The following is an 85,991-nucleotide window of genomic DNA, read 5'->3' as shown; positions in this document are numbered from 1 at the left end:
AAACCAAAGCATCAAAACATCACCTTGAAGAACACCACCTTTGCCGACTTCCTGCAACCCATTCCTCGTCGGTCTCTACAGAATTCATCTCCTCCGCTTCTCGCTATTTAAGCGGTATTGCCCTTCACGGGTGGAGGGCAACGATCTTCTTGCACCCCGTTCTCATGTCTGCCTGATCTGGCACGTCTTCGGGGCGAGGTTGCAATGCCTCTCCACCCGTGAAGGGTGGCTCCTACGGGTTGCGCCTCCGATCCCACAAATGAGGATAGGGAGGCGCTGACGTTTCAAATGCCAACTCGACGTCAATGGTAAACTCTGATATAATTGAAACGAAGCATTGTAGAACACTAGTTTCAAAGCGGAGAGTGATATGGGGGACCGCCTCGTTTCATCAAATGTCAGCGAAGAGGAAGAGCTTATCGAAGGTAGCTTGCGTCCTCATCACCTGTCTGAATACGTCGGTCAAGAAAAAATCAAAGCAAATCTAAGTATCCTGTTAGAGGCTGCACGTCGCCGCAATGAATCGGTTGATCACGTGCTGCTCTATGGTCCGCCTGGACTGGGTAAGACGACGCTCTGCAATATTATCGCCGCCGAGATGGGCGTGAACTTGCGAACAACCTCCGGTCCAGCTATCGAGCATGCCGGGGATCTGGCCTCGATTTTGACCTCACTCCAACCAGGGGAAATCCTTTTTATCGATGAAATTCATCGGCTGGCACGTGCGGTAGAGGAACGGCTCTACTCAGCAATGGAAGATTTCGCCATCGATGTGATGATTGGCAAGGGTCCCAGCGCGCGATCCTTACGCCTGAATCTCCCTCCCTTTACCGTCGTCGGCGCGACAACCCGCGTTGGCTCTCTGACAGCCCCGTTACGCGACCGCTTCGGCGCTATTTATCGCATGGAATACTATGATCAAGACGCCTTGCAACGCATCGTGGCGCGTTCAGCTCGTATCCTGCGTGTAATGGCCCAGGAGGATGGCATTGCGGAAATCGCCAGCCGCGCACGCGGTACCCCCCGTATTGTTAACCGCTTGCTCAAACGCGTACGCGATTATGCACAGGTCCGGGCGGATGGCGTGATTACCCATGAGGTGGCGAAGGCCGCTCTGGATGCCATGGAGGTCGATGAGATCGGTCTGGATCAAACCGACCGCAATATGCTCATGACGATTATTCAGAAGTTTAATGGTGGCCCGGTTGGCCTGGATACCCTGGCAGCCAGCACCAGTGAGGATTCAGAGACAATTGAAGATGTCTATGAGCCTTACCTGTTACAATTAGGTTTTATAGCCCGTACACCACGTGGCCGTGTAGCTATGCGTGCAGCATATGAACATCTCGGTCTCACAGCACCAGGTGGAGAAGGTGGACAGAGTTCGTGGATAATATCCTCAAAATAAGTGATTTTGATTACGATTTACCATTAGAATTGATCGCTCAGACACCAATTGAGCCTCGTGACGCTTCACGCTTACTGGTCGCCCGCCGGGCAGATCAGACCCTGGAACACCGTCACTTCCGCGATATTGGTGAGTACCTACGTCCCGGTGATCTACTGATCGCCAATCAGAGCCGAGTTATCCCGGCCCGCCTGCTTGGACAACGTGCCGAGACAGGCGGAGCCGTCGAGGTGCTCCTGTTGGCTGAGCGCACCGAAAAAGGACCCGATCACTGGGAAACACTGGTTCGTCCTGGGCGCCGCTTACGCGAAGGCGCGCTCATCCACTTTGGTCCAACCGGCCAGGCACCGCGTTTAATGGCCGAGATCAAAGAGCGCACCGAGGCCGGTGGACGCATCGTCCACTTCTGGGTGCCCCAGGAGCCAAACGACGCCAGCAATGATCCCTATCAGATCCTCACCGTGCGTCAACGCATCGACGAAATCGGACGCATGCCGCTACCGCCCTATATTCACGAATCCCTGGCGGATCAAGAGCGCTATCAGACTGTCTATGCGCGTATTCGTGGTTCAGCCGCCGCTCCTACTGCAGGGCTCCACTTTACCACAGAGTTACTGGAGCGCTTACGGCAACAAGGCGTACGCACAGGCTTCGTAACCCTGCATGTTGGTCTCGACACCTTCCGACCTGTAGAAGAGGAAAATGTCAGCGAACATAAAATGCACAGCGAAGAGATTGAATTGGATGCACCTACCGCTGAATTGATCAACGCCACACGCAAAGCAGGTGGTCGCATCATCGCCGTCGGAACCACATCTGTACGCGTCCTCGAAAGTGTCGCCAGCCTACAAGAGGGACAGGACGAGACCACTCCATTTAAGGGCAGCACGCGCCTCTTTATCACGCCTGGACGCAAATATAAACTGGTTGACGCCATGATCACAAACTTCCATTTACCACGCTCCACATTACTGCTGCTCGTCAGCGCCTTTATGGGCAAAGAGTTTATGGAAACAGCCTACCAGGAAGCCATCCAAGAACGCTACCGCTTCTTCAGCTTCGGAGATGCCATGCTATTACTTTAAATTTGAAGCAGGATTGCGAAGCGGCAAAAAGTTCGCCGCCTCGAAAGATCTTTCTGTAGGATTGCAAAGGGCTACGAACTCTTTGCCACCCGCTGCAGATCTTTCTGTAGGATTGCAAAGGACTACGAACTCTTTGCCACCCGCTGCAGATCTTTCTGTAGGATTGCAAAGGGCGGCCAGCCCTTTGCCGGGGTTCGGGGTGTCCCCGAAAAAATCCCCCTCCCGCCGCCGCAGGCGGCACTTAGAAAGAGGACTTTAAGTTAACTCTTCTTGACGCTAGATTGACACAGGTGTCACAATAGCAAATGTGAATTCGCAACTATAATCGAGAAAGAAAAGCATTTTCATGCTCTTTTCTTTCATACTTTGTGCCCTCTTGTCTCATAGCACAACAAAGTAGGAATATAAGGATAAATCTATGCGCGACATTACTATTTTCAGCGGTAGCGCTCATCAAGAGTTAGCCCGGGAAATCAGTGCGTATCTGGGCTTGCAACTCTCACCCAACCACATTCAGCACTTCAGCAACGACTGCCTGTATGTTCAAATGAATGAAAACTGCCGTGAGAGTGATGTCTATCTCGTACAACCTCTGGTGACCCCCGTCCAGGAAAACCTGATGGAATTATTATTTATGCTGGACGCAGCACGCGGTGCCTCGGCAGCACGCCTGACCGCAGTCATACCCTACTATGCTTATGCTCGCTCAGACAAAAAGGATGCGCCACGTATTTCTATTGCGGGCCGACTGGTCGCCGATCTCTTGCAAACCGCAGGGGCTAATCGCATTATCACCGTTGCCCTCCATGCTCCTCAAGTACATGGATTTTTCAGCGTCCCAACCGATCACCTGAATGCTTTGAATGTGCTGGCAAAATATTTCCGCAGTTATAATCTCACGAACGGAATTGTCGTATCACCCGACCTGGGCAACGCCAAATCAGCTACTACCTTCTCACGTATGCTCAATATGCCAGTTGCCGCCGGTAGCAAGAAACGTATCAGCGACGACAAAGTCATTATCGACAGCATTGTAGGAGATGTCTCCGGCAAGGATGTCATCATCATCGATGACGAAATTGCCAATGGCGGTACGATTGTCGAAATCTTACAGCACGTCCGCGAACGTGGAGTAGGCCGCATCTTCGTTGCCTGCACCCATGGTCTCTTTACAGGCAAAGCCATCGAACGCCTGCGCGCACAGCCGGATATTGAAGCGATTGTCACCACCAACACCGTGCCAATTCCCGAAGAGAAACGCTTACCCAATATGAAAGTGCTCTCACTCGGACCCCTGATTGCCGAAACCATTCGCCGCAACCACAACGGAGAATCCGTCAGCAGCCTCTTCGATACCATCTAAAGAAGTATTTGCTGTTGTAAGCTCCCCAATACCAGCGGGAACTTGTTACTCGTTTACAGGCAGGCGCTCACGCGCCTGCACCCTTTTTAGTGTATGATGCAAAAAGCTTCAAAAATCTTTTTGCATCATACACTAATTTTTTATACATCTACACATTTTTTATTATATAGTGCAAAAATGCGCGATATACATTTTCCCACACCACATAATAAAATTTGTTTGAGCACTTCGTGTGCGAAAACTCATGTATGAAGGCCATAAAAGCCAGACACTTTGTCAGAATGCAACTCCAGACACAGTCCCCACAAAATGGCAGGATTTATTTTAGGCGATACTGCGCAATGAAAGCGGTATGCTTCTCATTATTCAGGAGAGCGAGCGCATTAAGAAAGAATGGAGGTAAGCCTTGTTGTAAGGCATGATCAATCATCCTGTGTGCCTCTGGATAGCGGCCTGATGCGGCACAGGCCATGCCTGACCAGAAATAACCGGATTCGCTAAAAAATTGTCCCTGATCAATATAAAGTTCAAACTTATTTAAAGCCGCCTCATACTGTCCCTGCAGCAAATAAAGGATGCCGGCGTGGAGATGAAAACCGGGCACTTTTTCTGACACAAGTAACGCTAAATGTTCAAAGTATTCGATTCTCTCGGCAGTCACCTGAGGATCGATACAAAATTGATACCACTCAAGTACCAGAAGATGATCAATGTTCTTGGGATCACCCTGGCAACATGCGACCAGATCGGCCAGTCCTTGCTCGATATTATTGAGGGAGAGATAGGCAATGCCGCGATTATGGTAAGCATTCCAGGCCCTGGGATCAAACTTAATCAGCCTGGTATAGTCCTCAATCGCTGCCTGATAGTATTTTAATTTGGTAGAGCAGGCGGCCCGTACATAATATTGATCCAACAGGTTGGGCCGCTGCTTAATAGCCCGATCGAAGTCCAGCAGGGCGCGCTCAAACTCGCCCAGATGCATTAAAGCCATACCCCGATTATAATAAGCCACACCCTTCCCTTTTAAAAGGATGGCATAGTTGGCGTCCTGTAACGCCTCGTGATATCTCTTTAAACCAAGCAGAGCAGCTGAACGGTTCACATAGGACATCGACATATTTCCATTCAGTGCCAGCGCCTGATTGCAATCTTTGATGGCAAGCTCAAATTTGCGGGCACCCAGCCAGGCCCAGCTTCGATTGATATACATCGTCGAGCTGGCAGGAGCCATTTTCAATAGTAACGTATAGTAGCTGGCAGCCCATTGATATTTTTTCAAATAACGAATCAGGCAATAGCCTATTCCCTGCCCCATAAAAATAAGTATAGAAACAGAGCAAAGTATATACACGATAGTATTTATAAAAGACGTTATATTCATGCGTTACCTCGGCACATTCAGATTGCATCTCATCACTATAGAGCATTTTAAGTTTATTGAACTTAAATTGTCAAATATCCATTGTTCTGTCCTGCTATCAGACATCCTTTCCACTCACCTCGATTTCTGCTATGCTAAGGGCGTAGCAAGAACCAACCAACAGACAAACAAAAAATTGCCGCTTTTTTTTATGGCAAAAGAATAGAAACGTAAGCGAACCACCGTAGTACTACTTTGGGGGGACTGAATGATCGACTTGAGTGATCCCGCGCTTCACGAGCGCTTACACCGTCGGACAGCAGAGGGACGCTATGAGATTAGTGAAATTGAGCTTGTTAGCACTATTCGCGCACAAGGTACTATAGGCAATAGCGCTGGTGTTCGTTATCTCTGTGAAGTGTTGTTACGGCGTTGTGCACCAGCCTTTCAACGGCATACACAGGGTTTAAGCCATCGTCCTGAATGGCGAGAAGAAGCAATCGCGAACATGAGTGAGCATTTGCTACGCGAGGCGCAAGATCCCAATGAAATATTTATTACTCAGAACTTTATCCATTATTTGCGTTGTCTGTGCGCCGATGAATTTAACCGGGTCTTACGGCAAGAGGGCCTGGGCTATCGACGCGATGCCGAAGGCCGTCCAGCGGGACGCCCACAACATGTGCCACGCTCACTGGTAGAGACGATCCGACCAGCCGCCGCCGATGATGAGAGCCAACCGGCATCAGATGTGGCGGACCCGGAAGATCAATACGAGACGCTGCACGCCGAGGCTGAGAGTCAACGCATTTTGACCTATTTGCGTGATCCTCTTGATCGCAAGATCATGGTGTTACGCGCAATTGAAGGCTTGAAATGGGATGATATTGCTGCGACCTGTAAGAAGACTGAACGTACGGTACGCCTGCGCTATGAACGAGCTCGCGGTTATCTGCGCGAATGTGTGATGAGGGAACAACATAATCATTATCAACCAGCGTTTCAACAAAATACCTAGGCGGAATTTCAAGACGAGCCATCATAAAGCTTAATTATCACAATAACCACAAAAGGAAACAGAAAGGAGTACTCGAATGAACACTCCCGAACTACGACAACTGAAAATGGCATGGATAGCTGCCAAAGAAGCGGGTGACAGAGAGACTCAATTACGTTTGATTCAGGATCATCCAGCCCACCAGGATGAACTGATCGAGTTTATTGCTGGCTACCAGGCTATCGGAGGAGCCGAGGAAGTAGATCAGCATGCAGAACTGCTACCAGTGACGCAGCGTGCCCTGGAGAGTGCTCTAAAGCAGGTCTTTAAGCCACAGAGCTCTTTTGCGACCTTATCCGAGCTACGCAAAAGTCTCAAGTTAAGCAAGATGGATACCGCACAGGGCTTGCGCCTCAGCGTGGATGTCTGGAATAAGTTTGAAAATGGAGCCATTGAACTGGTCAGCCTGAGCCGACTCCAACTTGAGCGTCTATCACAGTTCTTCCATGTCAGCGCCGAACAGTTTGGTACCCTGCTGAATGGTAGTCAGCCTGCAATCAGCATGAACCGTCGCCAGACACGCGAAGCGGCCAGCAATGCAGAGCAGGGACCACAAAAACAAAGCTTCAGCGAAGCTATTGCTCGCAGTGCAATGTCAAAAGAAGATCAGCAATTCTGGTTGAAATAATCCTCCCAGCCTGTCAATGCATGAGTAATACATGATGTATGGATACTAATTTATGAGAGATTTCTACTCCTGACATCCTTTTGTGGCAAATAGGAAGAAATAAAGTTTTTCGACACAAAAAATCCCAAACTCCGGCAAAGGGCTGGCAGCCCTTTGCAATCCCGCTTGAGAGAAGGTTTAAATTAGTAATGCGCATCGGCCGCCATATGCCTACGAATTCTAAATTGGTGAAGGCTGCTCAAACAGCCAGAGAGATTGGCTGTGAAGCCATCCAAATCTTTGCGAGTAATCCCACAGGTTGGCGACCGCCAGCCGATAATGCGGCCCTCTATGCCTCCTTTGCCGCGGCTGTAGAAACCTACCAGCTTGATCCTGTGGTTATCCATGCCCCCTATCTGATTAATCTGGGTACCACGGATGAGGTTATCTGGGAGAAGTCAATTACTCTGCTAACATGGACTTTACAGCGGGGTGGATTGTTGGGAGCACGCTATGTGGTCTTTCATACCGGTAGCCACCGTGGCGCAGGCGTGGAGAGCGGTCTCGCTCGGATTGTGCAAGCTATTGAACGTATCCTGCCCGCTACACCAGAAGAAGTAATGCTCTTGCTTGAGAATGATGTCGGAGCAGGCAATGCGCTTGGACATAGCTTCGATCATCTGGGCAAAGTCCTTGCACAGTTACCACAGTATCAGCAGCGTCTGGGCATCTGTCTGGATACAGCCCATCTCTGGGGAGCGGGACATGATATCTCTAGCTCCAGCGCAACCCTGGAGGTTTTACATGCCTGTGATGCGACGTTTGGATTAGAGCGTCTCCAGGTCATTCATCTCAATGACACCGAAAAGGCACTGGGAAGTCATCGCGATGTCCATGCACGGCTCGGCGAAGGAATTATCGGTACAGAGGGGCTCCAAACGCTTCTGCAAGATCCCCGTGTGCAACATGTCGCAGTGCTGATGGAGACGCCGATTAAATTGGATGAGCAGCAGAAAGAAGATTGGCTTCACGATAGCGGAGAGATTGCTAAAGCGAAAGCACTCGCAGGTCGCCCCGGTTACGCAAGCAGATACTAATTACATGATTATCTATCTTATGCGAACTGCTATTCTCTTACGTGATAGACCTATTCCATAGGTCAGGGAGTGGCTGCCCGGGTGACAGATTGGATAACAGCAGCCGAGGGGACGGCGACCAGGTTGGTTGGAACGAGCGGAGGGATAATAGATGGGGCCTCGGTAGGGGCGGAGGTAGCCGATGGTGTGGCTGTATCATTGATGTTGATTGGGACAAACACATCAATTGGACCCGTCGTCATACCAGTCTGGCTATCCGTGGCTGTAATAGCGACATGCACAGCATATGTTCCAGCCGCCAGACCTGTTGGATCAACCAGTAAACCGATAGTGGCTGAAGCACCAGCCGCCAGGGTATTGGATGACACAGGTAGGGCGACAAAGCTTTGCTGTCCCAACAGAGCCGCGCTCCAGGTCAGGGCATTACTACCAGTATTAGCGATGGTTAGTGAGCGCAAAAGTTTCCCATTGTCAGCATTGATCACGGCTGATGAAACGGTTATAGTAAAGCTCGGTGGAGGCGGAGGAGTAAAATTTACCATCACTTGCTGAGGACTACCCACAATGGCAATACCAGCCTCGAGTGCGGTCAATGAGATTGAGCCAGTAGCCTGTGTTAAGCCTGCTTTTTGTGCGGTGACGCTAAAAGTCGCGGTACCACCGCGACTGATCACGACAGGATCAGAGACGCTAAACCACTTATTGGTTGAGGCTGCGGTGGCAACGACTTTGACGCCTCCACTGCCACAATTTCCGGTTATGCCTACGGTAAACGTTTGGATTGAGGAAGTCGTAGCCGGTGTAAAATTAAGTGCCAGTTGGGATGGTACCAGTAAGGTACATGGCGGCTGCATATTTAAGAAGACATCCAGCGTCTTCCTGGCGATAATCTGATGGGGATTGCTGCTATCTCTGGCGATAATTTGTACCTGTCCTCGATATATATTGGGTGTCAGACCAGATAAATCCACGCCTACACGTGTAGCGGTGGATTTATTGGGAGCCAGATTCCCACTACGCGGTATTGCACTTAACCAGTTTCCACCAGAAGTTGTAGTAGTGGTAACGGTCCATTGCAGGTTATGTTTACAGGCTCCTTCGGCCTTCATAACGACAGTGTGTACCGTGTCTGGTTGTCCTGACTGTCCCTGGTAACTGCTGAAGGTTATCGTGTCAGGCGAAACCTGGAGTGTACAGGCAGCATTCACCGTTAGCTGGACCGGGATCAATAATTCTACTGTTTTTCCTTGCGCAGAGCGCCCATCGATCTTTACCAATCCGGCATAGCTCGTTATAGTAGTTAGCGTTGACAGGTCCATGGCAGATACCTGCAAGGTGGTTGACTGACGGGCAGCAAGATTGCCAGAGGAGGTTTTGAGGGAAAGCCAGTTTCCACCAGAAGCCTGTGTGGAGGCCATCCATGCAATAGCACTATCTCCTGTATTAGTGAGCGGTAAGGCTTGCGTCACAGCACTATTGATACCGGGCGTGGTACTAAAAGAGAGGGTAGAGGTGCCCACAGTCAGTAGTGGCCCCACCGATGAGAGCGTGAGATTGACTAAGAGAACCTGTGTGCTTTGCCCATAACTAAAGGTTATCGAGCCGTTGAGAGTTTGTGGGGCCGCCGGTAAACCTGCCGGTACCACTTCCACCTTTACGGAAGAGGGTGTGGTACCACTGGACTGATCAATCGTCAACCAGGACGTGTTACTCAACGCCTTCCAACCTAATGGAACTGAGCAGCCTGGCGTCTGGTTTACAGTCAAGGCCTGGGCGGCTGGAGCGGCCTGATGCGCTACATCAATAAAGCTTAATACATTCGTAGAAAGATTGAGGCTACAACCGGCTTTTATCGTTATATTTACATATATCGTTTGAGCATTAATCGGCGCAGAACCAACCCCTGTAAAGTTTATCTCCGCATTATAGCTTCCCGGCAGGAGTGCGCCACTGTTCACTTCTACCTGCGTTGTAGCACTGCCACCCGCGTCCAGATGTCCTTTCAGGGAAGAGAGCACCAACCAGGAGGGATTTGATACGCTGCCCTGCCAGTTCAGAGGAAGTTCACCTGGATTACTTACTGTAATGACCTGTGGGGCCAGATGTACATCGCCATCCACTCCGGTAAAGGAGAGCAGAGCTGGTGTTAGTTGCAAGACTGGTCTCAGTCCAAAGGCCAGGGTTAATACTTGCATAGTCACATGCAGAGTGCGATTTCCCGCTGAAGAAGCAAAGGTGATATCAGAAGTATAGTGGCCGGGTTCCAGATTAGCACGGTCAACCGCGATCTTCACCTCAGCGGGAGCATCACCGATAACATTACCACTCTGTGGGCTTATCAATAACCATGATGCCTGGGCGTTCGCCTGCCAGGATATCAATCCCATGCCACTATTGGTTAAGTGGATAGACCTGATCGAATTTGTGGCTTGATCGCCTGCTCCCAGATTGAGTGTATCAGGATCTAACTCATTTGCCACCTTCAGATGAAAATGAGCAGGTAATATGGAACCGAGATTAGCCATAACGAGGATTGAGGTTCCATAAGATTGATGTCGATCAGCATCTTCTACGCTGATCTTATGGGTTCCCACTCCCCAATATTCGCTAACAGTGACAGTGTCAATAAACGTTCCATCCTGCTTTACAAATAATTGCGAACGTCCATGGGTATCAAAAATTGGAATATGCTCATCCAGAAATAGGCCGACTTTTACGCCTGGCTGAAAACCAGCTAACTGGATCGTTAACTGTTCTCCAACCGAGACATTCGGTTGCGGACTTACAGTGATAGATGGACTATCCTTACCGGAAACCGGCAATGGTGCTAAAAACTGGGTGATCCTGAGCAGACTGCCAGCCATCAGAAAGAGCAGGACCAGCAAGCTCAGCCAGAAAAAAGAGCGTGGACGCGACAGTAGACGTGGAAATAGCAACCATCCATAAGGAATATGCCGCAGTACAGGCCATGCATGCAGTGGTACTGGCGGTCGCGGAGGATAGGTTGTGGATGGACGACGCGGTGTCTCAACCACTTTTTGCCAGGCAGGTTGTGGATGCATTTCACCTTTGCGTCTACTGAGCGAAAGATAGGTGGAAGCTGAATGCATAGTGGCAGAAGCATAGGCAGGTAAAGGATCTTGCTGCACGTCAGTAGTGGCAACCACAGCAATCGGCTCAAGCTCATCTTCGGGACGAGGCTGAGAAATAGTTGCATTATCGATAGGCACAGATTGTCCTTCAGGGACAGTAGAGGATTGAGAATGAGTAGCATCATCCTGAACATGGCTGGTTTCTGAGCTCGAAGCCGCCAGAGACCAGCCACAACAGGCACAATATAGCGCTTTCTCAATTGGCAACGGTGTAGCACACCGTGGACAAGGCATTCTACTCACGAATCACTGCCCCCTTACCTCAAGCTATCAGCTGATACCCTATAGTATGAAGTGTACGAGAGAAGAACAATACTGTCAACTATTTTTACATGTATAAATTATCCTGTCGCCAGATTAACGCTGCAAACATGCGAAAATTGCATGCCATCCATACAACAAGGAAAGCAAGCGCATATCAGGACGTTGGTAGCCTTTCTGTACTGTCAAGCTTCAATATGGACTACTACTTTGACTTATCTATCGTTTTACTCTACGATGAGAGGACAACTACATGCTAACGTGCCGAAGGAGATGAGCATGGAAGACCGTATCGGTCAACAACTAGGGAACTATAAAATACTGCGCCGGGTAGGACAGGGCGGCTTTGCCGATGTCTATCTGGGCGAACATATTCACCTGCGCACGCAAGCGGCAATCAAAGTACTCCAGGTACGCCTGGGAGACAATAACATACAAAACTTTCTCAACGAAGCACGCACTATCGCACATCTGGTACATCCCTATATAGTTCGCGTGTTAGACTTTGGTGTCCAGGATAATGTTCCCTTCCTGGTCATGGACTATGCTCCGCACGGCACTTTTCGTCAACGCTTCCTGCAGGGAAAACCACTTCCACCGGCACCTCTGGTTACCTATATCAAACAGACGGCAGCGGCACTGCAATATGGTCATGATAAGAAGTTGATCCATCGCGATGTGAAGCCAGAGAACATGCTGCTGGGTCCAAATGACGAGGTGTTGCTCGGAGATTTTGGCCTGGCGTTAATTGCCTATAACTCCATTTCGCGCTCATTGACAGAAACCGCTGGAACTGCCGCTTATATGGCACCCGAACAGCTACAAGGAAAACCACGACCCGCCAGCGATCAATATGCACTTGGCGTGATCGCGTATGAATGGCTAACGGGCAGTTGTCCCTTCCAGGGTTCTTTCTTCGAAATTGCCAGTCAGCAGGTGCTAGCCTCCCCGCCAGCCATTCGTGAAAAGGTTCCAATGATACCGGCAGAGATCGAAAAAGTTGTCCTGCGGGCATTAGAAAAGGACCCCCAACAACGCTTTCCACAGGTGCGCGATTTTGCATTGGCCCTTGAAGAAGCCTGTCTCACCGGAAAGCAATATTCCTTTGATTTGCCGCTCAATACACTTACCACAACGCAAAGGGAAGCAGGCGCGCCAGAAGCGATCCACTCAAAAGTAATCAACGCTTCAATGGCGATGAATTCTCTATCTGCCGCAAAAAATGCGCATCCCAACAACTCGGTAATTGGGATACGTCAACTCGCGGAACAATCGGCCACCGCCAGAGAAGGAGCGCAGCAATTCCATCCAGAACAATTCTCTCCGCGCAATACGTCCACCTCTGCATTGGAACAATTTCCACTTTCAAACAGCCATGTTTTTCGGCCACAAGATGTATTGCTCGTACCAGGAGCACAATCACAGATCAACCCTGTCCCCTTCCAGAAGATCGCACCACAGCCAGATGAGGCACAGCTACACGATCAGCGTGCTCAGGAACAAAGGGAACAGGGTTCATCTACGACCGTAGATATAAATTCACTGCCGGCCCTTCCAATACCGGAAGAAACTGATCTCTGGTCCTCCTCAGCTTTGTCTAAGAATGGTATGTTTGACTTTTCCGCGCTCTCAACGCCTGCGTCAGCAGCGCAGCCAGGCAACGCACGACCCAATATGCCAGCCTTTACCACTCCTCAAACAGCACCAGCGCGCAAACCAGAGGACAGAATAATCCTTCATCAGATACCTGCCAGCAGCGCATCAGGTAAACCGAAAAACCTGATGAGGGCAGCGACCGCAGGAATTGTCATTCTGATTATGATTGTAATTATTACCAGTGGCATCAGCATTTTTACAGTCGCCAACAATAGCGCGGCCCAACAGCAGGCTAAGCAAGCAGCCAATGCAACAGCAACCAGTCAGGCCAATACACATGCGACCATGACGACCATAGAGAACAAAAACCTGCAAGCCACACAAACGGCCCAGGAGAAAATCGCCAGGATCAATCCTTATTTTAAGACAGGTGGCGGCACACTGCTTCAAAACGATACCCTCACTAGCAACCAACATAACTGGCCCGAAGGCACTGATATCAGCGGCAGCACCACTGGTACCTGTATATTTAGTCCTCAGGGCTACCAGATTATAGCGCCTTCGCTTCTCCCAACAGCCTGTATACAAACCCAACAGATGCTGACCAACTTCACCTATCAGGTAAATCTCTCCTTTGCATCTGTGGGACAAAGCTATAGCGGAGGGGGATTAATTTTCCGCGCCAACAATGCCAGCAAAGCATATTATTTCTTTGAGCTCTTTGGTAGTGGCAACTATTCAATTCAAAAGTGCGTTAGCTCGAACTGCGCGGATTACCTGGACGGTTATAAGCTTGGCAAATCGGCTATCCCAAATTTTAAGACAGGCATAAACACGACCAATACATTGGCTGTAACGGCCAATGGAGACACATTCACATTTTTCGTCAACAAAGTTCAGGTTACACAGATCACAGATGAAACATATACCTATACCAGCGGCACGATTGGCCTGCTTGCCACGGCTGGCAATGATACGGGACTGGACACAGCAGCTAATACTCAGACAACCGCCATTTTTACCAACGCTAAAGTCTGGCAACAATAATTCTCTTCGGCATCCTGACAGGATAGCAGTGCATTAGATGTGATACGTCTTCTGTAACCAGGCTTTGGCTGAGCGCAGATCTTCGCGTGTCAGACCATGGCCCACGTTCATCCAGCGTTCGGTAACAGATGCTCCAGCCTGCCGTAAGACATGCACCAGTTGCTCGGTCTGCGCAACCGGTATAATCGGGTCCATATTTCCAGCATGGATCAGGGTCGGGATACCAGCAAGTTCAGGCAAAGGATCTGGCACCAGTTGTATCATAGCGCGCAGCAAGATAGCGCCATGCAGGATACCAGGACGCAAGAGGAGCATACTGGCAGCGATATTGGCACCATTCGAATACCCAAGCGCCACGACCTGCGTCGGATCAAAATGATAGGCCTCGCTGGCCGCGCTAACAAAATCCGCCAGTTCGTCGGTACGGCGCTGCAAATCCTCCAGATCGAATATCCCCTCTGCCAGGCGACGGAAGAAACGCGGCATTCCATTCTCCAACACCTTCCCGCGTGGGCTCAACAGAGCAGCACCCGGAACAAGCGAGCGACCAAGATCGAGAAGATCATCCTCATTGCCACCTGTACCATGTAAGAGCAGCAATGTCGGGAGCTTCTTCCCTGCTTCATCGTCGCTCTTAGCGGGTATAAAGCGATGCACAAAATCCGTAAACTGCGGCACTGACTGTTCGTTACTCATAACCACTTTCCTGATGCATACATCTGCTCGCATCAAGCTCATTCAAATAACTATCTATATACAAGATACTTTCTTTTTGTTAGTAGCAATTTTAGCACAACCTCTTCGGCCTGTCAAACATGCATTTTCTAAGGCTCTCCGTCCCGTCCTTCCGGGTGGTGGAAGAGGGAAGGTACGAGGACTGTCATGCCCCCGGCATGCCTGCCATCACGCTCCATCAGGAGCTGCCGCCCCTGCACTCCGCTTTCACCAAACAACACATCGCAGGGCAGGCATGAGTTTGTGGTAAAATAGGCACAAGATGGAGCTATGGACGAATTCCGACGAACAGGATCAATCGCTCACAGGCGCAGCAGAGGGCAGCCATCCGCTTGCTTTACATGGCACGCGTCGCCCGACGAATCGCGCCATATTGTCATGGCTGCGAGGCTGGCTGCTTCAATCTTATGTCGCCCCCTATTGTCATTCTCTGGGCGATTCACGCATCTTTCGGCGCTGCTACTGGATCGATGCCCTCGGAGGTTATGATGCACGCAGTTTACGCCTGCCAGCAGCGACGACAGCGACAAGAAAAGAAGAGAGACAGGCATCATCCAGGAATGGAAAACGTGTAGCCAAAAAAGAGATAGTGCCAGTTGCGCCTGCACTACAGCCAGTCGTCACGCTGGCTCAGCAACTTGTACGTGAAAACCAACCTGTTACCCTGTATGGTTTGCTGCTAAGCAATGGCTCCAGTAAAAGTAGCAAGCGGTCAGCCAGACGGCAGCAGGCTGAAGAAGCGGGAATTCTCCTACCGAAAGAGAGCGGGATTGTTGCGACAGGTTGGCGCGAGGGCGCGGCAGCGATCCTCAAGGAGATCGAGCCAGCACCGGCCATCCTGCTGCTTGATCCACTTACCATGAGCAATGAACAATTGGCCCCCCTTTATCAGAGAACCGTGCCGACGGAACTGCTATTCTGCCTCTCCCACCACCAGATCAGCATACAACTTCAGGCCGCCACAAAACTGCCGGAACAGGCTACGGCCCTCACAAGCTTATTGCGCAGTGATAGATGGAAGAGCTTGCCAACTGAAGGAGGTGAGGTGGTAAAAGGCTTTCTTGAGCTTCTGACGGCCTCTATGCAGCGTCATTATCAGTGGACACCCCAACACATCGCACTATCCATTCCCAATGGTCCCGCCAGCACCATTCCCATTCCCTACACGCTTATCTTTGCCAGCCGCCGCCAGGATAGCCTGTTAATTATGAATGACGCGCTCTGCCTCTATCAAAGGCAGACCTATCAACAAAGTTATAGCGGCGTGCTTGGTGAGGAATGGTTTGCTCATCAGGCTCAGCAGCGCCTGGAAGAGGACCTAAACCAACTTCCCCGGCATATCCAGCAACAAGGAATAGTCTCGCGTATACGCCGCTGGCCCGATCTACGCCAGCAACTCATCCTCAAAGAGTTCGGACACTTCACGCGTCAGGAATACGATCAATCCATCCAACAGTTGATCGTACAGCAGGAAGTGCGCTGCACATGGCGTCAAACCTCAACGCATACAGAAGCAGCGGGCCCGCGCATTCCAGACAATGGAGACACCTTGCACTGGCGCTAATCGCTAATCCGCCTGCGCCCAGACTACATCAACATCTAGAGAAGGAGCCCGGTGGCTGATCACCACCAGGCTCCTTCTCTTTCTATAGGTGTCATATATATAACCCTGTAGCTCACCAGAGGGCGTGTTCTAGCTCTGCGAGGTCGGTCTCTGTCAGGTGAATTGAGGCCGCGGCGATATTCTCCTCCAGGTGGACGCGCGAAGATGTACCCGGAATAACCAGCATCTGTGGTGAGCGCGCCAGGAGCCAGGCCAGGGAGATTTGCGCGGCTGTAGCCTGGTAGCGTTGTGCCAGCACCTCCAGAGCACTATTGGCCTGCCCAAGCTGCCCCATTGCGAGCGGGAAGAAGGGCGTAAAGGCGATATGCTCTTTTGTGCAAGCGTCTAACAGCTCCTCGCCCTGTTTATAGCTCATATTGTAGAGATTCTGCACCGAGACAATGGGAGTGATAGCCTGGGCTTCGCGGAACTGGGCGAACGATACATTGCTAACGCCGATATGGCGAATCTTGCCCTCGCGCTGTAGTTCAGCCAGCACACCAACGCTCTCCGCAAAAGGTATCTCTGAATCATCCATATAGCGACAATGCACCAGGTGCAACTGTTCCAGGCGCAACTGGCGTAAGTTCTCTTCGCAGGCCATCCTCAACCGCTCAGGCGTCATATCCGCGACCCAGCCCTTGTCCTCTGTACGCCTGGCTCCAAACTTGGTCGCAATCACCAGGTCGCTGGGATAGGGATAGAGCGCCTCGGCGATCAGACGGTTTGACACCTCGGGTCCATAGTAAGCCGATGTATCGATAAAGTTCACTCCAAGTTCCACGGCCCGGCGCAATACCGCCCTGGCCTCGTCCGGATCTTTCGGTTCGCCCCATACATCGGGTCCTGGTAAACGCATGGTGCCAAAGCCCATACGCCTCACCACAATATCATCTCCAAGAGTAATCGTGCCAGCGGCAATCGCTGGCAGATGTCCCTGTTCTCTTACTGCGTCAAACGTCATTATTCTTTTACTCCTAATAGTTTCTGTGGTAACAATAAATTTTTATTGTCGCCTATTCTCTAACTTCTGGCTGTGATACACTCAAGAGTATGCCACAGGTAAAAACGTAGGACCAGAGTCTTGTTATCGTAGGCTTTAGAGTGTCAGGATAAGGAAACTACTAGCATCATGAAAGACGATATCCAACGACGCGAGACACTCGCGGATTTCTTGCGTACCCGTCGTGCTCGCCTCTCCCCCGCTGAAGCAGGACTTCCAGCAGGCAGGCGCAGACGCCTACCAGGTTTGCGGCGTGAGGAAGTCGCCCAACTCGCCAATATCGGCGTCTCCTGGTACACCTCTCTAGAGCAGGGGCGAGACATCTCCCCCTCTCTCGACGTCTTGCACAGCCTGGCTGATGCCCTTCAGCTATCGCCTGAAGAGCGCCAGCACTTGCTCTTGCTTGCCAATCAGCAGCCCGCGGCAATCTTTCCCCAGATAGAGACGATAAGCCCCGTACTTCTGCGTCTACTTGAGGATCTCAATCCCGACCCCGCCTATATCATGAATCGGCGCTGGGATTATGTCGCCAGGAACAAGACTGCCAAATGCGTCTTATTTTCCGAGAACATAACCCCCCCAGCCTATGAGAGAAACCTCGTCTGGCGCATCTTCGCCAATCCCGCCAATCAGGAAGGCTTTATGGAATGGGAGAAGAAGGCCCAGACCGTCCTGGCCGAGTTTCGCGCTGAGACCGCGCGCTACGCGGACGAAGACTGGCATAAACAACTCATTGCCGACTTGCAACGTATCAGCCCCCAATTTCGCGACTGGTGGCCACGCCACGATGTTCGTGGGCGCAACGATGGTCCCAAAGATATTGAGCACCCCACTGCCGGTCGCTTGCAGTTTGAGGTCACAACGCTACAGGTGCCAGCCAACCCTGACTTCAAAGTCATGATCTATATGCCCTTTCCAGGGACAGATACTGCCGCTGCAATTCAGCGTTTATTGGATATTGAGCAAACCAACAATCAACGGCCGGTCGAAAGCATTGCACGCTAAGTGCCACCATAAGCAAATTATTGCTGGTGGATGGTGTGGTGGTTTGTGGCTAATTGAAGGTGAGCGTCTCAACCAGGTAGGTTGCGTTCGTTGCCACTGGCTCACAGGAGGATGACACTTTGAGCAGGTAGGATGAGCCCGACTTTGTTGGGAAACGAAGGCCCCATCCTTTGTGGTCGAGCCTTCGTTTATTTAGGGAGCGCTATTTGGTAGCGCGGGCTTTTTTGTCCTGGCCTTCGGGTTCGGCGGGGGGCTGACTGATAACAGGTTCTGACGTTTCTTGAGTTGGCGCGGTGCTGCGGCTACGAATGGCGGCAATTTCACGCGAGAAGATGCGACGTACGATGGCAACGGTGCTGGCGTAGGTCGAGTCCATACCAAAGTAGGAGAGGCTACCAGCTCCGAGATTCTTGCCACGCGTATAGGGAGTATCGGAGGCGTAGTGCAGGATGCCTAGCTCGTATGGCAGGCTGAGCAGGTTGATGTTATCCATGGTTGGATAACGGGTGAGGTATTGATCTTCATAGATGGCATTGAGGTACGGTCCTCCTTCCATTTCGACAACGGTATAATTGGCATTGTAATAATGATCCAAGTATTGACGATTTTGGAGATAAGTACCTTTGCTCGATACCGCCTTCTGGTTATCCAGTACTGATCCATAGATCAGATAGGGCTGCACTTCAGGGGCGCTGAATGTATTGTCAAACCAGTAGGTGTTCTGGCTATGCTCATCTGAAACGACATTTGAGATCATGACATCCCCAATGCTGCCATTGAGTGTGGCAGCTTTACCAAGTACATAGATACCGCTGATACGGGAAAGATTTTCCATGATCTCGCGCATCATGCGATACGCGGCCATGCCCAGTGGATAGTCGATGTTGAGGATGATCGCATCACTTTTCGCGAGTACATCCATATAGGGCATGCGGCAGCGTGGATCGATATCGCTCGGGCGAAGCTTGGAGAGTTCAAAGAGTTGAGCGTCAATTTCCAATCCATGGCGGGCATCAACGTGCCAGATACCACGCTCCTGTGCTTCCTGGAGGCGTGTACGCTGTGCCTCTTTACCCGCGGGCGTGCGAGCCCATTCACGGCTAGCAAAGTACAGGAAATTTTGCCAGTTACCCGGCACAACCCCATCCTGTATCTTCCGATATTCTTCGGCCAGATAGGCATCCGCGCCGCTGCGTGCAAAGGCAGCCAACTCGCGCTCTCGGCGCAGGTTGAAGCCGGATAAAAGATTAATAAGGCTGTGTGTATTGCTCGATACAAAGTAGACAGTGCGATCTGGTAATCCCAATTTGTCCAACAGTCCACTCACCGGAGCCCACCACTGGCGGGTTGCTTTAACATAGCCCACATGCGAACCACCCAGCATACGCAGGTTAAAGCTCTTGCGCTGTGAGCCAATATCATGCAGTTTTTCCCACAGATGGTCACCCCAGATCACTTCGAGGCGCTCCCAGTCATCGGCGGCAATATGGAGACGCTGACGCAAGACTTTACTGATCTCTGAGAATACAGGCGATTGGCGCTCCACATGTGTTTCCAACAGTTGCATGGTCGTCGGGTCCGCGTTCAACAGATAATTCATTTTGTTCCATTCAATCTGGAAGGCGACCAGAATGGGAACAATATCATCGGTATCGCTGACACTAGCGACATAGACAGCCAGCGTTTTCTGGCCGTTGTAGAACCATTTGCGACGACGGGCGGAAGCGGTCACGGCCTGCCATTTGTTGACCTGAAAGCCTTGTTGTAAGAACACTACCTCTGATTGTCCTAACAAGACCAGTTCACAGCGTGTGATTGCATCCGGAAGGCGCAACACACTATAGATAAAGGCCGACATATCCGGATAGGGCTTACGTGCATCGGGATGCAGGCTGGAATCGATATTGTAATGGGCCTGTACCAGTGCCTTCAGACTGATCTCGCCAGAGCTACGGAGCAGGGTATTGTATGTGCGGATATAAAGCTCAACATCACGCTTACCGGCCTCATGATATTTTTCTCCATGTTCCAGGCTGGCCGTGAGAGCAGTATGGGAACGATCATGCGTATCCAGCAACTCGTCATCCGCTTGAGCAAACAAAGTTGTATCTTCCTGAGAATTGTTTTTCAGAGATTGTTTTCCATCGTTACGTTGATCATCATGCTTCTGTCTGTATGCCATAAGTGTCACCCACCCTCTTCGCCGAGGCAATTGTAGAGTATCATCGTTATTTGCAGTCTATTATAACGCGTCCACCAACAACTTGGGGTGAAAATGTAATTCACACCACAAATTGCTTCGGCTTTTGTAAAACCACAATATATTGATGCGCGATATTAGGAATATAAGCAAAAGGATAGCCATAAGGGCGCAAACGCGTACCAGATTGATACCAGATGATCTCACCTTTCGGCACAAAGCCATGTAGTTTTGCGCGACGCGCCAGATCAACATGGGTAAACATATATTCACCATGCTGATAGGCATTTCTAACAATCACGACCATATACTTCTGCGGCTTGAGCAGAGTATAGCAAGCGGCGAAGACACGTTCCATGGCATCGAGATAAGCTTCATAGCTGGCGAGATTGGCTAAATCGGCGGCATCCTCCGAGCGCATATCATAGTCACTACGCCGATTGGCATAGAGCTCAGCATAGCGTGGATTGACCATGGTTTTGGCAAGATGGATGTTGTAGGGTGGATCGGTGGCGATAAAATCAAAGGAGTGCGGGGCGAGCGTCTGCATGATCTGCAAGCAATCTCCATGCAGGAGAGTCTGGGGTTGAAGGATATCCTGATTCTCAGCCAGGATTTGCTGATAAATAGCTACCCATTTCTGATTGATCTCAATGCCTAATGCCTGGCGTGGTTTCTTACAGATAGATGCGCCAATTAAAGTGCCACCAACACCCGCGAAAGGATCTAACACAACGCCATCGGGCTTGGTGAAAAACTCGATCAGTTGACACATCAATTGAGGTGGCTTATTGGCACCATGGGCTTTGCGCAATTTGTGTCCATACTCTGAGGGATACGAGGTCGTGATAATACTTTTTGTAAAATAGAGCCACTCAGCACCCGTCAATTCGTTGAGGGTGTTGCGTATCGAAATATCATCGTGCTCCACAATGCCACTCCCCTTTAAGGGCTAAGCTCACACATCAGAGGCAAATAGCCCTGGATTTCCCTATATTCGTCTCATTTTCCACAAATTATGACACCAAAAGCACGCATTTTAGCGTACACTATTGATAGGAGGTATTACTAAAATGTTGGGTGTCCCCATGCCTGACATTTCCCCCTAGTAATGCCTCCTCGTTACTCGCATCCATAGCCATTCATGCTATATATACGTATTTTTTATACGTTGTTGGACCACATTTCGGGGCAATTTCTATTCCATTCAGGAAAGCTCTCATATCTTCCATGGTCTTCACATACAAAGTGTTTGATTCCCATGGTCTTCGCCATCCTGGTGCATGAGTTTTCGCGCCTGCGCGCCTGCCAGCAAGTGAGCAACAAGATCTTGATGGTGATGGGTTAAGCTCCAGGGGTGCTGAGAAACATGGTTGCCATGGATTGTCCATAGAGATAAGCCTGCATAACGCCCGCTTCGTTTTTCTGGGGCGCGATGTTGCCATCATGATTGGCATCAAAACCGTTCAGAGCATGATCAGCCAAACTGGTGATGTCATGTATTTTGGCTGGATCATCAGGATTTTTTAATAAGCTTTGTGCGTCCTGATCGAGGATGCTATACCAACCCTGGAGATTGTCACTGGCGAGGATGACTTGCTGCGCGTAGTGCCTGATGGTATCAGTAGCATCAGCCTGGGTCGCAGCCAGGGATGCATGCACCCCTACCATGTGTACATAGCCATTGTTCATAGTGCCGAGCAGGCCGTAATCAGGCGCGATCTGGGTGATCTGTCGGGCATTGCAGGTCCTGGCATTGGGAGTATCAGTGGTCGGCAATTTGCCATCGATAATGGTGATGAGGTTGCGCGCAATACACTGGATATTCGTTTTGTTGTGTGTGATGCCCAATAATTGGGATTGCTGGTAGAAGACTGCGGCCTGCGACTGCAAACCATCCAGCAGACCAATGTAATGGGGAGTGTCTGGATAACTAACCAGCAGGTGGCGAATATGCACCAGTGCGAGCGGTGGAAGGGTGGCGCTTAATACGACATGACCAGTGGGCAGGGTTGTGTGCGTGGTTTCAAGCGAAACCTCAATACGATTGCCGAGCTTCAGAATATTGCCATTTGGATCGGTAAAATTAAGCGTGTATCCTTCACCCGTTTGTATCAGCGGTCCCAGGGATTGGATACGCGTTTCATCCTGCAAATCCAGCATCCAGGCTTCGTAGTGCGCGTTGCCAGCAGGGATATGCAGGCCATTGATATGAATTGCCAGGCTGTCAGTTTTCAGGATCGCGGCATCACTACCAGAGAATGAAATCCTGCCGCTTATCCCTTGCGGCAGGGCTGTGCTGTCTTTAACGGGCATCATCCTGGAAATCAGGTTCTTATTCTGCCAGAGCGCCAGGACGCCTGCGGCAATACCAATTCCCAACAATACCAGAATAATCGCTACTGAAACGAGATTGCGTCCAGTGCTAGAATGCGACGTTCTTTTGGAGAAACGTGCACGCGGAGGATGCGAGGAATGAGATGAAAGATCGTGCTCCGGTGTGGAAGATGAGGCGCTTATGGCACGCAGTGGGGCAGGTGTCAAAGGAAAGACTGCGACTGGCAAATGCGGCATAGGAGACATTTGATGGTTTTCCGCGCTCACAGTGCTATTTCCCGCTTCATTTGAACGCTGGATCGTTCGCGTGTCATCTGAGACTCCCAGGTCACGCAAATGAAGTGGGGGCAAAGGTGAGCCACAATGACCACAAAAGACAGAATCCGCCTCAACAGGCGCTTGACAACTTGGGCAGAGCATCATACGTTTCCTTTATCTGGCATCGATACACATGCGCATCGCTGCTGTCAGTTTAACACAAGCCAGCGGAAACATGCAGTACCTTACCTGTTTACTTCCCCATGAATTCCTATGGTCGCTGGCATTAAAAATGCAATACGTTGGTAAGCAATTCCATGATCCCATGATAGCTGATAACAAGCAGTGAGAGGCAGGCGAGCGTGACATGGACAACACGCCAGTTACGAATCAGGTGGCGTGCACGCCGCTGGCGATGCAGGGAGCGTGAGAGGAGTATATGATCCTGCAAGGAAGACTGCACACTCTGCCAATCTGCCCTTTCAGATTCAACCATCTGCTCTGGCTCAGCAAAGGACGCTCCATGTCCTTTCACAGTCTGCATACAGATGCGCTTAAAATCATCGGATTTACCGGCACAGTAGCGCTCAATGGTATATTCAAGCTCGCGCAGGCGCTCCTCGACCGCACGCTCGATCCCTACACCATTGGAACTGGCCTCGCGGGCAATCACTCTGGTTTGCCAGAAATCAAACAAACGACCGATAATGCCGCTCACGACCAGGAAAATAAGCGCGAAGAGGGCGCTGGTAGCCCAATAGGTATCGGTCAGGCAAGCGAGATTCTGGCAAAAATCATTGGTGATACGACCATAATTGTCATGCAGGAGTGCGATCAAAATGGTAATCATACCAAACCATATATGCATCCACAACCAATCCTGGACCTTACCAGGCAACTGGCGCACAAAACGTCGTCGCAATGAATATCCCGCGGTTGTCAGCACCAGCACAAAGGCGATGATCCCAAAGAGGCGTAAAGGATCTGTCAAAGGCCCGGGATAAGCCTGAACGCGCAGGGCATAATAATACCAGATCAGTAGTGCGACATAGAGCAAGGCACTGCCACCTAACCAGAACCAGCGTGCTGGCGAAGTGGGAACGCGCCAGAGGCGTCGCAGACCGCGTGGCTGTTGCGATTGTTTCGACGTCAACGACATAAGATGCTCCTTCAATGTCTGTTTTGCCTGTAACATCTATCCTGGAAGGGATGCAGGCAGAATGAATAGTCCTGTAGCAAACTTAGCGCGTACGACTGCGCAAAATGTCTTCGGTGGAACCAAAGAAGCTCCCTGGATTGGTACGAAATGCTGCTCCGGTGGGACAGGCCTGGACGCAGGCTTGATTGCCATAACCCGCACAGAGATCACACTTGATGGCAATCTTTTTGCGCATCTCGCTGAGCGCATCCGCTTGATCCAATTGTAACGGTCCAGAGGCCAGCACACTTTGAGCCATGGGCAACGCACGTCGACCGCGCTCCTTGCCTGCGCCCTTACTGAAGAAGCGGCTAAAGCGCTGCCAGGTCTGAGGTGCTACCGCTTCATCCGCTTCTTCTCCCAGCGGAACGATTGAGATATTATCATAGGGACAGCGCTCGGCGCAGATGCCACAACCGATACAACTCTCGGTGATATAGACTTCGCCGCTCGGCTTACGGCCAATTCCGGCCCGGCTACAGAGCAGGCAGACAGGATCCTGGCACTGGCGGCAGGCCGTCACAATGCTAATATTCCCAACGACCATCCCCTCACGGTTCATACGGGAATGTCCGTGGCGGCGCTCGCATGCATCCTCGCACTCATTGCAATGGATACATTTGTCCAGATCAATCACCAGAACTTCGGTCCCTTCAACCACCCCATCATCCACCAGGGCATGCAGGCCAGCGCGTGCCTCGGCTTCCGATACCAGATTGGCAACAGATGTTTGCAGCGCAGCGGGATCAAATGGTTCAAAGACGGCGCTATTAGCGGCGACCTTCGCCTCCTGATAGAGGTGTACTCGCTCCTGCAGACGCTCTTTGAATGCGGGATAGCGCAACAGCAGAGATTTGAGTTGGGCGCGCGAGAACTCGGCCACGATAACTCGTGTGATCGCGGTCACTGTCACGGCGCGTCGATCACCAAGCATATCCAGACCGCCCGCAAAATAATCGCCACGCTGGCGATAGGCGATAATCCGTTCAGGTGGCTGGGGACGGCCCGTCTTACGAGCCACCTTCACAAAGCCATCCAACAAGAGATGAAACGACTCGCGCTCAGGCTGATTCTGCTGATCCTCGCTAAAAAGTTGTGCGGAACGATCAAAACGCTTGAGCGCAGCCTGCCCGGCCAGTTGCTGAAGTTCCTCCTGTGGCAGATCCTGAAAAAGATCCAGCCGCGACAAAATCGTAACCACGGCCCGTGCATTGCCAGATTGTTCAAACAAATCCTGCACAGCGGGAACAATTTCAATCAAGCGTTGCATTACCTGTTCCGGCACCACCAGCACCGTGGCAATACGCTGGACCCGTGCAGTAATATTGCGGGCCTGACCGGTCAGCATGCCTTGTTCGCCAACATACTCGCCACGGCGCAGGATCGCCATAGGCATATCAGCGGCATCGGTTCCCTGAGAAAAGACTTCGCAGAGACCATCGAGCAGAAAAAAGATCTCGCGACCAAATTCACCCTCGCGCATCAATTCAGTACCCGGCGTCAGGATGCGCAATTGCGATGTCGCGATAAAGTGGAGCAAATAATTATCCGGGACCAACTGGCGATCCTGGAATAATGGTTGCTCACGCAGGGCCTGCAACAGTAACTCTACGGTCCAGCCCTCAGGCAAATCTCCCCACACATGGGCGAGATCCACCTGCCCATCCCAGGGAATGCCCAGGCGCTGCTTTAAAGACAACATCAGCAGGTCGCGATGATTATCGACGGGACAGACAGAGACACAGGAACCGCACATCACACACTCGTCGGTAAAACGCACCACATGTGACGCCACCTCAGAAGAAACGGTCGCGTGATTTAACTCGGCGATAGATACCTGGGACGATAGGGGCACGGGACAGGCACGCATACAACGATCACAGCCAATACACATATCGATTTCAAAGTGTACCTGTTCCACACTCAAAGGCTGCACAGCAGCGCGATGCGTCATCCCAATGTTCAAGGCATTGGGAACATCAGGAGCAGTCTGGACGTTTATAGAACCTTTTTCCATAGAACCTTTACTACAAAAATCGCTCACAACATCAAAACAGCGCTTTACAGGGACGGTAAACACTCAAGAACAACATATATGCACATGCACATGTAATCCAGGCCAGGTTTATCAGGTATTCATCCCTGACGTGTTCAGTAGCTGGCTGCATCCAGCACAAAAACGCGCGACAGGCATGTTGACAACCCCACAATGGGGACACAGCACAACTTTTACGGGTGCCACGCTAGTCTGGAAGGGATGTTGCGCGGGCACAGTTGGCACTCTGGCCTGTGTATTGACACCGGGACGCGACAACGTTTTAGGCGCAGTGCGCGGCTCACGCGGGGACACAGGAGTATGAGGAAACTTCTTCAATTTGCTAGTCTTCTCTTGTCCCGATTGCAGATCCACAAAAAAGATAATAGTATTACCCAGCAGAATATGATCGCCGTGGGCCAGCCGATACGGTTGATCAATCGGGCTCTGATTGACAGAAATGCCATTGCTGCTACCAACGTCATGGATATAGAAAAAGCTGGAAGAGAGAAAAACTTCCGCATGCTGGCGTGAAACCACCAGATCGTTCAAAGAGATGTCATTGCTGGCATCGCGCCCAATCTTCACAGAGCGCTTATCCTGTAAAAGATAGACCTGGGGATGCTGTTTCTGTTCTCCATGCACGCTCGGCGGTAGAATAATCAAGGCAGGCGTTTTTTTAAGCGCGTTGACAATTGCGGGTGGTAGAGGTTGGGCTGCACTGAGTGGCAACAAAGTATTCACTAACTGCAAGTCAGTTGCTCTAACCGGTACTGACTGCGCGACTGGCTGCGATGCTTGAACAGAGGCAGGCGTTTTTTGCTGCGTAGATACCGCTGATCCAGCAGGTGAAAGATTGCTTAAATTGAGGGTACGCAACAGGAAGCGAAATGTCACCACATTGCCAATACGCAGGGTATCGTTGACGTTCAAGGCATAGAGACGCTCAGCCTCTAAACGTTCACCATTCAAAAACGTACCATTCAAACTACCGAGATCTCGCACCTGATATTTGCCGGAACTATAGCCTACCAATGCATGTCGCCGCGAGACAGAAGCTTCATTCACCATCAGATCAACGCCAGGTTGCCGTCCCACCGTCAGCATCAACTGCCGACTCAGAGGAGCCTCAGCCACCCGTAAAGGCAGATTTGCATCCACGATATGGACGAGAAAAGCTTCTGTTTGCTCAGATGAAACCAGTTCATTTAACATAGGACCCTCTACATCTTGCCCGGCCCCCTTGTTAGCAAGAGCCACGATTGCCGGATTAGCACCAGTATCTCCCTGCTTACGTACACCCAATTGCAAAGGAGGAACATGCAAACCATCCAGATAGGCAATCAGATCAAAATCATCATGCATCAACGAGTTTACCACAGCATCTAGTGGCACTCGATGATCAATCGCCCGCTTAAAGGCCAGCGTATGCTTGCGATCTCCCAGAGCCAGCATCCCAACAGGCACACCATCACGGAGCAGAACCTTGCGATACGAGCGTGGTCGCGGCTCCGCGATCACTTCGCGATAACCCTGTGCATTGGTAATCCCGATAGATGCGAAGGGCAAGCCATAGAGAAAGGTCGCGTTATAAAACGTCTCGGCATGAAACGGCTGCGACACATCCAGAATGCCCAGCATACTATAGGCGGCCGCGCGCGCCTGCTGAATAGCGGGATACCACTGACCAATCACACGCGTCTGGCTGGTACTTTGATTAACGGTCTCCACCACATCACCCGCGGCATAGACATCGGGAGCGCTGGTGCGCATATGAGCATCAACATAGACACCACGGCGGCAGGCGATACTGCTGGACTTCACATAATCAATATTTGGCTCAATACCAATCGCAATCAGCACCAATTCGCAAGCGATCTGCTCGCCGCTATTCGTCTTCACAGCCACCACTGAGCCGCGAGCGCCAATAATCTCAATAATCTCAGTCCCCAGACACACATCCACTCCCGCCCGTAACTCTTCCTGGATCACTAGATCGGAAGCCGTAGCATCCAACACCTCGGACCAGATCAACTTCTTACGGATCAAATGCGTCACATCCAGGCCACGATGGCGCAACGTCTCCACTGTCTCCAGAGCCAGCGTCCCACTGCCACACACTACCACGCGACGCACCCGGGGAAGACGTTCCAGAGCACTGCGATAATCTTCCACACTGCGCAACGTCAACACTCCCCGCAAATCAGAGCCGGGACACGTCAGGCGAGCGGGGCGGGCTCCACTGGCAAGCAATAGTTGTTCATAGCGCACCTGCCCTCCGCTTTGCAAGGAAATCAGATGTTCAGAAGGATAAATGCCCCGCACCCGCTCAGACAGATAATGGATCTGCAATCCCTCATAATACTTCGCGGGGCGGGCCCACAACTTCTCCTCAGCCACACGTCCAGCCAGATAATCCTTAAGAGCAGGACGGAAGTACACAGGATGAGCATCTTCGGAAATCACGCCAATCGTCGCCTCTGGAGCTTCATTGCGCAATGTCTCAGCAGCAGTCACGCCCGCAATGCCATTTCCAACAATCAAAAAGGAAATCTGATCAACCATGAGCAACCTCAGGACTCAGTATCGGGCTACTACCAGGCACACAATTGAGGCAAGGCAGGCGGAATAAATCATGATGATTTATAAAAGGAACACATTTATACCATTCACACAACCACATATGACCCTCCCACTACACAATAATAAACATCCTGATATACCAATAAACACATGTCTCGATATACATGGTGCTACTTACCATACCTGGACTCTTACCCCATCTTACCAGAAAAGAATTGAAGAATGCTCGTGTGACGCTCTATCCTATTACCCATTTCCTAGTGCTGCTTCAAAACCTTAACCTCATACATGAAGAGGTAGGTATCATCAGACTCCCAACTATCTCCCAAAGGGGCTAGGACAAAAACAAGTGTTCCAGAGCAAACGTTGAAATCTCGACCAAATCGAGGCATACTATGAAGAGCTATAACTTCAAATATCTATCACATCGCAGGGCAATTGGTTATCACTGTACAATTCCATTGGTATGCCTATAATTTTTGCTTGTGTGCTTTTTTCGATTACTGAGTCTTTGTACGGAGGATATTTTAATGGGGGCGGATTTCGCGCATTTACATGTTCATACAGAATACTCACTGCTGGACGGCTTTAGTCGCATTAAAAAGCTGGTGAAGCAGACCAAAGAGTCAGGAATGAACCATCTGGCGATTACTGATCACGGCGCAATGTATGGAGCGCTTGAATTTTATAAAGAGTGTCGTAAAGGTGGCGTACACCCGATTATGGGCGTGGAAAGCTATCTCGTCGCCGACCATAAGGATAAGCCTAAGTTTAAGCAAGGCGATAAGCGCTATTATCATTTGTTGTTGCTGGCCGAAAATAATACAGGCTATCGCAATTTGATGAAGTTGATGACGCTGGCGAATACCGAGGGCATGCATGCAAACCGGGCCCGTATCGATAAAGCTCTGTTACAGCAATATGGCGAAGGCATTATCGCCACCTCCTCCTGTCTGGGCGGTGAAATCCCGCAGTTGTTGCTAGAGGGAAAGATCGATGAGGCATATAATACGGCCCGCTGGTTCCGCGAGACGCTGGGCCCCAAGAACTTTTTTTTAGAGATCCAGGATCACAGTGGCTATGCCGAGCAGGCGGGCGTGAATCAGCATCTTTATAAAATGTCTAAAGAGCTGGAATTGCCACTACTGGCAACCAACGATCTCCATTATGTTGCCCATTCCGATGCACATGCCCATGAGATTTTGCTCTGCGTCCAGACCCAGGGAACACTCAGTAATCCTAAACGTTTCAAATTTGAGAGTGATGAATTTTTCTTGCGCAGTCCCGAACAGATGCGCCAGTTATTTCCTGAATTAGAAGATGCCCTGCTCAATACGGTACGTCTGGCGGAACGCTGTGAGGTTGATCCTCTGGCCTATAAGGCCAAGTTGCCCGCCGTCGATGTTCCCCTACAGTACAGCACGCCGGATGAATATTTATATGCGCTCTGTGAGAACGGTATCCGCTATCGCTATGGCGAGATGACCGACCCAATTAAGCGCCAGTTGGATTATGAGCTGAGCATTATTATCCAAAAAGGCTTCGTGCCATACTTCCTCGTGGTGGCCGATTATGTAGGCTGGGCGCGCACGAATGGTATTCGCTGTCTGGCGAGAGGTTCGGCGGCAGGAAGTGTTGTGGCTTACTCGCTGGGTATCACGAATGTCGATCCCTTACGCTATCAATTGCTCTTTGAGCGCTTCCTCAATCCAGAACGCGACGATATGCCCGATATCGATATGGACTTCCCGGATGACCGCCGTGAAGAAGTAATCAACTATCTGAGCAATAAATATGGGCACGAGTGTGTGGCACAGATGGCTACCTTTATGACGATGGCCGCCAAGGGAGCCGTACGCGATGTGGCACGCGTGCTGGAGAAACAGACTCTGGGCGACCGTATCGCACGCATGCTCCCGACTGGTCCAAAGGTAACCTTGCAGGGCTCGCTCGATAGCGTCAAAGAATTGAGCGATCTACGCGATAATGATCCTGAAGTCAAAGAGCTATTGAATCTGGCTCTGGAACTAGAGGGTTCCGTGCGGGGTACCGGCGTACATGCCGCCGGTGTGCTAGTTGCGAATGAAGCGTTGGACAAGTTTGTGCCCCTGCAAATCCGTGAGGGTCGTTACTCTACCCAGTATGAACATTCCCATCTGGAAGAGTTAGGACTGATCAAATATGATATTCTGGGCCTCTCCAACCTGACCATTATAGATAACGCGCTCAAGTTTATCAGGGAGTCGCGCGGCGAGGATATCAATCTGGAAAAGCTGCCGCTTGATCCGGTTGAGGGCCATGAAGAGCAGAATATTAAGCGCCAGAAGGCGTTTGAACTGCTGGCGGATGGTGAGACGACCGGCGTCTTCCAGTTGGAAGGCGCGAAGATGCGCGAGTATATCAAGCAGTTGGGTCCTACTTGCATCGAGGATGTGACGGCGATGGTGGCGCTCTACCGACCGGGTCCAATGGATAGTATTCCAGATTTTGTTGATGCTAAACATGGACGCAAGAAGATTGTCTATCTCGATCCACGCCTGGAGCAATGGCTGGCTGAGTCCTATGGCATTATCGTTTATCAAGACCAGGTGCTACTGATCGCGGTAAATCTGGCGGGCTTCTCGTGGGGTAAGGTTAATAAGTTCCGTAAAGCACTCAGTAAAAAGCATATGGATGAAGTAGAGGGCTATCGCGAGGACTTTATCAAGGGCTGTATCGCCAACAACGTGAAGCCGGAGGTTGCAAAAGAACTCTTTACACAGATTATGCCATTCGGTGGCTATGGTTTCAATAAGGCTCACGCCGCCAGCTATGCCGTGGTAGCCTTCTATACTGCCTATCTCAAGGCCAATTATACTGCAGAGTTTATGGCTGCGACGATGACCGCCGAGGCCGCGGATGCCAATAAGATTGCCAATGCGGTCGCTGAATGTAAGCGCATGAATGTCGAAGTCTTTGGACCAGATGTCAATGCTTCTGAGCGTGGCTTTACGATTGAAAACGACTGCATACGCTTTGGCTTGCTCGTCATCAAGGGTATCGGCGATGGACCAATCAATGAGATTGTCCGGGCACGCAATGAGGGCGGCCCTTTCAAATCTCTGGCGGATTTCTGTACCCGTGTTGATCCACGCGCCGTCGGCAAAGGCGCGATTGAAACCTTGATTAAAGCCGGTGCGTTTGATGCGATTGAGGGTTCCGACAAACGCCATTTAATGCTGGCATCGGTGGAACGAGCGATAAGCTTTGGCAAGAGTGAGCGCGCAGCCAAAGAACGCGGCATGATGAGTCTGTTCGGTGATCTGGAAGAGATTGATAGTGCCCTGAACTTTTCCCTCACAACCAACGCTGCCGAGATCTCCCGCAAGCAATTACTGGCCTGGGAAAAAGAGCTAGTTGGTATCTATCTCTCCAAGCATCCACTATCTTACATCATGGATCTCATCAAAGATAAGGCCAGTCATACCACGGCGGATATCTCCACGGAACACGATAAGCAGAAGGTGTCGATCTGTGGCACGGTGAAAGAGGCACGGAAGATCACTACTAAAAAAGGTGACACGATGTGCATTGTGCAGTTAGAGGATATGTTTGGTACGATCACTGTCACCGTCTTCCCGCGCGCTTATGAGGAAAGCGCGGAACTCTGGGTAGAGGAGAGTGTGGTGATTGTGCGTGGTGAGGTTCAGGTTAGACGTGACGAGCCGGGTATTCTCTGCAATAGTGTCAGTGCGTTCAAGGCGGTCGAAGAGGAGATGAACCGTAAGCAGTATATGGTCTGGGTAAAGCTCCAACTCACCGGAAACGATGAGCTGTCGGTCTCTAACGATATTATGCGCGTCCAGAATATTAAGCGCTGCCTGAGCGAGAAACCGGGCCGCGATCACTTTGAGATTGTCGTAATGAATGGCGAATGGGAAATGCGCTTAACCCCCCAGGATAATACGATCTTCTATAGCGAAGAACTCCGCCACAAACTTGAAGAAGAGTTGGGCGCGGGAATGATCGAAGCCACTGTGCTGGCTTGATCATTCCCGCTCAACCGGGTTGCATTCACCGCCTGCGGCCGTCCCATAGGTGGGAACGTAAGCGGGATTGTTAAGGGTGCAACCCTTAACCTGGGGCCCGGGGCTGTGCCCCGATCTCTCACCTCCCTCTCGCCGCCGCGTGCGGCGGCGCAGAAAAGAGGAAAAAGAGGTATTTGGGGACACCCCAACCCCCGGCAAAGGGCTCACCGCCCTTTGCAATCCCGCTTGAAAAGCCTTACGTTCGCGGCAAGGGGACAACCGTCCCCTGCACTCCCTGCTTGTGATTTGAGGGAGAATGGAATTTCATGCGTCCTTGCATCCCTGCTTAAAAAAGGCTGTTTTTTGACAGGTTCCCACTTGGACCGTTATACTGAGACGAAACGCTGGCTTTTCCATACTCGTATATTCATTAACGGATATATTCATTGCTAAATTAATAAAAGCAGAAAAGGTTATAAGATTGTGGGTTTCGAATATAAGGGTCCGCCAATAGATCCCAGTACGCAGAAAAGAACCCATCCTGAAGAGCAGCCAACAGATGGGCGGCAGCCTGGACAAACGGCTCGCTATGAGGAACCAAAGTATCGGGAACATGTTTCACAACCACTCGTCCATCGGACAGGTTCCACGCCAGCACAACCCGTTTATGTTCCACAAGGTTTACAAGGTTCACAGGGCACACCTGGCACGTATCCGCCTGTGGCGGGACAACCTCCGATGGTGCGACCGGTCTATCCACCGATCGCACCTCAGTATCAACAGCCGTATAATCCAACCTATCCCCCGGGACAGGTCTGGAGACAGCCCTATCCCGGGCAGATGGGACAACAGCATCCTGGACAACCTTATCCCGGGCAGATGGGACAACAGCATCCTGGACAACCTTATCCAGTCCAGTATGCGCAGCCCTATTCTGGACAACCGTATGGATATCCTGTCCAGGGCGGTTATGGCTATCCTTATAGCAATGGATATTATCCTTATACGCCCTATGGCTACTACGGTGGCTATGGATATTATGGGCAGTCACTCAAGCCGAAACGGGATGTTTATCAGCTAACGATTTCGATTATCTCAATTATCTGCTCCAGTATTGTGCTGGCAACAGGTCTGCTGTGTGCATTATTCTTACTAATCACCGCGCTCGTGGCCCCATATACGCAGGCGACAACGACAAAGCCAGGGCAACTTTTTAGCAGTATTACGATGCTGACAGCTCTGACAATCGCTGGCCTGGTCGGCGGCAGCTTCGGGCTGTATCATAGCATCATGGCAGTTAGACAACGTAAATCGATTGAGTTCAAATTGCCGTCGATCCCGCTGGGCAAGCTTCGTCTCCCCTGGTTTGTGCTTTTCCTGGCGTTCTATGTGGTGATGATCGCTATCGGCCTGATGCTGCGCGGCAATGATCACGTTGCTCAGCAAACCTGGCTAACGGTCTTCCTGATCGCGTTAGCAGGCATGCTGCCGGCATTGGCAATCTTGAGCCTGGGAGTATGGCGCGTCCATAATAAGCAGGATGAGCATTGGACAACGACATGGCGCCGTCTGTCAATCGCCATGATCAGTGGCGCAACCTCAGCGATCCTCTTTGCCTCAATTTTTGAGCTGATCCTGAGTGCCATTCTCGTATCCAGCATGCATATTAATAGCTTTAATATGAGCGATCCAAATATGCCCATCCCCAATGATAGCAAAACGCTCATCTATCTGTTTCTGGTTGTCTCAGTGGTTGCTCCACTAGTCGAAGAGGGCGTGAAGCCGTTGGCTGTGGTGACATTGGTTGGACGAATTCATAGCGCCGCCGAGGCGTTTTTGCTGGGTATGGCCTGTGGCATCGGTTTTGATCTGATCGAGACCTCTGGCTATATCAGTTCGGGCTATAGCAACTGGGTGGATGTCGCGATTCAGCGTAGTTCCGCTGGCTTGCTGCATAGCTTTGGCGCAGGTATGACAGCACTGGGCTGGTATCTTTTGACACATAAAGATGCGCTGCCCAAAAGACGCATCTGGATTGGCCTCGGTTGCGGATTGTATGCTGTCTTACAACATGCCATCTGGAATGGATCTTTCATCTTCCAGATCCTGCCCGCTCCGATTGGACCATACTTCACCAATGGAACCTTCTGGATTGGTAATTACGAATTGCCATCCATCATGTTCATCTATATTGTCGAAACGATCCTGATGGTCTGCTTCTTCCTCTTTGTCACTGGCAAATTGGGGCGCAAGCCAACCTTCTGGCGACGCCGACCGGCGAATGTCTCAGACACGGCGACAAGCCAACCCACCAATCCACCGAGTAATACTCATCCCTTACCCGTTCATTAAGCAGAACAAGCAAAAAGAGGAGATAGTCTGACTGACAGGCTACCTCCTCTTTTTTGTAGCGGCTACGGCGGCTTCGCTCTGCCGCTGGAGGCTGCACAAAAGAGACTTGGAACGCCAGGGGGGAAAGCGTGCATCCATTGACAAGCTTTGCCCGGGGCTGCTACGCTACTACTGTTGGACATGTACCGCGAAGCGATAAGTAAAGGATGCATATGCCAGAGCACTTTTCTGTTGAGCAGGTTGAGCCTGTCATGGAGCGCTTTTATGCCGATTTACAGGCTATCGTCAATATCGATTCAGGGACCTTCTTGAAGGCTGGCGTGGATGCGGTCGGCTTCTATTTACAACAGCGTTTTACTGAGTTTGGTTTTACGACTTCCTTCGACATACAAGAAAAATATGGTCATAATCTGGTAGCGGTACATACAGGCAGCAATCCAGAGGGACCACGGCTGTTGTGTATCGGGCATATCGATACGGTGTTTCCGGCTAATGAGGCTATGAAACGTCCCTTTGCGCTTACGGAGCGGGAGGGCGTGCGCGTAGCGAAGGGCCCCGGCATTTTGGATATGAAGTCGGGCGTGCTGATGGGCTTATATGCATTACACGTGCTGATCGAAGCGGATCAAGCGGCTTATCAACGCGTGACATTTGTGTGCAATAGCGATGAGGAGGTTGGTTCACCTGCCAGCAAGCCATTGATCGCACGCCTGGCACAGGAGGCCGATGCGGTACTGGTAATGGAACCTGGACGCATAGTACAGCGCATTGTTTCAGCCCGCAAAGGGATTGCTAATTATCGCGTTGAGGTGTTCGGACGTTCCGCGCATGCGGGGGTTGAGCCGGAACATGGGCGCAATGCCATTGTGGAACTATCCAGACAGGTGATGGCCCTGGATCAGATTAACGGTACTATTCCGGGCGCAACGCTGAATGTAGGTATCATCCACGGCGGACAGCGTACCAATATTGTGCCGGATTATGCGTATTGTGATATCGATGTACGTGTGAGCGATCTGGCTGGCCTTGAAGCGATTGAGGCGGCCCTGAAGCAGATGACGGAGCAGACGATGTTGGATGGAACACACGTGGTTCTCTCAGGCGGCATTGGCAATGTTCCTTTTGAGCTGACGCCACAGAATAAGCGGCTGGTAGAACTGGTGAAAGAGGCAGGTCTGACACTGGATTTACAGATCGAGGATGTCAGCAGCGGCGGCGCATCGGACGCGAATACAACCTCTGGACTGGGCATCCCAACAGTGGATGGGCTCGGCGCGGCTGGCGGTCTGGCCCACAATCCCGATGAATATATTGAAATCGAACAGGTACAGATACGCATTGCACTGCTCTGTGCGGTGATTGAGCATATCTGTGATTATTATCAAAGCGGACGGCGATTATGATGAAAACAGGCAAACCTTCTTTGTATGAAATTCCAGTCCCGGATATTGTTTCGCTGGGCGCGTATGCGGATCGCTTGCAGCGCGAGGCCGAGGCACGTGGCGAGACTGTCGCGCCCCCGATTCGTTTGCAAATCGGCGAACCAAATTTCCGCACGCCCGAACATATCAGGCTGGCAGCTATCGAGAGTATTTCCGGCGAGCTACAAACATATGGACCGGCCAGTGGACAGCGCTGGCTGCGCGAATTGATCGCCGACAAAATCACACGTATCAACGGCTATACGGTAGAACCGGATAATGTCGCCATCGCCCAGGGCGGCACAGGCGCGATCCAATCCTCTCTGCTGGCAACGCTTGATCCCGGTGATGAGGTCCTGGTCCCTAATCCCTGCTGGCCCATCTATCTGCCGCAGATCCAGATCGCTGGCGCAGTCGCCGTCCCCTATGCGCTTGATCCCAACAATGACTGGCTGCCAGATATGGATCAGCTTGAAAAGCGCATCAGCCCACGCACCAAAATGCTCTTAATCAATACTCCGGGTAATCCTACCGGAGCCGTGATGACACGGCAAATTATCACTGAGTTGCTAGCATTCGCCCAGCGCCATGATCTCTATCTGCTCTCGGACGAATGCTATGATCAGCTCATCTTCGAGGGCGAGCACATCAGTCCCGCGTCACTCCTCACCCCGGCAGAGTTTGAAAGCGGACGCTTTGTCGGTATCTATACCTTCTCCAAATCCTATGCCATGACAGGCTGGCGTATCGGATATGTCGTAGCGGGCAAGCCACTCATGAAGACTATTGTGGATGTGCTTAACGCGGGACTCACCAATATCAGCACACCGATCCAACGTGCCGCCGCTGCCGCCTTGACAGGACCACAGGATTGTCTCGTCACGATGCGCGAAAGTTATCGCCAGCATCGCGATCTCGTAATCCAGCAACTCAAGGCTGCCAACCGCTATAGTTATACTCCGCACGGAGCCTTTTATATCCTCATCAACATCAGCAAGCGGCACGGCACCCCTCGCAACGGACGTCAGTTCGCGCTCGATCTGATTCGCGAAAGCAACGTCGCCGTCACGCCAGGCCAGGGCTTCGGCACAATTACTGACGACTATGTTCGCGTCTCACTCGCCGCCACCGAAGATGAGCTTATACGTGGAATTCAGGCCATCTGCCAGCTCGCCGACCGTTAACCCCCACGGGCAATGCCGCTCAAAAAAGTAAAATGAAGGGGAAAGCCACAAATGCCCGAAAACGTAGGTGCGTGCCAGGGCCACAGCCGAGGTGCGCTTTCCCCTTCATCGTACGACCATCGCTCCCTGGGTGATTTACCCAAACGTGGATGACAATGGAGAAATGGCCTAAATAGTTACTAAAATTTTCTGATAAGTCATCATTCTTGCCCTTGAGCCCTTTAGTACAAAACTATCCGGAGCCTGGCATGACAGGGAATTTTACAGTGGATCAAAATATTTTCCCTGATGTAACTTGGAATGTTCCGTCTTCCGCGTCTGTTGACGTTGCCTTTTTCCAGAGTAAAGCAACAGATCAATTTAAAGGCACTTCGCGTCTTTTTCTCCGCTTTGATAATTCTGTAAAAGTGATTACGGAGGCAGAATATAATCACATTGTAAGCCAAGGACAATCATCACCTTCTTGTAAGGATTGCCGTCCGCCTTTGTCAATTACAGCAATATATGCCAGTGCCACTGCTCAGGCAAACAAGAAAAATCGTTGACTGTTCATTGTCTGTTTTATTGAAACAAAATGAGTTGAGGTAGTAAATCATGACACCTCACTGTATGATGGGCTTATTTGCTATCGCATGGGTAGTAGAATGAAATAGGTGGGCTCACCTATTTTGTGCTCTAAAACACATGAATAGTGCTCGCTTGCTATTGATGAGTCCAGGGCTCGCTTTGCTGGGAAGTATCTTTGAATGCTCTTTTCATTTGACTTTATCGCCTCCTCTATGCTACGATACCAAATGAGGAAGTGTACTTTGGACACCTCGTAATGTGCGTCTATGCGTGTATTTTGTAAGAAATGAAGGGTCCCACGTCTATGGAAACAGCACTCCCCGTTTTCATTTATGTGACATTGGCTATCCTCTTTGGCTTACTGGTGATGGCGGTCACTGGTTTCCTTGGGCCCAAAAAGCCTTCGCCGGAGAAGTTAGCACCCTATGAATGCGGTATTCAAGAGATCGCTGCACCGAAGCGGCGCTTTCCAGTAAAGTATCTTCTGACTGGTATGCTTTTTATTGCATTCGATATCGAGATCGTTTCTTTTTATCCTCTCGCCATCCTGTTGCATCAATTGAAGTTGTTTGGCTTGCTTGAGTTACTGGTCTTCATGGCGGTGCTGATGGTGGGATATGTCTATGTTTGGCGGAAGGGAGCGTTTACATGGGAGTAAAGAATCCCTGGGAGCCGGTTCAGACGTATTCGAATACGCAAACGCCGCGCATGCGGCACGATTTGCCGGTCCATGAGAAGGATGGCAACTTCGGCATCCTGACGACTCAGGTGAGTAAGGTGCTGAATTGGGGCCGCAGTTCTTCGCTCTGGCCAGTGACGTTTGGTCTGGCCTGCTGTGCCATTGAAATGATGTCCGCTCAGGGTAGTCGCTTCGATATGTCGCGCTTTGGCGCGGAGGTTTTTCGCGCCTCTCCCCGTCAGGCAGATTTGATGATTGTGGCCGGTCGTTGCTCCGTGAAGATGGCTCCGGTGCTGCGACAGATCTATGATCAGATGCCTGAACCGAAATGGGTTATTTCAATGGGGGCCTGCGCCTCGTGCGGTGGCGTTTTTAATAATTACGCGATTGTACAGGGTGTCGATAAGATCGTGCCGGTCGATGTCTTCGTGCCCGGCTGTCCTCCTACGCCTGATATGTTGCTGTTTGGCTTCAATGAATTACAACGCAAGATTCAGGCCGGTATCCCTAATCCACCGGACCCCCTTAAGGATAGTGAACTAAAACTGACGGGTCCAATTTCTGATCAAACCTGATACTTTGCTACTGTTGATGTGCTTCTCGTAAGTGCGTGTTGTAGAGATGGGTGCCACGCTCAATGAAAGGGCGGTGCCCGGTTGCCTTTTAAGATTGGATACATCGAAAAGCGGACAAGGACGTTCGGGTGTGTGGCTGGCGCGGTGGGGTGGCTTGATTGATCCTGGTACATTCCCTGGAAGGCTAGAGAACCTGCAACCCTGCTGTTCGCTTTTTTGGACTTATTACGACTGTGGTGTCGGCATACTGGTGCGGTGTATTTTCACACATTGCTATCAGCAGACTGGTACAGCGTCTTTTTTACACGTTAGTATCGGCAGTCTGATGCAGTGTCTTTTTACACATTGTTATTGCACACTGAAGGAATGCTAAATAGTATGGTCATTACAGCAGCATCGACAATCGAGACGGTGCAGAGTGTGTTCCCCCAAGCAATCGTGGAAACGGTCGAGTTCCGAGATGAGCAGACGCTCGTGCTAAAGCCAGAGCATCTGGTAGAGGTCTGTGCCTATCTCAAACAGGAACTCCACTATGCGTTTCTGGAAACAGTGACGGCAGTGGATTGGCCTGAACGCGTTCCGCGTTTTGATGTCGTCTATCATATACTTTCGCTGACACATCGCTGTTACATACGTCTCAAGACACGCGTGGGCCAGCGCCGCGAAGAACATCCCACTGTACCATCAGTCACGGGTATCTGGCCCGCCGCCAACTGGTACGAACGTGAGGTCTTTGATCTCTTCGGGCTGACCTTTAGCAACCATCCTGACCTGAGACGTATTATGATGCCCCCCGAATGGACAACCCATCCTCTTCGTAAGGATTATCCTCTTACCGGCTTTGAATTACCTGAACCCCATTGGGGCGGTCAAGTTCCCTACACTACTGATCCTGGAGTCGGCGATTATTATCAGCAAACGCTTCGTACATCTGACGGGCGCGGCCTCAATGAGAAGCGTCAGCAGGTCAATTCTGAGCAGGAGCCCGGAACGTTTGCCCGTTCGGCTGAGGACGATACGTCTGCCACATCGTCAACCACCCGGTCACGAACTCAGGCCCAATCTCAGGATGGAACGCGTAAAGGATGATTAATGAAACAGCAAGAAATCATAAAGAATACCTATACGCTGGATAAAGATCCGACGCAGACTCAGGAGGAGGGTCCGCACGCGGATACGATGACGATCAATATGGGGCCGCAGCATCCGAGTACTCATGGCGTGTTGCGACTCTTGCTGACGATTGAGGGCGAAACCGTCATCAAGGCGATTCCCGACATCGGCTTCCTCCATACCGGTATCGAGAAGACCGCCGAGGCTAAGAGCTATCATCAGGCCCTGGTGCTGACAGATCGTATGGATTATGTGGCCCCACTCAGCAATAATCTGGCCTATTCGCTCTCGGTTGAACGCCTGTTGGGCATTGAGGATGAGATTAGCGAGAAGGTTCAGTATACCCGCGTGATCCTGGCGGAATTGCAGCGCATAGCCAGCCATCTGGTCTGGCTCGGGACACATGCGCTGGATCTGGGTGCGATGAGTACCTTTCTGTATTGTTTCCGTGAACGTGAGCTGATCCTGGATATCTTTGAATACATCTCTGGCGTCCGCATGATGACCAGCTATATCTGTCCCGGTGGACTCCAGGCCGATCTCCCTCCTGGCTTTAATGAAAAAGTACGCGCCTTTACCTCGATCTTTCCGGCGCGCTTACAAGAATATCACGATCTACTCACCAATAATCAGCTCTGGCTGGAACGTACCAGGAATGTCAGTGTGCTGAGTAAGGATGATGCCATCGCTTATGGCGCGACCGGCCCGGTCCTGCGCGGTAGCGGCGTGGTCTGGGATATCCGCAAGGTCTTTCCCTATTCTGGCTACGAGCGCTTTGAGTTTGATATACCGGTAGGCTCACATGGCGATGTCTTTGATCGCTATCTGGTACGCATGCTGGAAATGGAACAGAGCCTCAAGATTGTCAATCAAGCGCTGGAAGGACTGCCAACAGGTCCGTATCGTGTCAGCAATCCTAAGATTACCCCGCCTCCTAAATGGCAAATCACAGGCAGCATGGAAGCGTTGATCCATCACTTTAAGCTGTTCACCGAAGGCTATCGACCACCCATCGGCGAGGCTTTTGTGCGCACCGAGTCCCCCAAGGGCGAACTGGCAGTCTATCTTGTCAGCGATGGGAGTGCGCATCCCTATCGCATGCATGTGCGTGGACCCTCTTTCGCAAACTTACAGGTCTTGCCACGCATGATTGAGGGCGGTTTCCTGGCCGATGTCGTGGCGGGCATCGGGAGTATCGACATCATTTTAGGAGAGGTGGATCGATGATTTCTGAACAGGCCAAACAGCGTATGCGGGATCTGGCATCACGCTATCCCGTGGCGCGCTCCGCTGTGATGCCTTCATTGCATATCGCGCAACTGGAAGAGGGATATATCACCGCCGAGGGGCTACAGGCAGTCGCGGAGGCAATTAATCTGACCATCGATGATGTGGAAAGCATCGCGACTTTTTATACGATGTATTATCAGCGTCCACAGGGCAAAAAGATTATTCATGTGTGCACCAGTATTTCCTGCTATCTACGCAATTGCGATGCGCTGGTTGAACATCTGGAACAACGCCTGCAAATCAAGCGTGGCGAGACAACTCCCGATGGCAATTATTCGCTAAAGACGGCGGAGTGTATCGCAGCGTGTAGCTCGGCCCCGGCCTTACAGGTCAATGGCGAGTTTTATGAACACATGACAAACGAGCGGGCCGATGCGCTGATTGATGCGTTGGATCAAGAACTGGGCATTGAGAGACGCGTGTAATTGAATAATGCAATGACCCACACGCACGAAGGAAATATGACATATGCCAGAACTGATTATTACCAAAAATCTAGATGTCCCTGGTATAGATTCATTGGCGGTCTATCAACAGTACGGTGGCTATACGGCCCTCGCCAAAGCTCTGCGCGAGTATCAGCCGGATGCGCTGGTTGAGATGATGAAGGTTTCTGGTTTGCGCGGGCGCGGCGGTGCGGGCTTTCCGACGGGTCTGAAGTGGAGCTTTCTCGCCAAGAACAATATGCCACGCTATCTGTGCTGCAATAGCGACGAGAGCGAACCAGGTACCTGTAAGGATCGGGTGTTGATGGAACGGATGCCACACCGCCTGCTTGAAGGTGTGATTATTACAAGCTATGCCTGCCATGTCCAGACGGCCTTTATCTATGTACGGGGCGAATTAACCAGGGCCGCCGAGCAGGTTGAGAAGGCGGTGGATGAGGCCTATGCGGCTGGTCTGCTCGGCTCAAATATTCTAGGAAGCGATTTTAGCCTGGATGTGATTGTGCATCGTGGCGCAGGTGCCTATATCTGTGGCGAGGAAAGCGCCTTGATGGAATCGCTGGAGGGCCGCCGTGGCTATCCCAGATTGAAGCCGCCCTTTCCGGCAGTGGTCGGCCTGTATGGCGGCCCGACCGTGATCAATAACTGCGAGACGCTGGCGACGGTGCCAGCAATAGTGGCAGGCGGGGCCGAGTGGTATGCCTCGTTTGGAACCGAGAAGAGTAAGGGTACGCGTATCTTCTGCCTCAGTGGACAGGTAAAAAATCCAGGCAATTACGAATTGCCGCTGGGAGTACCGATGCGTACGCTGATCTACGATGAGGCATATGGCGGCGGTATCCTGGGAGATCGCGAGCTGAAAGCCGTCATTCCAGGCGGCTCATCGACCTTTATTCTGGGCGCGGACAAAATTGATACGCCCCTCGATTATGAATCTATTGCCGCCGCTGGCTCGATGCTTGGTTCGGGAGGCGTAATCGTGATCTCGGATGAGACCTGTATTGTAGGCGCTATCGCACGAATGAGTGAGTTCTATCGCGACGAGTCGTGCGGCAAGTGTACGCCGTGCCGCGAGGGAACCTTCTGGATGACGGAGATCCTGGAACGCCTGGAACATGGTCATGGCGAGATGCGGGATATCGATCTGCTGCTGGATATCTGCGACAACGTGTCCGGCAAGTCGTTTTGTCCCCTGGGCGATGCGGCGACAAGTTGCATTACCAGCGGTATCCGCCTGTTCCGCGAGGAGTTCGAGTATCATGTCACCCATGGTCATTGTCTGACCGGTCCTGGAAGCAAACAGCAGGCCCACGAGACGGTCCAGGCCGTCGGAAGCAGATAGAATAGAGGAAGTTCGCAAATGCCTGAAGAGAAAAAAGACGAATTAATCCATCTCACCATTGATGGCATGCCAGTAGAAGTTCCTCCGGGAACGCTGGTATGGGCGGCTGCACAGCAGGCGGGTATTGAGATTCCCATCTATTGTTATCATCCCAAGATGCCGCCGCTGGGTGCCTGCCGCATGTGCTTTGTGGAGATTGAAAAGGTTCCCAAACCACCACAAACATCGTGTACCACGCCGGTAGCCGAGGGTATGGTGGTACATACCAAGACCGAGAAAGTGCTGAAGGCGCGCCAGGGCACGCTGGAATTTCTCTTGCTCAATCATCCACTGGATTGCCCGATCTGCGATAAGGCAGGCGAGTGCGATCTACAGGATTTTACGCTGCGGCATGGTCCAGGCAAGACACGCTTTGACCTGCATAAACGCCATTATCAAAAGCCAATCCCGGTGAGTAATGATGTTTTGCTGGATCGTGAGCGCTGTATCCTATGCCAGCGCTGCACACGCTTTAGCTCCGAGATCTCGATGGATAATGGTCTGGTGATGATCTCGCGTGGCTTCCGTATGGAGGTGGGAACCGCACCCGGCCATGCCTTTGACTCGGTCTTCTCTGGCAATACGACCGAGATCTGTCCTGTGGGCGCACTGACGGCCAGTACCTATCGCTTTAAGGCACGACCCTGGGAACTGAAGCATACGCCTGGCGTCTGCAATAACTGTAGCGTAGGCTGTAATGCACGCATCGATACCCGCGTGGATCGTGTGACACGTCTGATGTCACGCAATAATGATGCAATTGATGATGGCTGGCTATGTAATCGTGGCCGCTGGGAATTCGGCTATGTCAATAATCCCCAACGCCTGCGTACCCCGCTGATCCGCCGCAACGGCCAGTTGAGCGCTGCCAGTTGGGATGAGGCGATCTCTTATATCGCCACGCGCTTGAAAGAGATCAAGGCACAGCATGGTGCGCAGGCCATCGCGGGCATCGGCTCGACACGCACCACCAATGAGGAAGCCTATTTATTCCAGAAATTGCTGCGTCAGGTGCTGGGAAGCAACAATGTCGATCATCAGCATGGCTATTTCCCGGGTCCACGCGATCAACTGACCGGCAAGCCCTGGATGATGACGAATAGTATTGTAGATATCGAGCAAGCATCACATATTGTGCTGATAGCCTCCGATCCTTATCAACGCCAGCCGATCCTCAATCTGCGTATCAAAAAGGCGCTGCGCAAGGGGGCGCGGATCTCGATCATCAACGCCGCTGAGACTGAACTGGATCGGCTGGCAACGCTCAAGTTGACGGTGCCGGAAGGCGCTTCAGCAGGAGTGGCCGCCAAGATCATGCTCAAGCAGGTATTGAAAAATCCCGAGGTGGATTTAACCGGACACGAGGAGATTCGCACGCTCTTGCAAAGAGAAGATCAGGTGATCCGCGCCGGAGAAGATCTTTTCGGTGCGCGCATGACCACACAGTTGCAGGCGCTGGCCGATGAACTGGTAGGCGCACAGGGCGCGATACTGCTCTATGACGAAATGGCGACACTGGAACCCGGCAATGAGGATCTGGCCGCCGATCTCCAGGCGATAGCGGTTCTCACGGGACAAATTGATCGGCCCGGTGCGGGCGTGGGACCGCTGTTTGAAGATGCCAACTCGCTGGGTGCGCGCGATATGGGACTACTTCCCGATTCCTTGCCCGGCTATCAGGCACTCGCCGAGCCTGGTCTGGATTATAACGAGATACTCAGCAATTCACAGGTCAAAGCACTGCTCGTGATGGGAGCAAATCCCGCCCGACATGTGGCTGACGGCAAACTCTCGTCAGGATTGGAACTGCTGGTTGTTCAAGATTTATTGCTCAGCGAAACGGCGCAGCAGGCGGATGTGGTGCTACCAGCCGTCTCCTTCGCTGAAAAAGATGGCAGTATGACCAATGTAGATCATCATGTACAAGCTATCCACCGCGCCTTGCGACCGCTGCCAGGGGCACGTGCCGACTGGGAGATCCTGACCGCACTGGCTCGCTATCTGGGCGCGGAATGGGATTATACGCATCCAGGCGACATTCTGTTAGAGATTGCCGGACAGAATCCTTTCTATGCAGGCCTGACCTGGGAAGAGCTCGGTGCGCAGGGCGTGCGTTCACTGGAAGAGCAGGAGGCTGCTCATGTTTGATTTTATGAATAATCCAACCGTGGCCCTGATCGTCGCCACGGTTGTCAAGGGCGCGCTACTCATTGTGATCCTGCTCACGGCGTTCGCTTATATGACATTGATTGAGCGGCGTGTCGTAGCAAAGATCCAGGGCCGCCTGGGACCCAATCGTGCTGGGCCCATGGGATTGTTTCAGCCTGTTGCGGATGCGCTGAAAATGATGTTTAAAGAACAGATGATTCCCAGTCAGGCTCGCGCCGGCATCTATGTGTTAGCTCCGGTGATTTCGGTGGTGGTTGCCCTGTGCGCGTTTGCTGTGGTACCAATTGGCAATAATTGGAGCGCCAATTCAGGGGTACATAGCATCTGGGACCCTTTTATTGGCGATATCAATGTCGGCCTGCTGTGGATTCTCTCGATCTCGTCGCTCTCGGTCTATGGTATCGTGCTCGGAGGCTGGTCATCAGGCAATCGCTATTCCCTGCTGGGCGCGTTACGTAGCGCGGCACAGATGGTTTCCTATGAGACCAGTCTGGGATTAGCTTTGAGCGGTGTGCTGATGTGGGCTGGCTCCCTGAGTATGGTGACAATTGTCCATCGGCAATTGGATATGGGCATCTGGTATATCTGCGCACAGCCTCTGGGCTTTGTGATCTATATCATCGCCGCCGTCGCCGAGGTCAATCGTGCCCCCTTTGATCTGCCTGAAGCCGAACAGGAGTTGACCGCTGGCTATCTAACCGAATACGCCGGTCTGCGTTGGAGCCTCTTCCAGATGGCCGAATACATCAATATGATCACGGTCAGCGCGGTGGCCTCGACGCTCTTCTTTGGCGGCTGGAGCCTCTTTGGACTGACGGATGGTATCCCGATACTCTCAATTGTGATCTTTATGATCAAGGTCGCCTTTTTCCTCTTCCTCTTCATCTGGTTGCGCGCCACGCTGCCACGCATTCGCTATGATCGCCTGATGCGCTTTGGCTGGCAGGTATTGCTACCCCTGGCGGCACTGAATATCGTGATTACCGCCTGTACGGTCGCCCTGGGTGGCGATCGCTTCTGGTGGATCAGCGGTGTGGCTGGCTTGCTGGTAGTGGTAGTGATGCTGTTCGCGATCCGCCGTCAAGGCATCCTGGAGGGGACGCATTTCTCGGAAGTGGAAACAGGCAAGCCTGTGCTGCCTCATTCGGTACGGCTGGTCACCTATGAACAGGAACCAGAGTTGGAACAGGATGAGGATAGCGCCCCTTCCGTCAGTCAACCTCCGCTAGCGCGGAACTCAAATACGGTACAGGTGTAAGGAGCAAACATATGTCTTTCGATATTGTAAAAGGCATGGCGACCACACTGAAGAATATGGGCCGCAAGCCAACCACCATTTCCTATCCAGAGGAAGAGCGAACATTACCGGCGCGTTTCCGTGGACGGCATGTCCTGCACCGCTATGAGAATGATATGGAGCGGTGCGTCGGCTGTTACCTCTGTGCCGGTGCCTGTCCCGCCAATGCAATCTACATTGAGGCAGACGAGAATACCGAAGAGAAATCGGTCTCACCGGGTGAGCGCTACGCCAGAGTCTTTGACGTGAATATGCTGCGCTGTATCTTCTGCGGCTATTGTCAGGCCGCCTGTCCTACAGGCGCAATCACGTTGGAGAAAGAATATAAGCTCGCCTCCTATTATCCCGAAGATCTGATCTATCACAAAGAGCAACTGCTAGAGGCCAAAGGATCAGCGACTGTTGGATCAAACGAAGTCTGGGCTGATCCGGCACCAGCCGAGGCGGCACAGCCCATTCCGCAGGATTCGCATGTGTTTGATGGTTCGCGTGCCAGTTCGGCTGCTGTGGGACTGGGCAATATCGAGGTTGAACGCCCGAACCTGCTGCTCAATGCAGATCAGGATGAGGATCGGCGCAAGCTCAATTCATAAGAACGAAGAACATCCTTCCCCTCTCAGCGGTATGGCGGAGTAGAGCAATGGCTGACCGCTCAGGGGTAGTTGAGGAAGTACTAAAATGACATTCGAAATTGTCTCGTTTGTGGTCCTGGCGGTGGCGACGGTTGCCACCGCTATCGGCGTGATCGCCTTTAAGAACGCGATCCATAGCGCGTTGAGCTTGATTTTAACGCTGCTCTTTCTGGCCCTGTTCTATCTCCAATTGCAGGCCATGTTTATCGCAGTAGTCCAGATTTTGATCTATGCCGGTGCCATTATGGTGCTCTTTCTGTTTGTGGTCACGATGCTGGCATCCGATCAAGACGAGTTGGCGCTACGAAATCAGATTCCGTGGCAGCGTATGGTCGGCGGCTTGCTAGGATTGATCCTGGTGGCTGCTCTGAGCTATCTCCTTTTCACAGGTGCTCAGGTGACTGGCACGACCGCATCTCATGCCGAGAGCCTGAAGCAAGCGATTACCACCTATCAAGGAGATACCCAGGCATTTGGCATGGCGCTCTTTCACGGCTTTCTCTTTCCCTTCGAAGTCACGAGTTTGTTGATTGTGGTAGCGATATTGGGCGCGCTGGTGTTTGGTCGCCGCACGAACTAGTTACCAGCATAAGGGAGATTATTATGCCATTAACGGCTTATTTGATAGTGAGCGCGGTCATATTCACCATCGGAGTCATCGGTGTGTTAATTCGACGCAACCCACTGATCATTTTTATGTCCATTGAACTTATGTTAAATGCAGTCAATCTATCGTTTGTGGCGTTATCCCATTTTCTGGACTCTGTCGACGGGCAGATGTTCGTATTTCTGGTACTGACGGTCGCCGCCGCTGAAGTTGTCGTCGGGCTGGCTTTGATCGTCTCCATTTTCCGTACGCGCCACAACATCGATGTTGACGAGATGAACGTACTGCGAGGCTAGCTATGACGAATCTAAGTCTATGGGTGCTCGTGCTCCCTTTGCTCGGATTTATAATCCTGGGCCTGATGGGCAGGTTCATGCCGAGGACGGCAATCCTGACGATTGGCTGGGGTGCCTGCGGGCTAGCCTTTCTCCTTGCCGCCGTAAACTTTATCAATATGCTGAGTACCTCCGCCGCGCAACGGAGTAACGATAGCGTCATCTATCATTGGATCAGCGCCGGGACATTTTCACTGGACTTTGGAGCCCTGCTCGATCCACTCTCGATGACGATGCTACTTGTGGTAACCGGCGTCGGCTTGCTGATCCATATCTATTCAGCAGGCTATATGGCGGATGATCCAGGTCTCTGGCGTTTCTTTGCCTATCTGAACTTCTTTATTTTCGCGATGGTCCTGCTGGTCATCGCGGATACCTTCCTTTTCTTGTTAGTCGGTTGGGGATTAGTTGGTCTGGCATCTTATCTACTGATCGGCTTCTGGTACCAGCGGCGGTCGGCGGTGGCGGCGGCACAGAAAGCCTTTGTGATCAACATTATTGGCGATCTGGGCTTGATGCTGGCGATCTTCCTGATCTTCGCGCAGAGTGGTCATCTGGACTACGGTAGCGTGTTGGCCCATACATTTAGCGGCGGAACCGCCACAGCTATCTGTCTGCTGCTCTTTGTGGCTTGTGCCGCTAAATCTGCCCAGTTGCCGCTCTATATGTGGTTGCCGGACGCCATGGAAGGTCCCACCCCTGTCAGCGCCTTGATCCATGCCGCCACGATGGTTACAGCAGGTGTCTATCTGGTGGCGCGTACCTCACCGTTGTTTGAGCAATCGAGCGTAGCATTAGCAGTGGTTGCCGGTATCGGTGGCGTCACGGCATTATATGCGGCCAGCATCGCGCTGGTCCAACTCGATATCAAGCGTGTGCTGGCCTATTCGACGATCAGTCAGTTGGGCTATATGTTTATGGCTGAGGGTGTCCACAACTATGCCGGTGGTATCTTCCATCTGGTCACGCATGCCTTCTTCAAGGCGCTCCTCTTCCTGGGCGCGGGTGCCATCATCCATGCCCTGGGCGGCGAGCAGGATATGCGTAAGATGGGCGGCTTATGGGGCCGCTTACGGATTACCGGAGTAACCTTCTTGATTGGTGCCCTGGCGATCAGCGGCATCATTCCGCTGGCTGGCTTCTGGAGTAAGGATGAGATTCTAGGCTCGGTACTGGCTCAGGCCACGGCGAGCGGGAACGTCTGGTACTACGTATTGTGGATCATCGGAATCGTCACGGCTGGCTTAACTGCCTTCTATATGTTCCGCCTCTTCTTCGGTATCTTCGCCGGTAGCTATCGTGGCGAAACGGCCACGGCGGCGGAACATAATGCGGAAGTCAATGAGGCAAAAGATGAGAATACGCTGGTAACAGCCGCCGGTCATCAGCATACTGTACACATCCGCTATAGCGCAATCCACGAGGTTCCACGGGTGATGTCAACACCGCTGATTATCCTGGCGGTACTCTCGGTAGTGGGTGGCTTTATCGGTTCGCTGGCGCTCTTTGGCCTTCCGGGCTGGTCACCATTGACGAGCTTCTTGCCATCCGGTCTGCATGCCCACGCAGCCGACTTGCCACTGGGATTAGCGTGGATCTCAACTGGCCTGAGCCTGCTGGCTGGCGTATTGGGGATCGGTCTGGCCTGGCGCTTCTATGGCAAGGGATTTGGCTATAAAACCCAGATGCAGGGTAATCCCCTCTATCAACTGGTCTTCCACAAATATTATGTCGATGAGGCACTGAACGCGGTGCTGGTTACACCAATTCTAGCACTGGGACGCGGCCTGACACGCTATCTGGAAGGGGATGTGCTGGATGGCGGAAGCCGTGGTATCTCTATGGTGTTCCATGGCAGTAGCGCTGTAATACGCCGGGTACAGACCGGCTATATGCGCAACTACGCGCTGGGGATTCTCTTTGGCGTGGTCGTGATTGTTGTCTATTATGCGATGAGGGGGTAGCGGCTATGTTTTTTCTCTCAGCGGTCATCACCTTTCCTCTATTGGGAGGATTGGCTCTGCTCTTCTTCCCGCGTGAGCGCGTGACGGCTCTGCGCTGGACAGCCCTAACGCTGGCTCTGGTGGAATTAGTGCTGGTTATCGTGCTGATCCTGACCTATCTCCAGCACACGATCAGCATCTTTAGCTCTTCATACCTCAGCGAAAGCTGGTCCTGGCTCCCGTCGCTGGGTATCAATTATAGCCTGAGTGTGGATGGTATCAGTCTGGTACTGGTAGCACTGACGGCACTGCTGACGACGGTCTGTATCGCAGCCTCGTTCCGTATCGAACGCAAAATCAAGAACTATATGGCGTTTATGCTGCTGCTGGAAAGCGGCATGCTGGGCGTCTTTCTCGCCAGCAACCTCTTCCTGTTCTATATCTTCTGGGAGGTCATGCTGATTCCGGCGTACTTCCTACTGGGAACCTGGGGCGGCGAGCGGCGTATCTATGCAGCCTTAAAGTTTGTCATTTATACCTCCGTTGGTAGCTTCTTGATGCTGGTCGGGATTATCGCGCTCGGCTATTATCATCAATTAGCGGCTGGCGTTAACTGTGGCTATACATTGGAACTCTCACAGTTATTGAATACAGCCAGCAGTTGTCGCGGCGTGCTGGGTAGCGATATCCAGACCTGGTTATTGTTAGCCTTCGCGGCGGCCTTCGCAGTCAAGGTGCCACTGATACCCTTCCATAGCTGGCTTCCAGACGCGTATAGCGAGGCTCCTGCGCCGGTCACTGCCCTGTTGGCCGGGGCAATGTCGAAGACAGGTATCTACGGCTTCCTACGCCTCTGTATTCCACTCTTCCCACAGGCAGTTCAGACGCTGGCACCGCTCTTTAATACCCTGGCGGTGGTTGGCATTCTCTACTGTGCGGTGCTGGCACTGACCCAGACGGATCTCAAGCGGCTACTGGGATATTCCAGTATCAGCCATCTGGGCGTGATCATGCTGGGATTGTTCTCGTTCAACGCTCAAGGCATGGGCGGCGCGGTCCTGCAAATGGTCAATCATGGTATCACGACTGCGGCCCTGTTCCTGCTGGCAGGCTTCCTGGAATACCGTACTAACACACGACGCCTGAGCGATTACGGTGGTCTGGCGGCACGTATTCCCTGGCTGGCGGTGGCAATGGGCATTGCAGCCCTCTCGTCATTGGGCCTGCCGGGGTTGAATGGATTTACCGGCGAGTTCCTCTCCTTACTGGGCGTCTTCCGCTCCAATGTTACCCTGGGAGTACTGGGAACGCTAGTGGTGGTTCCGGCGGCGTGGTATATGCTGCGCTTCTTTATTGGTATCATGTGGGGAAGTCCCAGGCAGGATGGAGTTGTTACAGCGAGCATCCGCAAAGGGAGTTTGCGCGATATCAGTTGGAAAGAATTCTGGGTGGTTGCGCCACTACTGTTATTCATCTTTTACATCGGCATCCAGCCTGCCTTTATCGCCGGGGTGATTAATCCCTCGCTCATAAATACAATGCAGGTACTGGGCAATGCTTTCGCCAGATAGAGGGGGCTTGCTATGACATTTACCTATTCAGTCAGTCCCCAGGATTGGCTGGGGATCGCGCCGATTGTCGTGCTGGTGCTGATGGTGCTGCTCACGATGTCCGTCGATCTGCTGCTACCACATGCGGGCAAACGCTCGAAACATAGCGGCCCCGCCAACTTCGCGGTCCTACCCATCGTGGCCCTGGTCGGGGTCTTATTAGCTCTGGCTGTGACAATAGCACTCTTCTTCATCGAGCATCCAGCCTCGGCCTTCAACAATATGATCGGCTCGGATAACGGGACGCTGTACGCTTACCTGATCATTTTGATCGCGGGTGGCTTGGGTGTCTTACTCTCGCCTGCGTATCTGAAGCGGCTCAATCTGGTCCATCAGGGCGAATATTACGCCCTGATGTTGCTGGCGATGACCGGCATGCTCTTGATGGCGGGCGCGACCAACTTTGCGATTGTCTTTGTCGGCCTGGAGATATTCTCGCTCGCATTATATATCCTGTGCAGCTTTATTGATCAGCGCCCGACCTCGCAAGAAGCGGGTATGAAATACTTCCTGCTCAGCTCATTTGCCTCGGCCTTCCTGCTCTATGGCATCTCGCTGATCTATGCCGCTACCGGACACACTAGCTTTATCGATATCCAGAGCTTTGTCGCCACACACAGTCATGGACATGCGCCACTACTGTTACTGACAGGTATGGCGCTGCTCACGGTAGGCTTTGCCTTCAAAGTCTCAGCTGTTCCCTTCCAATCCTGGACGCCGGATGTCTATCAGGGTGCACCTGCTCCTGTGACGGCATTTATGTCAATTGGAACCAAGGTGGCCGCCCTGCTGGCATTTGTACGCGTCTTCGGCTTTATGCTTTCAAGTGTACAGAATGATTGGATGCCGGTTGTGTGGGGCATCGCGGTCCTGACCATCGTAGCCGGCAACCTGATGGCCCTGGGACAGAGCAATATCAAACGAATGCTAGCCTATTCGAGCATCGCGCATGGGGGATATCTGCTGATCGGCATCGTCGTCAGTGGAGCGGGCCAGCGGCACATTGGAGCCTCAGCGATCCTGTTCTATCTCTCCTGCTATCTATTCATGAATATCGGAGCCTTCGGGGTCATCTCGCTGCTCGAACGGCGGGACAACTCCGGCTACGAACTGGCCGAACTACGAGGACTCTGGTATCGGAATCCCTGGCTGGCCGGACTGCTAGCCTTCTTCCTGCTGGCCCTGGCAGGCTTCCCGCCGATGGTCGGCTTCGCCGGGAAATACTACCTCTTCTATGCCGCGCTCGTGGGAGGACATCCCGAACTATTGATCATCGGTATCCTCGCCAGCGTACTTGGCATCTACTACTACCTGCGCTTCATCGCCACCATGTTTATGGAGGGTCGTGAAGGAATACGTGGCACAGGACGTGGAGAGAGCTATGGCACAGCACGGCCAGAGGTCCCTGTCACACCAACACGTCGTCCCATACGCAACGCCGTACCGGCGGCTAGTAGTGTCACAGCGGTAGCGGAACGGCCCCTCCCTACAAAGGTTACCTCTCCTGTGATTAGGACCAGCGAACCAGAACCAACCCGTGAACTGGAATGGATGTCCTGGCTCGCGCTAGGTATTGCCGCCCTGGGTACCCTCGTCGTCGGAATAATTCTTCCCTTCTGGCTACCCACTATCCAGCAGGCCGCGCAACAACTGATGAGGTAAACAGGCAAACAAACGAGCAAGCAAAAAAACAAGAGAGGGAGTGAGCTACTATAAATGGAGCGCACTTCCTCTCTCTTTCGTGACTTTTCAGGAGGGCCGCAAATATCCAGGCCCTCATTGCTAACGGTATGAGAAATATAGTAACACCTCCTCATTTGAAGCGAAGGCGAACAACGAAGGGAAAGAAGAGTTTATGCCACAAACACCACATGTCGAACGACATTTTACGGCTGGAGAGACCATTCGAGACATCGTGATTGGAATGTCAGATGGGCTAACGGTTCCGTTTGCGCTGGCTGCCGGACTCTCCGGGGCTGTGAGTTCGACCTCCATCATCCTTACGGCTGGACTGGCTGAAATAGCGGCTGGTTCTATCGCAATGGGATTGGGAGGCTATCTGGCGGCTCGCAGCGATGCGGAGCATTATACGAGTGAGCGTCTGCGTGAACAGCAAGAAATCAACGAGAAAGCGGATGCCGAGAAAGCCGAGGTGATGGATATTTTCATCTCCTATGGTCTCTCGCAACAAGAAAGTGCTCCCATTGTAGAAGCATTGAGCAAGCATCCCGAGGCATGGATTGATTTTATGATGCGCTTTGAACTGGGGCTTGAAAAACCCGATCCGAAACGTGCGCTTACAAGTGCCCTGACCATTGCCGCATCCTATATCGTCGGAGGCTTAATTCCACTCAGTCCCTACTTCTTATTCTCACCAGCATCCACCGCTTTACAGATATCGGTCGTTGCAACGCTACTCGCGCTACTCATTTTCGGATATGTCAAAGGTCGTTTTACTGGCACAAAACCTTTCAGAAGTTCCATACAAACAGCACTGATTGGCGGACTCGCAGCGGCGGCGGCTTTCCTGATCGCTCGTCTTATTTCAAGATAAGACAAGAGAACAGGGAAAACACCTATCCAGCCATGGGCCGGTCGGGCACACGGAAACAGGTTTCGTTTTATGGATGTGATTGAAACCCAATTCCCAACCACATCCAGCACATTAAATGAAGAGAGCAATGCCATAAGTCGACGCTCATAACAGGTGCTATAATGAAATGGGCAGTGCCTTGCAGTATGGCGCAAATGCTCGTAACATGGAAAAATTGTGCTTACTTTGAGGAAATTATCCCATATCTATATCTATGATCTTGGCCATTCAATAAGATCATGATGATGAAGATTGTACTTGTAATTGCGGAAAGAGGAGAGCAATGGGGAAGCTACAAGTAAGACCTTATGGGTCCTGGAAATCGCCAGTGACGACTGATTTGATTGTCGGGGAGACAATTCGCCTGGGCCTGGTGGCCCTGGAAGGCGAGGATGTCTATTGGATTGAGGGTCGCCCATCTGAAGGGGGCCGCAATGTTATCGTACGGCGCTCACCCGATGGAACGCTGACAGATATCAATCCTCAGCCGTTTAATGCGCGCACGCGTGTCCATGAGTATGGCGGGGGCGATTTTGTGGTACATTTTGGTACGGTCTATTTCTCAAATTTCTCGGATCAGCGTCTCTATAAGCAAGAGAAGGATCACGAGCCGGTACCTTTGACTCCCGCAAATGAGCGCCGCTATGCGGATATGGTGGTCGATCAGCAGCGCAACCGCCTGATTTGTGTCTGTGAGGATCATAGCAATAAGGAACGTGAGGCGGTTAATTCGCTGGTAGCGATTCCGCTGGATGGTTCGGCCATCGATGGACAAATACAGGTCCTGCAATCAGGCAATGACTTCTATTCAACTCCACGTGTCAGCTCCGATGGTATAAAGTTGTCCTGGCTCACCTGGAATCATCCCAATATGCCGTGGGACGGCTGCGAATTATGGGTCGCCGATCTGGATGATATTGGCAATATCCATGGCGCACGACGCGTAGCTGGTGGGACTGAGGAGTCGATCTTCGAGCCGTCCTGGTCGCCAGATAATGTGCTGTACTTCACATCGGATCGCTCGAACTGGTGGAATCTCTATCGCTTCCAGCACGATGAGATCGAGGCGGTCTGTCCCAAAGAGGCCGAGTTTGGCACACCACAATGGGTCTTTGGCATGTCTACCTATGCCTTTGTTTCGCCTGAGCGCATCGTTTGCTCCTATGGCGGTCCTAAAGAGAGCGGCTTTGCCTTCTTGAATACGAAGACAGGTGAGTTGACAGCAATTGAGTCTCCCTTTAGCTCGCATGCCCAGATCGTGGCAAACAAGCAGCAGGTGGCCTTCCTGGCAGCATCACCAACCAGCGAAACCTGTGTGGCACGGCTGGATGTCGCAACGAATAAGATTGAGGTGCTACGTCGCTCACAGAAGGCTGCAATCGATGCCAGCTATATCTCTGAGGCGCAATTGATTGAGTTCCCGACCGCCCACGATTTGACGGCCTACGCCTATTATTATCCTCCCAAAAATGCTGATTTCCAGGCTCCCGAGGGCGATTTTCCGCCACTGCTGGTCATCAGCCATGGCGGTCCTACCAGCTCCGCATCCAAGAATTTGTACTTGAGTACACAATTCTGGACCAGTCACGGTTTCGCGGTGGTGGATGTGAATTATGGCGGTAGCAGCGGCTATGGGCGTGCCTATCGTGATCGCTTAAAAGGTCAATGGGGTATTGTGGATGTTGAGGATTGCGTCAACGCAGCCAAATATCTGGTAAACAAGGGACTGGCCGATCCCAACCGTCTGACAATCCAGGGTGGTAGCGCGGGCGGCTATACCACTTTATGTGCTCTGACATTCACTGATACCTTTAAGGCTGGTGCCAGCCATTTTGGTGTCAGCGATCTCAATGTCTTTGTCTATGACACACATAAGTTCGAGTCCCGCTATCTGTTTGGCCTGATCGGTCCTTATCCAGAGCGCAAGGATCTCTATTATGAACGTTCGGCAATCAACTTCACGGATAAGCTATCCTGTCCCGTCATCTTCTTCCAGGGATTGGATGATAAGATTGTCCCGCCCAGTCAGGCAGAACTGATGGTGAATGCGCTACGGGCGAAGAAATTACCGGTGGCCTATCTAGCCTTTGAGGGGGAACAACATGGCTTCCGCCGCGCCGAGAACATTAAACGGTCGCTAGACGGTGAACTCTACTTCTATTCCAAAGTCTTCAACTTCGAGCTAGCAGAACCAGTCGAGCCAGTTCAGATCGATAACCTGTAGGCACGATGTGTTAGCTCCCCCGCAGGGGGAATCTCGTTCGTCGGTGTGGATGTACTGACGAGCGAGATTTTTTTTAACGCATCGCGCTCCAGATGGTCCAGCGATCCTGCTCAACGATGGTCTGCGTATCCCCATCCAGTTGACGGTGGATATATTCAACAAGATCGTTCAATTCTTCATCGGTAAGCTCATGAAGGATTGAGCGGCCGGTGCGCGCCTTTAGATCTTGCTCTAAAGCCACGAAGTTATCATAGAAACGTCTGGTTTCCCACAACTGGCGCTTCTCGGTAAAACGGAAGCCAGCCTGGCGTAATACATCCAGGACAGAGGCGTTATCATGGCGACGCTCAACTTCAATCTTCGCCAGGCGGGGATAACGGGTAAAGAAGTAGCCGCGAATATTGGTCTGGCTACCAGCGATCAAGCAATCTTCCGGCGTGCGATCCTGTACAATCAGTCGGCCACCGGGTTTGAGAATACGATGGGCTTCAGCAAAACAGGCTGCAAGCTCATCAGAAGGAATATGATGGATAAGGGCGCGTTCGAGGACGATATCAAACGCATGATCTTCGGCGCTGGTATGTAAGGCGTCGCCGAGGACAAAGGTAGCGCCGCTAAAGGCTTTCAGCTTGCTCTGAGCATCGCTGAGCATCACCTCTGATGAATCAATACAGGTAATCTGTGCGGCTCCCATATCGGCCAGGGCTTTAGCATAAATGCCACCACCACAACCAATATCCGCGATAGTGCGGCCCTGTACATCAACGATATTGTTGATCAAGGTTTTCCAGGTTCCTGTGGCCTGACGGGTCGCATACGATTGACGCATGGTTTCAGCATGAAAATTAACTGACGTAACGGGTCTCCTTTCGCCTCCACCCTTCTGGTGGATACAGCAGGTCTAATTTGTTCTATGCTTTATCGCAAATGGTTCATTGTGAACCTGGACGATATGAAAATGAATGTAGCTATCACACATGTACTACACATGACTCTGGTCGCTATTTTAGCATATCAATACTGCTCTAATTACCGCTTATTTTTCGCTTATTTTTAAATTGTTCTCGGGCTAATCTGGCTTCTGGCCTTGCCTGAGCCTTACTTCTCTATTATATATATCAGACGCCTGGCAAATGGAATATGGAGAAAAATGGGCTAGTGGAAAACAGAAACAGCCCACATTCCAGAGGTTGATGCCTCCGAAATGTGGGCTGTTTGCATACTATGGGAAATGGATTACATCATTCCCATGCCGGGCATGCCGCCCATTCCTGGAGCGCCGCCAGCAGGGGCTGGATTCTCCTCAGGGATGTCGCTGACCAGGGTGTCGGTCGAAAGGACCATGCTGGCAATGCTGACTGCGTTTTGCAGGGCCGAGCGGGTCACTTTCACTGGATCGATGATACCAGCTTTAACCATGTCAACATATTCGTTGGTCAGAGCATTGAAGCCAAAGCCATGGGGGTGATTGAGGACGTTAGCAACAATCACGGCACCATCTTTACCGGCGTTGTGAGCAATCTGACGCAGGGGCTCTTCGAGCGCGCGGCGCAGGATGTTCACACCAGTAGCCTCGTCGCCAGCTTGAGCTGTGACAGTGTCGAGAGCTTTGATCGCACCAACCAGAGCAGCACCACCACCAGGGACGATACCCTCTTCAATAGCAGCCCGTGTGGCCGAGAGAGCATCCTCAACGCGGTGCTTCTTCTCTTTCATCTCAACTTCGGTTGCAGCACCAACGCGGATCACACCAACACCGCCAGCCAGTTTGGCGAGGCGCTCCTGGAGTTTTTCGCGGTCATAATCGCTGGTGGTCTCGTTGATCAACATGCGGATCTGAGAAACGCGGGCATGGATATCCTCATGGGAACCAGCACCCTCAACGATGGTGGTGACTTCTTTGTTGGACGTAACGGTACGAGCACTACCCAGATCTTGCAGGGTAGCATTCTCAAGCTTGAGACCGACTTTCTCTGTGATAACGGTCGCGCCAGTCAGGATAGCGATATCCTCAAGCATAGCATCGCGGCGATCGCCGAAACCAGGAGCCTTCACACCCAGCACGTTGAATGCACCACGCATTTTGTTGACGACCAGGGTCGCCAGAGCCTCGCCATCGATGTCCTCAGAGATAATGACCAGGTCCTTGCGACCGGTTTGCAGAACAGCTTCGAGGATTGGCAGGATGTCAGCAATAGCGCTGATCTTCTTGTCGGTAACGAGAATATAAGGATCGCTCAATTCGGCGACGGTATGCTCGGCATTTGTGGTCATGTAGGGAGAGATATAGCCACGGTCGAACTGCATACCCTCGGTATACTCTTTCTCGGTCGTAATACCACGGCCCTCTTCGACGGTGATAACGCCATCTTTACCGACTTTTTCCATTACTTCAGCGATCAGGCTACCGATCTCCGCATCACCAGCGGAAATAGATGCCACCTGGGCGATCTCTTCCTGGGTCTCAACGGGCTTGGCCTGGGATTTGATCTCAGCGATAACAGCCTCGACGCCCTTCTCCAAACCATGGCGCAGGATCATTGGATTGGCGCCAGCAGCCAGATTCTTCAAGCCTTCGTTGACAACAGCATGAGCCAGGACGGTTGCCGTTGTTGTGCCATCACCAGCCACATCGTTGGTCTTGGTAGCGGCCTCTTTCAACAACTGAGCACCCATATTCTCAAATGCATCAGGTAGCTCAATTTCGCGAGCGATGCTAACACCATCGTTCGTGATTGTGGGCGAGCCAAACTTTTTATCCAACACCACATTGCGACCCTTCGGTCCAATTGTGACGCGGACCGCATTCGCTACCGTATCCATACCTCGTTTGAGGGCATGACGCGCTTGCTCATCAAAAATTACTTGTTTTGCCACGAAATTCACTCCTCTGATACAACCAAACTAATTGGACAACCTATTCCACAATACCCATAATATCGCTCTCGCGGAGGATCAAATACTCCTGGCCGTCAATTTTGACTTCGGTACCAGCATATTTGGCAAACAATACATGCTGCCCGACTTCTACTTCAAGGGCGCTGCGCTTACCATTATCTAATACTTTACCGGAACCAACTGCCAGGATCTCACCCTCCTGGGGTTTCTCTTTTGCTGTGTCCGGCAATACAATGCCGCTGCGTGTGACTGCTTCACGGGCCAGGCCCTTGACTACCACACGGTCACCTAATGGTTGAAGCTTGACTGACATACTTCAATTCTCCCTAGTGTGTATGTTCAAGAAGGCAAGGGATTCCTCACCCTCCATTGATTATTTAGCACTCTCATTATGAGAGTGCGAACCGGCTATATAATACAACATAGGTGTCCAATTCGCAAGGGGAAAAGCGTGCAATTATGGTGGTATACTCTTCACTTCTGATAACACAGGTGCTATACTGCACATAGCATGTACGTTATGTCAAATATTGCTGAATATTCATAATAGGTATAACCGCCTACGGCGGTTGGAGAAGAGGAGGTTGTGGGGACACCCCACACCCCGGCAGGAGGACGGCTGTCCTCCTCGCACCTCCTGCTGGTAGGCTGCGCTCCTACGGGTAGCTGAAATAATTATCCTACGGGTACAGGAGGACGGCTGTCCTCCTCGCACCTCCTGCTGGTAGGCCGCGCTCCTACGGGTAGCTGAAATAATTATCCTACGGGTAGCTGAAATAATTATATGAGCGAAAATTTTGGGTTCGTTTCTGAGCGAAAACAACATATCAAAGAAGAGGGGCTTGCTCTGCAATCATTTGGCAATTATGAGTTGATACGGCGCATCGACGTCGGGGGCATGGGAGAAGTTTACCTGGCCCATCAACGGAGCGCCTTCGGACGGGAAGTCGCCATCAAAATTATTCGTTCTGATCTTGTCAATGATGCCATTGCCCGTCAGCGCTTTGTGCGCGAGGCCGAGGTCGCCTCTTACTTAAAACACAACCATATCCTGCCCTTGTTAGAATTTGGGGAGGAGCAGGGCCGTTTGTTCATTGTGACTCCTTATATTAAGGATGGTACACTGGCCCAACGTTTACAGCGTGGCGCGCTACCTATCACCGAAGTCCATCATCTCTTTAACGCGCTTGGCCGCGCCGTATCCTATCTCCATAAGCGCGGGATCGTGCATCGTGATCTGAAGCCAGCCAATATTCTCTTGGATAAAGAAGAGGATGGTGATCGTGTATATGTGCGCTTAATCGATTTTGGGATTGCCTGGTCGCAAGGGATATTCAATAACGGACCATTGCCAACCAATGGGCCAGATTTTGGGACCGCTGACTATATGGCCCCTGAACGCTTACAGGGTATCGCCGCACCCAGCAATGATATCTATTCGCTCGGTGTTATCCTGCATCTGATGCTGACCGGTGATCTGCCCCGACCCGAAGCTCCACAGAATCTCCCGATGCCTTTGATGAGTGTGATCAGTCGCTGCCTGGAAACAGAGCCAGAGGATCGCTTCGCCAGTGTCGATGATTTATTGCTCTCCTTTGATCACGCCTTTAAATCTTTAACCTCATCGCAACAGATGCGCCCGGTCCAGGCTGTCCAGCCAGCGCAGGGGGAAATCTCCCGTACACGCCGCAATGGTCCCATGCTCGATGAGGAGGATGAGACAGAGGTAGCCGCAGAGAGATGGAAGGAACAGGAAAAGCAAGAGCCAATAAAGCCCCATCTGCCACCCCCAACGCTGCGTGCGCATCAGGGCCAGCAGGGAACAGAACCCAGCTCACGTCCGCCCGCCAGAGGAGACGCACCTTCGCGACCACCAGTCAGACGAGGATCATCCGGTGAGCATCCCAGCATACCGCCAGCTACGAAACGTGTGCTCAGGCAGGAGAGTGGACCCCAGCGAGCTATTCCGGCTGCGCATACCGCCAATAACATGCCTGTTATTCCGCAGACAGCACGTTTAACGCCAGCACCAGTGCCCGCGCAGCAGACCCACGGCACCATTCTGCCATCCCTATCGCAAAAAGACACGGCCTTCAAAAAAATGGATTATGATGCGCCGACAACTGAGATTGATGCAGAGGTAAGCAGACCCAGGCGCAAATTTCTCCCGGCCAAAGAGCAACGTCAGCAGGTAGCAAGTCCCACGAGTCAGAGCAAACCACCTCGAACGAGGCGGAAACGTCGAGGTTCTGTAATCGCCATATTCGGTGGATTGATCCTTGCGGTTCTCTTAGCCATGGCTGGTATCACCTATCTCATTGTACAGGCATCAACTACGGCCAGCGTGCTGATAGCGCCACGGATGCAGACAGTCAATGGTGTCTTTACCCTGACAGCCAAACCAGGCGTCAAAACAATTGACGCCAGCGCGAAGGTGATTCCAGCCAACGTCCTGACCAGTACACAACAGGGATCAATGCAAGGACGACCTACGGGCGTCAGTGGCTGTGTACTCAGCATATTTGAGTGCAAGGAAACAGTATCATTAGAGGATGTCAGTACGCTCGCGGCCCAGGTGAAACCTGGCTTGAAATATCAGATCACCCAGGATATCAATAAGCAGGCGAAGCTGATTGGCGGCACCATCGTCGGCACCATCGTCTACAGCGATGGAACTATCACAGCTAATCCAGCTGTTGGAACGGTCAGTAAGTCCATGTCTGTCACCGTCAACGAACAGGGTAGCGTTGAATATTTCCAGGCCAAAGACGTACAAAATCTGGCCCTGCAGATGCTCAAGAGTAAGCTGAGTAGCAATTATGATTTGATCGACGCTATGACACGTGTAGGACAGCCCGTCATTCGTAGTCAGGATGCCAATGGAAACATCACCATCGCCATTGCCGCCGCTGGCATATCGCGCTATCAAATCACAGATAATATACTCGCCACGCTCAAAAACCAGCTCAAAGGAAGCAATCTCAAGCAAGCGCAATCCATCATTCGCCAGCAGCCCAATCTGGACACAGCCACCGCTTCAGTACACCTCTCCTATGGAGATACAATACCAGCGAACGTCCAGCAGATTCACATCACCATCTTAAATCCGACCGCTATTCCAGCGGTCAAACTTCCAACCGTCCCACGCTCCTAATCTTAAAACCAGCAGATATTTCAACGGTCCAACATCCAGCCGGAGCCGAAAAAGCGCCAGCACCTGATACAGGTTCTGGCGAAGCAGGGAAGCTTAACAAAGTCTTTGATTCCCATGCTCTCCACAATCTCTGTGCATGCTTTTTCGCGCCTGCGGTGCTCAAACAGTTTTTAGTGTGTGGTGCAGGAAAATTTCTATGCACTTTTTCTGCACCACACACTAAAAAGGGCGCAGGCGCGCATGCGCCTGCCAGCAGGTGAGCAGCAAGATCCCGCTGGGAGTGGGAATCAAACACTTTGTAAATTAAAAATCCTCTTCTGCTGGCTCATCTGTATGCTCTTGCCAGAGCGTCTGCACGGCGTGTTTGGTCACGGAATAGCTGAAACCCCGGCGCTGCAAAAAAGGACCCAGGCGACCACGAAAGGTATTAAAATCAAGATCTGGTTGACGGAATAAAGATAGAGCCTTCTTGCGGCCCGCCTCCAGCGCCAGCTCCTCATCCTGCTCGCCAGTCACCATTTCATCGATCACCTCGCTATCCACTCCCTTCATCTTCAACTCGCTTTTCAAGGCCTGCGCGCCCTTGGGATGAAAACGCCCACGCGACTCAATCCAAAACGAAGCAAACGACTCATCATTTAAAAGATTCAAGCGATCCAGGCGCTCCAGCACGGGATCGATTAATTCGGGCGGCGTCTGTTTCTGGCGCAGATAGCGGCGCACCTCTTCCCGGCTATGGGGGCGCGAGGCAAGATAATTCAAAGTGCGATCTACTGCTTTTTGCAATGCCTCCGCCTGCTCCATCTCCTGTAACAGAGCGGGCGTTACTTCTTGATTGATGCGCAGTCCCATCTGGAGCACAATCAAAGTACTCATCCCTAACAAAAAGCGATCATTCACAAAAACGCTGATACGATCAGGATCATTAACCTGCGATTGTAGCGCGGTAATACGCATAGACATAAGCAGTATGGCCCCCTTTCCCTTTCATGGTCCTAACCTCTCATCAACACTCTCCGCTACCACAAAGGAAGCAGGGGTGCAAAGGGGCAACAGTTCCCCTGACGGAGTTTGGGGTGTCCTCATCCCATCCTCTCTCTACTCGCCGCCAAAGGCAGCATAAAGAAAACCAATACCATTCATTATAAGTATTCTAATCGGGATAAGCAAAAAGGAAAAACGAGCAAAAAATATCGCAGAGGCTACATATCCACAACCTCCACGATAATTCAATGGATTTCAGCTAAGCTCTATATGGATCATTGAGCTTCTCTTTCTATCACAAGAAAGAGCATGATTATAGCGCGCTTCTGCATGGTGCTCTGGGAAAAAGAGGGCCAGTAAGAGGAAACGTACTAACTAACGTTTGTTAGGCTAGAGGGAAGTAGCAATTCATCCAGCCCCTCAGGGTGAATGAACAGACTACTTGAAGCTACTAGGAAAGAGCAACTTCGGGTTCTAATGTATCAATATAATCGGGCAACATCTCAACCAGAGGAACTTCTTTCTTCTCGGTTAGACGATTATTCTCATCCACAAAAGCGATCTGTGGTACCAATTCATGGATCTCAGCATCACTATACAAAGCATAGCTCATAATGATAACGATATCGCCAGGAGCGGTCAGACGCGCTGCAGCACCATTTAAGCAGATAACGCCGGAACCACGAGCACCCGCGATGGTATAGGTCTCCAGACGAGAACCATTATTAATGTTCACAACCTGGACCTTTTCGTAAGGATAAATGTTCGCGGCATCCAGTAGATCCTGATCAACCGTGATGCTACCGATATAATTCAAATCGGCTTGGGTCACAGTGGCGCGATGAATCTTCCCTTTGCACATGGTACGTAGCATAAGTGTAGCGGTTCCTTTCCCGTATTAGAATAACGAAAAACAAGGGGGGATATTCTTAAAAATGCTTATTCCTTTTTCCCCTACCTCACTATAATAAACGATATGGATAGTAAATTAGCAACAGTATAGGAACAAGGTAACGGTATAGACAAGAAAGTATTGTTTTTCCTTCTTTTTGTTGGCATGTGCCAGCCATGCGCTATGCAGAAAGGCCTGGAGTTGCGACCTGTGGGCATGTCAAGCCTCTTGTATCCCGCCTTCGGCGGGGGAGAGAGATGAGGGAAGCGTGGGGAACACCCCACACCCCGGCAGTGGGACTGCTGTCCCCCTGCACCCCCTGCTCCTTTCAGTGGGACTGTCACCTCCCTTGCAGCTGCTTTTCCCCTGCACCCCCTGCTCCTTTCAGTGGGACTGTCACCTCCCTTGCAGCTACTGTCCCCCTGCACCCTCTACTCCCTTGCGGGGGCATTGGAGTAGCGTAAGGCTTAAAGAGAGAGTATGGCGCGAGCATAGGCCTCAGGGACGCTCTGTGCGTCATATACAGCCTCTTTAACCAACAGGCGGTAGTGACATTTCCAACGGCGGGCGGGCCAATCCGCTAACTTGATCAGAGTATAGGTAGCTACTCGTTGTTCAAGCGCCTGCCGCAGAGCCACCTCACTGAAATCCACAATCCCCTGTTGCCCCAATTGCTGGCGCAGCTCATCCGATAAATCAGGCACCATCATCCTTACTTCCTCTTCATCCTATGAGAAATCTCCTTTGGTTATTCTCTGCATGATACATCCAGATTGCAAATGTTGGGGATAAAAAACAGGAGAGCGGGCTTTTTAAGCCCTCCCTCCTGTTGTTCTGTTAGCACACCGAAAAGTGTAGCTAGTGAGTGGCGACGCTAAAGATGTGCATATGACCAGCGGTCTGGGCCGAGGTCGGCAACGTTACGCTGACTACTGGTTCATTATAGCTCAGGATAAATTCAGACTCGAACACATAAGTGGAAACATTTTGTTTCCCGCCTGGAGTGTTGCGATAGGGCAGTTTAAATGCTGTCTGATTACCATAGGTTGGCGCTTGCTTGCCTGCATTTAACGTCCAATCACTAAAGCCAAGGCTCTCAGTCTGGGTTTTGCCATCTGCATAAGTGATAGTAATGTTTCCTTGCGAAGGCCCGTTAATGGAAGATCCAAGGAAGGCAATCGTAGTAGCGCCATAGACGGAGTTCACCGGTACAACCTGTCCACCTGCGATGTAATTATTCGCCGTCGCACCAACTCCGCTCGGCCAGATAAAGGTAGCACCATTCATATTGAAATTGCCACCAGGAGTCACCCCGGCATTTTGCAGAGCCTGACGGGAATAGCTGGCACCACCGGCATCAAAGGCTGCGGATGCTGGCTGATTATCAGCACTGGTTCCCCGACTGTTATATGGGGCTACGGCCAGGCTTGGATCAGACTTTGTGGAGACCGAAAAGATGTGCATCTGTCCACCGGTCGTAGTTGTGGGCAATGTCACACTCACGATATTTTTTGCAGGCGCTAATGCGACATCTGTATAGAATACAAAGGTATTAAATGCCTGCTTGCCCGTATGCTGGTTACGATAGGGCATGGAAAGTGCGATCTTATTATTATACGCTGGTGCCAGCATATCGCCACCCAATACCCAGTCGCTAAAGCCAAGCATAAATGGTTGGGTTGATCCATCATCATAAGTAATGGTTGCTGAGCCTTGAGAGTTTCCATTCGTACTGGCTCCCAGGAATGTCAGGGTTTGAGCACTGGCAACCGGCGAAATTGGAATGGTAATCGTTTGACCATTAATAGCATAGTTATTGGGTGTACCTGAATCGGCAGCAGGCCAGATGAAGGTTGATCCATAAGAATAAACAGATGTACCGGGAATAAGCCCGACTGCCTGGGCGGCCTGGGAGGAATAACTGCTGCCAGGATTGCTCGCAGTGCCGTCGAAATTGCCAGACGCAGGCGCTGTATCCGAAGACATGCCCACGTTATTATACGGTACAGTAGGAGTTGGATTCGTAGTAATGGTTCCATTAGCAGTCGAGATGGCAAAAATGTGCATTTGTCCACCCGTCGTTTGAGCCGGGAGCGTAACGCTCTGGGGAGTCTTGCCTGCTTGTAATGTAACATCCGCATAAAACACATAGTTGTTGACGGCCTGGAAACCATTCACAGTGTTACGATACGACATGGTCGCCAGTCTGCCATTACCGAAAGAGACAGGGGCTGTGCCTCCTCCCAGAGTCCAGTCGCTAAAACCAAGCGTAAACTTTTGAGTTGAGCCATCTGTATAATTAATGGTTGCGGAACCATAGGTTGGTCCGCCACTGGAAGCGCCCAGGAACCCTAACAGATTAGCATTAGCAATGGGATTGCTAACGGGAATAGTTTGACCTGCTGGAACGTAGTTATCTGGCTGACCAGCCGGTACATCCGGCCAGGTAAAGACCATTGTTTTATAGCTGACCTTGTAGAATGTATTGTCACCAGGATTAATACCATTGTAGAGCAGAGCTGTGGCAGAGTAGCTGCGATTGCCGCCATCGAAATTTCCAATTCCCGGCTGCGTGTCACTACTGATGCCAACATTATTAAAGCTGGCAGTACCAGGAGCGGGTGTTGGTGTCGGAGTAGGTGGTGTTGGTGTTCCGGTAGGCGTTGGTGTTGGCGTTCCGGTAGGCGTTGACAACGTACTGTAAATGGTCAGGCTGGTTTTTGTACCAACAAATACCTCACCATTCGCGACAATCGGTGTTGAGAATTTAACATAGCTATCCAAAGAATCACGGCCTGAATTGCTATTATAAAGCTCACGGCTCAGATTAGTCGGGTCATATGCCCGCAGGATGCCCAGTGGATCAATAACCCAGAGCACACCTGTTCCGGCTGCTCCATTGTTGCTAGAGATAACCGTGTTACCACCGGTAAAATTGTAGGTTTCCGCTGACTGTGAAGTCGGTCCAGCTGACAATTTGCCAGTGGTCGGATCATATGCAAATGCTTTGATGTTGTCATGAACACCACCAAAGTAGACCGTATTGTTATAGAAAGAAGGTACCGTGTAAATACCGCCAATGATTTTGGGGTACAACTCTTGCACAATCTTATCAACATCCTGGCGCTTTTGTTCTGGGGATGTAGAAGCGCAACTCAAATTTGGATCGTTGGTGAACTTGCCCATGTTATTGGTATTCAGCACATAGACACGCCCCTCTTTACCAGCTTGAATCAAACGACTCGTACCCGGGATGAGTAACGGGCCACCAGAGCCAAGGTCAGCATCAGCCTGTTGCAAACAGACCTGATTGAAGGCAGCAAAGTAATCCAACACCTTCAAGTCGGACGTCAATTTGAGGATTGCGTCACTGGCATTGACACCACCAGAGACGTTGAGATCGAAATCGCCATTACCACTGCTAAAGTAGATATTCCCCTGACTATCCGCTACTAATGGGCCGCCGCCGGCCCACAGGCCACCCTCCTGGCCGTTCGCAGTAGAGTTATAAATAGCAGACTGCTGTAAAACGCCCCCGCTATAACTATAGCTCATAATCCAACCATGATAAGGACCAACATCACAGAAGGAACCAAAAGCGACATAGACCTTTCCATTAGAGAGAAGCAGTGCTGAACGTTGGCGCTCATATTGAGCATTGAAAGTTATCTTTCCATTGACACTACCCGTACCTTTACCAGCAACCGAGCCCTGAATAATTGTTGGGCTACCGGCCTTCTCTTGTCCTGAAGCCAGATCAAGCGCATGGAGACGGTAGATAAAGTTTCCATTCTCTTTCGTAAAAGCTACGATATAGAGCGTATTTGTCTGAGGATCAATGACCGGGGTGCTGGAGAGACCATCTTCAGGAATCATATCATTACAGGAGACATCGACATTTGAGGGAGAAGTCCCATTGCCCAAAAGTGAAGTCTGCCAGATGGGGGCCTTGGAGGTTGTCTGGTCGGCATCAAATGCATAGAGGCTATCATGCTCGGTTGCCACATAGACCACATTATGAGTAGAGCCATTTATAGTGACATTCGGTACATAAAGAGGTTGCGCATAAACCTGCCCATCAACGGGATAGGAAATACGCTTCCCAAACGAGGAAGCAATCACATTACTCGTATTTAATGTCGTCTCATTAGGATATTGACCGGTATGGTAGTTATCTCCTTTGTACGTTAGCACCGCAGTATTGCTGGCTGCTGCATGGGCTGATATAAGGGAGAAGAGATTGAGCGATAAAAATGTTCCACCAATAATACCCAGCAAAATCAAAACGCTGATCACCCCATAAAGCCGTCGTCGTGGATCAGAAGAGGGGCCAAAAATAGAACTGAAGTACTTGTTCTCAGTAGCTAGATTCCGGGAAATCATCCGTAATCTCCTTCATTGCAGTTATTGTTCACTATACGTTGCATCGAAAACAGAGATAGAATAAAGAGATACTGTTTTAGGAATAGGTTTATTTTTGTGTGAAAAAGCAGGCAAAAAAACAGTACATCATAAGCAAAATAAAGTAGTTTTTCTCGTTTATATATTCGTACATTATAATGTATAAATCATTGAATTGTAAATAACAACATTACGGCAAAAAGGTAGTCATAAAGTACTTTTACGGTATAATAAACTGAGAGAAATCGTATTTTGTGGAATAATTAGTATTGCTGGGATCAATGTATTTTAGAAGGCAGTGCGAGCAGCTAATTATCGAAAAGCATGAGCGGTACAGGGTGTTCAAATGCCAGAAAAAAGTAGCAAACAAAGAACTCTTTCTTTGCGCAAAACATCAGAATATACCATTTACAAATTCTTAACGTAAGGCCTGGTGATCCTGCGTAAGTGGATATCTCTCAAGCATCTTTCACAATTTTGACAATTTCCCTAAAGGCTTGTCGATTGGGGATTATATAAGTACAATACACGATATCAAAGGAAAGGCGAATGATTTATGAAAAAATACATTCTCTCAGGTATTTTTATAGCGCTATGCACACTTTTTTTAGTAGCCTGTAGCGATTCCTCGAACTCAAATGCTAGCCCTCCGCGGGGGACAAGTAGCCAAAGTAGTCATGTCACTCCTGTAACAGAGCCAAAAACAGCTATATTGAGCATACCGGCGGTTGCTGGTTTTTATCAGGCCATTAAAGCCAGAAATTATACTCTCGCATATAGTTATCTCACAGACAATGCCACTACAGAAAAAGGTCAGCGGCTTACCAAAGATGTCTTTATCCAAATGGCAAAGGCAGCTGATGGCGATAATGGACCTGTGACTGACGTGTTGATCAATCCAGGCTCAACCGATTCAACCAGTATGGTCACAACCATTGATCGCAGCACCCATCTGCATTATCATTCGCATCTCACCCTGAAGAAAGACGGTAAGCTCTGGAAAATTGTCTTCCTGGATAGAATTTAAGCAGGCGAGGCACTACGCAGGATCTCTGCTGCTGTCAAGGGATCAAGCAGAGCAAAATCGGTGCGTGGAAGCTGGCGTGGAATGACTGCGAAAGGTCCCGTCCAGCTTTTAGCCTGCTGCTCAAGCAGATCTAGCGCCGCATAGGATTGCTGACGGGACTGCTTAACCAGGGGGAATTTGCGTGCAGCACGCTCAAAAACTTCCTGGTCCTTTGTATAGACATTGAAATCTTCCTCGACCACGACATCTACATAGAGATCAATATACACAAGCTCCGGCGCAACATTGGCAGTTTGTTTATCGTAAGCTTGCGGAAGCACCACATCACAATAGACACCAATGCATGTTCCCTGATCGTTATAGTGAGCATGCAACGTATGCCAGGCATCCGACCAGAAATAGACCAGGGTATGTTTGACCGAGGTCCATGTTCCAGGCTTCCAATGCATGGCGGTTCCCATGGGAGTCCAAATCACAAAATACTGATCGCTAACAGGGATATGATAGCCCCGCCAGCTAGCCCACTGGTCCCCATTCACAAGGAGCTTCCGAATTGTCACCTCAAGTAGCATATTTTCCTATCCTCTTCCAATTACAGCCAGACGAGTTTATATCTACAATTATAGACGAAGATTACACTGAGCAACAAGAAGATAAGGCTTGACGTCTGAAGCATATCATTGTGTGGCGCATAAAACGTTCTTTGGACATTTTATGCGCCACACAATTAATAGAGCGCGGCGGGGTGATATAATGACTGAGTGATACACCATGCTCGAAGAGGAGGTTCTATGTCGCAGACAACTCAAAATACCCGCATTGAGCGCGATTCTATGGGTGAAATGCAGGTACCCAATCATGTTTACTATGGCGCAAGTACGCAACGTGCAGTCCTCAATTTTCCCATCAGTGAACTACGTTTTCCACGTGCATTCATTCGTGCACTGGGACAGATCAAGCAGGTAGCAGCTCAGGTAAATGCAGACCTGGGGCATATCGATGCTACTATCGCGGATGCTATCGTGCAAGCATCGCAAGAGGTTATCGACGGGCAGTTGGATCAACACTTTGTACTGGATATATTTCAAACTGGCTCAGGTACCTCTACTAATATGAATGCCAACGAAGTGATTGCCAACCGGGCCAGTGAGATACTGGGTGGTGCACGGGGCTCAAAAAAAGTTCATCCCAACGACCATGTCAACTTTGGGCAATCCTCCAATGATGTTATTCCAAGTGCCATTCATCTTGCGGCCCAGCTCAGCATTGAAAAGGAATTAGTTCCAGCCCTGCTGGGATTACAGAATACGCTGGGGGATAAAGCCGAAGAGTTTATGCCTGTGATTAAGACTGGCCGTACCCATCTGCAAGACGCAACCCCGATTCGCCTGGGACAGGAATTTCTGGGCTATACGAGTCAGATCGAGCGTGCGATTATCCGTCTGAATCATGCGCAGAGTGAACTGTCAGAAGTGGCACTGGGAGGAACAGCCGTCGGTACAGGCGTGAATACCGATCCAGTCTTCGCGACTCGTGTCTGCGAACGCCTCTCTACACTCAACGGTATTGAGGTCAGAGAGACAGGGAATCACTTCCAGGCCCAGAGCACCATGGATAACGTGGTCGAGGCCAGCGGAGTGCTCAATACAATCGCTGTCAGCCTGATGAAAATCGCCAACGATATTCGCTGGCTGGGCTCTGGCCCACGCGCAGGTATTGGCGAAATTGAACTGCCTGCCGTCCAACCCGGCAGCTCGATCATGCCAGGTAAAGTGAATCCAGTAATCGCGGAATCCGTCTGTATGGTCTGCGCACAGGTCATAGGCAACCATACAACCATCACCATCGCTGGACAATCCGGCAACTTTGAAATCAACGTCATGATGCCAGTGATAGCGCACAACATCCTGCAATCCATCAGTCTGCTGGCGGCGGCGGCTCGTAACTTCGATCATCAATGTATCAAGGGACTCAAAGCAACCAGCAAAGGACCAGAGATGGTCGAGCGTGGCCTGGCGATTTGTACCTCGCTAGCCCCCGTCATCGGCTACGATGCAGCGGCAGCTATCTCGAAACAGGCCCATCAAACCGGCCAGACCGTCCGAGAAGTTGCCCGTGAAAAAACCCAGCTCTCCGACGCAGAACTCGACCGCATCCTGAATCCTGAAAGCATGACCCAACCCGGCCTCTAACCGCACATCATTATCATATAAAACCGTATATTTACGGCGCGGTTACACACGGTAAGCTACATCCCCTGGATGATGTGGCTCTCTATCTTTTCGGGGGATTGAGAGGAGGGGGGATTTGTTAAGGGTACAACCCTTAACCTGGGGCCCGGGGCTATGCCCCGGTCTCTTACATCCCTCTCGCCGCCGCATGCGGCGGCGAAGAAAAGAAGAAAAAGGGGGATTTGTGGACACCCCAAACCCCGGCAAAGGGCTGGCCGCCCTTTGCAATCCCGCTTGAAAAGCCTTCTGTTCGTACCTATGGGCTGCCGCCCCTGCACCCCGCTTTCACCCGCAAAGACGGAGAACCAAAGACACGAAGACAATGAAACAAGTAAGCAATATTTTAAAGAGAAAAAAAATCGAAAAAACTATTGCAAATAGGGAGAGGACCTGCTATAATTATTTCTTGTAAGCGGCAAACACAATATGGGCTTGTAGCGCAGCTGGTAGAGCGCCTCCATGGCATGGAGGAGGTCAGGAGTTCGAGTCTCCTCAGGTCCACCCAAACCAGAAGGATCTCTCATCATTTGATGAGAGATCCTTTTTTGCTTGAGATTATGCTTCATCTTTTCGGTAAATCGAGGTCCCGACATAACCCCCCCTCAAAATTCCGCTAAGGGGTTGCTGGCTTAGAACTGGTCCTCGGATACTGCGCTCTTTTTACACGCGCTTTTTATAGGCCCACATCGCAAAGAGGTAGGCCACAACCAGAATGCCGACGCACCATGCAAGAGCAACCCATATATTGTTAGACACTGGCTGTCCAGACAGTAACGCACGGATGGTATCCACGATCGCCGTCACTGGCTGATTTTCGGCAAAGACCCTGACGACCAGTGGCATCGATCTGGTTGGCACAAACGCCGAGCTGATAAAGGGCAGGAAGATAATCGGATACGAAAATGCAGTTGCCCCGTCTGTCGATTTTGCGGTCAGTCCGGCAATCACCGCAACCCAGGTTAAAGCCAGCGTAAACAACGCGAGTATACCGACGACGGCAAGCCATGACAGGATGCCCGCCGACGAACGAAAGCCCATAATCAACGCGACGAGAATGATGACCACCACCGAAATCGCGTTGGAGACCAGCGAGGTCAGGACATGTCCCCACAGCATGGTGGAAGGGGCAATCGGCATGGAGCGAAATCGCTCAAAGATACCCCGTTGCACATCAGTAAACAAACGGAAAGCCGTATAGGATATCCCGCTCGCAATAGCAATCAGTAAGATACCAGGTAACAAGTAATTGACATAATTAGCTGTCCCGGTTTGAATTGCGCCGCCGAACACATACACGAACAGCAACATAAACGCAATAGGCATGATCGTGACCGTGATGATGGTGTCCATACTGCGGAAAATATGGCGCATGGAACGACCAAGCATCACGCTCATATCGCTGAAAAAGTGTTTCTGTATCGTTTCCATTTACTGATCCTCCTTTTTGCCAATGATGGCAAGAAATATCTCCTCCAAGGTTGGTTGTTTTTCAACATACTCCACCGAAGCCACTGGAAACAGCTTTTTTAGCTCCATGAGCGTGCCGCTGGCGATAATCGTGCCCTCATGGAGAATGGCAATGTGATCGGCCAGCTGTTCCGCCTCATCCAGGTACTGCGTGGTCAAGAAGATTGTGATGCCACTATCCGCCAGCTCCTTCACCACTTTCCACACCTCAATGCGTCCCTCGGGGTCAAGCCCGGTGGTCGGCTCGTCCAGGAACAGGATCGGCGGTGTTCCCACCAGGCTCATGGCCAGATCAAGCCTGCGGCGCATACCGCCTGAATACGTCGACGCCCTGCGGTTTGCGGCATCGGTTAAACCGAAGCGTGTCAGTAGCTCGTCGGCAATCTGGCGCGGATGTTTGAGATGTCGGAGCCTGGCGATCATGATCAGATTTTCTTGCCCGGTTAAAATCTCATCCACGGCGGCAAATTGCCCGGTCAGACTCAGTGATTGCCGCACGTGGTCTGGCTTTGACGCAACATCAAATCCGTTGACGATGGCAGTTCCGCCGTCCTGTTTGAGCAGCGTAGTGAGGATTTTGATAAGCGTTGTCTTGCCCGCGCCGTTGGAGCCAAGCAGGGCAAAAATGCTGCCCTGCTCCACAGTGAAATTCACGCCTTTTAAGACTGTGAGCTTCTTGTAGGATTTTTGTAGATCTTCTACCTGAATTGAAATGTTTTGCACAATCTTTTCCTTATGAGAGGACAGTCGCCTTCGATACATCAGCTCCCAGGCCTTTGAGCGCGGCATACGTTAACTTATCCATCATCGCGCCGTCAAAGTGAATGGATTGTATAGCACGCTTCAGAGACCAGAGACCTACCGGGCGGAAAGACACATTTTTGAGGGTCGCGCCCTGAAACGAAACATCCTTCAGTGCCGGCAGGTCAAACGTGACGCCGATAAAGGTCTGCCCATCAAGTTGCTGTCCGCTCAGGTCGGAATAGTGGAAGTCTACGCCCAGAAAGGTACAGCTTTCAAAGGTGGTTTTTCGCAGGTCAGTCTTCGTGAATTTGACATCAGTCAGCTTGACTCCGATGAATTGTGCTCCGACCAGCCCCGACGCGTTGAAGTTGGTGCGCACAAGGATGGCTTCACGGAAGTTCGCATCCGCAAGGTCAAGGGTGGAGAAGTCGCAATCGGTCAGATTGGCGCCAGCAAACGTGGCTTCACGGACGTCACTGCCCCGAAACGAGCTCCCGGTTAAGTCTGCGCCCGTAAAGTCAGAGCCGCGCAACGCGCTCGCTTTAAAATTTCCTTGATGCGCGATAACACCCGCAAAGTCGCTCTTTGGCAAATTACTTGCACTCAAGTTTATGAACACCTGCCGCTCCAGCGAGTGGGAGAGGTTGGCGACCTCCTGGACGGTTTGCTCAATGTCGCCGATACTCTCAATGGTCATGTCAAAGGCAGTTTCATCATCCTTACCCTCAGCTTTGAGTTCCCGGAAGCGCTCCAACAAATCGGCGAGCAGATCAGCCTTTAATTCGGTCGCGCTTTTTACCCCATCGTAGGGAGCAAAAACGCCGTTGACATAGTTGGTCAATTTCTCATTCATAACAACACATTTCCTTTACAAGAGGTTATCCAGTACGCGCTTCGCGTACTCCCAGTTGCGTTTGTTGCGATCGTACGTCGCTTTCCCTTTTTCAGTAATCCTGAAATATTTCCGCCTTCCGCCCTGAGATTCATCGCCCCAATACCATTCGATATCACCGTCCACCTCAAGCCGCCGGACGCTGGAGTACATCGTGGCTTCCTTTAATTCATAGTCCCCACCCGAGCGCTCAGCAATCAGCTTGACAATCTCGTAGCCGTAGCGGTCAGCTTCCGATAAGAGGCGTAAAATCATCGTATCGGTATGTCCGCGCAGCAGGTCAGAAGTAAGTTTGTTTTCACTCATATCATCACCTCGTATTGGGATTATACATCATATTACTATGTCTGTCAAGTTACTATTCCAATAATGATACTTTGTTTGATAAATATGCCAGCATGGTCCTCATCACCTCTGTTTGACGCAGAAGACGAGCCGCAGCGAGCCGAGGCGCCCACCTTCAGGGTCATGGATGGCTTCCATGACCCTGAAATGGCTCAAAGCGTGCCCTTGCAACGCGTTCAGTTTTAACGTCTACGGGACCAGGCGGTTGAGGTCACGGGGAAAAGTGGCTGTGAGTTTGACGTTCTGGATGCCGAGTAACTGCATGAGCAGGCGTTCAAGTCCGATAGCAAAGCCTCCATGCGGTGGCATGCCGTATTTAAATGCTTCCAGGTAGTAGTCAAATGCTGCGATGGGCAGATGGGCACGCTCAAGGGTCACTATGTAGTCCTGATGCAGATGCAGGCGTTGCCCTCCTGTGACGAGTTCAGTTCCGCGAAAAAGCAGGTCAAACGAGTTGGAATATTCCGGACACTGCGGATCTGGATGCGTATAAAAGGGCCGTTTACGCATAGGATAACCAGTAACGAATAAGAAGTCACTCTGGAATTCCTGTTGCGCCCACGCGCCCAGCCAGCGCTCATCCTGTGGCGAGAGGTCTGGTTCACCGCGCACATCGACTTGATGCAGTTTGAGGATAAGTTCCTGCGCGTCCGCGAAATGGATGGAGGGGACTTCAGCAGGCATAGTAGGTATGCGAGTATGTAAGAGTTCCAGTTCGGGACTGTAATTTTCGCTCAAGCTATTGAGGATAAAACCAATAACGTCACGCAATAAGGCCATGACGGTAGTATGATTGTCGATAAAGCCGAATTCAGCATCCAGGCTAATGTATTCGTTGAGATGGCGCGTGGTGTCGTGCGGCTCGGCGCGGAAGACGTGTCCTACCTCGAAGACACGCTCAAAGACACCAACCATGATCTGCTTATAGAATTGTGGGCTCTGGGCCAGATAAGCCGGACGTCCAAAGTAGTCTAGTTGGAAGACGTTAGCCCCGCTTTCAGTAGCAGCTGCTACGATTTTGGGAGTCTGAATTTCTGTAAAGTTACGCTCGGTTAAGATACGGCGATAGGCTGCGATAATCCCAGCCGAGAGACGAAAGATGGCCCGGCGCTGTGGATGCCGATTGGCAACCGGCGCATGATCCAGTAAGGTTGCAGGCTGAGCGTTGAGTTTGGTCTTGTTGAGCATAATAGGCGGAACTTCGGAGATAGGGCTGAGAATCTCAATGCTCAGGTCGTGCAGTTCACATCCTCCCGGAGCCTGCGCTGTACCAATCACCTGACCCTCGATCACAATAATACTTTCCAGGCCAGCCTCGGCAGCTAAGAGCGGCGCAATTTCAGCCTCGCTTTCAGCCACGGCCTGCATTATTCCCCAGCCGTCACGTACGACAAGAAAGGTAATTCCACCTAGACGGCGGAATGAATGCAGCCAGCCAGCAACCCGAATACGCGTGCCAACATGAGATGAGATTTCGCTGGTGCGGATACGTTCCATGAGAAAAACTCCTTGCTATCTGATAAAAACATCTGCAGGCTTGTCAGGCTGTTTCAAAGAGGAAGGACACCTGACAAGCCTGCATACATTCTGTTACAGACATCCAGTGCCTTCCTCGCGATCATTATCGTCGCCGTCGTTATTCATCATCTCGCTCCTTCTGTGCATAGACATCAACAAAGATATCGCAGGTTATAGCTGGAAAAGGACAATAAAAAAACCCTCATCCTCCAGGAGGACGAGGGGCCTATGCGCCTATCGTGGTACCACCACCTTTTATTCCACGCTCCTACGCGCCCGTTTGCAAAGGCTGGTAGAAGTGGAATCTCAGTCGGTTCGGTCGCGCTCACTTGCTCATCATATATAAACAGTGGGATAACGACGAAACCGCTGCGCGATAACGGGCGCACAACCGAAAACCAGTTACTGGATAGCCAGCGCTATGGTTCGCTGGTTAGCTCATGGGTGTCATCGGATTGGAACGAAACGCAATGCTTGCAGCCTGGACATTGCTCTCTTAAGAATCGGGGACCGATCCAACATATCCCATTCATTGCTTTATGATATGCACTTATTTATTGATCAGACTATAACATCTCCTTCTAACTCACGTCAAGTCCAGTTGCATCGAGAACCGTTTCTGCAATGCTGACCGCGCTTTCCTCAATGGCATAGATGGGAGCTGTTTTGCTTATACCGAGCGCCCGCGCAAAGAAGATAAGATTGGGCGTGAGGATGGCACTGGTAGCCAGTAACGCAGCGCGCAAGGAGGGGGCACTACCAAGATAGCCAATACCCGGTCCACCTACGATCTGTCCAATGGCATCCACCTGTCCAAACATGGATATGACGGTGGCTCGTATGCGCGGCTCGCTGTTCTGAACAATCCAGGTATTATAGAGTGGCGCATCGGCACGCCGTCCAATACTGGCACACCAGAAGGAGAGCAGAGCCAGATAAAAATTATCAGTGAGCGCAAAGACGATGATGCTGCCAATTAACAGGATTTGCAAACCAGACATGACACGAATGACCAATGTCTGATTGTTAGTATTGACACAACGGCGCACAAGTTCTGTGGCAGTCAGACAGAGCAGGTGCGAGCCTTCAGCGATGATGCCAAACCAGATTAGTTGTGGCAGGTGAAAAAAGGACGGAAACGCGAAATCCTGGATAAAATGATCGGTCTGTAAACGATCAAAACCTTCGCTCGCCATGCCAACAAAGGCCGTGATACAAAGAATCGTCAGCAACATCCGACTGCGGCGTACAGCCTGACCGCCATCCGCCATCAATTGTCCCATCGCACGCCAGGAACTGCGTTCGGTATGTGGCGCGGGCTGAAAGTTGCGCTCCGGCATCCAGAAGAAAAGGAAAAGAGCCAGCAGGATAAAAACGACACCTCCGACGACAATCGGCAAATTCAGCCGCAGTAATCCCAATCCGATGCCCAGCGGTATGCCCAACAGCGAAGCAAGCATACCGAGTTGTGAACTACGCAGAAAAGCTGCACCCACGCGTTCCTCGCCGATCTCGCTGGCACACCAGGCCTCCTCAGCGCCGCTGACACAGGTCGCGCCACAGCCCCAGAGTATTTGAGCCAGCAACATCACGAAAAAGGTCGGGAGCATGCCCTCTAAGAGAAAGCCAAGACCCATCAAAAGATAGCCCACAATGACCGCCAGCCGACGGCTGTACATATCGGCCAGAATACCCGTCGGCACCTGACTGATAAAGCAAGCTGTTTCCAATGTCGTACCCACCAGGACCAATTGTAATGGATTGAGTTTTACCGTCTCAATTTGATAGACCATACTCAAAGTAAAAATGATGGATTGCGCAAACGCGCCCAGGCCAGCAATCCAGAGATAGACGGTAAAGGCATTAAACTTGCTGTGCTTAGAATGCATAGAATGGCACTCCTCAAATGTCTTCGTAAAGACGATTACAGAGCGAATATTATTAGGAGGGAAGAGTGCACATCAGGTCCCGGGATCATGAGTTCAGCAGTATTCACTGCGGCCCGTAGATATAATCAGTCATGTAGACATAATTATATACGGTAATAAGTAACCGCAGGGTGTGACTCATCGATCAAACACACAAGAAGTGAAAAAGCGAAGCTATTCTTGCTGCTTAGAGAGAGCACTCAATCCCAATGAGGCTGCTGGGGACAGTGGCAGCAATGGTGGAAAATGTGATTGATGCTGTTCTCATTGAATGCTCCTTACGCAGCACTTATAGTTATTTTGAAGAATTTGCGCTTAAAGCATACCATAAACCCCGCCATTATTCAAGAGTTTTTAGAGCAATCTCCGCGCGTCGGCAGGAGGATTGCTGTCCTCCTGCACTTCCGCATGGGAAAAGGTTCTATAGTTAGTGGATGAGGAGAGTTGATAAATAATAACCAATGCCAAAGAAGAGGGCAAATAGGAAGAGGCCCAGAATGATGATGAGAGGCATATTGACACGTTTGGCTGGTGTGCCTTCGTTGTATGCTGCCTGGCGGGCGGCCGCAAGCTGAGAACTCATAGACATATCAAAAGAGGCCCCCGTAGTCGGTTCAGGCCTCACCATGCGCTCATTAGCATCCACGCGGGTCGGGAAATCATTCCCGGCACCAGATAGTGAAGTGGAATCGGGACTGGCTCCCAGAGGCTGGCTGAGGAGACCGGTACGCACAGGCATAAATTGCGCTTGCGCGGCACGTCCCGCAGGTTCTTCAGCCACCTGATAGGCTAACGCTGGTGCGGGCTGAGCCATAGCCGGAACGGGTATAGCAGGCGCTAACGCATCAGCGAGCTTCTTTAATTCAGCATGCAGTGCTTCGGCGGCTGAAATATTCTGGGGATGCTGGCGAATGACAGTGCGGGCAACGACTTCACAGACCTCGGGGGGCGTGTTGCGCATAAAGCGTAAACGTCCGTCGGTAGGAGGCTCGACAGTGCGCGCATCAGCGCTACGTCCTGAAGTGAGTAATTGATAGAGCAGAAGACCAACCGCACGGGTATCGTCAGCATAGCGCCCCTCGCTGGCCTGACCAACCGGCAAATCGGGATCAGAAAAAGGCGTAGGTCCACCACCCAGGATATTCCAGGTTGAAAAATAATGAACATCACCGGGCAAGGCAAAATTATTGACGCGTACAAATCCACGGCGGTCACGCACAATCGCAGCAGGAGTTAAATCGCCATGACATATTTTGCGCGATGGGGTTGCGGCATACATCAGTGCCTGGCAAATCTGCACGCCCAGATCAACCACATAATATGGCGAGAGTTGGGATTGCAACAATGTGCCAAAATCATCGCCATCAACATATTCCTGTACAATATATAAGGCATCAGGCTCAAGAATCAGGTCATAGATGCCAATAATATTGGGATGGGTAAACTGTGCAGTTGCGCGAATGGCAGCACGATAGATGGAAATATGTTCCACTGCTGCCGCTTTAACTGCAACTGTACGTTGCAATACCTGGTCGAACCCCTGGTAGACAGCAGAAGTTTGCCCCTGCTGTATCAAGCGTTGTAGCAGGTAGCGTCTTTGAATGACCCGGCCTGTTTCCACTGTAAGCCTCTCAAGATTACGCACTTATACGTCCTTGCATTCAGATAAGTGACCAAACATCGACCACCCAGCTGGCATGTCTGAATGTTATAAGTATTTATAGGTCTTGTAACGCCAGAGTAACGGCACCCAATAAGTTCGCCTCGGGCCCCAGAGCACTCTGCACGATACGTAAAGATTGGCTGGCCTCTGGCAAACAATACTTCTGGATACGCTCACGCAAGGGAGCGATTAAACGCTCGCCAGGGCTTGATCCAGGGCCACCCAGAATAATCATGCTGGGATTGACCAGATGTACGATGTTGGTAAGTGCCATGCCCAGATAATGATAAACATCGTGAACGACACGTTGCGCGATGGGATCACCCTCTTCCGCCAGTCGAAAGATCTGGTCAACGCTAATATGTTCTGTATCCCCCTCAGTGACCCGCTGCAGCGTCGCCGCAGTCTCTGGATATTCAGAAGAAAGATCCAGCATTGTACGCACAATCGCCTGTACTGACGCAATGGCTTCGAGATGTCCCGCCTGACCACAGGAACAGATCGGGCCATCCTCTTTCACGAAGAAATGACCAATTTCGCCAGCGGTACAGGTCGCGCCACGAAAAATACGTCCATTAATCACCAGGCCACCGCCAATACCACGCCCCAGGCCGACATAAAAGATGCCGCGTTCCCCCTGACCCACACCTCGCACATATTCTCCAAGTGCAGCCGCATTGGCATTATTATCTATAATACACGGTGCGCCCAACTTTTCCGCAAAATAGTCCTGAAGTGGGAAATTTATCCAACCCGGGGTATGATGAAACCGCTTCACGAGACCCTCACGTGCCTCTACCAGACCACCCACAGCCACTCCAACACGCAGGATTCTCGGTTCAATATTCCGCCCGGTACGCAGACGATCAGGATGCGCCACCTCAGCAATCATCTCATCCAACAAGCCAAGAACGGTCTGTGTATCGGGAGCATACTCCAGGGGACGGCGAACACGATGCAAAATAGTACCATTCAAATCCGCCAGAGCTACAGATTGACGCGCTCCGCTACTGCTCAACTCAATACCAACGACAAACCCCTCTGTAGCCAATAAATTGCCAGAGGTCCGTTGCGCCCCGGGTTGTCCTGAAGCGAAAGCCTCAGTGCCAGCGGTTCCACCTGAAGTAGGTTGTGTAGTCACGGCTCGCTCTCCTTCAATTCTACAACAGTCAGACTGTTTGAAATCTCCGTTTGCTGCCATCCATAGAAATGAGGCGAAGGCCGCCAGAAGCGCGCTCAGAGCATTCGGCAAGCCAGAAATTGCCCACAAATTCAAGATGGATGATCAGAATTTAGACGATCCTATATGTAGGATTGAGCATACTGGGACAACGGGTTTAGTATATCATACCGAAGGAGTAACGCAAAGTTGGCTAGGATGCCTGTCCCACTTCTTCACGCTCCTACCAACAACCAATACTGCCAGAGAGATACAGGCCACACTTCTATCACTTATAGTTTTTGATAGATAGAGAGGAAAGAGACAATCCAATCCAGCCTTATACATATCCCGAAGTGCCGCTATTCTCTATTTAACGTTATCCGCTCATGGTGCTCTATAGCTACTCATAGCACATCAAATTGTTTCATAGCAGGCATGGCTTAAACGCAGAGAGAGATCGGCTGACGCAGGGCATTCCTGGCCGGGAGAAAGAACGCAGCCTGACAAATTTAGCATGTATCAGATGGGCAAAAGTACTGGTATAGTCTCTCCCACCTCAGCTGGATCAGGATTATTAGAATGTTCAGACTCCCAGGTCTTCGCACACGCGTTTTCGCACACACCTGCCGACAAACTCTCGATGAGACTGGGAGCAAGATACATTCTTATGGGAAGAGGGCATAATCAATGAGTTGTTTGAGGAGGGCGACATCAGTGATAGTCCAGATAGGAAGGGTATACCACTGGTCGGTGGCGGCGTTGCGTTTGATGATGACTTCGTGTTCGTTGACGCCAATGCTGGCGATCTCTTCCCAGGGGAGAAATTCTTGCTGGCTATAGAGGTCGATGCCGTCTCGGCTGATGGCAAAGGGACCAAAGGCAATGGCTCCTCCAGTATCATAGGCGACCAGATGAGAGGGGCGAGCAGGGACCGAGAGAGGCTCCAAAGCAGGGATACGTGCTTGCTTGATAGCATATTCAAGCACCCCCTTGAAGATCCAGGTATTGGGAAATCCCGCCAGGCTCAAGGTAAGCCAGGCCCCGCTATCACCCAGGCGATAGATGTTAAGGGTAGTTTCATCGAGACTGATGCGCTGAAATTCATGCCAGGAGAGGAGTTGTTGCGCGGGTTGATAGATAATGCCATGTGGAGTGATAGTGAGATGAGCAAAGGTAAGTGGTTGACCCATATCATAATTCGCCAGCGCCTGGGGCAACAGGTAACGTGTGATTTCACGCTCCATAAATCCTCCCAGGCGATCCAGGTGGGGTAGATCGTTCTCTAACAGAAAAACAGCCCCATCCCGACGAACAATCTTATATCCGCGCAACACGGTTGCAGCACGATCCATTTTCAATTCTTTGGAAAGTTCCCGGATGTCATCCCAACGGATGATATCCGGGTGGCGGCGCACATAGATAATGCCTTTAGGACAGAGGAATACGCGCAGATGAATGGTGACGGCAGGCGTCATGAGCATCCATAGTCCAATCAAAAACCATGCCAGTCCAATTATGACCACCATCCAGGACTGCAAGGCGGGCCAGGTACTAAATATCTGGTCATAGAGGAATGCATACGCACCAATAATGCCAGCACTGACAATAAAGGCGAAGGAGGAGAGGAAGAGATAGGATTGTGTGGTGGCAGGTGACTCGTAGACAATACGTGGCGTGCCCAAGTGATGTGCATGTGCGCATGCATTGATTTTTTTTGGTATTTGTTTTTCAGATGTCACACGCATAATCAATCAGGCTCCGTTACCTTCATACTGGCGACACGTCCATAGCAGCCAATCTATATGAGCAAACAGGCAGCAATAGCAATACGAATAGATTGATGATATCAGCCAGGCCAGATGAATATTTAGCATTATTATAACTCAAAAATAGCTATTTCCTCCGCCCTCACGCCAAAGAATATTGCGACTTGTCGCAGATTATGAAAAGTTGATAGTAGCATGACTGGTTTATTGGTCACAGTATTGTCTATCGTGTGCATAGTAGAATTTGCACAGGTGTACCATTGATCCTGATATCCTTAAGAGAGCACGAGATTAGTAGACGATAACAGTAGTGTTATAGCTGGTATTGTTGTAGAGCCATGCAGCCTGATCGGGGGGCAGATTGACGCAACCATGACTGCCATTGCCAGAATCGTGCTGATCTCCACTGGCGTCGGCATGCGGGAATTCGGTTCCTGGTCCATAGGTTTTTCGCCACCAGCTATCATGGATAAAATAACCGCCATCGTGGAAAAGAATAGCATTCTGGATAATGGTATTGGGATACCAGTAGGGCGAATCAGGAGCATCATCAGACTTAAAGACGGTGGGCGAGAGGCGATTCATAACGGACCAGACTCCGGGAGGCGAGGGACGTTCAGTCCGGCCAGTCGTCACAATAAACGCACGCACCAGATTGCCATCCTGATAGAAGCGCAAGGTCTGCTTGCAGAGAGAGATTACAATCACCTGCCCGCTGAGCAATTGATAATGCTGTAAGGCACGCATATCGGCTGCATGTACCTGATCATAAGATGTAGGATCATCGCAATCCTGCTCCATCAGTTGATGATTGAAATAGAGTGTATTGGCATCATCAGTTGCGGCCTGCAGATCCGCCAGTGAGGTGGCTTGATTGAGGAGTGCCTGGGGTCCCGAGCCGAAATTATTATCCTGATAGCTGATATCGATAGCATAACTATTGTTGTCATAATCGTCATAGTACAGATGGCTATCACTCCAACCAGCGAGATCCTGATGAAACTGATCAATGGCGCGCTGACCAAGGGTACGCAGGGCGTCGGCCTGAACGTCATAGATATCACGATCTATCTGCTGCAAAAAGTGCCGATAGGCCGTGATACTCATGGTAGGCGTGACTAATCGATGATCGGCTGCCATTCTGGTGCGATAAGGGGTTGCGTCGATATGATAACCGGGGAGGGTCTGTATATGCCGGTTCAACTCGGTCAGGCGGGCGCTGGTGACATCCGGGATAGCCTGGGCCACAATTACGGTAGCCAGCTGATACTGGGCATTCAATTGAGAGACCAGGGTACGTATACTGGCGCTGCTTGAACTGGTCCGCATGCGCTGTTGATCCAATTGATAGTGTTGCGTAAGATCAGCGCTATTCAACCGCGATGCATGGAAGAGATCGACCATTTGCTTGAGTTGGCTCAACTGAACCGCAGTGGCGGGGAGAAGTTGCATAGACAAGTGCACATCCTGTATACCGGCACTCACATATGCAAAATCAGAG

General features: G+C 51.2%; 62 protein-coding genes and 1 tRNA gene (1 of these 63 only partly in view). 35 read left to right on the top strand and 28 right to left on the bottom strand.

All coding sequences use genetic code 11. The annotated features are described in order from the left end of the window. Positions 1 to 370: 370 nt before the first annotated feature. The 3 genes from ruvB to F1593_RS01650 all read left to right on the top strand — a co-directional run bounded on the left by ruvB (position 371) and on the right by F1593_RS01650 (position 3,856). Positions 371 to 1,408 (top strand): Holliday junction branch migration DNA helicase RuvB, encoded by a 1,038-nt coding sequence (ruvB, locus tag F1593_RS01660; RefSeq protein WP_149399679.1) that lies wholly within the window; start codon positions 371 to 373, stop codon positions 1,406 to 1,408. Next, positions 1,387 to 2,493, top strand: coding sequence for a tRNA preQ1(34) S-adenosylmethionine ribosyltransferase-isomerase QueA (gene queA / locus F1593_RS01655; protein WP_235932458.1), 1,107 nt, complete (start codon positions 1,387 to 1,389; stop codon positions 2,491 to 2,493). The genes ruvB and queA overlap by 22 nt, the downstream gene beginning before the upstream one ends. Positions 2,494 to 2,911: 418 nt before the next feature. Beyond that, a complete protein-coding gene (locus F1593_RS01650; RefSeq protein WP_149399677.1) occupies positions 2,912 to 3,856 on the top strand; it encodes a ribose-phosphate diphosphokinase in 945 nt (314 codons plus the stop codon). Positions 3,857 to 4,175: 319 nt separating this feature from the next. Here F1593_RS01650 and F1593_RS01645 read toward each other — a convergent pair whose 3' ends face one another. Next, a complete protein-coding gene (locus F1593_RS01645) occupies positions 4,176 to 5,240 on the bottom strand; it encodes a tetratricopeptide repeat protein (RefSeq protein WP_149399675.1) in 1,065 nt (354 codons plus the stop codon). A 247-nt stretch (positions 5,241 to 5,487) separates the two neighbouring features. On the opposite strand from F1593_RS01645, the gene F1593_RS01640 reads away from it, so the two are divergent. The 3 genes from F1593_RS01640 to F1593_RS01630 all read left to right on the top strand — a co-directional run bounded on the left by F1593_RS01640 (position 5,488) and on the right by F1593_RS01630 (position 7,980). Beyond that, positions 5,488 to 6,237, top strand: a complete 750-nt coding sequence (locus tag F1593_RS01640) for an RNA polymerase sigma factor (RefSeq protein WP_149399673.1) — start codon at positions 5,488 to 5,490, stop codon at positions 6,235 to 6,237. 76 nt (positions 6,238 to 6,313) lie between these two features. Beyond that, positions 6,314 to 6,904, top strand: coding sequence for a helix-turn-helix domain-containing protein (locus F1593_RS01635; RefSeq protein WP_149399671.1), 591 nt, complete (start codon positions 6,314 to 6,316; stop codon positions 6,902 to 6,904). Positions 6,905 to 7,092: 188 nt separating this feature from the next. Then, positions 7,093 to 7,980 (top strand): deoxyribonuclease IV, encoded by an 888-nt coding sequence (locus tag F1593_RS01630; RefSeq protein ID WP_149399669.1) that lies wholly within the window; start codon positions 7,093 to 7,095, stop codon positions 7,978 to 7,980. Between the two features lie 62 nt (positions 7,981 to 8,042). On the opposite strand, the gene F1593_RS01625 is transcribed toward F1593_RS01630, so the two are convergent. Next, positions 8,043 to 11,366, bottom strand: a complete 3,324-nt coding sequence (locus tag F1593_RS01625; RefSeq protein WP_235932461.1) for a BACON domain-containing protein — start codon at positions 11,364 to 11,366, stop codon at positions 8,043 to 8,045. Between the two features lie 306 nt (positions 11,367 to 11,672). Between F1593_RS01625 and F1593_RS01620 the strand changes: the two genes are divergently transcribed. Beyond that, complete coding sequence (locus F1593_RS01620; protein ID WP_172631782.1) at positions 11,673 to 14,036, top strand: serine/threonine protein kinase; 2,364 nt, start codon at positions 11,673 to 11,675, stop codon at positions 14,034 to 14,036. A 33-nt stretch (positions 14,037 to 14,069) separates the two neighbouring features. Here the strand turns inward: F1593_RS01620 and F1593_RS01615 are convergent, their stop codons facing one another. Further along, positions 14,070 to 14,732, bottom strand: a complete 663-nt coding sequence (locus tag F1593_RS01615) for an alpha/beta hydrolase (RefSeq protein WP_149399663.1) — start codon at positions 14,730 to 14,732, stop codon at positions 14,070 to 14,072. Between the two features lie 301 nt (positions 14,733 to 15,033). Between F1593_RS01615 and F1593_RS01610 the strand changes: the two genes are divergently transcribed. Further along, a complete protein-coding gene (locus F1593_RS01610) occupies positions 15,034 to 16,335 on the top strand; it encodes a hypothetical protein (protein ID WP_149399661.1) in 1,302 nt (433 codons plus the stop codon). 112 nt (positions 16,336 to 16,447) lie between these two features. Here the strand turns inward: F1593_RS01610 and F1593_RS01605 are convergent, their stop codons facing one another. After that, positions 16,448 to 17,338 carry an aldo/keto reductase gene (locus F1593_RS01605; protein ID WP_149399659.1) on the bottom strand — a complete coding sequence of 297 codons (891 nt, stop codon included), beginning with the start codon at positions 17,336 to 17,338 and terminating at the stop codon, positions 16,448 to 16,450. A 168-nt stretch (positions 17,339 to 17,506) separates the two neighbouring features. Between F1593_RS01605 and F1593_RS01600 the strand changes: the two genes are divergently transcribed. Beyond that, a complete protein-coding gene (locus F1593_RS01600) occupies positions 17,507 to 18,382 on the top strand; it encodes a helix-turn-helix transcriptional regulator (protein ID WP_149399657.1) in 876 nt (291 codons plus the stop codon). A gap of 202 nt (positions 18,383 to 18,584) precedes the next feature. On the opposite strand, the gene F1593_RS01595 is transcribed toward F1593_RS01600, so the two are convergent. The 6 genes from F1593_RS01595 to F1593_RS01570 form a co-directional block, all read right to left on the bottom strand. Continuing rightward, positions 18,585 to 20,564 (bottom strand): DUF6909 family protein, encoded by a 1,980-nt coding sequence (locus F1593_RS01595; protein ID WP_216368746.1) that lies wholly within the window; start codon positions 20,562 to 20,564, stop codon positions 18,585 to 18,587. A gap of 100 nt (positions 20,565 to 20,664) precedes the next feature. Further along, on the bottom strand, positions 20,665 to 21,513 hold the full coding sequence (locus F1593_RS01590; protein ID WP_172631781.1) for a TRM11 family SAM-dependent methyltransferase: 849 nt from the start codon (positions 21,511 to 21,513) through the stop codon (positions 20,665 to 20,667). Positions 21,514 to 21,926: 413 nt separating this feature from the next. Then, positions 21,927 to 23,342, bottom strand: a complete 1,416-nt coding sequence (locus tag F1593_RS01585) for a zinc ribbon domain-containing protein (RefSeq protein WP_149399653.1) — start codon at positions 23,340 to 23,342, stop codon at positions 21,927 to 21,929. Between the two features lie 121 nt (positions 23,343 to 23,463). Then, entirely contained in the window at positions 23,464 to 24,336 is an 873-nt protein-coding gene (locus F1593_RS01580) for a hypothetical protein (protein WP_149399651.1), read from the bottom strand. An 82-nt stretch (positions 24,337 to 24,418) separates the two neighbouring features. After that, on the bottom strand, positions 24,419 to 26,392 hold the full coding sequence (locus F1593_RS01575) for a cyclic nucleotide-binding domain-containing protein (protein ID WP_149399649.1): 1,974 nt from the start codon (positions 26,390 to 26,392) through the stop codon (positions 24,419 to 24,421). 111 nt (positions 26,393 to 26,503) lie between these two features. Beyond that, on the bottom strand, positions 26,504 to 28,975 hold the full coding sequence (locus tag F1593_RS01570; RefSeq protein WP_149399647.1) for an FAD-dependent oxidoreductase: 2,472 nt from the start codon (positions 28,973 to 28,975) through the stop codon (positions 26,504 to 26,506). 548 nt (positions 28,976 to 29,523) lie between these two features. Between F1593_RS01570 and F1593_RS01565 the strand changes: the two genes are divergently transcribed. From F1593_RS01565 to F1593_RS01465, 21 genes are all read left to right on the top strand, one after another. Then, positions 29,524 to 33,021: a DNA polymerase III subunit alpha gene (locus F1593_RS01565; protein ID WP_149399645.1), complete on the top strand. Its 3,498-nt coding sequence runs from the start codon at positions 29,524 to 29,526 to the stop codon at positions 33,019 to 33,021. A gap of 462 nt (positions 33,022 to 33,483) precedes the next feature. Further along, positions 33,484 to 35,352: a PrsW family intramembrane metalloprotease gene (locus F1593_RS01560; RefSeq protein ID WP_149399643.1), complete on the top strand. Its 1,869-nt coding sequence runs from the start codon at positions 33,484 to 33,486 to the stop codon at positions 35,350 to 35,352. A 212-nt stretch (positions 35,353 to 35,564) separates the two neighbouring features. Further along, positions 35,565 to 36,755 carry a M20 family metallopeptidase gene (locus tag F1593_RS01555; protein ID WP_172631780.1) on the top strand — a complete coding sequence of 397 codons (1,191 nt, stop codon included), beginning with the start codon at positions 35,565 to 35,567 and terminating at the stop codon, positions 36,753 to 36,755. Further along, the gene (locus tag F1593_RS01550; protein ID WP_149399639.1) at positions 36,752 to 37,957 is read left to right on the top strand and encodes a pyridoxal phosphate-dependent aminotransferase; all 1,206 of its coding nucleotides are present in this window, start codon (positions 36,752 to 36,754) and stop codon (positions 37,955 to 37,957) included. Before F1593_RS01555 ends, F1593_RS01550 begins: the two co-directional genes overlap by 4 nt. Positions 37,958 to 38,223: 266 nt before the next feature. Next, the gene (locus F1593_RS01545) at positions 38,224 to 38,502 is read left to right on the top strand and encodes a hypothetical protein (RefSeq protein WP_149399637.1); all 279 of its coding nucleotides are present in this window, start codon (positions 38,224 to 38,226) and stop codon (positions 38,500 to 38,502) included. Between the two features lie 326 nt (positions 38,503 to 38,828). Continuing rightward, positions 38,829 to 39,182 (top strand): NADH-quinone oxidoreductase subunit A, encoded by a 354-nt coding sequence (locus F1593_RS01540; protein ID WP_149399635.1) that lies wholly within the window; start codon positions 38,829 to 38,831, stop codon positions 39,180 to 39,182. A 62-nt stretch (positions 39,183 to 39,244) separates the two neighbouring features. Then, the gene (locus F1593_RS01535) at positions 39,245 to 39,778 is read left to right on the top strand and encodes an NADH-quinone oxidoreductase subunit B (protein ID WP_371873775.1); all 534 of its coding nucleotides are present in this window, start codon (positions 39,245 to 39,247) and stop codon (positions 39,776 to 39,778) included. Between the two features lie 378 nt (positions 39,779 to 40,156). Further along, positions 40,157 to 40,867 (top strand): NADH-quinone oxidoreductase subunit C, encoded by a 711-nt coding sequence (locus tag F1593_RS01530; protein WP_216368745.1) that lies wholly within the window; start codon positions 40,157 to 40,159, stop codon positions 40,865 to 40,867. A 90-nt stretch (positions 40,868 to 40,957) separates the two neighbouring features. Further along, positions 40,958 to 42,118 (top strand): NADH dehydrogenase (quinone) subunit D, encoded by a 1,161-nt coding sequence (gene nuoD / locus F1593_RS01525; RefSeq protein ID WP_371873774.1) that lies wholly within the window; start codon positions 40,958 to 40,960, stop codon positions 42,116 to 42,118. Continuing rightward, positions 42,115 to 42,606 (top strand): NADH-quinone oxidoreductase subunit NuoE, encoded by a 492-nt coding sequence (gene nuoE / locus F1593_RS01520; protein WP_149399629.1) that lies wholly within the window; start codon positions 42,115 to 42,117, stop codon positions 42,604 to 42,606. Before nuoD ends, nuoE begins: the two co-directional genes overlap by 4 nt. A gap of 43 nt (positions 42,607 to 42,649) precedes the next feature. Next, entirely contained in the window at positions 42,650 to 43,969 is a 1,320-nt protein-coding gene (gene nuoF, locus F1593_RS01515) for an NADH-quinone oxidoreductase subunit NuoF (RefSeq protein ID WP_149399627.1), read from the top strand. Between the two features lie 18 nt (positions 43,970 to 43,987). Further along, positions 43,988 to 46,156, top strand: coding sequence for an NADH-quinone oxidoreductase subunit NuoG (gene nuoG, locus F1593_RS01510; protein ID WP_149399625.1), 2,169 nt, complete (start codon positions 43,988 to 43,990; stop codon positions 46,154 to 46,156). Continuing rightward, positions 46,149 to 47,435 carry an NADH-quinone oxidoreductase subunit NuoH gene (gene nuoH / locus F1593_RS01505; protein WP_149399623.1) on the top strand — a complete coding sequence of 429 codons (1,287 nt, stop codon included), beginning with the start codon at positions 46,149 to 46,151 and terminating at the stop codon, positions 47,433 to 47,435. The genes nuoG and nuoH overlap by 8 nt, the downstream gene beginning before the upstream one ends. Positions 47,436 to 47,446: 11 nt before the next feature. Beyond that, positions 47,447 to 48,067 (top strand): NADH-quinone oxidoreductase subunit NuoI, encoded by a 621-nt coding sequence (nuoI, locus tag F1593_RS01500; RefSeq protein ID WP_149399621.1) that lies wholly within the window; start codon positions 47,447 to 47,449, stop codon positions 48,065 to 48,067. 85 nt (positions 48,068 to 48,152) lie between these two features. Further along, positions 48,153 to 48,686, top strand: coding sequence for an NADH-quinone oxidoreductase subunit J family protein (locus F1593_RS01495; protein ID WP_149399619.1), 534 nt, complete (start codon positions 48,153 to 48,155; stop codon positions 48,684 to 48,686). A gap of 20 nt (positions 48,687 to 48,706) precedes the next feature. Beyond that, positions 48,707 to 49,009, top strand: coding sequence for an NADH-quinone oxidoreductase subunit NuoK (gene nuoK / locus F1593_RS01490; protein WP_172631785.1), 303 nt, complete (start codon positions 48,707 to 48,709; stop codon positions 49,007 to 49,009). Between the two features lie 2 nt (positions 49,010 to 49,011). Further along, complete coding sequence (gene nuoL / locus F1593_RS01485) at positions 49,012 to 51,012, top strand: NADH-quinone oxidoreductase subunit L (RefSeq protein WP_149399617.1); 2,001 nt, start codon at positions 49,012 to 49,014, stop codon at positions 51,010 to 51,012. A 5-nt stretch (positions 51,013 to 51,017) separates the two neighbouring features. Then, on the top strand, positions 51,018 to 52,562 hold the full coding sequence (locus F1593_RS01480) for a complex I subunit 4 family protein (protein ID WP_149399614.1): 1,545 nt from the start codon (positions 51,018 to 51,020) through the stop codon (positions 52,560 to 52,562). A gap of 12 nt (positions 52,563 to 52,574) precedes the next feature. Beyond that, positions 52,575 to 54,263, top strand: coding sequence for an NADH-quinone oxidoreductase subunit N (locus F1593_RS01475; RefSeq protein ID WP_149399612.1), 1,689 nt, complete (start codon positions 52,575 to 52,577; stop codon positions 54,261 to 54,263). A 193-nt stretch (positions 54,264 to 54,456) separates the two neighbouring features. Then, positions 54,457 to 55,155, top strand: a complete 699-nt coding sequence (locus F1593_RS01470) for a VIT1/CCC1 transporter family protein (protein WP_149399610.1) — start codon at positions 54,457 to 54,459, stop codon at positions 55,153 to 55,155. 322 nt (positions 55,156 to 55,477) lie between these two features. Continuing rightward, positions 55,478 to 57,418, top strand: coding sequence for a S9 family peptidase (locus F1593_RS01465; protein WP_149399608.1), 1,941 nt, complete (start codon positions 55,478 to 55,480; stop codon positions 57,416 to 57,418). Between the two features lie 73 nt (positions 57,419 to 57,491). Here the strand turns inward: F1593_RS01465 and F1593_RS01460 are convergent, their stop codons facing one another. From F1593_RS01460 to groES, 3 genes are all read right to left on the bottom strand, one after another. Continuing rightward, positions 57,492 to 58,247 (bottom strand): class I SAM-dependent methyltransferase, encoded by a 756-nt coding sequence (locus F1593_RS01460; RefSeq protein WP_149399606.1) that lies wholly within the window; start codon positions 58,245 to 58,247, stop codon positions 57,492 to 57,494. A 407-nt stretch (positions 58,248 to 58,654) separates the two neighbouring features. Next, a complete protein-coding gene (gene groL, locus F1593_RS01455; RefSeq protein WP_149399604.1) occupies positions 58,655 to 60,295 on the bottom strand; it encodes a chaperonin GroEL in 1,641 nt (546 codons plus the stop codon). A gap of 40 nt (positions 60,296 to 60,335) precedes the next feature. Next, positions 60,336 to 60,629, bottom strand: a complete 294-nt coding sequence (gene groES / locus F1593_RS01450; protein WP_149399602.1) for a co-chaperone GroES — start codon at positions 60,627 to 60,629, stop codon at positions 60,336 to 60,338. A 471-nt stretch (positions 60,630 to 61,100) separates the two neighbouring features. Between groES and F1593_RS01445 the strand changes: the two genes are divergently transcribed. Further along, positions 61,101 to 63,470 (top strand): serine/threonine protein kinase, encoded by a 2,370-nt coding sequence (locus tag F1593_RS01445; RefSeq protein WP_149399600.1) that lies wholly within the window; start codon positions 61,101 to 61,103, stop codon positions 63,468 to 63,470. A gap of 303 nt (positions 63,471 to 63,773) precedes the next feature. Here the strand turns inward: F1593_RS01445 and F1593_RS01440 are convergent, their stop codons facing one another. The 4 genes from F1593_RS01440 to F1593_RS01425 all read right to left on the bottom strand — a co-directional run bounded on the left by F1593_RS01440 (position 63,774) and on the right by F1593_RS01425 (position 69,729). Continuing rightward, positions 63,774 to 64,433, bottom strand: a complete 660-nt coding sequence (locus tag F1593_RS01440) for a regulatory protein RecX (RefSeq protein ID WP_149399598.1) — start codon at positions 64,431 to 64,433, stop codon at positions 63,774 to 63,776. Between the two features lie 472 nt (positions 64,434 to 64,905). Further along, entirely contained in the window at positions 64,906 to 65,328 is a 423-nt protein-coding gene (gene panD, locus F1593_RS01435; protein WP_149399596.1) for an aspartate 1-decarboxylase, read from the bottom strand. Between the two features lie 485 nt (positions 65,329 to 65,813). Further along, positions 65,814 to 66,056, bottom strand: a complete 243-nt coding sequence (locus F1593_RS01430; RefSeq protein WP_149399594.1) for a hypothetical protein — start codon at positions 66,054 to 66,056, stop codon at positions 65,814 to 65,816. Between the two features lie 148 nt (positions 66,057 to 66,204). Further along, complete coding sequence (locus F1593_RS01425) at positions 66,205 to 69,729, bottom strand: beta-sandwich domain-containing protein (protein ID WP_149399592.1); 3,525 nt, start codon at positions 69,727 to 69,729, stop codon at positions 66,205 to 66,207. 730 nt (positions 69,730 to 70,459) lie between these two features. On the opposite strand from F1593_RS01425, the gene F1593_RS01420 reads away from it, so the two are divergent. After that, a complete protein-coding gene (locus tag F1593_RS01420) occupies positions 70,460 to 70,774 on the top strand; it encodes a hypothetical protein (protein ID WP_149399590.1) in 315 nt (104 codons plus the stop codon). Here the strand turns inward: F1593_RS01420 and F1593_RS01415 are convergent. Next, complete coding sequence (locus F1593_RS01415; protein ID WP_149399587.1) at positions 70,771 to 71,346, bottom strand: ribonuclease FAU-1 family protein; 576 nt, start codon at positions 71,344 to 71,346, stop codon at positions 70,771 to 70,773. The two genes, F1593_RS01420 and F1593_RS01415, sit on opposite strands and share 4 nt — an antisense overlap. Before the next feature lie 219 nt (positions 71,347 to 71,565). Here F1593_RS01415 and F1593_RS01410 point away from each other — a divergent pair, with 219 nt between their 5' ends. Further along, the gene (locus F1593_RS01410; protein ID WP_149399585.1) at positions 71,566 to 72,966 is read left to right on the top strand and encodes a class II fumarate hydratase; all 1,401 of its coding nucleotides are present in this window, start codon (positions 71,566 to 71,568) and stop codon (positions 72,964 to 72,966) included. 467 nt (positions 72,967 to 73,433) lie between these two features. After that, positions 73,434 to 73,506, top strand: a tRNA-Ala gene (locus tag F1593_RS01405). Positions 73,507 to 73,665: 159 nt separating this feature from the next. On the opposite strand, the gene F1593_RS01400 is transcribed toward F1593_RS01405, so the two are convergent. The 5 genes from F1593_RS01400 to aspS all read right to left on the bottom strand — a co-directional run bounded on the left by F1593_RS01400 (position 73,666) and on the right by aspS (position 77,950). Next, a complete protein-coding gene (locus F1593_RS01400) occupies positions 73,666 to 74,433 on the bottom strand; it encodes an ABC transporter permease (RefSeq protein WP_149399583.1) in 768 nt (255 codons plus the stop codon). After that, the gene (locus tag F1593_RS01395; protein ID WP_149399685.1) at positions 74,434 to 75,234 is read right to left on the bottom strand and encodes an ABC transporter ATP-binding protein; all 801 of its coding nucleotides are present in this window, start codon (positions 75,232 to 75,234) and stop codon (positions 74,434 to 74,436) included. It lies immediately after the preceding gene. Then, positions 75,206 to 76,069: a pentapeptide repeat-containing protein gene (locus F1593_RS01390; protein ID WP_149399581.1), complete on the bottom strand. Its 864-nt coding sequence runs from the start codon at positions 76,067 to 76,069 to the stop codon at positions 75,206 to 75,208. Before F1593_RS01390 ends, F1593_RS01395 begins: the two co-directional genes overlap by 29 nt. Before the next feature lie 15 nt (positions 76,070 to 76,084). Beyond that, positions 76,085 to 76,414, bottom strand: a complete 330-nt coding sequence (locus F1593_RS01385; protein WP_149399579.1) for a PadR family transcriptional regulator — start codon at positions 76,412 to 76,414, stop codon at positions 76,085 to 76,087. A 228-nt stretch (positions 76,415 to 76,642) separates the two neighbouring features. Next, positions 76,643 to 77,950, bottom strand: a complete 1,308-nt coding sequence (gene aspS / locus F1593_RS01380; protein WP_149399576.1) for an aspartate--tRNA(Asn) ligase — start codon at positions 77,948 to 77,950, stop codon at positions 76,643 to 76,645. Positions 77,951 to 78,199: 249 nt separating this feature from the next. On the opposite strand from aspS, the gene F1593_RS01375 reads away from it, so the two are divergent. Continuing rightward, complete coding sequence (locus tag F1593_RS01375) at positions 78,200 to 78,514, top strand: hypothetical protein (protein WP_149399574.1); 315 nt, start codon at positions 78,200 to 78,202, stop codon at positions 78,512 to 78,514. Positions 78,515 to 78,552: 38 nt separating this feature from the next. Here the strand turns inward: F1593_RS01375 and F1593_RS01370 are convergent, their stop codons facing one another. The 5 genes from F1593_RS01370 to F1593_RS01350 form a co-directional block, all read right to left on the bottom strand. After that, positions 78,553 to 79,860 carry an MFS transporter gene (locus tag F1593_RS01370; RefSeq protein WP_149399572.1) on the bottom strand — a complete coding sequence of 436 codons (1,308 nt, stop codon included), beginning with the start codon at positions 79,858 to 79,860 and terminating at the stop codon, positions 78,553 to 78,555. 466 nt (positions 79,861 to 80,326) lie between these two features. Then, positions 80,327 to 81,544 carry a protein kinase domain-containing protein gene (locus F1593_RS01365; RefSeq protein ID WP_149399570.1) on the bottom strand — a complete coding sequence of 406 codons (1,218 nt, stop codon included), beginning with the start codon at positions 81,542 to 81,544 and terminating at the stop codon, positions 80,327 to 80,329. A 73-nt stretch (positions 81,545 to 81,617) separates the two neighbouring features. After that, the gene (locus F1593_RS01360; protein ID WP_172631779.1) at positions 81,618 to 82,703 is read right to left on the bottom strand and encodes an ROK family protein; all 1,086 of its coding nucleotides are present in this window, start codon (positions 82,701 to 82,703) and stop codon (positions 81,618 to 81,620) included. Between the two features lie 686 nt (positions 82,704 to 83,389). Then, on the bottom strand, positions 83,390 to 84,469 hold the full coding sequence (locus tag F1593_RS01355) for a DUF6585 family protein (RefSeq protein WP_149399566.1): 1,080 nt from the start codon (positions 84,467 to 84,469) through the stop codon (positions 83,390 to 83,392). Between the two features lie 312 nt (positions 84,470 to 84,781). Then, a protein-coding gene (locus F1593_RS01350) for a L,D-transpeptidase (RefSeq protein ID WP_149399564.1) crosses the window boundary here: on the bottom strand, positions 84,782 to 85,991 show its 3' portion. It continues 497 nt past the right edge of the window; only the last 1,210 of its 1,707 coding nucleotides appear in the window; its start codon lies beyond the right edge, outside the window; the stop codon is at positions 84,782 to 84,784.

Origin of the sequence: Dictyobacter arantiisoli, assembly GCF_008326305.1 — a bacterium.
Lineage (GTDB): Bacteria > Chloroflexota > Ktedonobacteria > Ktedonobacterales > Ktedonobacteraceae > Dictyobacter > Dictyobacter arantiisoli.
The sequence above is the reverse complement of the archived record's forward strand: the minus strand, read 5'-3'. Positions and strand labels throughout refer to the sequence as shown.

What these genes read in the sequence shown, in the direction of transcription:
- nuoI (WP_149399621.1), top strand. Translation starts at nt 47,447, where the DNA reads ATGTCTTTCGATATTGTAAAAGGCATGGCGACCACACTGAAGAATATG.
- F1593_RS01465 (WP_149399608.1), top strand. Translation starts at nt 55,478, where the DNA reads ATGGGGAAGCTACAAGTAAGACCTTATGGGTCCTGGAAATCGCCAGTG.
- F1593_RS01595 (WP_216368746.1), bottom strand. Translation starts at nt 20,564, where the DNA reads ATGGCATACAGACAGAAGCATGATGATCAACGTAACGATGGAAAACAA.
- F1593_RS01355 (WP_149399566.1), bottom strand. Translation starts at nt 84,469, where the DNA reads ATGCGTGTGACATCTGAAAAACAAATACCAAAAAAAATCAATGCATGC.
- F1593_RS01645 (WP_149399675.1), bottom strand. Translation starts at nt 5,240, where the DNA reads ATGAATATAACGTCTTTTATAAATACTATCGTGTATATACTTTGCTCT.
- F1593_RS01580 (WP_149399651.1), bottom strand. Translation starts at nt 24,336, where the DNA reads ATGTCGTTGACGTCGAAACAATCGCAACAGCCACGCGGTCTGCGACGC.
- F1593_RS01565 (WP_149399645.1), top strand. Translation starts at nt 29,524, where the DNA reads ATGGGGGCGGATTTCGCGCATTTACATGTTCATACAGAATACTCACTG.
- F1593_RS01410 (WP_149399585.1), top strand. Translation starts at nt 71,566, where the DNA reads ATGTCGCAGACAACTCAAAATACCCGCATTGAGCGCGATTCTATGGGT.
- F1593_RS01620 (WP_172631782.1), top strand. Translation starts at nt 11,673, where the DNA reads ATGGAAGACCGTATCGGTCAACAACTAGGGAACTATAAAATACTGCGC.
- nuoD (WP_371873774.1), top strand. Translation starts at nt 40,958, where the DNA reads ATGACGATCAATATGGGGCCGCAGCATCCGAGTACTCATGGCGTGTTG.
- F1593_RS01625 (WP_235932461.1), bottom strand. Translation starts at nt 11,366, where the DNA reads ATGCCTTGTCCACGGTGTGCTACACCGTTGCCAATTGAGAAAGCGCTA.
- panD (WP_149399596.1), bottom strand. Translation starts at nt 65,328, where the DNA reads ATGCTACGTACCATGTGCAAAGGGAAGATTCATCGCGCCACTGTGACC.
- F1593_RS01390 (WP_149399581.1), bottom strand. Translation starts at nt 76,069, where the DNA reads ATGAATGAGAAATTGACCAACTATGTCAACGGCGTTTTTGCTCCCTAC.
- F1593_RS01470 (WP_149399610.1), top strand. Translation starts at nt 54,457, where the DNA reads ATGCCACAAACACCACATGTCGAACGACATTTTACGGCTGGAGAGACC.
- F1593_RS01530 (WP_216368745.1), top strand. Translation starts at nt 40,157, where the DNA reads ATGGTCATTACAGCAGCATCGACAATCGAGACGGTGCAGAGTGTGTTC.
- F1593_RS01570 (WP_149399647.1), bottom strand. Translation starts at nt 28,975, where the DNA reads ATGGTTGATCAGATTTCCTTTTTGATTGTTGGAAATGGCATTGCGGGC.
- F1593_RS01605 (WP_149399659.1), bottom strand. Translation starts at nt 17,338, where the DNA reads ATGACGTTTGACGCAGTAAGAGAACAGGGACATCTGCCAGCGATTGCC.
- nuoF (WP_149399627.1), top strand. Translation starts at nt 42,650, where the DNA reads ATGCCAGAACTGATTATTACCAAAAATCTAGATGTCCCTGGTATAGAT.
- F1593_RS01635 (WP_149399671.1), top strand. Translation starts at nt 6,314, where the DNA reads ATGAACACTCCCGAACTACGACAACTGAAAATGGCATGGATAGCTGCC.
- F1593_RS01615 (WP_149399663.1), bottom strand. Translation starts at nt 14,732, where the DNA reads ATGAGTAACGAACAGTCAGTGCCGCAGTTTACGGATTTTGTGCATCGC.
- F1593_RS01370 (WP_149399572.1), bottom strand. Translation starts at nt 79,860, where the DNA reads ATGCATTCTAAGCACAGCAAGTTTAATGCCTTTACCGTCTATCTCTGG.
- F1593_RS01440 (WP_149399598.1), bottom strand. Translation starts at nt 64,433, where the DNA reads ATGTCTATGCGTATTACCGCGCTACAATCGCAGGTTAATGATCCTGAT.
- F1593_RS01495 (WP_149399619.1), top strand. Translation starts at nt 48,153, where the DNA reads ATGACATTCGAAATTGTCTCGTTTGTGGTCCTGGCGGTGGCGACGGTT.
- F1593_RS01540 (WP_149399635.1), top strand. Translation starts at nt 38,829, where the DNA reads ATGGAAACAGCACTCCCCGTTTTCATTTATGTGACATTGGCTATCCTC.
- aspS (WP_149399576.1), bottom strand. Translation starts at nt 77,950, where the DNA reads ATGGAACGTATCCGCACCAGCGAAATCTCATCTCATGTTGGCACGCGT.
- F1593_RS01375 (WP_149399574.1), top strand. Translation starts at nt 78,200, where the DNA reads ATGCGCCTATCGTGGTACCACCACCTTTTATTCCACGCTCCTACGCGC.
- F1593_RS01555 (WP_172631780.1), top strand. Translation starts at nt 35,565, where the DNA reads ATGCCAGAGCACTTTTCTGTTGAGCAGGTTGAGCCTGTCATGGAGCGC.
- F1593_RS01460 (WP_149399606.1), bottom strand. Translation starts at nt 58,247, where the DNA reads ATGCGTCAATCGTATGCGACCCGTCAGGCCACAGGAACCTGGAAAACC.
- F1593_RS01640 (WP_149399673.1), top strand. Translation starts at nt 5,488, where the DNA reads ATGATCGACTTGAGTGATCCCGCGCTTCACGAGCGCTTACACCGTCGG.
- F1593_RS01630 (WP_149399669.1), top strand. Translation starts at nt 7,093, where the DNA reads ATGCGCATCGGCCGCCATATGCCTACGAATTCTAAATTGGTGAAGGCT.
- F1593_RS01395 (WP_149399685.1), bottom strand. Translation starts at nt 75,234, where the DNA reads ATGTATCGAAGGCGACTGTCCTCTCATAAGGAAAAGATTGTGCAAAAC.
- F1593_RS01550 (WP_149399639.1), top strand. Translation starts at nt 36,752, where the DNA reads ATGATGAAAACAGGCAAACCTTCTTTGTATGAAATTCCAGTCCCGGAT.
- F1593_RS01385 (WP_149399579.1), bottom strand. Translation starts at nt 76,414, where the DNA reads ATGAGTGAAAACAAACTTACTTCTGACCTGCTGCGCGGACATACCGAT.
- nuoG (WP_149399625.1), top strand. Translation starts at nt 43,988, where the DNA reads ATGCCTGAAGAGAAAAAAGACGAATTAATCCATCTCACCATTGATGGC.
- F1593_RS01475 (WP_149399612.1), top strand. Translation starts at nt 52,575, where the DNA reads ATGACATTTACCTATTCAGTCAGTCCCCAGGATTGGCTGGGGATCGCG.
- F1593_RS01430 (WP_149399594.1), bottom strand. Translation starts at nt 66,056, where the DNA reads ATGATGGTGCCTGATTTATCGGATGAGCTGCGCCAGCAATTGGGGCAA.
- F1593_RS01650 (WP_149399677.1), top strand. Translation starts at nt 2,912, where the DNA reads ATGCGCGACATTACTATTTTCAGCGGTAGCGCTCATCAAGAGTTAGCC.
- F1593_RS01425 (WP_149399592.1), bottom strand. Translation starts at nt 69,729, where the DNA reads ATGATTTCCCGGAATCTAGCTACTGAGAACAAGTACTTCAGTTCTATT.
- nuoH (WP_149399623.1), top strand. Translation starts at nt 46,149, where the DNA reads ATGTTTGATTTTATGAATAATCCAACCGTGGCCCTGATCGTCGCCACG.
- F1593_RS01575 (WP_149399649.1), bottom strand. Translation starts at nt 26,392, where the DNA reads ATGGAAAAAGGTTCTATAAACGTCCAGACTGCTCCTGATGTTCCCAAT.
- F1593_RS01400 (WP_149399583.1), bottom strand. Translation starts at nt 74,433, where the DNA reads ATGGAAACGATACAGAAACACTTTTTCAGCGATATGAGCGTGATGCTT.
- nuoE (WP_149399629.1), top strand. Translation starts at nt 42,115, where the DNA reads ATGATTTCTGAACAGGCCAAACAGCGTATGCGGGATCTGGCATCACGC.
- F1593_RS01600 (WP_149399657.1), top strand. Translation starts at nt 17,507, where the DNA reads ATGAAAGACGATATCCAACGACGCGAGACACTCGCGGATTTCTTGCGT.
- F1593_RS01415 (WP_149399587.1), bottom strand. Translation starts at nt 71,346, where the DNA reads ATGCTACTTGAGGTGACAATTCGGAAGCTCCTTGTGAATGGGGACCAG.
- F1593_RS01610 (WP_149399661.1), top strand. Translation starts at nt 15,034, where the DNA reads ATGGAGCTATGGACGAATTCCGACGAACAGGATCAATCGCTCACAGGC.
- ruvB (WP_149399679.1), top strand. Translation starts at nt 371, where the DNA reads ATGGGGGACCGCCTCGTTTCATCAAATGTCAGCGAAGAGGAAGAGCTT.
- F1593_RS01445 (WP_149399600.1), top strand. Translation starts at nt 61,101, where the DNA reads ATGAGCGAAAATTTTGGGTTCGTTTCTGAGCGAAAACAACATATCAAA.
- F1593_RS01480 (WP_149399614.1), top strand. Translation starts at nt 51,018, where the DNA reads ATGTTTTTTCTCTCAGCGGTCATCACCTTTCCTCTATTGGGAGGATTG.
- groES (WP_149399602.1), bottom strand. Translation starts at nt 60,629, where the DNA reads ATGTCAGTCAAGCTTCAACCATTAGGTGACCGTGTGGTAGTCAAGGGC.
- nuoL (WP_149399617.1), top strand. Translation starts at nt 49,012, where the DNA reads ATGACGAATCTAAGTCTATGGGTGCTCGTGCTCCCTTTGCTCGGATTT.
- F1593_RS01585 (WP_149399653.1), bottom strand. Translation starts at nt 23,342, where the DNA reads ATGATGCTCTGCCCAAGTTGTCAAGCGCCTGTTGAGGCGGATTCTGTC.